Origin of the sequence: Methylobacterium thuringiense (genome assembly GCF_022179645.1) — a bacterium.
Lineage (GTDB): Bacteria > Pseudomonadota > Alphaproteobacteria > Rhizobiales > Beijerinckiaceae > Methylobacterium > Methylobacterium thuringiense.
In genome coordinates this window covers 110,101-222,772 of record NZ_BPRA01000010.1, presented here as the reverse complement: position 1 = coordinate 222,772, position 112,672 = coordinate 110,101, and the positions used below count along the sequence as shown (strand labels likewise).

Below are 112,672 nucleotides of genomic sequence, written 5' to 3'. Positions count from 1 at the left end.
TCGCTAGATGCGCATGGATCTCGACCGGCGGTGTCAAACCCGCCGCCGCAGGAATCGGCCATGAGCGAGCGCATCGAAGACCTGAAGTTCATCGTCACCATCGGCCTCGTGACGCTGATCGGCACCGGCCTCACCGCCCTCGTCGGCTGAACCGCAGGGCCGCCGGCATCGACGGGGATGCGTGACGCATCCGAGTGACAGCCAAGCCCGCGCAAATCACGTAGAGCCTCCCTCACGCTCTGAGAACAAGCCGGGAACGTCGGTGCGTCCTCGGTGCCCTCAACCGGATCGTTAAGAGGCTTGGGTGATGCGAGGCTCGAACCTGTCCGTCCTCATCGCCGCCGCCTGGCTCTCGGCGGGCGCGGCGCAGGCGCAGGAGACCGATCTCGACGGCCTGCGCCGGGACTGGCACCGCTGCGTCCGCCAGCACTTTTCCGGCCAGCCCGTCAGCGTCGAGAAACGCGCGGCCGAGCGCGCGGCGCTCAGTGCCTGCAAGGCGTCCGAGGACGCCTATGTCGCGGCCGAATTCGCCTTCCGCTCCGCCGATTCCGACACCGCCGTACGCAAGGAGGGTCTCACCACCCGCGCCCGCGCCTGGATCTCCTCGGTGGCGGCCTACGTGGTCGACCCGGTCGCGTCGTGGTTCGGGCGCTGACGTGATACCGGCGGGCGCAGGCATCGACGCCTCCGGCGCGACGGGGCGTCGGCTTCGAGGGCCGGGCTTATGAAGAAGCTTCTCCTCATCGGGATCGGCACGGGCAATCCCGAGCACGTGACGCTACAGGCGGTGCGCGCGCTCAACGCGGCCGACGTGGTCTTTCTGATCGACAAGGGCGACGCCAAGGCCGAGCTGGTGCGGGTCCGCCGAGACATCTGCGAGCGCACCATCACGGGCGCGCAGCCGCGCTTCGTCGAGGCCGTGGATCCCGAGCGCGACCGGATGCCGGCGGATTACGGCGTCGCGGTCGACGACTGGCACGCCGCCCGGGCCGAACTCTACGAAGGCCTCATCGCCGAACACCTCGGCGAGGACGGCTGCGGCGCCTTCCTGGTCTGGGGCGACCCCTCGCTCTACGACAGCACGATCCGGATCATCGACCGCATCCGCGCCCGTGGCCGGATCGCCTTCGACGTCGAGGTCATCCCCGGCATCACCAGCGTCCAGGCGCTCGCCGCCGGCCACCGCATCGCGCTCAACGGCATCGGCGAGCCGGTGACCATCACAACCGGCCGGCGCCTCGCCGAGGACCTTTCGGGCGAGGGCGCCACGGTGGTGATGCTCGACGGCCGGGTCGATTTCGCCGGCCTCGACCCGGATCTGATCATCCACTGGGGCGCCTATCTCGGCACCGCCGACGAACTCCTCGTCACCGGGCGACTCGGCGACGTGGCGGAGGTTATCCGCGAGACCCGGCGCGCGGCGCGGCTGCGCCACGGCTGGATCATGGACATCTACCGGCTGAGCCGACCTGCGACATAGTGACAGCGGTCTGGGCCGATCTTTCCCGGACCGCATGACGAACGGATCGTTCGTTTTAAGAAACGTCTCTTGCGCGACACAGGCGATCCCCGACGCGCATCCGGCCCAGAAAACGCCCCGGCCCAACCCTTGCTTAGCCCTGGCGGGAATTGAAGATTGGCCTTGGTCGCAACGACCATCGAGCCATCTGGGGGCAGGTCATGGCGGCAGCCTGGCGCGTCGTACGTGGGATCGGACTGGCCGGGCTGGCGCTCGCCTGCCTCGGTGCCGGCACGGTCGTCCAGGCTCATCTGCGCAGCGGCCTCGAACCCGCTGAGACCGTCCTGTTCGGCATCTACGCCCGCCTCTCCCTCGAACTCGAATCGCGCCTCGGCACCGACCTGCCGGGCCCCGAGACCCGGATCGTGCTCGGCCCCGGCGGGCGGGACGTGCGGCTCTCGGGCGAACTGACCGAGGGCGCCGGCGCGCGGCTCGAACGCCTGCTCGCCGAGAACCCCCGCGTCGAGCGCATCCACCTCACCAGCGAGGGCGGCCTCGTCGACGAGGGCGAGGCGATCGGCGCGGCGATCGCCCGGCACCGCCTCGCCACCTACGTCCCCGATTTCTGCGTCTCGGCCTGCACCCTCGCCTTCGTGCGCGGCCGCGAGCGCCACATCATGGCGGCGACCCGGCTCGGCTTCCACGCGCCCTACGAGGCCGGGCTGTTCGGTCAGGTGTTCCGCGCGGACGGCGCCCCCGAGCGGGCCGCCTACATCGCGGCCGGCGTCTCCGCCGAGTTCGCCGACGCCGCCCTGCGGGTGGCCTCGCAGGACATCTGGTTTCCGGATCCCGACCGGCTGCTGGCTGCCGGCGTCGCCACCGGCATCGTCGACGCGTCGCGCTTCCCCGATTCGACCCTCGACGACGGCGACGACGCGGCGCATGCCCGCGCCACCGTGCTGCGCAACCTCGACCTGCTGCACGGCTTCGAAGCGCGGGCGCCGCGGGTCGTGGACGGCATCGCCGCCTGGTACCTCGACAGCTACCGCAGCGGCCTGTCCGAGGCCGACGCCTTCGAGGGCCTGAAGCGGCTCGCCGCCCGCAGCCTGTCGCGGGCCATGCGCGGCGCCGACGACCGCAGCCTCGTCGCGATGGGGCGCCATCTCCTGAAGGCGATGGAGGCGTCGCGCGCGGACCCGGCGGCCTGCGCCGCCATCGGCGCCGACGGCAACCTCGTCCTCGCCCGGCAGGTGCTGAAAGGCGAGGGGAGCCGGCTGGACGAGACGGGGGATCTCGCGGCCCGCGCCCTGGTCGTGCGCGCCTTGTCCCATGCGGATCGCCCGGTGCCGGAACCCGACGCCCGCACCCTCGCCGACGACGCCCTGCGGCCGCTCTCCGCGCCGCCGCACGCCGCATGCGCGGGCCTGCGCACCGCCTATGCCGAGGCCCTGGCGCTGCCCCGGCGCGACGCGGCGGCGACCCTCCGTGGCCTGATCAATCCGTCCGCGGCTCCGCGCCCGTCGCTGGAGGCGTCGGCCCAGCCCTAGCTCTAATGCCGGACATCGCCCGCCGCCTGCGTGAGGCGGCGGGCGAGCTCGAAGCCGATCTCCACCGCCAGCCGGTCGACCAGACGCGCCAGCGACGGGTTTCCCAGGGGCGGCACGAGGCCCTTCATCGCGATGACGTGGTCGGCGAGCTGGTTGGCCTGCCACTGCGCCTGCCGGGCGGGGCTGCCGCGGCCGAGCCGGCCTTCGGTGAGATCGAAGGCGAGGCCGCGGGCGCGCACGGCACGATGTCCCCCCTCGATGTCGGTGCGCCCCATCAGCCGCAGCCAGCGCGCGCCGCGCCGTCCCTCCCAGGTGCGGAACTCCGCCTCGAACGGACCGCCCGCCTCCTGCGACGCACTGAGGAGGCCCGCGATCCGCGGCCGATCCTCGGCGTGGATGAGCGACAGCACCCGCGCCAACGGCACCCCGGTACGCTCCTCCGGCGCGAGGTCGAGGGCATGGGCGAGGGAGGCCGCGACGCTGAAACGGTCGGCCGAGACATCGTGCGTCCAGGCGCCGAGGCAGGCCGACTCATCGAGGGCGGCCGCGAGTTCGGTATCGGGCAGGGAGGGGGAAACCGGCATCCGCGCAGACGCTCCAGGGACAATGCGAAGCTGGCCACGGCGGCTCAGCCAAAATATACTTGAAGTTTATTTTTCGGCGACTGGCACCGAACGGAAAACCTAACGTATGCGTTGAAGCCGTGTAAAGCGCGCTCTTGAATGTCACGGTTTCCCGACCCCCGGCCCCAATTTATTTTAGCAACCTCAGGTTATGAAATTGACGGCGCTCCGCCAGAGCCGGCCCGTGTCGCCGAGGGCCGATCTCCACGGATCACAGGATGCCATGATCGCGTCATCCGCCGATCCGATGCTCTTAACCCCCGGTTAACCATGATCGGCGACACCGGGGCAGGGACATCCGGGATCACGGCATCCCGGGATCACAGGACGCCGTGACGGATCGCGGCGGCAGGCCGGCAGGCTCGAGGGGTTTCACGGCGATGAAGGCCATCACGTTCGTCACGCAGAAGGGAGGCAGCGGCAAGAGCACGCTCTGCATCTCGCTCGCCGTCGCCGCCCAGGAGGCCGGCCACACCGTCTGCATCCTCGAGATGGACCGTCAGGCCACCATCTCCGACTGGCTCGACCACCGCACGGCCGAAGGCCCGGAAGTCGCCCAGATCGACGCCACGCAGATCGAGGCCGTCATGGAGCGCCTGCGCGAATCGGCCTACGACTACGTCTTCATCGATACGCCCGGCGTCGATTCCAACGGCACGCTCTCGGCGATCCGTGCGGCCGACCTCTGCATCATCCCGTGCCGCCCGACCCCGGCGGATCTCCGCGCCTTCAAGCCGACGCTGGCAGCCGTTTATCGTCTCGAAAAAAAGTTCGCCTTCGTGCTGAACCAGACGCCGCCGCGCTCCTACCGGATCCGCGACGCCGCCGACGGCCTCGCCGTGCTCGGCATCCTGCCCGACGTGAACATCGTGGCGCGCACGGACCACCAGGACGCCATCGGCGTCGGCCAGGGCGTCACCGAGTTCAACCCGAAGGGCCAGGCCGCCGGCGAAGTCCGCCGCCTCTGGTCCTGGATCGAGCGCCGAATGCAGGCGGGCAGGGGCATTGGGACCGGCAAACATGTCAAGGCCGCCTAAACTCGACCTCGCGGCGATCGTCGCCGCGGCGACGCCGCCGGCTCGCAAGAGCGCCGACATCGTCCAGCTCGACGTGCCGTCGCCGCGGGCCAAGCCCGCCGCGACGCTCAAGGAGCGCGCCCGGCAGATGTCGGTCTATCTGGAGCCCCCGGTCTACGACCAGCTCCGGGATCTCGCTCATACCGAGCGCACCAAGATGCACGGCCTGATGCTGGAGGCCCTCGACCTGCTGTTCAAGCAGCGCGGCGCCCGCTCCATCGAGCAGATCAACGAGGCCGAGAGCCGCTGAAGCGCAAGCTGCAATTACACTTGCGTCGTCAGTAGCTTACGTCCGGCTCCTGATGCGCCACACGAGCGATAAGTCCCGAGCCGGGCGAACCCGCCACCGGGTCATGGGCCTTTGGTCAGGTCGTCGGCAGGCGGCCTACGCCATCGCTGCGTTCGCGGAATCGTCCGTCGGCGGCGTCGATGATACGATGCCGTCGACGCGCGATGGGAGCCGTGTCCGGTGGAACGGTCGATGGACATGGAAACGCCGGCACAGGCTCCGGCCGTGACGACGCTGGCGCAGAGGAAGGCGGCCGAGGCCGCGCGGCGACGACAGGCGGCCGACGCGGTGGTCGAGGCCCTGCGTGCCTATGCAGGCCGGGAAGGCGGAGCCTTCGTCGTGTTCGGATCCTACGTCGCGGGCACCATGCGCTTCGACAGCGATCTCGACGTGCTGATCGATTTTCCGGCGGAGCGCGCCGGCTCCGCCTGGAACTTCGTCGAGGACGTCTGCGCCGAGCACGGAATCCCGCCCGACATCCACGATGCCGGCACCTGCCGGCCCGCCTTCGTGGATCGCGTGCGGGCGCGGGGGCTGGCTCTGCCATGACGGACGCACGCTGGACGGAGGTCGACGACGACCTGGGCGCGGCCTGCCGGCACTTCGGCAGGGCTGCGGACCTATTCGACGAGGGCGGCTTCGATCTGGATGGTCTCGCAGGCTACAAGCAGGACATGGCGCTCCAGCACGCCATGCAGTCGGCCCACACCTCTCTTGAGAACGCCCTGGTGCGCATCCTCGAGATCCTCAACGAGGAGAGACCGACCGGCGAGAGATGGCACGCAGACCTCGTCAGGCGCGCCAGCCGTCCGCTGATGACGCCGGGTCGCTCGCGTCCGCCGATCCTGACGCCCGACGTAGCGGGCGATGTCGAGGAGACCCGGCGTTTCAGACATCGCGCCACACACAACTACGATGACTTCGACCCGACCCGGGCCGTTCCGTCCATCGACGCCGCACGCCGTCTCGCGACCAGCCTGAAGCCTTCCATCGCGGCCTTCCGGACAACGATCGACCCGCCTCCGGCCCCGCTGCCGGTCGCGTGAACGCGCAGTCGATGTCATAGATTTCACAGCGAATCTGTTTCTGAACAGTGGATTATCGGGCGATCTTCATCCCTGATCTCAACAGCACGCCGGTCGGTCGCGTCTCTCTGCGTCACCGTTCAGCCTTCGTTTACGCCGTCCGGACAATTGTAGGCGTCGTGAGGGGATCACACCCCGATCGTCACGACAGCGTATCGAGCGGCCGCGCTTCCCGCGTTCCTGGGAAGCGATGATCGGCCGCCATTGACCCGGGCGAGTTGCGTATGGCGCGGATCACGACGGCCGGATGTTTTCCGGCGATGGACGCACGGCCGCGTAGCTGGCCGGTCTGGCGCCTGATCGGGGTCTGCGCGGTGGCGCTCACCACCGCCAACTGCGCCGGCAACAACCCGCAGCGCATGGCCGGCGCTGCGTCCTCCGGCAGCGAGATCGACCCGAAATACGGCGTGAAGGCCAGCCGGCGCCTCTACAACGAGGGCGACGTGATCCCGAAGGGCGGCGGACGCCGCTTCTCCGGAAAGCCCTACGTCGTGGCCGGCAAGACCTACGTGCCGCGCGACGACGCCAAGGGCTATGTCCGCGAGGGGCTCGCCTCCTGGTACGGCTCGGCCTTTCACGGCCGCATGACCGCCAACGGCGAGGTCTTCGACCGGCACTCGATCGCCGCAGCGCATCCGACGCTGCCGCTGCCGAGCTATGCCCGCGTCACCAACCTCTCGAACGGCTATTCGATGGTTGTGCGCGTCAACGACCGCGGCCCCTATCACGCCAACCGCGTCATGGATCTCTCGGAGGAGGCAGCCCGCGCCCTCGATTTCCACAACAAGGGCACCGAGAAGGTCCGGGTCGAGTATGTCGGCAAGGCGTCCGTCGCCGGCAGCGACGACCGCCGCCTGCTCGCCAGCCTGCGCACCGACGGCCGCCCGGCCTCGACCGGCTCCGGCTCGCCGGTGATGGTCGCAGATCTCGGGCCGGACCGTGAGCAGCCCGCACCCGAGCGCTTCGCCCGGACGACGCGCCCGACGCTGGCCTACAAGCCGGCGGAGTCGGATGAGGACACCGCCGAGGCGGCCCCCGCGCCGCGTCCGCAGCGCGCGCCGATCATCCTGGCGAGCGCAGCCAGCGTCGCCGTGCCGGCCGCCGTCCAGCCGACGGCCGCCCGCGGCGCGGCCTTCCGCCCGATGCCGGTCGCCGGCCTCAACCCGTCGGGTCCCGCCTCCCGCACCGCCATGGCCTCGGCCGGGCGCAACGCCGCGCCGCTGAGCCTCGCCCCGCCGCAGATCCGCCTCGCCGGCGCGATGCGCGGGACCGCTCCGGCCGCGTCGGCCCGCACGGCGCAGGCGGCCTTCGGGGGAGGGGCTCAGCGCACGGCTCTGGTCTCGGCGGCCAAGGCCTCCCCAGTCATGGGCAAGGCCGCCCCGGCAGTGCGGACCGCCGCGACGATGCCCTCGAACGACAAGCTCGCCATGGCCCGACTGCTGTCCGCCTCGACGGCCAAGGCATCCCCGGCGGGCAAATCCGCCGCGGTGACGAAATCCGCCTCCGGTCCGGCCGGTCGCCGCTCGCACGTGGCCGGCGTCTACTAAACCTCTGCGGCATCCCCGCGCGTTTTCCCCGCGCGGCGTCCTAAGACATTTACTGGAAACAATCCGGCTGTTGTAGATCGTCCTCCGAAACGGGGTCGTGAAGGCAGGGCGGATGGGACTCGTCCAGTACGCGCTGAAATTCCGCATCACGACCTACGTGCTCGCCGTGCTGATGATGCTCGGCGGTGCCGGCGCGATCCTCGTCACCCCGAAGGACGTGCTGCCCACCGTCGACATCCCGGTGGTGGTGGTGGTCTGGACCTATACCGGCCTGTCGACGCCGGAGATGGAACGGCGGATCACGACCTATTCCGAATTCGGAATCTCGAACAACGTCAACAACATCGCCCGCATGGAGTCGACCACGCTCCAGGGCACGGCGGTGCTGAAGATCTATTTCGACCAGAGCGTCAGCATCGACCTGGCCATCGCCCAGGTCGTGTCCTCGACGAACTCGATCCGCGCCCTGATGCCGCCGGGCGTGCAGCCGCCGGTGATCGTGCGGTTCTCGGCCTCGTCGGTGCCGGTGATCCAGCTCGCGCTGACCTCCACCAAGGACAGCCTGAACAAGGTCTACGACTACGCCCAGTACCGCATCCGCCAGCGCCTGACCCAGGTGCCGGGCTCGACGCTGCCCTCGCCCTTCGGCGGCGCGCCGCGGCAGGTGATGGTCGACCTCGACCTCCACGCGCTCCAGGCGCTCGGCATCACGCCGCTGGAAGTCACCAACGCGGTGACCTCGGGCAACCTGACCCTGCCCTCGGGTCTCGCCAAGTTCGGCGAGCAGCAATACCCGGTCCAGCTCAACGCCACGCCCGAGACTATCGCGGCACTCAACGAGATCCCGATCAAGGTGGTGGCCGGCCAGCCGGTGCTGGTGCGCGACGTCGCCCATGTCCGCGACGGCGGGCCGCCGCAGGTCAACATCGTGCGGAGCGAAGGCGCGCCCTCGGTGCTGATGCGGGTCCTCAAGAACGGCACCGCCTCGACCCTCGACGTCGTCAACAACCTCAAGAAGGCGCTGCCCGACATCCGCGCCGCCGCCCCCGAGGGCATGAGCGTCAAGCCGTTGTTCGATCAGTCGGTCTTCGTCTCGGCGGCGATCCACGGGGTGCTGGAGGAGGCGCTGATCGCCTCGGCCCTGACCGGGCTGACGATCCTGCTCTTCCTCGGCTCGTGGCGCTCGACGCTGATCGTGCTGATCTCGATCCCGCTCTGCATCCTGACCTCGCTCGCGGTGCTCGCGGCGCTCGGCCAGACCATCAACGTGATGACGCTGGGTGGGCTCGCGCTCGCGGTCGGCATCCTCGTCGACGACGGCACGGTGGCGATCGAGAACACCTACCGGCTGTTCGAGGAGGGCAGGCCATTTCGCGAGAGCGTGGTCCATGGCGCGGCCGGCATCGCCAAGCCCGCGCTGATCTCCACGCTCTCGATCTGCGCCGCCTTCGTCTCGGTCTTCGCGCTGACCGACATCCCAAAATACCTATTCACGCCGCAGGCGATGGCGGTCGTGTTCGCCATGCTGACCTCCTATCTGCTCTCGCGCACCCTGGTGCCGCTGCTCATCGACGTGCTCGTCGCGCGCGAATACGCCCAGCACCACGGCGTGGAGCACGAGAAACCGAAGAGCGGGCGCCTGCGGCGCGCGCTGTCGCTACCGATGAAGCCGGTCTTCTGGATCGCCGGCAAATTCCGCCGCGGCTTCGAGCGGCGCTTCGATACATTCCACCGGGGCTATGTCGGCCTGCTGCACGTGGTGCTGCGGCGGCGCATCGCCACGCTCGCGGTCGTCGGCCTGATCCTGGCGGGCACGGCCGGGCTCTTCGGCTTCGTGGGCCAGGACTACTTCCCGCAGGTCGAATCGAGCCAGATGACCATGCACCTGCGCACCCGCACCGGCATGCGCATCGAGACCGCCGAGCAGGTTTTCGCCGATGTCGAGACGGTGGTGCGGGAGGTGATCCCGCCGGGTGAGGTCGAGCTGATCCTCGACAACATCGGTATCCCGTCGAACAACTACAATTTCGCCTTCTCCGACGGCTCGTTCGTGTCCTACAACGACGGACAGATGCTGATCAATCTGAAGGAAGGCCACGGTTCGGTGGCCGAATACACCAAGCGCCTGCGCGAGACGCTGCGCGAGCGCTTCCCCGATCTCGTGGTCTATTTCCAGCCCTCCGACATCATCACCCAGATCCTGAATTTCGGCGTGATCGCGCAGATCGACGTCCAGGTCTCGGGCCGCAACATCGAGAAGGATCTCGAGGTCGCCCAGCGGATCGTAGCGCGGCTGAAGGAGACCAAGGGACTGACCGACGTCCACCTCCACCAGATCGTCAACGAGCCGCAATTCTACGTCGACATCGACCGCCGTCAGGCCTCCGAGCTGGGCCTCAGCGAGCAGCAGGTGGCGCAGAGCATCAACGTCTCGCTGTCGGGCTCCTTCCAGGTGACGCCGAACTTCTGGACCGACCCGAAGACCGGCATCCCCTACCAGCTCTGGGTGCAGACGCCGGAATACCGCAACGCCTCGCTCACCGACCTGCAGAACACGCCGCTGCTCGTGCAGGGCGGCGGCCGCGACGGCCCGGGCGTGCTGACGCTGCTCTCCAGCGTCTCCTCGATCAAGCGCATGCCGACGCAGACCGTGATCAACCACGTCAACACCTCGCCGACCTTCAACGTCTACGCCGCCGTGCAGGACCGCGACCTCGGCTCGGTGGCGGGCGAGATCGACCGGATCGTGCAGGAGGAGCAGAAGAATCTCGCGGCGCCCGACAAGATCGTCGTGCGCGGCCAGATCGAGAACATGCGCTCGGCCTTCTTCCGGCTGGAGGTGGGCCTCGGCATCGCGCTGATCGCGGTCTACCTGCTGATGGCCGTAAACTATCAGAGCTGGGGCGATCCCTTCGTGGTGCTCGCCGCCCTGCCGCTCGCCTTCTGCGGGATCACCGCCGGCCTGTTCATCACCGGTACCGCCTTCTCGATCCCCTCGCTGTTCGGGGCGATCATGTCGGTGGGCATCGCCTCCGCCAACTCGATCCTGCTCGTCACCTTCGCCAAGGAACACCGCGAGGCCACCGGCTGCACGGCCTTCGAGGCGGCGATCGCGGCGGGCGAGACCCGCCTGCGGCCGGTGCTGATGACGGCCGGCGCGATGTTCCTGGGCCTGATCCCGATGGCGATCGGCTCGGGGGAGGGCGGCGAGCAGAACGCGGCGCTCGCCCGCGCGGTGATGGGCGGCATCGCGCTCGGCACGCCCGCGACGCTGCTGTTCGTGCCGTTTCTCTACAGTCTGCTGCGCCGCGGCGCGGTGAAGCCTATCGAGGATTACGTATGATCCGGTGCAGGCTCGCTGCAACGATGGCGTGCGCATCCCCTCTCCCCGCGTGCGGGGAGAGGGAGAGCGCGCACCGAGGGGTGTCTGGCCTTTGGCAAAGGAACTGATGTGAGCGGGACCGAAGACGATATCCCGCCGCCGCCGGGCAAGGGACCGTTCCTGTTAGTCGCCCTCATGGCGCTCGGCCTGTTGGCCTATGGCGGCTACGGCCATTGGCAGCGCGATGCGGCTGCCACCGAGAGCCGCCGCAAGGTCATCGAGCAGGTGCCCAAGCTCCGCGCCGTCACTGCCGAAAAGATCGATACGCCGGTCGCCCTGACGCTGCCGGGCCAGACCGAGGCCTTCGCCACCGCCCGGATCTTCGCCCGCGCCACCGGCTACATCGCCGAGCGCAACGTCGATATCGGCTCGCGAGTGAAGGCGGGCGACCGCCTGCTGCGCATCGCCGCCCCCGACCTCGACCAGCAGCTCGCCCAGCAGGAAGCCCAGCTTGGGCAGCTCCGCGCGCAATTGCTGCGGGCCAAGGCGATGGTCGATCAGGCCAAGGCCAATGTCAGCCTCGCCCAGGTCACCAACTCCCGCACCTCGACCCTCGCCGGCCAGGGTTGGGCCTCGAAGCAGAACGCCGACAACTCCCAGGCGAGCGTGCTGAGCCAGAACGCCAACCTCGCCTCGGCGGAGGCCGACGTGAAGGTGGCCGAGGCCAACATCAAGGCGCAGCAGGCCACAGTCGACCGGCTCAAGGCGCTCACCGGTTTCGAGATCGTCACCGCGCCCTTCGACGGCGTGGTCACCACACGCAGCGTCGATGTCGGCGACCTCGTCACGGCCGATGCCGGCAGCGGCACGCCGCTCATCGCCATGGTCCAGGACGACGTGCTGCGCATTTCGGTCAACGTGCCCCAGAACGCCTCCGTCGGCGTGAAGCCCGGTATCTCCGCGACCATCAAGGTGCCGCAGATGCCGGACCGCAGCTTTTCCGGCACGGTCGAGCGCAGTTCGGTGGCGCTGCTCTCGGCCTCGCGCACGCTGACGACGCAGGTCGACGTGCCGAACAAGGACTTCGCGCTCCAGGCCGGGCTCTATGTCTACGTGACGCTGCAGATCCCGCGCACGGCGCCCTCGGTGCGGGTTCCGGCGGAGGCGATGGTGTTCAACCAGCGCGGCACCCAGGTCGCGGTCGCCACCCCCGACGGTACCCTGTCGTGGCGCAACATCCACATCCGGCGCGATCTGGGCGCGACCATCGAGGTCGACGAAGGCCTCGACGGCCACGAGCGCGTCGTGATCAGCCCGCCGCCGGACATCCGGGACGGCCAGAAGATCGAGCTCCAGCCGGAGAAGGACGACGGCAAGCCGATGCAGGCGGCGCAGCGTTAGGCGGGGAGCGGTCAGGACGTCGCAGGCGTTACCATTCCCGAGGCTCGGATTCGATCAGCGCGGGAATTCGCTGTATACTCAAGCTTCAGAGGGGCCTGCCAGTTGCAGGCGACGCGCGAGAGACGACCATGCGTGCCGGACCGGCTTTCCAAGCGATCCTTTCCCGCACGGCAGCGGTGCTCGTCACCGTCTTCTCGCTATCGGCGGCCCCAGCGGGCGCACAGACCTTCCAGACGGCCGCGCCCCACGCGATCCTGATCGACGCCGAATCCGGCGCGGTGCTGTTCGAGAAGGCGCCGGACGAGCCGTTCTCTCCGGCCAGCATGGCCAAGCTGATGACCACGGAACTGGTCTTCGGCGCTCTCAAGGAGGGCCGGCTGACCATGGATTCCGAGTTCACGGTGACCGAGGACGCCTGGAAGCGGGGCGGGGCCGGCGGCGGCGGTTCGTCGATGTTCGCGCAGGTCAACAGCCGCATCAAGCTGTCGGACCTGCTGCGCGGGCTCATCGTGCAGTCCGGCAACGACGCCGCCATCACCATCGCCGAGAACATGGCCGGCACGGAGGAGGCCTTCGCCGGACTGATGAACCAGAAGGCCAAGGAGATCGGGCTGACGCGCTCGACCTTCCGCAACGCCACCGGCTACTCGGCCCCCGACCAGAAGGTGACGGCGCGCGACATGGCACGGATCGCCGCGCACATCATCGACACCTATCCGGACCTCTACAAGATCTTCGCCGAGCGCGAGTTCACCTGGAACAAGATCAAGCAGCAGAACCGCAACCCGCTGCTTACCCTCGACATCGGGGCCGACGGTCTCAAGACCGGCTACCTCGAGGAATCCGGCTACGCGCTGACCGGCTCGGCGGTGCAGAACGGCCAGCGCCTGATCATGGTGCTGTCGGGCCTCAAGACCGCCCGCGACCGCGCCTCGGAAGCGCGCAAGCTCATGGAATGGGGCTTTCGCGCTTTCGAGAACCGGCAGGTCTTCCAGCCGGGCGAGACCGTGGCCGAGGTGCCCGTCTTCGGCGGCGAGAAGGGCGCTGTGGCGGTCGTCGCCAAGAAGCCCGTGCGCCTGTTGCAGCCGCGCGGCTCCACCGAGCGCATGAGCGCCCGCGTCATCTACCAGGGGCCGCTCGTCGCGCCGGTGGAGCAGGGCAAGCGGATCGGCACGCTCCGCGTCATGCGCGGCGAGACCATCGCCCTCGACCAGCCGCTCTTCGCCGCGGAAACCGTGGCCCAGGGCACGCTCACTCAGCGCGCCTTCGACTCGGCACTGGAGGTCGGCGGCGATCTGGTGCGCAAGGCCTTCGACAAGGCCAAGGGTGGAGACAAGAGCGCCGGCGCCTCTTGAACCGTGGACGGGCAGCGGCATCGCAACACCCTGCCGGTCATGCTAGAGGCCTGAGGGCATGACGAACGACGCACCCGAAGCCGCCCTTGAGGGCGTCTTCATCACCTTCGAAGGCGGGGAGGGTGCGGGGAAATCCACGCAGATCCTTCGCCTCGCGACCCATCTGCGCGAGCGCACCGGCCGCGCGGTGGTGACCACCCGCGAGCCAGGAGGTACGCCGAAGGCCGAGGCGATCCGCGAGGCGGTGCTGGCCGGCGCGGCCAAGCCGCACGGGGCCTTCGCCGAGGCGCTGATGTTCTCCGCCGCCCGCATCGACCATCTCGACCGGCTGATCCGCCCGGCCCTGTCCCAGGGCGCGGTCGTGCTCTGCGACCGCTTTTCGGACTCGACCCGCGCCTATCAGGGCGCGGCCGGCGGCGTCGGAGAGAGCGTGCTGCGCGCGCTCGAGCGCGTGGTGGTCGGCGAGACGCATCCGCACCTCACGCTGATCCTCGACCTGCCGCCCGAAACCGGCCTCGCCCGCGCCCGCAAGCGCGCCGCCGCTTCGAACGGGGAGGGCGAGGCCGATCGCTTCGAGGCCGAGGCGCTCGGCTTCCACGAGCGCCTGCGCACCGCCTTTCGCGCCATCGCCGAGGCCGAGCCGGGGCGTTGCGCCGTGATCGATGCGACGGCGGAGCCCGATGCCGTGGAAGCGGCGATTCGCGAGGCGGTCGCCGCCCGCCTGCCCGCACTCTCCGAGGACCGGAAGGCTCGCGAAAATGCCGCCTGAACTCGCACGCGAGACCGCGGAAGCGGGCGATCTCCAAAACATTCCCCGCCCCCGCGAGCAGAACCGCCTCGTCGGTCACGAGGCGGCGGAGGCTGCCTTCGAAGAGGCCATGCGCTCCGGCCGGCTGCATCATGCCTGGCTGATCGGCGGCCCGCGCGGCATCGGCAAGGCGACCCTCGCCTACCGGGTCGCGCGCCGCCTCGTCGCCGACCCGCGCACGCTCGGTAACCCTGAGAGCCTCGACGTGCCGCCGGGGCACCCGGCCGCGCGTCAGGTCGCGGCCCTGTCGCACCCGAACCTCGTGGCGCTCAGGCGCGTCCAGGCCCCCAATGCCAAGACGTTGCCGACGAAGATCCCCGTCGAGGCGGCGCGAAAGGCCCTCGACCTCTTTGCCGAGACGGCGGGCGGGGAGGGGGGCTACCGTGTCTGCATCGTCGACAGCGCCGAGGACCTCAACGCCAACAGCGCCAACGCGCTTCTCAAGATGGTCGAGGAGCCGCCTCCCCGCGCGCTCTTCCTCATCGTCAGCCACGCGCCGGGCCGCCTCCTCCCGACGATCCGCTCGCGCTGCCGCAAGCTCAGCCTGCGGCCGTTGGAGCAGGATCAGGTCGAGGCGGTGATCGCGGGGTTTCCGGCGCCCTTCGCGCAGCCGGAGCTGGAGGCGATCGCGCGGGCCGCCGCGCTCGGCGAGGGCTCGGTCTCGCGCGCCGTGGCGCTGCTCGATTCCGCGACGGCCGGCGTGGTGCGCGAGGTTCGCATGCTGTTGTCGAGCCCGCACGATCCGGACTGGCGCCGCATCCTGAAGCTCGCCGACACGCTCTCCGGCCGCGATGCCGACGAGCTCTTCGCCACCGCCCTCGACACGCTGCAGCGCTTCCTCTCCGGCGAGATCGACCGCCGCAAGGGAGAGGGGGCGGCGCGCCTCCTCGGGCTCGTCGAGGCCGCCGACCGGATCGGCGCAAAGGCGCGCGAGGCGGCGGTGTACAATCTCGACCGGCGGCCGCTGGTGCTGTCGCTGTTCGGCGAGGTGGCCGGGGCGATGCGCCAGGCTTGATCTGAAACGCAATTTTCCGAAGCCGCTTGGCGGCTTCGAGGCGCGAAGAGCGCCGCGCGGAGTGGGCTTACCGAGACGGTCGTCTTGGTATGCGTCGAGCGGAGCGAAAGCCTGAGCCCGCGGATGCGGGCGCCGGCGACTGAGGCTGAGCGACAAACCGAGGCAGGCGCTGCCAAGCGCTTGCCTCGCTTGATCGTCGGTTGCGTCGGCAGGCCGGCCGCGCGACAAGGCGGCTTCCCGATCCCGCTCCATTCAGCGATCCCGAAAGCCTCCAGACGTGAGCGACACGGCGCAGCGCAGCTTCAGCATCACCACGGCGATCTCGTATCCCAACGGGATGCCGCATATCGGCCATGCCTACGAGGTGATCGCCACGGACGCGATCGCGCGCTTCAAGCGGCTCGACGGCTACGACGTCCAGTTCACCACGGGCACCGACGAGCACGGCCTCAAGATCCAGCAGGCCGCGACCAGGGCCGGCACCACGCCGCGCGCCTTCGTCGATGACATGGCCGCGCGCTTCAAGGGCATGGCCGACGCGCTGAACTGCTCCTACGACCGCTTCATCCGCACCACCGAGCCCGAGCATTACGCCGCGGTGCAGGAGGTCTGGCGGCGCATGGAGGCCAACGGCGACATCTACCTCGCCAAGTATTCCGGCTGGTACTCGGTACGCGACGAGGCCTATTTCGACGAGGCCGAGACGGTGCTGCAGCCGGACGGCACGCGCCGCACGCTCAAGACCGACACGCCCGTCGAGTGGATGGAGGAGGAGAACTTTCTCTTTCGCCTCTCGGCCTATGAGGATCGGCTGCTGAAGCTCTACGCCGAGCAGCCGGACTTTGTCGGGCCCGATACCCGCATGAACGAAGTCGCGAGCTTCGTGCGCGGCGGACTCAAGGACCTCTCGATCAGCCGCACCACCTTCGACTGGGGCGTGCCGGTGCCGGGCCATCCGGCGCACGTGATGTACGTCTGGATCGACGCGCTCACGAATTATCTGACCGTCACCGGCTTCCCTGACGAGACCGATCCCCGAAAGAAGTACTGGCCGGCGGATCTGCACGTCATAGGCAAGGACATCGTCCGCTTCCACGCGGTCTACTGGCCGGCCTTCCTGATGTCGGCGGGCCTGCCGCTGCCGCGGCGCGTCTTCGGCCACGGCTTCCTGCTCTCAAAGGGCGAGAAGATGTCGAAGTCGCTCGGCAACGTCGTCGACCCGATGGATCTCGTCTCGACCTACGGCGTCGATCCGGTGCGCTATTTCTGCCTGCGCGAGGTGCCGTTCGGCGGCGACGGCAGCTACAGCCACGAGGCGATCATCAACCGCATCAATGCGGACCTCGCCAACGACCTCGGCAACCTCGCCCAGCGCTCGCTCTCCATGATCGCCAAGAACTGCGAGGGCGCGGTCCCCGAAGCGGGTGCGTTCACGCAGGCCGACCAGACCCTTCTCGCCGCCGCCGCGGCGCTGCCCGAGACGGCGAGAGGGCTGATGAAGGACCTCGCCCTCCACCAGATCCTCGCCGAGATCTGGACGGTGGTGGCTGACGCCAACCGCTACTTCGCCTCGGAAGAGCCGTGGCGGCTGAAGAAGTCCGATCCGGCGCGCATGAACACCGTGCTCTACGTCACGGTCGAAACCCTGCGCCGCGTCGGCATCCTGGTACAGCCCTTCGTGCCGAATGCGGCCGGGGTGCTGCTCGACCTGCTGGCCGTGCCGGTGCAGGCGCGTCTCTTCGCGCAGGTCGGCGAGGCCCACCGCTTGCAGGCCGGCACCCCGTTGCCGGCACCGAGCCCGATCTTCCCGCGTTTCGAAAAACCCGAGGCGGCCTGAGGCCGTCCGCTCAGAGGATGTGAAACAGCCGATCCATGCTGGTCGACAGTCACTGCCATCTCGATTTTCCCGACTTCGCCGAGGACATCCCCGGCGTGATCGCCCGCGCGGAGGCCGCGGGCGTCACCCGGATGCTCACGATTTCGACGCGGGTCGCTAAGGCCGAGGCCTATCGCGCCATCGCCGAGGCGCATCCCCAGGTCTGGTACACGGTGGGAACCCATCCCCACGGCGCCGCCGAGGAGCCGGACGTTTCCGCCGAGACCCTCGCCGGCCTGACGCAGCACCCGCGTTGCGTCGGCATCGGCGAGGCCGGGCTCGACTATCACTACGAGGAGGCGGCCCCGCAGGCGGTGCAGGAACGAGTGTTTCGCGCCCACGTCACCGCGGCCCGCGCCACCGGCCTGCCGCTGGTGATCCATTCGCGCGATGCCGACGCGCATATGGAGGCGGTGCTCTCGGACGAGGTCAGGCGCGGCCCGTTCAAGGCGATCCTGCACTGCTTCTCCTCCGGTGCCCGGCTGGCGCGGGTCGGGGTCGAACTCGGCCTCTACCTCTCCTTCTCCGGCATCGTCACCTTCCGCCGCTCGCACGAACTGCGCGAGATCGCGCTCGCGGTGCCGCAGGACCGGATGCTGGTGGAGACCGACGCGCCGTTCCTCGCCCCCGAGCCGCATCGCGGCCGCCGTTGCGAGCCCGCCCACACCGCCGACACCGCCCGCTCGCTGGCCAAGACCCTCGATCTGCCCTTCGAGACCCTGGCCGCGCAGACCACTGAAAATTTCTATCGGCTGTTCGACAAGGCGGCCGCCCTGGAGGGCAGGACGGCATGAGGAGCGGACAACGCAGATGCCGTCCCTGACCCTGCGCATCCTCGGCTGCGGCTCGTCGGGCGGCGTCCCGCGGGTCGGCTACGGCTGGGGCGCCTGCGACCCGAACGACCCGAAGAACCGCCGCCGCCGCTGCTCGCTTCTCGTCGAGCGGCAGGAGGGGGAGGGTACGACCACCCTTCTCGTCGACACGTCGCCCGACCTGCGCGAACAGCTCCTCGATGCGGGCGTGGGCCGGCTCGACGCGGTGCTGTTCACCCATGCCCATGCCGACCACACCCACGGCATCGACGACCTGCGCCCGCTGGTGCTGACCATGCGCCGGCGCATTCCGGTTCATGCCGACGCCTTCACCCAGTCCCTGTTGAGGACCCGCTTCGGCTACGCCTTCGAGACGCCGCCAGGCAGCCTCTACCCGCCGATCCTCGACATGCACGCCTTCGACGCGGCAGCGACGGTGACGGTGGACGGGGAGGGCGGTGCGATCGAGGCCCTCCCCTTCGCGATGGAGCACGGCAACGAGGAGGCGCACGGCTTCCGCTTCGGGCCCGCCGCCTACGCCCCCGACGTCAGCCTGATGCCCGAGGCCGCCAAGGCGCGGCTCCAGGGCCTCGACCTGCTGATCGTCGACGCCCTGCGCGAGACCCCTCACCCGTCGCATTACTCGGTATCGGACGCGCTCGCGCTGATCGAGGAGGTCGCGCCGCGCCGCGCCATCCTGACCAACCTCCACACCGATCTCGACTACGAGACGCTGGCGAAGAAGCTGCCGCCGGGCGTGGTGCCGGCCCATGACGGGTTCGGTGTGGTCGTGGATCTGTGATCCCGACGGCCTCGGCCTTCGGCAAGCGCGACTGCGCGCCGCCGCCGGCGCGGCGGACCTCCTCGACGCGGGGCATCGAGGACACTCGAGAAATCAGGGGTTCGCCCGCAAAAGCTCCGGGCGAAAGAACAATCCGGCCTTGAGGCTGTCGCCGATCCGGTTCGCGCGCTCCGACAGGATCGCGGCGATCTCCGGTGCGAAGGCCTCTGCCGCGGTCTGCGAAAACAGCCCGAGCCAGCGCTCGAAATGCGCCAGGCCGAGGCCGCCGATCGCCTGATGCTTGCCGAACGGATTGCCCTTGTAGCGCCCGCTCTTGAGCAGCACCGACGACCAGAAATCGCGGATCTTGGCGAGATGGCGCGGCCAGTCGCCGTCCGCGATCCGTGCCGCGAACACCGGCCCGATCACGGCGTCGCACCGGACCTTGGCGTAGAAGGCGTCGAGGAACAGGCCGAGCGTCTCCTCGGTCAGCGCCTCGTACGGAGCGCGGGGAGGGGGCGTAGACACCCCTTCCCGATCAGTTTCGGGCGAGCGAGGGCTGGACCAGGCCGGCGCCGGCCAGGATCTGCACCGCGGCGGCTTTGGCGAGCTGGCGATAGCCGGCATCGGTCATGTGGAGGCCGTCCGGGCCGATCATCTGCTGCGGCGTCATCAGCCCGCGGGTGACCCAGGCGCGCATCATGTCGTGGCGCGGGATCACCGGCACGCCGAGTTCGGCCGAGAGCTCGTGCAGGGCCTCGCCGTACTCGGCGGCATTCGCGACGCCGCTGAGCCGCTGGCACCATTGCTGGTCCATGAGCACCACGTCCGAGCCGGCGGCCCGAATCGCCAGGATGCCCGCGCGGGTGAGTTCCTTGAAGCGCTCCACCGGCACGCCCTTGAGCGGATCGTTGCTGCCGGTCTGCCAGACCACGAGGTCCGGATGCTCGGCGATGACGTCGCGCTCCAGGCGCCCGGCCATGTCCCGGGCATCGTCGCCGCCCTTGCCGCGGTTGATCACCGTGACCGACCGGCGGCTCGACGCGCCGATCTGCAGGCGATCCTCGAGATCGGTCTCCAGCAGGGCCGGGTAGGTGGCCGCCGGCGAGGAGGCGCCCGCCCCCGCGGTCGAGGACGAACCGAAGGCGACGATGCGGATGTCGCCGTCCTTGCCCAGCAGTGAAGCCAGCCGCGCCAGCTTGATCGAGACCCGCTCGGACGCCACGCGCTGCCGTTCGACGGCCCGCGGCGTCGCCGTCGGCGCGAGATCCGGCTGCGCCAGGGCAGGGAGCCCGGCAGCGGTCGCGAGCAGGGCCAGACCGAAACACGAGAAGCGCAGGGACATCAGCATCGGATTCGAGGGCTGGGATCGCCGGGAAGCGTGTCGGGAGGCCATAAAGGGAGGCCATGACGGGAGATTGTGACATTAGCGCGAGCGCCGCCGAAGCGTGGCTGCGATTCAATGTGAACGATTGCTTTGCGTGCGACCTGTGCCGATGCGGCGACACCCCCAGCGGACCGCCTTCCAGGCCCCCTGCCCCTGAAAATAGAGGCTTAGGTTCCATAATATATCTTATGCGAATGGTATTCTTGGGTTTGGGGGGCGGAGTTGGGGGCACGTCGGCCAGGTCCAACCGGCTTCAAAGCGGTGCGGTCGCCTGCGTCTTCGGCCAATGCCGTCAGGGCAGGGCCGCCGTGATGGGATCAGCCGGCCCGCTTTCGGGTTGACGCTGCATCGATCCCGACCGACGTGGGATACACTCAGACCGGAGCACCAAGCCCCTGCCCTCCCCAACCCCCTCGCGCCGCCACGCCGATCTCGGCCCGGACTTCTTCGATGTCGTGGAGGCCGCGCGCTTCCCGAAGACCGTGCTGCGCTACCGCAATCGGCCCTGGGCGCAGCGCGTCGGACTCGATGGGCTCTCGGAGGCCGAGTGGATCGCGCATTTCGGACGGTTCGAACCCTTGCCCGGCAGTTTCGAGGCGCCGCTGGCGCTACGCTACCACGGCCATCAGTTTCGCTCGTACAATCCCGATCTCGGCGACGGCCGCGGCTTCCTGTTCGCGCAGCTGCACGATCTCGGCGACGGCCGGCTGCTCGATCTCGGCACCAAGGGCAGCGGCCGGACGCCGTGGTCGCGGGCCGGCGACGGTCGGCTGACGCTGAAGGGCGGCGTGCGCGAGGTGCTGGCGACCGCGATGCTGGAGGCGCTCGGCGTCTACACCTCGAAGTCGTTCAGCCTGATCGAGACCGGCGAGGAACTGGAGCGCGGCGACGAGCCCTCCCCGACCCGCTCCTCGGTGCTCGTCCGCCTCAGCCACACGCATATCCGCATCGGCACCTTCCAGCGATTCCTCGCCCTCGACGAGCCCAAAAACCTCGAACGGCTGCTCGATCACGCGGTGGCCGCCTACTATCCCGAGATCAGCGAGGAGGCCCTGGCCGACCGGACCATCGCCTTCTTCGACCAGGTGATCGCGCGGGTGGCGCGGATGGGCGCGCGATGGATGGCGGCGGGCTTCGTCCACGGCGTGCTCAACACCGACAACATCGCGATCACCGGCGAGAGCTTCGACTACGGCCCGTGGCGCTTCGCGCCGACGCACGATGCCGGCTTCACGGCGGCCTATTTCGACCAGAACGGCCTCTACAGCTTCGGCCGCCAGCCGGAGGCGCTGTTCTGGAATCTCAGCCGGCTGGCCGAATGCTTGATCCCGCTGACGGATCAGTCGCGGCTCGAGGCCAGCCTGAAGCGGTATGGACCGGCCCTGCAGGATTCCTTTGCGGAGGCGCTCCTCTCCCGCCTCGGGCTGGCATCGCCCGCGGAGGAGGAGCGGGGGCATCGCCTCGTCTCCGCCTTCTGGAGCTTTCTGGCCAAGAGCCAGATGCCGTTCGAGCAGGCCTTCTTCGACTGGCGCGGCGGTCTCGCGAGCGAGGCGAGGGCGGCGGCGAGCCCGGCGGCTTCCTTGTACGCCGGCGACGACTTCAAGCCGGTCCATGCCGCCCTGCAGGGGTTGGAGCCGGCTGCCGACGCCCGGCTCGACCACCCGTATTTCAGCGGACAAGCGCCCTGCACGATGCTGATCGACGAGGTCGAGGCGATCTGGGAGCCCATCGCCGAGCGCGACGACTGGGCGGCCTTCGAGACCAAGCTCGCGGCGATCGAGAGCATGGCCGAAGCCCACGGCGCGCGTCCCCTCCCCGCACAGGCTTGATATGGCGGCAAAATTCGAGCTGCACGGCCGCGTCGCGCTGGTCACGGGCGCCGCGGGCGGCATCGGCGCGGCTCTGAGCCTCGCGCTGGCCGACCGGGGCTGCGGCCTCGCCCTCGTCGACCGCGATCCCGCCGGCCTCGCCGCGACGGCGCGGGCGGCCGCGGCGAAGGGCGTGGCGGTCAGCGAGCACGTGGTCGATCTCGCCGACCCTCAGGCCATCCTCGCCCTGCCCGAGGCCGTGAACGGCCGCCACGGCGCGCTGCACGTGCTCGTCAACAATGCCGGCGTGGCCCTCGGCGGACGCTTCGCGGAGGTCGACCTCGCCGACGTCGCCTGGCTGATGGACATCAACCTGCACGCGGTGATGCGCATGACCCACGCCTTCCTGCCGATGCTGAATGCGGCGGGGCCGGCCCAGATCGTCAACCTGTCGAGCATCTACGGCATCGTCGCCCCGGCGGGCCAGGCGGCCTACAGCGCCAGCAAGTTCGCGGTGCGCGGCTTCACCGAAGCGCTTCGCCACGAATATGCGGGCACGCCGCTGGGCGTCACGCTGGTCCATCCCGGCGGCGTCGCAACGGGAATCGCCCGCAGCGCCCGCACGCCCCGGGCCGGCGACGCCACGCTGATCGCCGCCGGGGTCGCTGCGCTCGAACGCAAGCTGACGATGAAGCCGGAAGAGGCGGCCCGGATCATCCTCGCCGGCATCGAAGCCCGCGCCCCGCGCGTCATCGTCGGCGCGGATGCCCGCCGCGTGGCCCTGATTCAGCGCCTGATGCCGGTGCGGTACTGGTCGCTGCTCCGGCGCGCGATCGAGGGCTGATCGACGGACATGGCGAGCCTGCGCGCCCATCTCTTCGACCTCGTGGTGCGCTTCAGCGTGAAGCGCCGGCTCGGGCACGCCCCCGATATCGCCCGCATTCGCGAAGTCTTCGATCAGAACCGCCTCAAACCTTCCCCCAGCGCCGTCTTCGACCCCGGCCAGCTCGGCGGCATCCCGGGCGAATGGGTGCGACCGCGAAAACGCCCCGAGACCGCGCGCCCGCGCCTGCTCTACCTGCACGGCGGCGGCTTCGTCGGCGGCTCGCCGCTGACCCACCGCACGATCACGGCCGCCTTCGCCCGCGCGAATTTCTGCGTGTTCGCGCCGGAGTATCGGCTGGCCCCGGAGCATCCGTTCCCGGCCGCACTCGACGATGTTGCCGCCGCCTGGACGGCGTTTTCGCAAGGCGGCCCGGCCGTGGTGGCCGGCGACTCGGCGGGCGGCAACCTGGCGCTCGCCCTGGTCGTCGAGGCGCGCCGCCGCGGCCTGACGCCGCCGGCCGCCGTCGCCTTGTTCTCGCCGGCCTGCGACTTCCTCAGCCGGGGCGCCTCGTTCCGGACGAACATCCGGCGGGACGCGATGTTTCGGCCGGATTGCCTGGCGAACCTCGTGCCGGCCTATCTCGGCGATGCCGATCCGCTCGATCCGCGCATCTCGCCGGTGGAGGCCGACTTCGCCGGGTTCCCGCCCCTGCTCCTGCACGCCGCCGAGCGCGAGCTGATGCGCGACGATTGCGTGGCCCTGGCCGAGACGGCGCGGGCAGCCGGCGTGCGGGTCGAGCTCGCCCTCTGGCCGGTGGTGCCGCATGCCTGGCAGCTCGCGGACAACTACGTGCCGGAGGCGCGCCGCTCCATCGAGGCCGCCGCCGCCTTCCTGCACCGGGAACTCGCAGGCGCGACGGCGGAGGCGGCACGCGAGCCCGTCCCGTGAGTGACCTGCCTGAGGACCGTTTCGGCGATGCCGTCATATCGATATGCGTCGATCCCGACCGATGGTCGCGATCGACGCGTCCGGCGGACGCCCGCCGCCGCGCAGTCGCGCGGGCGAAAGGCGATCGAGCCGGGCTCATCGCCATTCGGTATAGGCGCCGACAGTGACGAAGACCGGGAAACGGGCCTGCGCGCTTTGACCGCCCTCCCCGCCCTGCGCCCGCCCTATCTCCTCCGGTCGAGACGCCGAACGCGGTAAGGAGACCATCATGCCCCTGTCCCGACGCTCGCTCATCGCAGGCGCCGCCGGCGCCGGCCTGCTGCCCCTGGTGCGGTCTCCCGCGCATGCCGCCCAGACGGAGACGGATCTGCTGATGCGAAAAATTCCCTCGTCCGGAGAGGGGCTTCCGGCGATCGGCATCGGCACCTCGCGCCGCTACGAGGTCGAGCCGACGCCGGACAAGATCGCGCCCCTGCGCGAGGCGGTTGAGCGTTTCGTGGCTCTCGGCGGGCGGGTGATCGACACCGCGCCGAGCTACGGCACCGCCGAGGACGTGCTGGGTCAGATCCTGCCCCAGGGGGGACTTCGCGAAAAAGTGTTCCTGGCGAGCAAGGTCTCGGAACGCGGCAGGGAAGCCGGCCTCGCCCAGATCGAACGCTCCTTCCAGCGTATGAAAACTAGCACGATCGACCTGATCGCGGTCCACAACCTCGTCGATACCGACACCAACCTCGCGACCCTGCGCGACCTCAAACAAAAGGGCCGCATCCGCTACGTCGGCGTCACGGTCTGGCTCGACAGCCAGTTCCCGGACCTGGAAGCCGTGATGAAGCGCGAGGCCCTGGACTTCGTGCAGGTCAACTACGCCATCGACAGCCGGCGCGCCGCCGAGCGTATCCTGCCGCTGGCAAAGGATCGCGGCATGGCCGTGATGGTCAACGTGCCCTTCGGCCGCGACCGGCTGTTCGGCGCGGTGAAGGGCAAGCCGATCCCCGACTGGGCCGCCGCCTTCGGCTGCGCGAACTGGGCGCAGTTCTTCCTGAAATACGTGCTGGCGAACGAAGCCGTGACCTGCCCGATCCCCGGCATGGCCAAGGCCGCCTACGTCGAAGAGAACGTCGGCGCCGCCAAGGGCGGTCTGCCCGACGCCGGCGAACGCAAGAAAATGGAGGCCTTCATCGATGCGGTTTGAGTTCTTTCGTGTTCGTTCGTGGTTTCTCGCCCTCGCTGTGCTGACGGGTTGCCTCGCGCAGCCTGCCCTCGCCCAATCTGAGACGCCCGCCAAGAAAATCGGGATCATCGGAGCCGGCAATATCGGCAGCACGTTCGGGACGTTCTGGGTCAAGGCCGGCTACGACGTGCTGTTCGCCTCGCGCCACCCCGAGGAACTGAAGCCCCTCGTCGAAAAGCTCGGTCCGAAGGCGCATCTCGGTACGCCGGCCGAGGCGTTGACGTACGCCGACGCCGTGTTCCTCGCGGTGCCCTACAAGGCCTATCCCGAATTCGGGAAGGAACACGCGGCCGCGCTCAAGGGCAAGATCGTGATCGATGCCGGCAACGCCACGGCCGCGCGCGACGGCGAATTGCGGGCCGAGGTCGACCAGAACGGCATCGGCGTCACATCCCAAAAATACCTGCCCGAAGCCCGCATCGCGCGCGCGTTCAACGCGGCGAACTTCAAGGTCTTCGAGAAGAACACGGGCCGTCCCGCGCCGCGCATGGCGATCCCGATCGCCGGCGACGACCCGAAGGCGGTCGAGACGGCGCGCACGCTCGTCTCGGACGCCGGCTTCGACCCGGTGGTCGTGGGTGCACTCGATGCCGCGAAAAAATTCCAGATGGGCCAGCCCGGCTTCGGACTGGAACTCACCGCGCCTGAGCTGAAGGAAAAGCTCGGGGTCGCGCCTTGAGCGACGGCGCGGCGACGCGCCCTCCCCTGCTGGCCCGCCTCGTCGACCTGAGGGCCGGCGAAGGCCCGGCCCTCGTCTGGTCCTGGGCCTACATCTTCGCGATCCTGGCGAGCTACTACATGCTGCGCCCGATCCGCGACCAGATGGGCATCGCCGGCGGCCTCGAGAACCTGCCCTGGCTGTTCCTGGCCACGCTCCTCGGCATGCTGGCGCTCAACCTGCCCTTCGCCTGGCTGGTGAAGCGCCTGCCGCGCGCCCGCTTCGTGCCCCTGACCTACCGCTTCTTTGCCGGCAATATTATTTTGTTCGCCGTGGCAATCTATTGCGCGGGACCCGACGGCGCGGTCTGGGTCGGACGCGTCTTCTTCGTCTGGCTGTCGATCTTCAACCTGTTCGTGGTCTCGATCTTCTGGGCCACCATCGTCGACGTGTTCTCCACCGAACAGGGCAAGCGGCTGTTCGGCTTCATCGCCGCCGGTGCGACGCTCGGCGCGATCAGCGGCTCGGCGGTGACGGCGACGCTGGCGAGCCACGTCCCGACCTGGGCGCTGCTGATCGCCGCCGCCCTGCTCTTGGAAGTCGCCGTCTTTGCCATGCGCGGGCTGGCGCGATTGTCCGAGCGCCTTCACGAGGTCCCGAGCGCGCGCGCCGTCGAAACCATCGGCGGCAGCACATTTGCCGGCATCCGGCGGACCTTCGCGTCGCCCTACCTCCTCAACATCGCGCTGTTCCTGCTGCTGTTCTCGATCACCTCGACCTTCCTGTATTTCGAGCAGGCCGGCATCGCCAAGCGCAGCTTTCCCGACCGCGCGGCGCAGACGGCGTTCTTCGCCAGCGTCGACCTCGCCGTGAACCTGCTGACGCTGGGCGTGCAGCTCTTCCTCACCGGCCGCATCACCAAGGCGATCGGCGTCGGGCCGACCCTGGCGCTGCTGCCGGCGGCGAGTGTTCTGGGTTTTGCCGCGCTCGCGGTCTCGCCGAGCCTTTTCGCGATCGTGGGCTTCCAGGTGCTGCGGCGGGCCGGCAACTTCGCCATCGCCCGGCCGGTGCGCGAGGTACTGTTCACGGTCGTGCCGCGGGAGGACCGCTACAAGGCCAAGGCCTTCATCGACACCGTGGTCTACCGTACCGGCGACCAGATCGGCGCCTGGTCCTTCGCCGGACTCGGCGCGCTCGGGCTGTCCGGCGCGGTGGCGATCGTGGCGGTGCCGCTCTCGCTCGCCTGGTTGCTCAACAGCCTCTGGCTCGGCCGGGCGCAGGTGCGGCGGCAGGCCGAGGCCGAGGGCGATCCCCTCAGCGCGCCGCCCGCCGGAACGGATACAGGAACTGCCGCCAGTAGCCGCGCGGCACCGGGTGGCCCTTGATGCCGTAGCCCTTGGGCCAGCGGCCCTCGGGCATGTGGTGGGTGCCGAACAGCCGGTCGATCATCGGAAAATGGATCGCGAAGTTGACGTCGATCGCCTCGCGCTCCTCGCCGTGATGCCAGTGGTGGAAGCGCGGCACCACCACGAGCTTTTCGAGCAGGCCGAAGCTGCCGGCGATGTTGGCGTGAATGAAGGACGAGTAGACGTAGACGATCAGGATGTAGGCCTGGATCGCCGATTCCGAAAAGCCCAGCACGAACATCGGCGTGGCGGTGAGCCCGCGCAGCACCACGATCTCGACGAAGTGCATCCGGGCCCCGGCGATCCAGTCGAGGGACTTCGCCGAGTGATGCACTGCATGGAAGCGCCAGAGCGCCGGGATGCGGTGGAACATCCGGTGGACCCAGTACTGCACGAAGTCCGTGAACAGCATGATCAGGGCGAGCTGCACCAGCCAGGGCAGGCCGCCGAAGAAGGCCTGGATCGTCCCGAGATCGGTATGGCCGCTGACCAAACGCGAGGGCGCCAGCGTCAGGAAGGTCAGCACCTGCACCAGCAGCGACGAGACGAAGTAGTAGAACAGATCCTCGCGCCATTCCTCGCGCAGCAGCACCTGGTCGCGGTTGCGCGGAAACAGCCGTTCGAGGGGCACGAACAGGAAGCCCATGAACAGCACGTTGAGCACGAAGAAATCGAGCCCGAGGAAGGCGCCTTCGAGCTTGAGCGAGGCATGGGTCGGCAGGCTGCCGACGAACGAGGTCAGGAGCGTCGCGGCCATCGCCGTGAAGCCCAGCGTCTTGTCGGGGCGTAAAGCCAGGCTGAGTGCCGAGAGGACGTAGGCGGTGATCAGGACGAGGTAGAGGACGGGGCGAAAGAACGCGCTCTCGCGCACCATCGCCAGTTCCGGTGTGGTGAGCAGGTCCGGATTGCGCAGGGCCACCACCATCAGGAAGGCGACGACGGCGCAGAGCAGGGCCGCCGAGCCCGAGAGCCAGCCCGAGCCGAAGGGACGCTCCAGGCGCGGGCGCTCGAGTTCGGCCGCGAGATTCGCCAGATAGGTCTTCAGCATCGCGCCCTCCCCCGGCCCGGATCGTCGGGCCTCCTCGGTCCGAAAACTTCGGTCGTGCTGTCTTCGCGTCAGAGTTGGGCGGTTCGGCGGCGCGGCGAGACCGGGGCGATCACCCTGCTATCCGACATGCAGCGCGAGCCGGGTCGTCGGTGCGCTCGACCCGGTGGCGCCGGCAGATCGGCGAGGAAATTGCCGGCGAAAAGGTTCAGCGGCGGCCGAACAGGCGTTCGATGTCGGAGAGCTTCAGCGTCACGAAGGTCGGGCGGCCGTGGTTGCACTGGCCGGAATTCTCGGTGCTCTCCATCTCGCGCAGCAGCGCGTTCATCTCCTCCGCGCGGAGCCGTCGCCCGGCCCGGATCGAGCCGTGGCAGCTCATCCGCGACAGGATGGCGTCGAGCCGCCGGCTGAGCGGGTCGCCCGCTCCGATGGGACCGCCCTCCTCCACGCCGCTCGATTCCAGCGCGTCGAGGACGTCGAGGACGAGGTTCCTGACCGAGCCGCCGCTGAGCGCGGCGGGAACCGCCCGCACCAGCACCGCGCCCGGTCCGAACGCCTCCAGCGACAGGCCGAGCCATTCCAGATCCTCGGCCGCCGCGATCAGCCGGTCGGCCTCGGCCGGCGCCATCTCGACGACGTCGGGGATGAGGAGCCCCTGACGGCCGATGCCGCCCTCGGCGCGTTCGCGCTTCAACCGCTCGTAGACGAGGCGCTCATGCGCCGCATGCTGGTCGACGATGACGATGCCGTCCGCGGTCTGCGCGACGATGTAGGTCTCGTGGAGCTGGGCGCGAGCGGCGCCGAGCGGGTGGTCGACCACCTGCTCCGGCAGCTCGGCGCTCTCGCGAAAATCGGCGCCGGGCGGGGCGAACTCGGCGGAAAACAGCGCCTGCGGGGCGTCCGAAAAACCGCCCGGGCCGCGATCCGGCGCGCGGTAGCCGGGTGGCGCGGCGAAGGAGGGCGTTGCGAGGCGGTGATGGCCGGCTCCGGCCGGCCGTGGGAAGGCGGAACCACCGGAATGCACCGAAAAGCCCCCTGCCCCGCCCGGCCGCAGGGCATCGAGCGTGCGCGCCGCGCCGGTGGTGGCGGAGCGGGCGCCGACCCGGCGCAGGCTCTCGTGGATCGCGCTGACGACGAGGGCGCGCACCAGCCCGGGATCGCGGAAGCGCACCTCCGTCTTGGCCGGGTGCACGTTGACGTCGACGAGGTCCGGCGCGCAGACCAGCGCCAGCGCCAGAACCGGGTGCCGGTCGGAGCTCAGGGTGTCGGCATAGGCTCCGCGCACCGCGCCGAGCAGCAGCCGGTCGCGCACCGGACGGCCGTTGACGCTGAAATGGATGTGGCTCGCCGCGCCCCGGTGGAAGGTCGGCAGGCCGATATGGCCGTCGAGGGCAAAGCCTTCGCGGGCCATGGACAGCGGCACGGCGTTCGGCGGGAAATCCGCCCCGAGCACCGCGCCGAGCCGGCGCAGGAAGGCGGCCGGCCCCGGCTCGCTCTCGGCGGGAAACACGACCGGGCTGCCGCTTTCGGTGCGCAGGGTGAAGCGGATCCCGGGCTGCGCCACGGCCAGCCGCCGCAGGATCTCGGAGATCGCCGCGGTCTCGGCCCGGTCGGATTTCAGGAATTTGAGCCGTGCAGGGGTCGCCGAGAACAGGTCGGTCACCTCGATGCGGGTGCCGCGCGGACCCGAGGCCGGGCGCAGGGGCGCCTTGATCCCGGCATCGACCACGAGGTGGGCGCCCGCGCCGTCCTCGGCCCGGCGCGAGGTGATGGCGAGCCGGGCCACCGCGCCGATCGAAGGCAGCGCCTCGCCGCGAAATCCGAGGGAGACGATCCGGCCGAGATCGCCGTCGGGCAGCTTCGAGGTGGCGTGGCGCTCGACAGCGAGGTCGAGATCCTCCGACCCCATGCCGTGGCCGTCGTCGATCACCCGGATCAGGCGGCGCCCGCCGGCCTCGATCGCGACCTCGATGCCGGATGCCCCCGCATCGATGGCGTTCTCGACGAGCTCCTTCACGACCGAGGCCGGCCGCTCGACCACCTCGCCCGCCGCGATGCGGTCGACGAGGATGGAGTCGAGGCGGCGCACCGAGGCGCGGGGAGGCAGGAGATCGAGGGGGGCTGACATGATCGGTACCGATCATAGCCCCTCCCCCGGCGGCCTCAAGGGAGATGGCCGGGACGCGTCCGCGTGCGGCCGTCATACTGACACATCGCCGCCGTCATGCGAGAGGACGGAGCAGCGAGACCCGTCAGGCCCTCACCGGGCGCGAAACGACACCCCGAGAGGCACGCCAGGAATGGCGAAATTCCACTTCGTCGAAGATTACGAGCGCTACGTCCGCCAGCTCATGAAGCGTCATCCCCTCGACGAGGCGATGAGCATCGCCGTCGGCGGACGCTACGACGAGATCGGCCGGACCGAGTGCGCCATCATGCGCCATGCCGGCTTGCGGGACGGGCACCGGCTCGTCGATTTCGGCTGCGGCAGCGGTCGCCTCGCGGTGAGCCTCGCCCGCGAGGTCCGGATCGATTATCTCGGTCTCGACGTGGTCAAGCCGCTCATCGACTACGCCCGCACGCGCTGCCCCGCCGATTACCGGTTCGCGCTCAACACGACGCTGGCGCTGCCGCCGGAGAACGCGTCGGTCGACTATTTCGCGGCGTTCAGCATCTTCACGCATCTCCTGCATACGGAGACCTACATCTACCTCGAGGAGATGCTGCGCTGCCTCAAGCCCGGCGGGATGGTGGTGTGCTCGTTCCTCGAATTCGCCATCGGACCGCACTGGGAGGTGTTCTCGCAGACCGTCGAGCAGCAGCGCATCAGCATGGTGCCGCATCTCAACCAGTTCACCGAGCGCAACCAGATCGCGCTCTGGGCGGAACGGCTCGGCTACGCCTCGGTCGACTTCATCGACGGGACGTCGGCGCCCTGGCCGTCGGGCGAGGTGCTCGGCCAATCCATCGCCCTGCTGCGCAAGGCCTGACGGCCGGCGCCCTCACGACGCGGCCATCGCCTCTTCGTCGTGGCGGCTCTCGCCGAGAAGGTCGGCGAGCTGGGTGCGGGCCCGGCTGACACGGCTCTTCACGGTGCCGACCCGGCAGTTCAGGATCGCGGCGGCCTCCTCGTAGGTGAAGCCCTCGGCGCCGACGAGCAGAAGCGCGTCGCGCTGCGTCGCGGGCAGCCGCTCGAGCTTGCCGTAGAGGCTTTTCAGCGCGATCGCGTCCTCCTGGACGGCGAGGGCCGTCAGGCCGGCGGCATGGATGCCGTCGGCATCCTCGACCTCGCGCTTGCGCTTGCGGATCTCGGAATAGAACAGGTTGCGCTGGATGGTGAACAACCAAGCGATCAGCCGCGTGCCCGGCTCGAAGCGATGGTGGTTCATCCAGGCCTTGAGCATGGTCTCCTGGACGAGGTCGTCGGCCCGGGTCGCGTCGCCCGTCAGCGAGAGCGCGAAGGTGCGTAGCGGCGGCAGCGCCCGCATCAGCCCGTCGCGGAACTCGTCCGTCACCGACTCGCCGCGCGAGGCCAGGGCGTTCTCGAAGGCCGAGAGCAGCCCGGCGAGCCGGGCCGGCATGCCGTCGTCCCGCGGCAGCGCGAAGTAATCCTGCAAGGGAACGCGCAGGTGCTCGCGGATCGTCACGGGGCCGGGAACCCTCACCTGGGGCTCGGCCTCGGGTGAGATCTGCTGGGCGCGGATGGCGGTTGCTGTCACGATCGCGAAAAGCCCTTGCTCTTATGCCACCCTGAAGTGAATGCCCGTAACATTCTGAGCGAAAGATGAACGCGAGCAGGGCGGTTTGGGGCGTTTCGGCATGATTGCCGGGATGTTTCGGCAAATCCGAGACCGGCAGCTCCGGCAGCGCGGCGGCCTATCTCGAAACGGAGCGCGGATGCGTGCGGCCGAGATCGGCCGGCACGGTTTTCGACGGTTCGGCCGCGGCGCGCACCACCGGAGCTCCGCAGGCGGCCATCAGCGCGTGCAGGCCCTCGATCCATTCCTCCGCCTCGGCCAGAGTCGCCACGTCGTCGCGCCGGTAGATCCTGTCCGGCGCCATCGTGGCGACGACGCTGAAGCGTCCGTCGGTCGCGTCGAGGATCTCGTAGGTGACGGTCAGCGGCATGAGCGGTAGGGTCTGGCTCCGGTGCGAGGGAGGGCATCCTGCTCAACAAGAGCAAGGATCGTGCTCCGGCCAACCTATCGCGCGCACGATCGAATTGGAAGCAAACGGCTTTCGCGCGCCTGCAGGGCCGGGCCGACGGCGCCCCGGATCCGACGTTGACCGGCCATTAACTACGTTCGGTTTAGCTCCGTTAACCACGGTTCTCCCGATGGGCCTGCGGCAGGGGCCGCCTGCCTCGAACCGCCCTGCCCTTCAGGCCGACGGAGCGACGTCCACCCGTGACAGGCGAGCGGCCCATCGCAGGAGCGAGGATTCGGCGCGTCGCGGCGCGCCGGCTCACGCTCCTCCTCGCCGGCACGGCCCTGACCGGCCTGCTCGGCGGAGCGGCCCGCGCGCAGGCGACCGACCAGGATTCGGCCGCGCCGGCCTTCGAGGCGGGCAGTCCGCTCGCGAAGAAGCGCGCGTCCGACCGGTTCGGCCTCGACAACGGCCAGAACGGGTTGCCGGCGCTTCGCAACGGCGGTCTGGGTAACGGTGGTCTGGGCAACGGCACCATGCTCGGCGGCAGCCCGGCCTCGGGCGAGGCCGCCGGAGGCGCCTCGGACGGCCAGAGCGTGGCGCGGCTGCCGCGCTTCCGCACCGCCGGGTCGCCGGTCTCCGGCATCTCGGGGGCGCGCGGCGCCGGTGCGCCGCAGAGCCTGCTGCGCCAACGTGCGGCACCGCCGCGCCGCTACGGCGTCCCGACCCGGATCCTGACCCGCACCCGCACGCAGGGCTTCGTCACCGACCTGCGCCTGAGCCCCGTCATCCAGCCCACCGTATCCGGCGTGCCCCTGCCGCTCTCGGTGCCGCTGCCGACGGCGATCCCCCTGCTCGGGCTGAGCAGCCCCGGCCGGCTGCTCCTCGGCGCGACGGCCTTCCGCCGGCCCGACGAGGCCGATCCGGCCTATGCGCCCCTCGGGATCAAGCTCGGTACCATGACCTTCCTGCCGGCCTTCACGCAGGGCATCGGCTACGACACCAACCCCGAACAGACGACCGCAAACGCCGCCAAGGGCTCGCTGGCCCTGCGCAGCGACGCCGAGCTCGGCTTCCGCAGCGACTGGTCGTCGAGCGAGCTCTCGGGCGAGTTGCGCGGCGGGTACAGCGCGTTTCCCGACAACGACGCGGCGAGCCGCCCGAATGCCTCCGGCATCACGCGGATGCGCGTCGACGTGAGCCGCGACACCCGCATCGACCTGGAAACCCGCTTCCTCGTCGACACCCAGCGCACCGGCAGCCCGGATGTCGGCGCAGCGGCGACCAGCCGCCCGCTCTTCGCCACCTACGGCGCCTCCGCCGGCATCACCGAATCCTTCAACCGCCTGCAGGTGACGCTGCGCGGCTCGATCGATCGCCAGGTCTTCGACGACGCCCAGCTCCAGAACGGCGGCACGCTGATCCAGAGCGACCGCAACGCCAACCAGTACGGCGTGCGCCTGCGCGCGGGCTACGAGATCTCGCCGGTGATCACGCCCTTCGTCGAAGTGCTGCTCGACACGCGCATCTACGACACGCCGGTCGACCAGTCCGGCTTCCGCCGGGATTCGGACGGGGCCGGCTTCAGCGCCGGCGCCGCGATCGCCCTCACGCGCTTCGTGTCGGCCGAGGTCTCCGCCGGCCTGCAGCGCCGCGACTATGTCGACCGCGCGCTGCGCTCGATCACGGCGCCGATCCTCAACGCGGCCCTGGTCTGGCAGGCCAGCCCGCTGACCACCGTGCGCTTCAGCCAGCAGACCGGCGTGATCGAGACTTCGGTCCCGGGCTCCAGCGGCGTGTTCACCGATGCCGCGACGCTGGAGGTCCAGCACGACCTTCTGCGCAACCTGTCGATCACCGTGGGCGGCGCGTATCTCAGCAGCAACTACCAGGGCGTCAGCATCAGGGAGCGCGGCTTCTCGGCGCTCGCCCGGGCCGATTACCGCTTCAACCGCTGGCTGACGCTGCGCGGCAGCTACGTCTACCAGCAGATCACCAGCAGCGCGGCCGGTTCGAGCTTCAACGACAACATCTTCCTGCTCGGGATGCGCATCAACCCGTGAGCGTGCCCTCGCTCACGGGCGAGGGCCGTCGTCGTCAGCGCGCCAGCGTGAGCGCCGCGCCGGACTTCGAGAGCGCGCCGTCCAGCGAGCCCGAGGCCTGCTTCAGCCGCGCGGTGACGGTGCCGCCGGACTGGTAGAGATAGACTTCGCCGTCGCGAAAATCCCAGGCCGAGACCTTGGCGAGATCCTTGTTGGCGCAGCCCGAGGTGGTGGCCCGGTAGAGGTCGAGGGCCGGCGTGCTCGACAGCGAGACCCGGCAGCTGCCGTTCGCGTCCGTGGCGTTCCAGCCGCCGACGACGGAGGAGCGGCCGGTGGCCACCACGGGCGGGGGCGTCGGCGGCAGCACGGGTTCCGAGACGACGGGCGGCGGGGCCGAGGCGACGACGCCGGCGCCGAGCGGCGCGGCCTCGGCCGTGGCGCCGGGCGGCGGGGCCAGCGGCGCGCTCGTCACGGCGCCGGAGGGCGCCGCCGCATAGGGCTCGGGCGAAGGCTGAAGCCGGGGCGCGCGGGCGGAGGGCCCGTCGAAGCGCCCCGAGCCGCAGGCCCCGAGTCCGAAGCTGAGCGCGAGCAGTGCGGCAGTCGACAGGAGCTGACGCGGCATCGATACACGATTCCCATACGGCCGAGATTGGACCGTTGCGTCGCCGCCAATTGCGCTTGCCGCAAGGCAGGCGGGCGGGAGCCCCCTGTGAATCACCGGGACCCGCCGCCTTTTCGGACCGGTGTGGCTCGCCTGCCGCAGCGCCACCCGAAACGACGGCCACCGGCCGTCGGCAAGCGCGACTGCGCGCCGCCGCCGATGCGGCGGACGGCCCTCAGCGCACCGGCGTCGAGGGCCACACACTCAAACCGCGCGCTCGACCATCATCTTCTTGATCTCGGCGATGGCTTTCGCCGGGTTGAGGTTCTTCGGGCAGGTGTTGGCGCAGTTCATGATCGTGTGGCAGCGGTAGAGCCGGAACGGGTCGTGCAGGCCGTCGAGGCGCTCGCCGGTATTCTCGTCGCGGCTGTCGATCAGCCAGCGATAGGCCTGGAGCAGGGCGGCCGGCCCCAGGAACTTGTCGCCGTTCCACCAGTAGCTCGGGCAGGACGTCGTGCAGCAGGCGCACAGGATGCACTCGTAGAGCCCGTCGAGCTTGGTCCGGTCCTCCGGCGTCTGCCGCCACTCCTTCTCGGGCGAGGGCGTCTCGGTCTGGAGCCAGGGCTCGATCGAGGCGTGCTGCGCGTAGAAGTTGGTGAGGTCGGGGACGAGGTCCTTGATCACCGGCATGTGCGGCAGCGGGTAGATCCGCACCGCGCCGTCCTTGTCCTTGCGGGTCAGGAGCGGCAGCGCGTTGTCGGGCTTGCGGCATTCGTCGATGCCGATGGTGCAGGCCAGCGCGTTCTGGCCCTCGATGTTCATGGCGCAGGAGCCGCAGATGCCCTCGCGGCAGGAACGGCGGAAGACCAGGGTCGCGTCGACCTTGTTCTTGATCCAGAGCAGCGCGTCGAGGACCATCGGCCCGCAATCGTCGCGGTCGACCCGGTAGGTGTCGATGCGTGGGTTCTGCCCGTCATCCGGGTTCCAGCGGTAGATCCGGAAGACCTGAAGGTTTTTCGCGCCCTGCGGGGCAGGCCAGGTCTTGCCCTCGGAGATCTGGGAGTTCTTGGGCAGGGTGAATTGGGCCATGAGCGGAACGGGCTCCAGAAACTCTCAGAAAATCCAGCGACGGCCGGTGGCGATCGTCTTCGGCGGCCCCTTGGCGCGCTTCTCGAAGACCACCATACTGTCGTGGAAGGCGATGCCGTGGGTTACGTCGGCGAAGCCCGGATCGCGGACGACCGGGTCGGGATCCAGCACGTAGCGGGCGTGCATGCGATCCAGGAAATCCTTCGCGTATTCCATGAACGCACCGGGCGTTCGCAGGCCGCCGCCGTATTCGGGCCAGTAGGACGCGTGGACGTCCTCGACGATGTAGATGCCGTCGGGCGACAGCAACGGATACAGGCACTCGAACGTCGCGATCTGATGGTCGCTCACGTGGCTCCCATCGTCGATCACGACATCGATGCCGCCCATGTCGTCGACGATCCGCCGCAACAGAGCCGTGTCGGTCTGGCTGCCGATATGGATGTGCAGGTCCGGGTCGTCGATCTGTGCGCAGCGCGGATCGACGTCGAGACCGTGCAGGTTCGCCGCCTCACCGAGGTAGCGCCGCCACATCTGCAGGGAGCCGCCCTGGAACACCCCGATTTCCAGGAAACGAACGGAGGTGTCGCGGTACCGCGACAGGTGCCGGTCGTAGATCTCCAGGTAATGACGCCATTTGTTTACGACACGGTCGTCCTGCGCGAAGAATGCCGCCTCGGCCGGATTGCGAGCGCGTTCATGCGCCGGGACCTGATCCGGCCCCATATGACAGCCCTGCGTCGCCTCGTCACGAGAGCGCGCCGCCACGCCCGGCCCAGCCGTCCGCAGAAAGTTCTGCCCGCCGACCGACCGCTCGGGGACGCTCGGCGAACGCTGCATCAACTTGGACAAGAATGACATGGCGGGAATCTATATGAGGGTGCTCAATACACGCGAGCCTTCGGCTCGATGTACTGAATCTCGTTCGACATGGTGTAGGCATGCACCGGGCGGTAGTCGATCGAGACCTTGCCGGAGGTCTCGTCGAGCCATGCCAGAGTGTGCTTCATCCATTCCTTGTCGTTGCGGTCCGCATAGTCTTCGCGGGCGTGGGCGCCGCGGGATTCGGTGCGGTTGGCCGCCGATTCCATCGTGACCACGGCCTGACCGATCAGGTTGTCGAATTCGAGCGTCTCGAGCAGGTCCGTGTTCCAGATCAGCGAGCGGTCGGTGATGCCGATGTCGGCGATGTTCTTGAAGACCTTGCCGATCAGGCCCCTTCCCTCTTCCAGCACCTCGCCGGTGCGGAACACGGCGCAGTTGTTCTGCATCGTGCGCTGCATCTCGTCGCGGAGCTTGGCCGTCGGCGTGCCGCCGTTTGCGTGACGGAAGCGGTCGAGCCGGGCCAGCGCCTTGTCGGCGGAGCCCTTCGGCAGCTCCGGCTGGCGCGCGCCTTTCTCGACGATCTCGGCGCAGCGCAGGCCGGCGGCGCGGCCGAACACGACGAGGTCGATCAAGGAGTTCGAGCCGAGCCGGTTGGCGCCATGCACCGAGACGCAGGCCGCCTCGCCGAGCGCCATCAGGCCCGGCACCACCGTGTCCGGGTCGCCGTTCTTCAGGGTGAGCACCTCACCGTGATAGTTCGTGGGGATGCCGCCCATGTTGTAATGCACCGTCGGCAGCACCGGGATCGGCTCCTTGGTGACGTCGACGCCGGCGAAGATGCGCGCGCTCTCGGAGATGCCGGGCAGGCGCTCGTGCAGGATCTTCGGGTCGAGATGGTCGAGGTGGAGGAAGATGTGGTCCTTCTCCTTGCCGACGCCCCTGCCCTCGCGGATCTCCAGCGTCATCGAGCGCGAGACCACGTCGCGCGAGGCGAGGTCCTTGGCCGACGGCGCATAGCGCTCCATGAAGCGCTCGCCCTCGGAATTCGTGAGGTAGCCGCCCTCGCCGCGCGACCCTTCCGTGATCAGGCAGCCGGCGCCGTAGATGCCGGTGGGGTGGAACTGCACGAACTCCATGTCCTGCAGCGGCAGGCCGGCGCGCAGCACCATGGCGTTGCCGTCGCCGGTACAGGTGTGGGCGGAGGTCGCGGAGAAGTAGGCACGGCCGTAGCCGCCGGTGGCGAGGATCACCATCGACGCGCGGAAGCGGTGGATCTCGCCGGTGGCCTGGTCCAGCGCGATGACGCCGCGGCAGCGGCCATCCTCGTCCATGATCAGGTCGAGGGCGAAATACTCGATGAAGAACTCGGTCTGGTTCTTCACGGCCTGCCCGTAGAGGGTGTGGAGCATGGCATGGCCGGTGCGGTCGGCGGCGGCGCAGGTGCGCTGCGCGGTGCCCTTGCCGTAATCGGTGGTCATGCCGCCGAACGGCCGCTGGTAGATCTTGCCTTCCTCCGTGCGGGAGAAGGGCACGCCCCAGTGCTCGAGTTCGTAGACGGCGGCGGGGGCGTTGCGGACGAGGTATTCGATCGCGTCCTGGTCGCCGAGCCAGTCCGACCCCTTCACGGTGTCGTACATGTGCCAGCGCCAGTCGTCGGGACCCATGTTGCCGAGCGAGGCCGAGATGCCGCCCTGCGCCGCCACCGTGTGCGAGCGCGTCGGAAACACCTTCGAGATGCAGGCGGTGCGCAGGCCGGCCTGGGAACAGCCCACCGTGGCGCGCAGGCCCGCGCCGCCGGCGCCGACGATCACCACATCGAAGCTGTGGTCGATGATGGTGTAGGCGGGAGCGGCGCTCCCGTTCGATCCGTTGGCAGCCATCGGAATCCCCGTAAAATCAAACGTCAGACGGCGAGGCCGCCGAGCCCCACGCGGACGATCGCGTAGAGGCAGGCGGCGGCCACCACGACCGCGTAGAAGGTGTTGGCGGTGAGCGCCGCGAACTTGAGCCCGGTGTCGTGGACGTAATCCTCGATCACGGTCTGCATGCCGAGCCGCATGTGGATCGCGACCGAGACCACCGCGAGCAGCAGGACGATCGCGACGATCGGGTTGGCGACCAGCGCGACGGCTTCCGGATAGGGCCGGCCCCACATCTTCGCGATGATCACCACGAAGGCGAGGAGCAGCACGGCGTTGGCCGCGCCGGTGAGACGCTGCATCCAGAAATGCTCGGCACCGTGCCCGGAGGCACCGAGACCTTTGACGCGGGCGCGGGGCGTGCGGATGGACGCTTGCTTGGTATCGGCCATGGCGTGCCTCAGTGCAGCAGGAGGGCGAGCGCCCAGACGACGACGGTGAGCGCCACCGAGCCGATCAGCGTCAGGCGGGCGAGCCCCAGGCGTTGGTTCTTGTCGTAGCCGTAGCCGGTGTCCCAGACGAAGTGGCGCAGGCCTCCGAGCATGTGGTGCAGCAGCACCCAGGTGTAGGCGAACAGGATCGCGAGCCCGATCCAGGATCCGAAGAACCACGCCACCGCATCGTAGGCGCGCGGGCCGGAGGCGAGCGCCACCAGCCAGATCGCGACCAGGGCCGTGCCGCCATAGAGGGCGGTGCCGGTGATACGGTGAAAGACCGACATCGCCATGGTCCAGGTCCAGCGGTAGATCTGGAGATGGGGCGAAAGCGGCGGGGCGACGATCGGGCGGGCGGGGGGCGCCATGTAGGGTCCTCGAGATGCGCGGATCTGGAGTGTGTCTAAAGAGAGGGCGTAGTGTGCGGCGCGGCAAGCGGCAAGACGACGCCCTCGCCTGCGGCTCTGTACCTTTGGCCGATCACGGCAATTTCCCGATCAGCCGCCACCACAGGAAGGCCAGCGGCGTCGCGATCAGGAGCGAGGCGAATCCGCTGGCGAGCGTCAGCCGGGTGGCGTCGCCGAGCCCGATCCGGCCGAGCTCCATCGACATCACGATCGGCGGAGCCTGATAGGGCAGGAAGATCGTCGAATAGCCGACCACCTGCGCCATCACCACGGTCATCAGGTCGAGCCCGCTCGCCTGCGAGAGTTCGCCCGCGAGCGCCGTATAGAGTGCCGGCGCACCGTTGGCGGTCGCCGCGAACAGGAAGCCGACGGCGATGCCCGTCAGCGTCGCGAGATTCTTGGCGAGATGGCCCGGCTCCAGCGGCGCCATCGCGAGGAGCGCGTGGCCGATGTCCCGGCCGAGCCCGGTCTCGTTGACGACCGCCGTCAGCCCGAACAGGGCCGCCACGTAGAAGCAGGTCTTCAGGGGCACCTGCCCGAAGGCCTCCGCCGGCAGCACGCCGACCCGCGGCATCATCACGATCACCGCCGCCGCGAGGCCGATCCAGGCCGGCGGGATGTGGTGCAGCCCATCCGACATCCAGAGCGCCAGCATGCCGACGAGAATTACGGCGAGCCGGCGCTCCTCCCCCGAGAGCGGCGGCAGCGGGTCGCCGGGAGTTTGTGCGCCCGAGATCCGGTCGGGAAAGATCAGCACGGTGCAGGCGGTGAGGATCGCGCCCTTGACCACCGCGAGCACCGGTGCGTGCAACCAGAGATACGGCAGATAGGCGAGGTGAAGTCCGAACAGCGTCTCGGCGGTGCCGGCCATGACGAGGTTCGGCACGTTCGCCGGCAGGATCGCCGCCGAGAGCATCGGCGTGGCGATGCCGAAGGCCAGCAGCGCTCCCGTCCGCCCCGGCCGGCCGACGCTCAGCCCGTAGGCGTCGCAGATCGCCATCAGCACTGGGATCATCAGCGCGATCCGCCCGAGATTCGACGGCATCACGAAGGCGAGCAGGAACGAAAACGCCACCAGCCCGGCGATGAAGCCCGGATAGGAATCGGGAAGCCGGTCGCTGAGCATCCGCGCCAGCCGGGCACCGAGCCCGCTGTGGTTCATCGCCAGCCCCACCACCATGCCGCTCGTCACCAGCCAGAAGGCCGACGAGCTGAACCCGGAAAACACCGTCGTGGCCGGTGCGAGCTTCAGGAGCATCGCCAGGGCGAAGAACAGCAACGCGGTGACGATCTCGGCGACGAGCCCCGTCGCCCACAGCGCCATGCACAGCACGAGAAGGCCGCCGGTCAGAACGACCGTGCCTTGCGTCGCCCATATCCCTGCCACCGCATTCATCACCGCGCGTCAGACCTCGAATTGGAACGGTTCGCAATTCGGATTTTGGGGAGGGTGCCTTCGCAAGAGGCGAAGGCTGGCAGCGGGTGCTCGCCTGAGATGCGGAATGCGATGTATGCTCGATTTCGTAATCAGCGAAGAGCGACCGGCTGGGGGCTGACGTCATGATGCGCTTCGACCTCGTCGATCTCGGGCTGTTTCGCCATGTCGTGGAGGCCGGCTCGATCACGCATGGGGCGGAGCGGGCGCATCTGGCGCTGGCGGCGGCCTCGGCCCGGATCAAGGCGATGGAGGTCTCGCTCGGGGCCGCGCTTCTGGTGCGCGGCCGCCAGGGCGTGGTGCCGACGCCGGCGGGGCGGACGCTGCTGGCGCATGCCCGCACGCTGCTCGCCGAGATCGACCGGCTTCAAGGGGACCTCTCCGTCTTTGCCGGCGGCGCCGTCGGGCAGATCCGGGTGCTGTCGAACACCAACGCGCTGACCGAATTCCTGCCGGAAGCCCTCTCGGCCTATCTCGCGCTCCACACCGGCGTGAGCGTCGACATCGAGGAGCGCACCTCGGACGAGATCGTCGGGCTGGTGGCCGAGGGCACGGCCGATCTCGGCATCGTCGCCGGCACCGTCGACACCGGCACGCTGCAGACCTTTCCGTTCCGGCACGACCGCTTCGTGGTGGTGGTGGCGGCCAACCATTCTTTGAGCGTGAGAGGGGACCTCGCCTTCGCCGAGGTGCTCGACCACGACCTCGTCGGCCTCGACCGCTCGAGCGCCCTCACCCGCTTCCTCTCGGGAAAGGCCGCGCCGATCGGCAAGCCGATGCGGCTGCGGGTCCAGCTCCGCAGCTTCGACGCCGTCTGCCGCCTCGTCGAATCGGGCATCGGCCTCGGCATCGTGCCGGAGACCACGGCCCGGCGCGCGGCGCGGGGCCTCGGCATCGCGGTGGTGGAATTGCAGGATGCGTGGGCGGCGCGCGACCTGACGCTGTGCGTGCGCGACCTCGCCGCGCTGGCGCCGTTCGCGCAGGACTTCGTGGCGCATCTGCGCGGGCCGGAATCTGCCTGAAGGCGGCTTTCACCACCCTCGCTCGTCATTCCGGGGCCGCGAAGCGGAAACCGGAACCCACGACTGGGCACGGCGTCTCGGGCAGGTTCCGGGTTCTCGCCTTCGGCAAGTCCCGGAATTGTCTGTTGGTTGGGTTGTGACGGGCGAGCCGTCACCCCCCAGCGACCGTATCCACCAACAGCTTCACGTTCAGCGCCACGATCACCGCCGCGATCCCCCAGGAGAGCAGCTTGAGCCAGCCGGGGATCACCAGCGCGCCCATCTTTTCGCGATTGGACACGAACTGCACCAGCGGGATCACAGCGAAGGGCAGCTGCATCGAGAGCACCACCTGGCTCAGCACCAGGAGCTTTGCCGTCCCCTGGTCGCCATAGAGCGCGGTCACGATCACCACCGGCACGATGGCGATGGCACGGGTAATCAGCCGGCGGGCCCAATCCGGAATGCGCAGGCGGAGAAACCCCTCCATCACGATCTGGCCGGCGAGCGTCGCGGTCACCGTCGAGTTGAGCCCCGAGGCGAGCAGCGCCACGGCGAACAACGTCGAGGCGACGCCGATTCCGAGCAACGGCGAGAGCAGCTCGTAGGCCTGCTCGATCTCCTGCACCTCGGTGCGCCCGGCGGCATGGAACACCGAGGCCGCCATGATCAGGATCGAGGCGTTGACGAACAGCGCGAGCATCAGCGCGATGGTGGAATCGGCCACGGCGAAGCGCACGGCCTCGCGCTTGCCCTCGACAGTGCGCGGGTAGGCCCGCGTCTGCACGATCGAGGAGTGCAGGTAGAGGTTGTGGGGCATCACCGTGGCCCCGATGATGCCGATGGCGATGTAGAGGGCCGCCGGGTTGGTGACGATCTCGGCCGAGGGAATGAAGCCGCCGAGCACCGCCTGGATCGGCGGTGCGGCGAGCGCGATCTGGATGCCGAAGCAGACGAAGATCACCGCGAGCAGCGCGATCACGAAGGCTTCGAGCGTGCGGAAGCCGCGCCGGAGCAGCAGCAGCACGAGCAGCACGTCGAGCGCCGTGATCACCGCACCCATGACCAGCGGGATGCCGAACAGCAGCTTGAGCGCGATCGCGGTCCCGATCACCTCGGCGAGGTCGCAGGCGATGATCGCCACTTCGCAGGCGAGCCAGAGGGCGTATCCGACGGGACGCGGATAGTGGTCGCGGCAGGCCTGGGCGAGGTCGCGGCCGGTGGCGATGCCGAGGCGGGCGGCGAGCGCCTGCAGCACGATCGCCATCAGGTTCGAGAGCAGGATGACGGACAGCAGCGTGTAGCCGAACTGCGAGCCGCCGGCGATGTCGGTCGCCCAGTTGCCCGGGTCCATGTAGCCGACCGAGACCATGTAGCCCGGCCCGATGAAACCCATCAGCCGGCGCAGCCAATGCCCGCCGGCCAGGACAGGCACGCTGCCGTTGAGATGGCCGAGGCTCGGCTGTTCCTGCGTCTCGCGCGTGAAGCGCCAGCCGCGGTTCGACTCGATCGGGTTCAAGGAGAGGTCCATCGCATGCGTATCGGTCGTGAGGGCAGCCGGCGTTTCGGAGACGCCGATCGAGTATAGCAACAGCTATAATTATGCGCCGAAGCTTTGCAACAGGGATGTGATGCCGCGGCGCGTACGAGGAATCCGCGCTTGGGGATTCACGCATCGGTCCCGCTTCGGCTACAACACCGGCACACCTGCCGGATGGATGCGAAAAGGACTCGGCCGACAGCATGCGGGAACCGCCGTCCTCCGCGCCCGACGGGCCGCTGATCGACCCCGAAGTCCATGTCGAGAGCTTTCGGCAGGCCCGCGAGGCGCGCCGGCTCGAACTCGTCGAGGATTACGTCGAGCTGATCGCCGACCTGATCGGCGACGGCGGCGAGGCCCGGCAGGTCGACATCGCCGCCCGGCTCGGGGTGGCCCAGCCCACCGTCGCCAAGATGCTCAAGCGCCTGGCCGAGGACGGCCTGGTGCAGCAGCGCCCCTATCGCGGGGTGTTTCTCACGGCCTCCGGCGAGGCCCTGGCCGTGCAGTCGCGCGAGCGTCACCGCATCGTCGAGCGCTTCCTGTGCGCGCTCGGCGTCAGCCCGGAGACGGCGCGGCGCGACGCCGAGGGTATCGAGCACCATGTCAGCGCCGAGACGCTGGAGGCGTTCCGCCGCTTCGCCGACGGCCGCTCGGACGCCTGAACGTCGGCAATTTCGGTCACGAGAGGTTTTGCATGGAGCCCGACAAGCAGATCGCGGCCTTGGCCGCCGTCAGCGGCCGCCACGACGAGGGCCTGAAGGCGCTCTCGGAGGGGCTGTCCGAGATGAGCGCCCGGCAGGTCGCCCACCAGATGGCGATCGGCTTCCTGGCGAGCGTGCTGCGCTCGATCGATTCGGACCATTACGACGAGCGCCTCGGCGGCTACCTCGCCATGCTGCGCGACGCCCTCACCCGCGACGATCCCGATGCGGAACTGGCCGGGACCGTCCTGGAGACGGTGCAGCGGGTGCTCCGGCCACAGAAAGAGGACGACGACGCCTGACGTCTCAGGCCGCCTCCACCAGGCAGGCGAGCCGCACGGTCGCGACCACCGCGCCGGCTTCGTCACGGACCCTGACGACGATGACGCCCTCGTCGATCAGACGATCGGGATCGGAGGCGTAGAACGCCGCGACCGTCACCGCCACGCGCTGTGCGGCGGCCGTGTCGGGCAGTTCGCGGCCGACATCGTCACGGGCATCGACGCCGTTCTGCGCGTCGAAGAAAAAGCGCGGCATATCTGTCCTCATCATCGGATCCCCCGTGACTTCGGGGAAGCGGTCAGCCGGCAGATGGTTCACGTGCACATGCACAAATCTGGCTATCATGGACGCATTCTGGCGCCTACTGGGCGGGCCCTCCGGTTTCGGAGAGTCGGTACATGACGTCGGCCGGGCGAACGACCGAACCGGAGGGTGCCCACGGCAAGGTGCAAAGGCTTCGGGCGGCCGGTGAGACGCCCATCCTCCTGATACGCAGGCGCCGAGCGCTGTGAACAACGAGGATTGCGGGGAGAGCCGGCCTGCATGGCCGGCTAAGGCTTGATCGGGCCTAAGCCCTTAACCCGTCTCCGCTTTCGCGACTGTATGCTGTTTAACATGTGATGAGGTGCCGGCGAGCGATCCATGCAGTTCGAGGTGAGCGAGGAGCGGCCCGGCCAATGGTCGTGGACGCTGCGCGGGACGCGGGGCGAAACCATCGCCCGCTCCCCCTTCGGCTATCCGAGCCAGGTCCAGGCTTCGGCCGCAGCCACCGCCTTCGCCCGCATGGTCGCCAAGGCCAGCGCGCACATGCACGGCCGCTAGAGCGCTTTCCGACCGAGTGGATGCCGGTCGGTCGTAAGAAAGCGCGTCATAACAATAGCCTAGAGCCGCCGGCCTGATGCAATCAGGTCGGATACGGCCCTAAGTCTCGTTGGTTTGCGAAGGTTCTGATTTTCGGACTCTTCGCGATCCACCCCACATGCGGCGGCGCGCAGTCGCGCTGGCGGCCCGCTCGCGCGGACCGAGGGTCTTCAAGCCTCGACCAACGCCCCCTCCGCCACCAGTTCGGCCGAGACCCGCTCGGCCACGAGCCGCTTGTAGTCGACCTTGCCGTTCGGCGTCGTCGGCAGGCTGTCGACCCGCTCGATCGCCCGAGGCACGAGATGCGGTGCCAGCGAGCGGCGCAGGTGGCCCATCACGTCTCCCGTCTCGGCACCGTTCCCGGACGAAACCGTCACCGCATGGATGCGCTGGCCGACGCCGCGATCCGGCAGGCCGATCACGGCGGCCGCGCGAAACGCGCCGGTCTCCATCAGCGCCGCCTCGACCTCGGTCGGGCTGACGCGGAACCCCTGCGTCTTGATCATCGCGTCCTCACGGCCGAGGAAGCGCAGGAAGCCGTGATCGTCCGCGACGACGAGGTCGCCGGAGCGGCAGACCAATCGACCGTCATCGACCGTTCGGCGCGGATCCGGCACCAGCACGCGCGCAGTATCGTCCGGCCGCCCCCAGTAGCCGAGCGAGACCGTCGGGCCACTGTGGTGCAAGATGCCGGGCTCCCCGGGCCGCGCGTGGCGGCCGTCCGGCGTCACCAGAAAGATCTCGGTCTCGGGGATCGCACGGCCGATGGAATCCGGATGGCGGTCGACCTCGCCGGGCGGCAGGTAGGTCGAGCGGAACGCCTCGGTGAGGCCGTACATCAACACGAGGTCGGTCTCGGGCAGGCGCTCGCGCAGCCGCCGGATCGTCGCCAGCGGCAGGCTTCCGCCGGAATTCGTGAGGTAGCGCAGACGTGTGAGGTCGGCCTTGGCGAAGCGCGGGCTGGCGCGGGTCAGGAGCGTCCACAGGGTCGGCACCCCGGCGAGCCCGGTGATCCCATGCGCCTCGATCGCCCGCACCACGTCGTCGCCGAGGCGGAAGCTCAGGAGCACCAGCCGCGCGCCCTGCTCGACGCTGGTGAGCAGCTGGTTCAGGCCGTAGTCGAACGAGAACGGCAGCACCGAAAGGATGCGCTCCTCCGGCGTGATGCCGAGATAGGTCCTGACGATGCGCGTGCCGGCCAAGAGGTTCTCGTGGCTCAGCATCACGCCCTTGGGCAGGCCGGTGGAGCCGGAGGTGTAGAGGATCGCGGCGAGCCCCTCCGGGGCAGGCTTCCTGGGCGTGCCAGGTGCGGTGAGCCCCTCCCCGTCCTCGGCCGTCAGCAGGCTGAAGCCGGCGAGAGCGTCCAGTTCGCCGCCGAGCGCCGCATGGTGGGCCGCGTCGGTGAGGAGGAGGCGGGCGCTGCAATCCTCTACGATGTGGCGGACCTGGCGCGGGCGCAGGGACGGATGAATCGGCACGAAGACCGCGCCGGCCGCGCTGGCGGCGAAGATCGCAACGCATTCGAAGAGGGATTTCGGCAGCAGGATCGCGACCCGGTCGCCCGGCCCGACGCCGAGCGCGGTCATGCGGGCCGCCAGCGCGGCCACCCGCGCGCGAAACGCGCCGTAGGTCAGCTCCTGCGCGCCATCGACGACCGCCACGCGGTCGGGCGCGCAGGCGTCGCCGTCGAGGAGATGATGCAGCAATGTCGGTGACATGAAAGGCTCGTTAAGAACCCGAACGCCTGTCGTCGACGTAGTGGGCCAGCGTGTCGACGCTCTCGAAATTGCCGAGGTCGAACGCGTCCTCGTCGATCTCGAACCCGTAGCGCTCGCCGAGATGCATCATCAGGTCGAGGATGCCGATGGAATCGAGCGCATCGCTCGTGACGAGCGAGGTCTGCCCGTCCACCGAGCCGGGGGGCAGGCCCGGATTGCGGGCCGCGATGAAGCCGAAGATCGCCTCCCGCACATCCGCGATGGACTGAACCAAGATCCGCTCTCCCTCGCCATGCCCGGCGAGACGACTCGCGGACCGTCAGGAACCGGCGCGGCTTAAGCCCTTCGCCGGCGATCGTCCACTGCGCCGGCCTCAAGCAGGCTGCGAAGAAGTGGCAACGGTCTTTCGCGCGAAGCCTGCTCTCAACTTTTGAATCGATCCCGTTTTCTGCGTTTTGATCGATTCGATCAAAACGCGGCGTGATCTAAGGCAGCTCTTCGTCTTCCGGGACGACGTCGACCTCGACCTTGAGCTTCTGCCCTCCCGGCGAGGAGACGATGCCGTCGATGGGGGCGACGTCGCCGTAGTCGCGCCCGCGGGCGAGCTCGATATGATCGTCGCGCACGCCGCAATCGTTGGTCGGGTCGAGGCCGAACCAGCCTCCTTCGCTGCCGTCGCCATGCCAGTCGCGCCCGCACCAGACCGAGACCCAGGCATGGCTCGCGTCGGCGCCCCGCAGGCGCGGCTGGCCCGCAGGCGGCCGGGTGCGCAGGTAGCCGCTGACATAGGCCGCCGGCAGCCCGAGGCCGCGCAGCCCCGCGATCATGACATGCGCGAAATCCTGGCAGACTCCGGCCTTGAGCGCGAAGGCCTTGGTCAGCGGCGTCGAGACGGTGGTGGCCTTGGCGTCGAAGCGGAAATCGGCCCGGATGCGGTTCATCAGGTCGAAGGCGGCGCCATAGGCGCTGCGTCCGGGCAAAAAGCTCTGCCGGGCATACTCCGTCACCTCCGCCGCCAGCGGCACGCGCCGGCTCGGGAACAGGAAATGCGCCGGGGAATCGGCGCCGAGGGTCGGCAGGGCGAGCGCCGCCTCGCGCACCGCTTCCCAGGACGGGCCGGATTCGGGATCGGGCAAGGCGGCACGCGCGACGCTGACGCGCGAGGTCGCCTCCACCGAAAACACCTTGTGCGGCTGGTCGATGGTGAGCGTCAGGGTCTGCGGCCCGAAGTATTCCTCGCGGGTGCCGCGGCCCTTGGGGACCGGCGTGACCGTGATGGAACTCGCGAGCACATGCTGGCCGTCGCCCTCGCGGGGCCGAAGGCGCAGGTTGCAGCGCGCGTAGCGGACGGTGCGCGCGTAGCGGTAGGTCGTCAGGTGGCGCAGACTGTAGATCACGCGAGGCCCGTCAGCTTCTCCGGCCGCAGGGCGTCGGCATTGCCGGGAAAATAGCGGCCGGCGATGGCGCTCGCGAGGTCCTCGAACTCGGTCTCGAAGCGGGCGAGCCCCGCTGCGTTGAGATCGGCGGCCTCGGCCGTCGCGAAGGTGCCGGCGAGCTTGAGCGCCGCGCGGCGGTGCGGCTCGGGCACCCCGTCGGCGCGAAGCTCCGGCAGGGTGTCGAGGTGGCGCACGATTTCCTGGACCTGGAAGGCGACGGAGCGCGGGTTGAACGGGTCGAGCAGCGCCATGTCGCGCACGGCGTCGAGGCTGACGCCGGTGAGGTAGCGCGCGCCGTAGGCGATCTGCGAATCGCAGAGCGCCAGCATCACGCCGAGGTCCTCAGCCCCGGCCTGGTCGCCGGCGAAGCGGAGCGCGAAGGCGCAGGTGTTGACGCCGCGCTCGATGCGCCGGCCCATGTCGAAGAAGCGCCAGCCGGCCGAGTGGTTCATGTTCTCGTGGGAGAGCCCGGACAGGGCCGAGAGATGGCCGAGCGCCCGCTCGGCGCGGCCGAAGAGCTGCGCCTCGCTCGGCTCCCAGGCCTCGCCGAAATCGAGCAGGTCCTGCAACTCGGTGAGCGCCCGCCAGGCCTCGACGGGCAGGCGCTCGCGCAGCGTCGAGGCGGAACGTCGGGCCGAGAGCACGTGGGCCAGCGCCGAGCCGGCCTGCTCGCGGTCGCTCAGCGCCTCCTGCGCCAGCGCGGCCGTCGGCAGGTCGGGCTCGGCGATCGATTCCCATTCGTCGAGCAGCGCGCGGATGCGCAGGCTCGTCGGCGTACCGACGTCGCTGCCGGTATCGGCGGCGAGCGTGCCGGCGAGGCGGCCGAGATGGGTCTGGACCAGGCGGATCACGCCCTCCGCCCGCTCGAGATAGCGGCCGAGCCAGAACAGGTTGTCGGCGGCGCGCGAGGGCAGATGCCCGGCGATGCGCCGGATCTTCGGCGTGATCGTCGAGAGCAGCGGCGGGGTCTCGACAGGCGAATCCGACACCACCCAGACATCGGCCGAGCGGATGCCGTTCCGCATCTCGGTGGGGTCGGCTCCTTCCCGCTCCGCGGTGCGGCAGAAGGCGGTCGGCATCACGCGCCAGCCGTCGCGGGTGGCGGTGGCGAAAACGCGCATGACGAAGGGCCGGGCGACGAGACGCCCCTCGGACCAGGCCGGCATGGTCGAGAGCGGGCTCGTCTCCTGCCCGACCCAGTCGAAGGGACGGTCGCGCAGCGCCGCGATCGCCTTTTCGCGAGCGGCGTCGAGGGCGTGCGGGCCGAGGATGGCGTCGCGCTCGGGACCGCGCACGGGGGTCGCGGCCGGGCGCAGGGTCATCCCGTCGAGGTTGGCGCGCACATGCGCGAGGCTCGCGGGATCGCCGCACCACCAGGTCGGCGGATCGGACAGGCGCAGGCTCTCGCCGAGCAGCCGTTCTGCGATGCGCGGCAGGTAGGGGCCGAGCGCCCCGGATTCGAGCACGCCCGAGCCCGGCATGTTGCCGACGACCACGCCGCCCCGGCGCAGCACGTCGAGGATGCCGGGCACGCCGAGGCGGCTGTCGGAACGCAGCTCCATCGGGTCGAGATAGTCGCCGTCGATCCGCCGCCAGAGGGCGTCGGCGCGCTTGAGGCCGGCGACGGTGCGCACATGCAGCAGGCCGTCCTGCACCACGAGGTCGTCGCCCTCGACGAGGAGGAAGCCGAGATAGCGCGCCAACGCCGCCTGCTCGACATAGGTGCTGCTGTAGGGGCCGGACGTCAGCAGGCAGATGCGCGGATCGCTGCGCTCGCAGGCCTGGGTCAGGCCCTCGCGGAGGCTCTGGAAGAAGCCGGGCAGGCGCTCGACGTGCAGGTCCGAGATCAGGTCCGGATAGGCGCGGGCGAGCACCATCCGGTTCTCCAGCGCGAAGCCGAGGCCGGAGGGGGCCTGCGTCCGGTCGGCCAGCACCCGCCAGCGCCCGTCCGGTCCCCGGCCGACGTCGGCGGCATAGATCTGGAGGTGACGTCCGCCCGGCGGCACGATGCCGTGGGCGGGATGCAGGAATTCGGGACTGCCGGCGACGGCGGCGGCCGGCAGCAGACCCTCGGCGATGAGGCGGCCCGGCCCGTAGATGTCGGAGACGATCCGCTCCATCAGGCCGGCGCGCTGGACGATGCCCGCCGACAGCTCCGCCCAGTCGCGCGAATCGATCACCAGCGGCAGGGGCCCGAGCGGCCAGGCATGCTCGCGCTGGTCGCCGTAGACCCGGTAGGAGATGCCGGCATCGCGGATGTGCCGCTCCCCCGACAGGAAGCGCGCCCGGACCTCCTGCTCGCCGAGCTGGCCGAAGCGTTCGAGGAAGCGCGGCCACGCGCCGCGCAGATAGCCGTCGGCGTCGAGCAACTCGTCCACGAGCCCCGGCCGCTGGTCGTAGCCGTCGATCCAGCTCTGGACCGGGTCGAACGCCGACCCCGCCGCCTGCATGTCCAGAGCGAGCGCCCCCCCCGAGGTCATCGCGGTGCCGGCGTTCGTAGGTCGAGGGTGAGGGGGAACTCGATCGAGCGCTCCTCGGGCGGCATCTCGATCTGACCGGGGGTGTGCGCCTGCGGTTCGAAGCGCGCGAGCCGGCGGCCCTCCGCCTCGTAGGCGTTGACCGGGAAGCTGTCGTAGTTGCGGCCGCCCGGATGGCTGACGTGATAGCGGCAGCCACCGAGCGAGCGCCCGCTCCAGGTGTCGAGCACGTCGAAGGTCAGCGGGCCGTGGGCCGGGATCGTCGGGTGGAGCGACGAGGCCGGCTGCCACGCCTTGAAGCGCAGGCCCGCCACCGCCTCGCCGGAGCGACCGGTCGCGGTCATCGGCAGGCGACGACCGTTGCAGGCGATCAGGTGCCGGGCGGGGTTGAAACCCTCGACCTTCACCTGCAGCCGCTCGACGGAGGCATCCACGTAGCGCACGGTGCCGCCGCCCGATCCTTCCTCGCCCAGGACGTGCCAGGGCTCCAGCGCCTGGCGCAATTCGAGGCTCACGCCGCCCTGCTCGACCCGCCCGAAGACGGGGAAGCGGAACTCGGCCTGCGCCTCGAAGGCCTTCGGATCGAAAGCGTAGCCGGCACGCTTCAGGTCTTCCAGCACGTCGAGGAAGTCCGCCCAGAGGAAATGCGGCAGCATGAAGCGATCGTGCAGCGCCGTGCCCCAGCGGACACAGGAGCCGCCCTGCGGCTCGCGCCAGGCCCAGGCGACGATCGCCCGGATCAGCAACTGCTGCGCGAGGCTCATACGCGCATCCGGCGGCATCTCGAAGGAGCGGAACTCCAGGAGGCCGAGGCGCCCGGTCGGGCTGTCCGGGTTGTAGAGCTTGTCGATGCAGATCTCGGCCCGGTGGGTGTTGCCTGTGACGTCCGCCAGGATGTTGCGGAAGAGCCGGTCGACCAGCCAGTGCGGGATGTTCGGCTCGTCGGGCGTCGGAACCTGCCCGAGGGCGATCTCGAGTTCGTAGAGCCCGTCGTGGCGGGCTTCGTCCATCCGCGGCGCCTGACTCGACGGCCCGACATAGAGGCCGGCGAACAGGTAGGAGAGCGCCGGGTGGCGCTGCCAGTACAGCGTCAGGCTCTTCAACAGATCGGGCCGGCGCAGGAACGGCGAATCCGCCGGAGTGACGCCGCCGAGGACGAGGTGGTTGCCGCCGCCGGTGCCGGTGTGGCGCCCGTCGGTCATGAATTTTTCCGCCCCGAGGCGGGTCTGCCGGGCATCCTCGTAGAGGCCCATGGTGATGTCGACCGCCTCGCGCCAGGAGGCGGCGGGGTGGACGTTGATCTCGATCACGCCGGGATCGGGCGTGACCTTGATCAGCCCGATGCGCGGATCGTAGGGCGGCTCGTAGCCCTCGATATGGAGCGGCTGGCCGATCTCGGCGGCGGCGGCTTCGAGATGACCGACGAGCTCGAGATACTCGTCGACGCGCTCCAGCGGCGGCATGAACACGCAGAGCCGCCCGTCGCGCGCCTCGACGGTGATGGCGGTGCGCACGGCCACGCCCTCGATTCCGGCACCGTTGGCGCGGTTCGGGCCGCCCCGGCCATCGGAGATGTCCGTCACGGCCAGGTCGCCGCGATCCTCAAGCGGATCCTGCGGGTGATAGTAGGGATAGGATTCGGGCGGCACGTAGGGGAGCGAGGCGAGCGGCAGCCGGAAGCCGGCCGCAGAATCGCCCGGCGTCAGAAACAGCGCGCCGCGCCGAAACACCCAGGATTCCGAGACCCAAACCCGGTCATCGCCCGCCGCGAGGCTGCCGGCCGGCAGCACGAAGCCGGTCGGGTTGGTCAGGCCGCGGGCCGAGACCCGGGCCATGCGGGCGTCGTTCTCGGGGCTGCCGCTCTTGGCGTCGGCAGGGGTGACGTTGTCCGGCAGCACGCTCTCGCGCGCCTTCCAGTAGGCGTCGTCCTCATAGGCCGGGATCACGAAGCCGGAGAGGCCGAGGCGCGCCGCGAGCGAATCGACCAGCGCGCGTGCCGTGTCCGTCGTCGCGTCGCGCGGGCCGTCCTCGAGGGCGATCAGCGACGGGTTCTTCCAGATCGGCACGCCGTCCTTGCGCCAGAACAGGGCGAAGGCCCAGCGCGGCAGGCTCTCGCCCGGGTACCACTTGCCCTGCCCGTAATGCAGCAGGCCGTGCTTGCCGAAGCGGTCGCGCAGGCGGCGCACGAGCTGGTCCGCGAGGCCGCGCTTGGTCGGGCCGACGGCGGAGGCGTTCCACTCGGGGGATTCGTAATCGTCGATCGAGACGAAGGTCGGCTCGCCGCCCATGGTCAGGCGCACGTCTTGGGCGGCGAGGTCCGCGTCGACCCGCTCGCCGAGGGCATCCATCGCCTCCCAGACCGTACCGGAGAACGGCTTGGTGATGCGCGGCGATTCCGCGACGCGGGTGATCCGCATCTCGTAGCCGAACTCGGTGCCGGCGGGCTCGGTGGTGCCCGAGATCGGCGCGGCCGAGCGGTAATGCGGGCTCGCCGCCAGCGGGATATGGCCCTCGCCGGTGAGCAGGCCCGAGGTGGCGTCGAAGCCGATCCAGCCGGCGCCGGGCAGGTAGACCTCGGCCCAGGCATGCAGGTCGGTGAAGTCGGTCTTCGTGCCCTCCGGCCCCTCGACCGCAGTGGTGTCGGGCACGAGCTGGATCAGGTAGCCCGAGACGAAACGGGCGGCGAAGCCGATCCGGCGCAGCACCTGCACCAGCAGCCAGGCCGAGTCGCGGCAGGAGCCGAGCTTGGCCCGCAACGTCTCCGCGGGGCTCAGTACGCCTTCCTCGTAGCGGGTGGAGTAGGCGATCTCGGAGCGGACCAGCTCGTTCAGCGCCACCAGGAACGAGACCGTGCCGGTCACCTTCGGCAGCCGCTCCAGGAAGGCGTCGATCTCCGGCCCGTGCCCGTCATCGACGGCGAGGTAGGGGGCGAGCTCCGTCTGCAGGCCGTCCGCATAGGCGAAGGGATAGGAGCCGGCATAGGGCTCGACGAAGAAGTCGAACGGGTTGATCACCGCGAGGTCCGCGGTGAGGTCGACCTCGATCCGCAGTTCCGTGCTCTTCTCCGGAAACACCACGCGGGCGAGCCAGTTGCCGCTCGGATCCTGCTGCCAGTTGATGAAGTGGTGCTCGGGCGAGACCTTCAGCGCGTAGGACGGAATCCGCGTGCGCGCATGCGGGGCCGGCCGCAGCCGGATCACATGGGGAGCGATCGTGATCGGCCGGTCGTAGCGGTAATGGGTGACGTGGTGCAGCGCGGCTTGAATCGACACGAAGGCTCCCGCTTCGGTGGCTCGGACCCCGTGATAGCGGAGCCCGTCGGGCTCGGGCCTTATACACGTGGCCGCGGATAGAGCCCGGAAAAAGCAAGATCCGTGCTCCCGGTTGCGGTATTCCGGCGGTGACCGCTCCTGTCCCCTGCCCTTCGCAACCGCAAGGCCCGCCGACGATGCCGCAACACCGACTTCATCTCGCGACGGCGCCGGGCATGCCTCTGCCGACCCTGAAGCGGCGGCTCGGCGTGACGAATGTCGGGCTCTACTGCAACGCCTGCGGCGAGTTCTACGCCTTCGGCGTCGAGGTGCCGGACGACCAGGAGATCGAGTTCACCGCCGACGGGCCGGTGCTCACCAGATGCCCGTTCTGCGAGACCGAGGAAGACCGCCGCGTCGGCGAGATCGAGCGCCTCGTGCTCACCGAGGGCAAGAAGAAACGGCACGTCGCCTGATCCGGCGGCGCGACGCCGGGAGACGGAACTTCCCGATCCCGGTTCCGCTTGGTCAGGACGTGTCGCTTCGGCTGCGAAGACAGCCCCAAGCGCCTCGGGCACGATCGAGACAGGCCCATGAAGATCTTCCAGTGCCAAGCCTGCGACCAGCCGATCTCGTTCGAGAGCACCTCGTGCGAGAGCTGCCAGCGGCGGCTCGGCTTCGTCACCGAAGTCCACGAGATGTCGGCGCTCGAACCCTCCGGCGACGACCTCTTCCACGCCTATGCGAATCCGGGCGCGAAACTCCGGTTCTGCGCCAACGCGGCGCATGACGCCTGCAACTGGATGGTGCCGGCCGATTCCGCCGAGCCGTACTGCATCGCCTGCCGTCACAACCGGCTGGTGCCCGACATCACCATCGAGAAGAACCTGACCCGCTGGCGCCAGATCGAGGCGGCCAAGCACCGGCTGTTCTATACGCTGATGCGGCTCGGCCTGCCGCTCGCCAACCGCGAAGAATATTCCGACGGCCTCGGCTTCGATTTCCTGGCCGATCCGGCCGAGAACCAGGCGCCCGGCCCACCCGTGCTCACCGGACACGACAACGGCCTGATCACCCTCAACATCGCGGAAGCGGATGACGCCGAGCGCGAGCGGCGGCGCGTGCTGTTCGGTGAGTTCTACCGGACGCTGCTCGGGCATTTCCGCCACGAGATCGGGCATTATTTCTGGGACGTGCTCGTCCGCTACGACACGAGCCTGCCGACCTGCCGCGTGATTTTCGGGGACGAGAGCGCCGATTACGGCAAGGCCCTGCAGAACCACTACCGCAACGGCCCGCCGCCGCATTGGGAGGAGACCCACGTCTCCTCCTACGCCACCGCCCACCCGTGGGAGGATTTCGCCGAGACCTTCGCCCACTACCTGCACATCGTCGACACGCTGGAGACAGCCTCTGCCTTCGAGATCCAGGTGCGGCCGAAGCTGCGCACAGCTCCGGAGGATATCGAGGACGGGCTGGTGGTGATCGACTTCGATCCCTACAGCGCCGGCGATTTCGGGCGTCTGATCGCCGCTTGGATGCCGCTGACCTACGCGGTGAACTCGCTCAACCGCTCCATGGGCCAGCCGGCGCTCTACCCGTTCAAGCTCACGCCTGCAGTGATCGCCAAACTCGCCTTCGTGCACGAGCGGATCTACTCGGCGCGCAACACCCTCGCCACGGCGGAGGTCGGCGCCGACATGCTCAAGGCGGTGATCACCGGCCTGCGCCAACGCGTGGCCGCACCGACGACCTGAAACGGCGACGGCCGCGATCCGATGAGTTCGGATCGCGGCCGTTGGTGAATGCTATGGAGAGGGCGTCAGGCGCTCACTCCTCCGAATCAGCCTGCGGGGCCGGGGCGGCGGTCCGCGACGGAGCGGCCTTCGCGGCGGGCGCCTTGGGGGCGCCGGCCTGCTTCGTGGTGCCGGTCGTCGCGGGCGAGCCGGCGGCGTTGGCCACGGCCGGGTTGCCCTTCGGCGCCCACTCGGCGTCGGCGCGCGGGCCGTTGGCGCCGTTGGTCGGGCCGGTGAGCTGGCCCTGCGCGAGGTCGCCCTTCTGCTCCCAGGTCTGCGAGCCGCAGAGGAAGCCGAGCATGCAGCCGCGCACCGAGAGTTCGCCCTGGGCCTCGGACCAGATCGTCACGTCGTAGAACTTGCCGTTCTCGGCGTTGTAGATCTTGCCCTCGTACTTGCCCTCGGAATTGGGCTTCAGGCCCATGATCATCTGGTGGCCGAGGGAGGCGCGGGCCTGCTTCTTCGGATCGGGATTGCGGAAGTCGACGCGGGGCTTGCCCTCGTCGTTCAGCGGCGTCTTCAGCCACACGGCGTAGCCGCAGATATTGGTGTTCTGGGCGCCGCACTTCTCGACGCGGATGCGGGCCTTGCCGTCTTCGGTGAGCCAGATGCCGCTCGGATCGCGCGGGGCGGCCTGCGCGAGGCTCGGGAGCGCGACGAGCGCCAAGCCCGCGAGCGCACCGGTGATCGGAGACCAGTTCATGCGATTCTTCCCCATTCCCGCATCTCGTGTCCGCGGGTCGTCGGCTGGTTCGGGGCCGTGGCGATGCTGCCGTGCGGCCGTGCGTCTGAGCCCCCGATGTCGTCCGGGAAGTTGACCGCATCATGACCGGGTTGCGGCGCCCGGGTGCCCTTTGTCGACGCTCGACCGGTTCGGGAACGAAAAAGGCCGGCGCTGCTGCGCCAGCCTTCGAACCGTTCGGTCCTGCTGGTCGATCACTCGCCCGGCTGCATGTCCGAGGTGAAGTGACCGCACCAATCCTTGCCGCCCACGACCGGCCAGAGGCCATGGCCCTTCGGCTCGGGCTGGCTCACGGGCGGGTTGAAGCGGCACAGGCCCTCGTCGCCGGCAGCGCTGCCGCCATTGGTCTTGTGGTCGTCGAAGAAGCGGCAGCTCTCGCAGGAGGCGTTGGTACCGGCCATGGGATGTTCCTTCCGAATTTCTCGGCGATCAGAGCCCTCGGCTCCGTCGCCAGCACAGATCGTAGTTAGAATAACTCCAGACTGGCGTCAAGCAGTTTAGAACGGTTCTGCTTTGGGAGATCGGCAAACGGATACGCGTCGGGCCGATGTCGCGACCACGCAGGTTTGCGGATTTCTTCCCCTACCCGCTTGCCGTGAGCCAAGCGGTAAAGAGGCCCGAATGCTACGATGTGCGCCCTGATCCCTGGGAGCCGTTTCCTTGGTGATCCGCCTGAAATCAGGCCGGCCCCCATCTCAGGCCATCACCGTAAGTACCAAACGCCAGATTTTGATCGTTCGGGGGCATGTGGAGCGCCGATTAGGTGAGGTGATCACGCTTCAGCAGATGGTGCCCTTGAAGACAGCGCGGATAAGCGCTGTTCGTCACCTCGTCCCAAAGCGTAGGCGTTGATGATCGCAGCCAGCAGGCCGGGGAAGCGTGCGTTCACCTCGGCGCAACGCGAGTGGTTCCGCATCTCCACGCCGTGACGCTCGCTGCGGATCAATCCGGCTTCGCGCAACACCTTGAAGTGGCTGGACAGCGACGATTTCGGGATGACACGGTCGCCGACAGCCGACAGGGCCGAGCAGGCATCGACGCAGCCTGCGCCCACGATCCTGGCAAAGATCGCCGCCCGTCTGGGATCGGACAGGGCATGCAGGATCGCCTCCGGCTCAACGTCCTCCAGGGCGGGGTGAAAAAGCGGCCTCATGTTTCGTCCATATGGGGCTTGAACTGCGCTTTAATAGTTCCGAACTTCCGAACTATGGGACGACGGCATCCATCCCGGGGCCGACCCACATCGAAAGCTAGCACAGATGTCAAAGCTTGAGGGTAAGGTCGCCGTCGTCACCGGTGCATCGAAAGGCATCGGCGCGGCCATCGCCAAATCGCTGGCGAAGGACGGTGCAGCCGTCGTGGTCAACTATGCGTCGAGCAAGGCTGGCGCGGACGCCGTCGTCGCGGCGATCACCTCGGCCGGCGGCAAGGCCATCGCCGTGCAGGGGGACGTCTCCAAGGCTGCCCAGGCTCAGGGGCTGATCGAGGCGGCGATAAACGCGTTTGGCCGGATCGACGTGCTGGTCAACAATTCCGGTGTCTACGAATTCGCAGCGATCGAAGAGGTGACCGAGGAGCACTACCGCCGCCTCTTCGACGTCAACGTGCTCGGCGTCTTGCTGGCGACCCAGGCGGCCGCGAAGCATCTCGGCGAGGGCGGCAGCGTGATCAATATCTCGTCGGCGATCACCCATGTGCTTACGCCAACCGCGGCGGCCTATGCCGGCACCAAGGGAGCCCTGAACGCGATCTCGGGGGTGCTCGCCAACGAGCTGGCTCCCCGCAAGATCCGCGTCAATGTGGTCAGCCCCGGCTTCGTGGTGACCGAGGGCACCCATACGGCCGGTGTCGTCGGCTCCGATATGGAGGCTGGTTTCATCGCACAAACGCCGCTCGGCCGTGCAGGCCAACCGGACGACATCGCCGGGGTCGTCGCGTTCCTCGCGTCGGACGACGCCCGCTGGCTGACTGGTGAGAACATCACCGCCAGCGGCGGCGTTCGATAACAGGAAAATCTGCTCCGGCGCGTGCTCCAGCAACGGATGCGCGCGCAGGCGGTGGCATAGGGCGAACGCAATCTGGCGACCTCGACCGAGCTCGTTGTCCTCCGCGAGCTAGGCGCGCTTCGACACCGGACCGTCGTACCCGGCCTCGTTGCCGCTTGAGCCAACGAGCGAGCGGATCTGATCTCGTACGCCCTGTGTGACAGGGTTGTAGACGATCATGCCGAGGTCGGGCCGGCCGTCGACCGCAAAGGTCGAGAATTCCAGTTCGATCGCGCCGAGGATTGGATGCCTGAGCCGTTTGACGCCGTCGGCATGCGCATTGACGTCGTTCTCCTGCCAGAAGGCAGCGAACTCCGGGCTGGTGCGACAGAGCTCATCCACCAGTTCGCTGACCTCGGACGCAGCGCCGGCGCGTACGGCATCCGCCCGGAACGCGCCGACGACGAAGCGGGCCATGCTCTCCCAATCCTGCTGCGCCGTGCGAACGCTCGGGTCGCAAAACATGCGGCGAAGGATGTTGCGCTCATTGGGAGGGACCGTGCTCCAGTCGGTCAGCACCACGGCGGCGGCACGGTTCCAGGCGACGATGTCCCAGGTTGCCGTCTTGATCAGCGCCGGGCTGACTTCCAGCGTATCGAGCAGCCGCTGCAGACGCGGCGTGATCCCCTCCTTGGGCCTGTAGCGGACCTCCGGCGGACGCCCGAGCGCGAGCATGAAGACGTGCTCCCGCTCGGCCTCGGTCAGCATCAACCCGGCGGCGATGCGGTTCAGCACGTCCGCCGAGGGCGCGCCGCCGCGCCCCTGCTCCAACCACGTGTACCAGGTGGCGCTGATGTTCGAACGCTGGGCGACCTCTTCCCGGCGCAGGCCGGGCGTGCGCCTGCGTCCAGCGAACCCAAAGGCCGCCGGATCGAGCTTGGTCCGACGGTCCCGCAGGTATGCTCCCAGTGGAGTGTCAGAGCTGGCAGGCATGGGGATCCTGTTAGTGCCTATACCGGGATAAGGTCACAACTTTAACGGGATCGGTGGCGGGCCGGTAGAGATCGTCCAGACCACAGCGGACAGCATCTCATGCGCATCTTCCTCACCGGTGCCACCGGCTTCATCGGCTCGGCGATCGTCCCGGAACTGCTCCGGTCCGGGCATCAAGTCCTTGGTCTCACACGGTCGGCCACGGGCGCTCAAAAACTGATCGACGCCGGCGTCGAACCCCATCGTGGCAACCTCGAAGACCTGGACAGCCTGCGAAGCGGCGCGGCCCAGGCGGATGGGGTGATCCATACCGCCTTCGACCATGACGACTTCTCGAACTTCGTCGCCAACTGCGAGAAGGACAGGCGCGCGATCGAAACCCTGGGCTCCGCGCTGAAGGGATCGGATCGGCCGCTGCTCATCACGTCCGGCACCGGAATCGGAAACCCCACGGGGGGTGGACTGGCGACCGAAGACGTCTTCAACGTGGAACACCCGAACCCTCGCATCGCGTCCGAGATGGCGGGTGCCGCGCTCCTGGAGGCGGGCGTCAACGTGTCGGTCGTGCGCCTCCCGCAGGTGCACGACACGGTGAAGCAGGGGCTCATCACCTATCTGGTCGATGTCGCCCGCCGCACGGGCGTCTCGGCCTATGTCGGCGAGGGAGCCAACCGCTGGCCCGCGGCTCCCGTCCGCGATGTCGCCCGGCTCTACGCGCTCGCGTTCGAGAGGCGGGAGGCCGGTGCCCGGTACCACGCGGTCGCCGAGGAAGGTGTCACCGCCCGCGAAATGGCGGAGGTGATCGGCCGTGGCTTGGACGTGCCGGCGGTCGGCTTGTCGCCGGAGAAAGCGGCGGAGCACTTCGGGTGGTTGGCTGCATTCGTCAGCCTCGACATGCCGGCGTCGAGTGCCCTGACGCGGGCACGGCTCGATTGGCATCCGACCGGTCGGGGTCTGATCGCCGACCTCGAGCGAATGGACTATTCCCGCGCGTCCCACTGACACGCCGCGGTCCGCTCACGGTCTGCAAGCAAGCCCCCGCGCTCGAAAGGCGTCAGCCAGCTCAGGCTGGCTGACGCCTTATTCTCCTCCTGATCCCGGCGTCCAGCCAAACTGCACGTCCTCTCCAGGGCGCACCGATGCGACCAAGACGATGCCATTACTCTCGTGATGCACGTAGATGGTGGTCAGGGCCTCCAGGCTTCCGCGTGCAACCTGCCGCTGTTGAGCTGCCACGATCAGAGTGTGGACGCGACGTTCGATCTCATCTCGATCAGCGCACTCTACGCCGTCATCGCCCCACTCGACTGGCCCATCATCGTGAACGTCGAAAATGTAGCGCGGCACGTCGGCTCCGTTGACGCTCGCATGACAGCCTGTCCTGCGCGAAGCCTTACATTAACGGTACCAGTTTGTTCCGAGAGCCAACGATGCTGAACCTGAGTCGCTTGCCTCGAGATGCTCGACGAACCGGACGCCATCCCACACCTCGATGGCCCTGCCATCCATTCGCGCGCGAACAAGGTCGAGAACGCACGCATCGTTGGGAGCTTGGACGGTCTCCGTTGCGATGACCCGACCGTCCGCATTGAGATGAAGGACCAGATACGCCGTCAGGAGGGCGGCCATCCCCGGCAGCGTCACCTCATCTACGATTTCCAGCATCGGCGCACTCCAACATTCCAGGGCGGGAGCGCGCGTCTCTCAGCCGCCGGCAGCCAAGCGTAGAGGCCGACGATGGGCTCCCCTACGCTGCCTGCTGCGCCCAACCTATGATGAAAATGCACATGCACCTATTCGCCCTGCAAGGATGCGACAGGCCGCCGCGCGATGCTTGTCGCGCAGTACCCCACCTATCCCTTGAGATCTGGAGAAGCACCGTGCGAGCTGCCTTGACGACCATCCTGCGCACTGCCGCCCTTGCGGCACTTCTCGGAGGTTCCAGCGCAGCCCTAGCTCACGATTACACGCTCGGAGGCCTCAAGATCGGTCATCCCTGGTCGCGCGCAACGCCGGGCGGGGCCAAGGTCGCGGCCGGATACCTGAGCGTGACGAACGCGGGGGCCGAAACCGACCGCCTGATCGGCGGCACGCTCGAGAATACTGGTCGGGTCGAAGTCCACTCGATGTCGGTCGAGGGCGGGGTGATGAAGATGGGGCCGGTCGAGGGCGGCCTCGAGGTCAAGCCGGGCGAGACTGTTACGCTCAAACCAAGCGGCTATCACCTGATGTTCACGGGTCTGAAGGCCCCACTCAAGCAGGGCGAGATGGTCAAGGGCTCGCTGACCTTCGAGAAGGCCGGCTCGGTGCCGGTGGAGTTCAAGGTCGAAGGCATCGCCGCGGCGACATCGGGCGATGAGCACGCTGGGCACGACCATGCCCACTGACCCGCAGGCGGCCAGATCCGGCATGCGGCGTGCGGATTACCTGCTGTTCGGTGTCCTGGCGCTCGGCCTTATCGCCATTGCCGGCACGACCTTCGCGATGTGGCCGGTCGGGCCGAAGCCCCCGCCCCTGTCCGTTGTCGGCGGCCCGTTCCGCCTACAGTCCTCGAAGGGGGGCGTGCTGGACTCTGCCTCCCTGCGAGGGAAGCCGTTCCTCGTGTTCTTCGGCTTCACGCAGTGTCCAAACGTCTGCCCGACAACCTTGGCCGACCTCAGCAACCTGATCGACGAGATGCAGAAGCAGGGTGGTGATATTCAGGCCCTCTACATCACGCTCGATCCAGAGCGCGACACGGCGGCGGTGCTCAGCGAGTACATGAAGTCCTTCAGTGACCGGATCACCGGCCTCACTGGTACACCAGCCGAGATCGACCGGGTCGCCGCATCGTACCGTGCCTACGCGAAACGGGTGCCGCTACCCGATGGGGATTACACGCTCGAGCATACCCTCATGGTCTACCTGATGGACCAGAATGGCGGCTTCATAGGGCCGCTGGACCTCGGCGCGGGGCACGGGCTTGCCCTCAAACAAATCCGCCAAGCCCTCAAGGGACATCAAAACTCTTGATCGATCATCTGTCGAGCAACAAGCTTTGACGATCGGCTGCGAGAACTTGGTGGGCGAACGGATGCGTGGCGTATGACCTCCCGCGCAACGGAAGAGGCGGGCACCTCTAGCGAAACGTTTGCGAGGAGCGGAAAGCTCTCATTCGATCCGCCTTGCGGCCCCGTCGAAGGCTGGGCCGACGGCCCCGTGATCCGTGCGACCGGCATCCCCTATGCGCGAGCGGCACGGTTCGCGCTGCCAGAGCCGGTAGAGGATTGGGTGATCCCCTTATCGGCTACGCAATGGGCTCCCGCCTGTCCGCAGCAGCCGGTGCCGTTCCTGGATGAGGCACTCGGTGGTGCGCTCGGTGCCCTGGTGCAAGACGAGGACTGTCAGCGCCTGTCAGTGACCGTGCCGGCCAACGTCGCCGTGGATGAGGCGTTGCCCGTCATGGTCTGGATCCACGGCGGTTCCTACGTCAGCGGCGCAGGTGATGCGCCGTGCTTCGATCCCGCGGCCCTGGTGGCGGAGCAGCGCGTCATCGTCGTGTCCGTGACCTATCGCTTAGGTCTGTTCGGCTATCTCGGCGACGGAGCCGGCAAGCCTGCCAACCTCGGCCTGCTCGACCAGATGACGGCGTTTCGCTGGGTCAAGCGAAACATCGCCGCCTTTGGCGGCAACCCCTCAAATGTAACCGCATTCGGCCAGTCGGCGGGCGGAGACGCGATCGCTCACATCATGGCGACAGAGGCGGCTGGAAGTCTTTTCCGGCGGGCCATCATCCAGAGCCCTCCCCTGGGGATCGCCCGCGGCCGCAGACGTATGAACGCGGCGATGTCGCGCGCGGCCGCGTCGGTGACGGCCAATATGACGACTGCTGAGGTTCTGGCCCTGGAACCCGTGGTCGCAAGAGCCGGGGCGCGGTTCGGCCTTCGTGGAGCCATGCCCTTCGGCACGCAATACGGATATGCACCGCTTCCTGCTGAGGCTGAGATCGAAGCGGCATGGGACGCAGTCGCCCCGCGCATCGAGGTGCTGATCGGGCACACAGCCGAAGAAGCTCGGCTGTTTCTGCCGACGATCTCCTCACTCAAGCCGTGGCTCGGGCTTCCGATCATCGGCCCGCTCCTGCGGCGGCTCATCGTCGGTATCGTCACCGAGGCCGTCTATGCGCGCGCGATCCGCAGGTTCGCGAGGCGTCACGTGAAGGCGGGAGGGCGCGCCCACCTCTACACCATCACGTGGGCCGCGCCCGGGAACCCGTTCGGCTCCGCTCACGCGATCGAGCTCCCGGTCATTTTTGCAAACCGGCGTGCTTGGCAGAACGCAAGCTTTCTCGAGGGTGCGGCCTGGTCCGATCTCGATCGACACGGACGAGCGCTCCGAAAGGTTTGGGCCGATTTTGCTCGAGGGACAAACCTCTCGGAGCATGCCGACATCGCTGGAGTTCTGAGCTCCCGGCGGGTTGGTTGAGATTGATCATGAGCGAAGCCGCTCAGCCTGGGCGACGAAGCGCTACAAGACGCTGCCGGCGGCGGGTCTGCTGATTATGGGGCCGCTTTGGTGCTATTTCGAAACCAGCGATCCAAAGCCAAAGTCGGGATCCGTGAAGCGGTAGGAGATCTGGGCAAAGGCACCATAGCGCTGGGTGGCGAACTTGGCCGGCTCTGTCAGGTTGGGGAACCGGGTCGTGCCGTCCTGCCGGTCGACGGACATCCGCCAGTAGCGTGCGCCGACGCCAACGCTGATGGTCGGGGTCAGATCGTAGGTGACTGCGCCCTGTAGAAAGTAGCCATCGCCCGTACCCTGCTCGGTAAGCGGATTGATGTCCGGCCGCTGCCAATGGCGATCGTATCCGTTCAGTTCGACGAACGGGAGATAGGCTCCTTCGAGCGACAGCTTGAAGCGGTCGTAGCGCGCCTCGCCGACGAGCCCCAGGCGCAGCGCGTTCCAGTGGTTGTCCTGCGTCAGCGAGGCGACCGTATTCGGTATCGTCCCGACGCCGATGACGGGGTTCGAAGCAATTTGAAACCCGTTGGTCGCGTTGGCGCGCTCGGCATAGCGCTGATAGCCGACGAAGGCCCCGAGGCGGAAGGTGTCGTCGCGATACAGGCTGTAGCCCGCATCGATGACGGCATAATCGATGTCGCCGTCCTGGATTTTGGAACGGGTGTTCGAGTAGGCGTTGCCCCGGACCGGCGGGAAATCCTCGTCGTTGAGCCGACCACCCGAGGTCACGAAGCCCGAGCCGAGGAAGCCCTTGGCGAAAAGGCCGGTCGGATTGTGGTCGAGGCGAGCGAACGTCTCGCCGGAATGGGCGTCGAAATCACGATAGGTCAGACGCGAGATGATCGTCTCGTTGACCGGTCGGTAGAACGATTTCGCGAACTTGCCCGAGCTGTAGAAATAGCGCGTGCCGACCTCGAAGTCCCAGACCTGCGGGACCGGCGGAACGTAAGGCACAGGGTTCACCAGCGCCCGTGCAACGTCGGTAACGGGGCCGATGAACGGCAGACCGCCATCGTCGAAGCGGTAGTTGATGCCGACGCGCCCGAGCACCCCACTCGTCTCGACCCGGCTGCCGACGGTCAGACGGGGGAACAGGCCGGTGCTGTCGCGACCAGCAACGGTCCTGCCGCCGAGGTCGTAGTACAGAGCCTCGCCCTTGACCGACAGATGAGGCCCGATCGCGTACTCGACACCGCCGCCGAGGACGTAGCCGACGCGCAGATCACCCTTGCGGGCGTCAAACTCGGGACGATTGAACCGTGGGCTGGCCGGGTTCGGATCTGACGTGGTGTTCGTGTCGATCCGAACGTCGCCGAAGGCCACGCCACCGGTGCCGTAGAGGAAGACGCGGTCGAACGCATAGCCGACCTTGCCGCGTGCAGTGGCGAGCCAATCCAGACGCTGGCCGACGTGATAGATGCCGTTGGGAAAGACGACGCCGGGCTGCTCCGCTCGCGCGAAACGTCCCGTCTCGATGTCGTAAGTGCGTATCGGCGTAAACTGGTAGTCGGCTGCCACACCGACGACGACGCCCGAGCCCGGTGCGAATTGGTGGTCGTAGCCGATCTCGCTTCCCGCGATGAAATCGCTGGCGTCATGGGACGAGGGCGCGCGGATCGGGCAGTTCAGGCCATTGGCCTGCCCATTCGCGCCGACGCAGGTTGGCCGCGTCCGATTGTCGAGCATCCCGCTGCCTGCGAACAGGCCGCTATAGGCTCCAGTCCACGTAAACAGCGGAGCCGATACCGCTGTCTGCAACGCGGTGGCCGGCAGATCGGCCGCGTGGCAGGTCGTGGCCAAGCCAGCCGACAGCAAAGCGGCAACCGAAAATCGCATGACACGTTCGCCAGATCAGTAGGGTCTTATACGATGCCGATTATGAGCAAAGGCCTATCCCTCGCCTGTCGCCGATATGCAACGCGCTCGACCTCAAACAGATTTTATCGACCTTTCAGGCTAAGCGCAGAAATATCGCCTCGTCTTACAAGGGCTTACGCTGCGTTCACGAATTCGATACCGAGCCTGCCGTTGCTACGGTTTTAGCTTCATCCAAGGAGAGCAAATTTCGTCGGCAATCAACTTAGCAAACTGCATTTTTCATGCACCGCATTCCGGCGTTGATGGATACCGGATCGCGCGGTGGGGTCCTTCTCAGCCGAAAACATTGCCTAGAACTCTCGTCAGCTCTGAGGCAGCAACTCGCGCGTCGAGAATGCCGAAGCCTTTCCCGTCCTTATAGCAGTTGTCCCATTCCTGCCCCTCGCCGGAGCGACCGCCTCGACCCAAGACACCCCGGCGCGAACACTCTGTCCGACGCACCTAGCTCCGGCGATTTCAGGACCTTGTTCGAATGAAGCAAATCTAACCGGTTCGAAGCCAATTCTGCGGAAGTTTGATGTTGCCTCATGCAGCAGAAGCCATTTCGATATGAACGGCTACTGTTCTTAGATATGACTTTTGTCGTGGTCACCCATTGCCCTTGACGACATGGCCGTTTTATCTGGCAGTCTGAGCAAGAAGAAAATACGTGGACGATACTGATCGCCCCCCCAAAGCTAAATAGCTTCCGGTTCGAAGCTCCGCGAAGCCGCTCCACCACGGGCGGCTTTTTTCATGCGCCCATGTCTTTCATGCGCCCATGTCGGCGACCCCCGCAAAAGCGCCCGGCGATCCTCACCAATTTTGCGCCCCGAAATCCAAACGGCTATGATCAAAGAACGCCAAGTCACGGCAGCGCAGTGGGTGATTCGCTGGCATCGACCACCGACAGGTTCGGAATCGTACGCGCACTTAGGTGCGTAAAACACGTCGACTTGGTGGGCAGTCGCTGATCCGCGATGCTATGAAATCAATGACTTAGACCACGTTTCGCGCCAAACTGACGTGGCCTCGACAGCCGACGCAGCCACCGGCCGGTCGTCAGAGCGTGAAACGATGGCGCCGTCTGCCCGACGGTCTCACGGCGTCTCGTCGGTGCTCGCGCGCAGGAGTTGGCCCGCGACGTCGTTGACCGTCGGCGGCGACTCGCGGGTGAAGGGCAGCGGGCGGCAGACGGCCATGGCCGCGAGACCGAATCGCGCCGTCATCAGCCCGTTCAGGACCCCTTCGCCGAGCTTCGCCGAGATCCGCGCCGCCACGCCGAGGCCGAGCACCTGCTGGAGCACGCCCTCCCCCACCGCCATGCCGCCGGTGACGGTGAGGTGGGCGAAGGCGGCCCGCGCCAGCCGGAGGAAGCCGAGGAAGCCCGGCCTTCCGCCGTAGATCGAAGCGATCCTTCGCAGCAGGCGCACGGCGGCGAAGACCACGAAGGCGACGTCGACGATGGCCCGCGGCGAGAGTGCGGTGACCGCCGAGACCTGCTTGGCGGATTGCGCGATGGCGTTCTTCGCCCGCGCGTCGAGGGGCGCGAGCAGCTCGCGCTCGGCGATGCCGATGCGGTCGTCGACGTCGAGGATGGCGTCTCCGAGCGCATCGAGGCGGGCCCGGCCCTCGGCGAGCGCCGGGCGGTCGGCGTAGAAGGCGCGCAGATCCCTCACGACCCCTTGCGCCGCCGTGTGATCCCGCGTCGCCAGCGCCTCCATCGCCTTGGCGCGCAGCACCTCGATCTTGCGCTCGCGCCAGACGCCGGCGATCTCGCGGACGACGATGGCGGTGAGCGCGATCAGCGCCAGCGCCAGCAGGGCCAGCGCGACCCAACCGAGCCAGGGTGCAGCGGAGAACAGGTCGACGATCAGCCGCTCGATCGACAGGCCGATCGCGATCGAGACGAGGCCGCCGAGCGCCGCGAAGAACAGGCTCAACCAGGGCGCGCGGCGCTTCGGGGCGACCGGCACCACGACGCCGTCGGCGGCCTCGACGATCTCGAAGGGCTCTTCGACCAGCCGGATTTTTTCGCCCATCGCCGTTGGGGCGTCGGCAGTCTCGACAACGTCGGCGCTGGGGATGCGGAAGGCGCGGGGGCGTTGGCTCATGACAGGCGATCCCCGATGAGAAACTGCATGGCCCGGTCGAGCCGGATCATCGGCAGGTCGCCGGGCCGGCCGAGCGGGTCGGGCTTGATCACCGGCGGGCGGAAGCGCGGAAATCGCAGCGATCCCGGCGGCACGGCACCCTCGAGCACGGCCTCGGCGCTCGCCGGCAGCTCGCCGGGAAACACCGCCGCCTCGGTCGAACCATCGAAGATGTCGTCGCCGACCTGCTCGCCGGCCTCCGGCGTGCCGGAGACGGCGCGCAGCACGAGATCACCATCGTGCACCGTCGTCTCGCGCGTGGCCCGCACCGAGGCCAATGCCACGGTGCCCACCCGGGCGCCCGCAGCTTCGGTCCGTCGCATGGCACGGGCAACGAGCAGGCGCAGCAGTGCGTCGAGCCGGTCGTGGCTGGTCTGGTGGAGGTGGTCGGCCTTGGTGGCGGCGAACAGGATCTTGTCGGCCCGCGGCGCGAAAAAGTAGGAAATCAGCGTGTTGCGGCCGATGCGGAAGGACAGGAGCACGGCGTCGATCGCCTCCTCCAGCTCAGCGAGTGCGGCCGGCCCGGCATCGACGGCGGAGAGCACGTCGACCAGCACGATCTGCCGATCCACCCTTTGAAAATGGTCGCGAAAAAACGGCACCACGACCTTGGCCTTGTAGGCCTCGAAGCGCCGCTCCATCAGCGCGGCGAGGCTGTCGGGCCTGATGCTCTCGCCCAACCGGTCGAGCGGCGCGAAGGTCAGCATCGGCGAGCCGGCGAGGTCGCCCGGCATCAGGAAGCGCCCCGGCGGGGTCGTCGCCACGGCCTCGGGGCCGGCGCGCAGCGCTGCGAGATAGGCCTTGAAGGCATCCGCCGCGCGCTCGGCGACGATCTCGTCGAGCGGCCCGTCGGGATCGAGGCCCTTCAGCGTCTCCAACCACGGTGCGGCCATGGCAGCGCGGCCGGCCCTGCGGGTGCCGAGGATCGTGGCGCGCGACCAGCCGACATAGCTCTGCTCGATCAGCGCCAGATCGAGCAGCCACTCGCCGGGATAGTCGACCACGTCGAGATTGAGCGTGCCGGGGCCGCTGCGCCAGCCGCCTTTGCGCTCGTACTCGATGGCCAGACGGAACTGGCTGATCCGATCGGTGGAGCGCGGCCAGCGCCGCTCCCCCGTCAGCGCCGAAAAATGCTCCTCGAAGGGGAAGCGCGGCACGTCGTCGTCCGGCTGCGGCACGAGCCGGGCGCGGCGCAGGCGCCCTTCCTGCGCGGGCGTGAAGGCCGGCAGCCGGTGGCCCTCGACGAGGTGATGGATCAGCGCGGTGGTGAACACCGTCTTGCCCGAGCGGGCCAGCCCGGTGACGCCGAGCCGCAGCGTCGGCTGGATCAGGAGATCGCTGGAGGCTTCGGCAAAGGCCTTGATCGCGGAGCCGGCTTGCGCGGCGAAGTCGGACAGGGGCGGCAAGGCAGACTCGGGCGCGCGGGATCGATGGGATGGCGACGGTTGAGGTGGCGCGGGGGCGCGGGTCGCGCAAGGCTATGGCTCGGAACCATGCCGGTTTCCCGCGGCACCCGCGAGGCTCGGGATCAGGATTGGGGCAGAACTTTCTCGCACGCTCCGGCGCGTGGGCCGCGCCGACGATTGACGCGGCGCCGTCCGACCGCACAAGTCCCGAGACACCGCGAGCACCCCAAGGCAATCGATTGAACATTCTGCTGACCGTCGTCGCGATCATCTCGCTCATCGGAGGTCTCGTGGCCTCCTTCGTGATCCAGAGCGACATTCGCGTCGAGATCGTCGCGACCTGCTGGATCGGAGGATTTCTCCTGATGGGGATTGCGCATATCCTGATGCGGCTGCAGCGGATCGAGAGGCTGCTGACGGGTCGGCCGGCGGAAGACCCTGAAGGGGCGGATTAATGCCTTTCGCGCTCTTTTTTCCGCGACCCGTCCCGGTTCGCTTAACTGTCGATCAACTTGTCGCCATAGATGATTGGCGCAGGATACGTCCTGACCTACCTTCTCGCTCCGAAGCGATCCGTCGTCTCGTTGAGCGATCTCTTAAGGAGGCTCCTGATGCCTGACCGCAAGAAGGTTGATCGGCACGACGAATCCGCGCGCATCGAAGCTCCCCTCACGCCGGAAGAAGTCGTTGATGCCGTTAAGCAAAACCTCGAGCGAGCCGCAGACATCAGACGCGACGCCGACGAGCGAAGAAAACGGCTGCGAGGGGCTCTCCGCGGGCCCACCAAGCGGTTCGGTGTATGACTTCTTGTACCAGGATGTTCGCCGCGTCGGCTCATTTCTAGCACAGTTTGACGAGTACGGGGTCCGTCAGTCCGTGAAGGCGACTGAGAGCACCGGGCGCACACAGACGGTGAAAGGCACAGCTAGCGGCACGGTAGGTCTCCCGGCCGCACTGGGGGGATCTGCAACGGTTGACGCAACGACTGCGGACGAAACTAAAGATCTTGCTGAGCACACATTTGATCCACTCTGGGCAAATTCTCGACGCCTACTCGACTACCTCCACGAGCATGATCTCATCGAATATGATGCCTGGGAAGCGCGCCTGGGTCGTTTTGTAATTATTGAGGGCCCTATTTCCGTCATTGATGCAAATCTACTAACGCCAATCTTTTTAGATCCAGACTTATTTGACTCTCTACTAGCTCAAGCTTGCCGTGAGGCGAACACTGACCCTGCGTCGCCCGAAGGTCAAGAATTTCGTCGAGGAATGAATGTCGTATCGACAATTCCGAAAGCCATACATTTATATGTGTTCAAACCGCAGTCTTATACATGGGCTACTTTGACCGCCGAATCGCTTGTAACATCTGCTCACGACATAGCATTTAAGCATGGGGCCCTAATGCGCGGACACTGGAAGGTGCTCGGTATTTTAGACGCATGGCCAGACCACCGAAATGAGCCTTCTGATGATGACCCGGATCCGAAGACGCTCGACGAACTGGGGGCAAACATCCTGCCCGAAGGGCTTCTTAAAATAGCAGCCAACCTCACCAATATTGCTCGAAATGTTACCGGACGTCCAAGAGATTACTTCGGAGTAACGCCACTTTTGATTTTTCGGGAAGTATCTGGGGAGTAGTCCCACCGCCTACTTATTCTCTCCTGACTGCCTCTGCGCCGCCAAACACTCCAAGTAAACCCAATCCCGGGCGCAGATCATTCGAGCGCGACAGGATCGACGATGTCGCAGCGAGGGGTGCCATTTCAGATCAAACCATCCCGGTTCTGTCACCTGCCAAGCCCCCGCTCAATTCGCCGCCGAAGCCGCCGCGCCCGTGAACCCGAGCCGCGCGATCGCCGCCGCGATCAGCGCCGGGCTTGCTCGCAGCGAGCCGAGCTCCACCGAGGACATCGCCAGCATCACCGGGGCGAGCCGGGCGGTGGGCGTGCCGTCGGCCGCGAACAGGCCGAGATCGTCCTCGGGCTTGAGCCCGACGCTGGTGGCGATCCGGTCGGCATAGGCCCGGATGCGGGTCTCGTCGGTGCTGCAGAACGGGGCCGGCACACGCAGATCGAGCAGGCTGCCGGCGGGCAGTCCCGCGGCGAGCGAGGGCAGGCTCGCGGATTCGGCCACCAGCCGGTCGGAGGCGAGGAGCGCCGACGGGTCGTCCGCGCCGCGCGTGGGCGGGCGCACCGGGCGCAGGACGGCGGGGGGCGCTGCATCGAGGGGAAACCGGGGCGGAGGTGCAAGTCCGCTCGACGTGGCGAGGCCGTGGATCGGCTGCGCCGTCCTCGCGGGCGGCGACGGGCCGATGCCGGCGGCGATGTCGGCGACGGGTCTCGGCGCGGCGATACGGGCCACCCGTCCCGGATGGCCGGCGAGCCGGGCACGGGCCGACCACGGCTGGACCCGCAACGCCCCCCCGCCGCCCGAGCGCGCGGACACGACACGACGCGGGGCGCCGCCGCGCGCATGCCCGGCGAGGAAGCGGGCGCGCAGGGTGCTGCCGATGCCGCGGGGCGCGAGCGCCGTCGAGACCCGCGGGCCCGAGGGAGTCCGTTTCGCGCTTCCCGGCGACGACACGGCCACTTGGCCGCCCCCGCATTCCGCCGGCGCCCAGCGCCGCACGATGGCCAGCGCCGTGCGGCGGCCGTACTGGCGATAGTAGCGGCGCAGCAGGGTCGCGGCGGCATCGGCCCCGTCGGCCGCGGTGGCGAAGCCGGTGTGACCCTCGCCGTCGCCGCCGAGTTCGCCGCGCCAGCGCGCCTGCTTGATGCACCAGTAATTGTTGAGCTTGACGCAACGGGCCACGAAGCCCGGTTCGCTGTCCGCGTATTTCACGACGAGGGCGAGGGAGGCCGGCATCAGCGCCGCCCCGGCCTCGTCGCGCCAGTTCGAGACCGCCCGCGCCGTCGCGCTGAAATACGGCAGCGCCGGAGCCGATGGATTCGTATCGAGGGTGGTGCGCAGCGACAGCTGCCCGGCAGGGGCGAGACGCGCCCGCGCGGCCTCGATGCCGGCATCGAGGCGCGGCAGGACCGTCGTCAGGGCGAGGAGCGCTTCGAGAAGCACGGACGGGATCTCAGCGGATTCGAGCTTGGCACTTCTAGCACAACGACCCCGCGCGCGCGGGGTTCGCCCGCACGCCTACGCTATCCACACAGTCAGGCCGCCGCCGATCAGCTGATCGGACGACGGTCGCTGCTTGTCGCCCTGCACGGACGGTTCGATGCCCGCGCCGATATTGTCCGGCCAGGAACCGGGGCCGCGAACGGAACTTGCCTCATCGAGCCGGTGCTTCGACCGGCACGTTCGACCGGCAAGAGGGAAACGCTATGGCAAGCGATACCGAAAAGCACCAAGAGCTGCTCAGCGCTCTCAAGACGGCTCAGGGGCAGGGTGACGGCTCCTTCGAGCGCGCCGTCACGGCCGCCTTCGCGCATGTCTTCGAGCACCTGGAGCACCTGAACACGCTCGGCGGCCCGGATGAAGAAGGCCGTCCCTTGAAACCCGGCGAGTCGTCGACCCTGCGATAGAGGCAGGCAGTACCGCCCGCGCGAACGGCATGGTCTCAAACAGCGCCGTCGCGAGGGCGACCCGGCGGGAGCTTGGCCCGACCGTCACGGGACGACGTACGCGCAGCGACGACCGTCGGAATGCGACCGCTACCGCGCCTCCGCCTCCGTCAGCCCTCTCGGCGTCACGAACCGCTCCAGCCGCCCCCCTCCCCGTCCGACATCGCCCCAGTGCTCGACCGCGAAGGCGATCACCGCGAGCCCGGCCGTCGGAAACTTCTCGTGCAGGTCTTCGCGCAATGTCGCCGGACCGCTGCCGACGAGGAACAAGGCGAGGTCCTGGAAGCCGGGGTTGTGTCCGATCACCAGCAGGGTCTCGGCGGAATCGGGCGCGGAGCGCACGGCGTCGAGGGTGCGGTGGGCCGAGGCCTCGTAGATCATGGGCACGATCTCGGGCGCGGTTTCGGGCACGATGGCGGGAAGCGCGCCGCGCAGACGCTCCCAGGTCTCCAGCGTGCGCCGGGCCGGCGAGACCATCACGTAGTCGGGCACCAGCCCTTCCGCCGCGAGATAGGCGCCGATGCGCGGTGCGGCGGCGCGGCCGCGGGCATTGAGCGGCCGCTCGATGTCGGCGACGCCCGCGGGCCAGGCGGATTTGGCGTGGCGCAGCAGGATGAGACGGCGCGAAAGGGTCACGACTGGGCGCTCACGAGAAACCGACGGGGGCGTGGGGGACGTAGGATCCTTCGAGCGTCGCGATCTCGTCGGGCGTCAGCGTGACGTCGAGCGCCGCCACCGCGTCGTCGAGATGGCCGGGCTTCGAGGCGCCGACGATCGGCGCGGTCACCACGGGCTTCGAGAGCAGCCAAGCCAGGGCCACCTGCGCCCGCGGGATGCCGCGCTTCCGGGCGACCGTCGCCACCGCCGCGATGACGCGGTTGTCCGCCTCGACGGTGGCATCGTAGAGCCCGACGCCCGTGACGTCGCTGTCCTGGCGGGACGAGGTCGTGCCGGCGTCGCGCGTCAGCCGTCCGCGGGCGAGCGGGCTCCAGGGCAACACGGCGATGCCCTGGTCGGCGCAGAGCGGCAGCATCTCGCGCTCCTCCTCGCGGCTGATGAGGTTGTAGTGATCCTGCATCGTGGCGAACCGCGTCCAGCCGTTGCGATCTGCGATGTAGAGCGCCTTCGCGAACTGCCAGGCGAACATCGAGGAGGCGCCGATATAGCGCGCCTTGCCGGCCTTCACGACGTCGTGCAGCGCCTCCAGCGTCACCTCGATCGGCGTGCCGTCATCCCAGCGGTGGATCTGGTAGAGGTCGACATGGTCGGTGCCGAGGCGCTTCAGGCTGGCGTCGATCGACGAAAAGATCGCCTTTCGCGAGAGGCCTCCGGAATTCGGCCGGTCGGTGAGCGGGAAATACACCTTGGTCGCGAGCACGATCTCGTCGCGCACCCCGAAATCCTTGAGCGCGCGCCCGACGATCTCTTCGGAGGTGCCGTCCGAATAGAAATTCGCCGTGTCGAAGAAGTTGAAGCCGAGATCCAGCGCCTTCTTCAGGAGCGGACGGCTGTCGGCCTCGGTCATCGTCCAGGGATGGGGGCCGCGCTCCGGCACGCCGTAGGTCATGCAGCCGAGACAGAGGGCCGAGACGTCGAGGCCGGTGCGGCCGAGTTTCTTGGTCTTCATGGTGCGCGTACTCCGCGTGTCCGGGGTGCGGTGTCGCGCTCGACATAGAGCGGCCGAAAAGACCTCCCATGTCCGGGCGACCATGCCCTCCGCGAATGGGGACGCCATGCCGCACGATCCCCGCTTCGGCCCCGATCCCGATGCGCTCCACCCGATGCCCGGCCACCGACGGGTGACGTTCGTCAAGAACCTCGACCTGCCCGAAAACGTCTCGGTCGGCGCCTACACCTATTACGACGATCCGGCCGGGCCGAACGCCTTCCTCGACAACATCCTCTACCACTTCCCCTTCATCGGCGACCGGCTGACGATCGGGCGCTTCTGCGCGATGGCCGCCGGCACCCGCTTCCTGATGAACGGCGGCAACCACCGCATGAGCGGGCCCTCGACCTATCCGTTCCCGATCTTCGGCGGCGGCTGGACCGGGCGCTTTCCCGGCGAGCTGGACTTTCCGAACCGCGGCGACACGGTCGTCGGCCACGACGTCTGGTTCGGCATGGGGGCGACGGTGATGCCGGGCGTGACCATCGGCGACGGCGCGGTGATCGGCACCCTCGCCGTGGTGGCGCAGGACGTGCCGCCCTACGCGATCGTCGCCGGCAACCCGGCCCGGATCGTACGGCGGCGCGTGAGCGAAACGGAGGCCGCGCGCCTGCAGGCCATCGCCTGGTGGGACTGGGAGCCGGAGCGCCTCACCCGCGCCCTGCCCGCGATCAGCGGCGGCGACGTGGACGCCCTCAAACGGGCGGCGGGCGGATCCGACGTCTGATTGAAACAGCGATGCGTGGCGTCCGCCGGGAGCCTTGCGGCCTGCCGGCGGCCCTGGTCCTCAGCCTTTCCGCCGCGTCATGAAGGCCAGCTTCTCGAACAGGCTCACATCCTGCTCGTTCTTCAGGAGCGCGCCATGCAGCGGCGGGATCAGCTTGCGTCCATCCTGCTCGCGGAGCGTCTCCGGCGTCACGTCTTCCGAGACCAAGAGCTTGAGCCAGTCGAGGAGCTCGGAGGTCGAGGGCTTCTTCTTCAGGCCCGGCACCTCGCGGGTCTCGAGGAAGACGCGCAGGGCCTCCTCGACGAGGCGCTGCTTGATGCCCGGATAATGCACCGCGACGATGGCCTTCAGGGTCTCGGCGTCGGGGAAGCGGATGTAGTGGAAGAAGCAGCGCCGCAGGAAGGCGTCGGGCAGCTCCTTCTCGTTGTTCGAAGTAATGATGACGATCGGCCTCTGAACAGCCTTGACCGTCTCGCCGGTCTCGTAAACGAAGAACTCCATGCGATCGAGTTCGGTCAGCAGGTCGTTCGGAAACTCGATGTCGGCCTTGTCGACCTCGTCGATCAGCAGCACCGGCCGCTCGGGCGCCGTGAAGGCCTGCCAGAGCTTGCCGCGGCGGATGTAGTTGGAAATGTCCGTGACGCGCGGATCGCCGAGCTGCGAGTCGCGCAGGCGCGAGACCGCGTCGTACTCGTAGAGACCCTGCTGCGCCTTGGTGGTCGACTTGATGTTCCAGGTCAGCAGCGGCGCGCCGAGGCCGCGGGCGATCTCTTCGGCCAGCACCGTCTTGCCGGTTCCGGGCTCGCCCTTCACCAGCAGCGGGCGCTCCAGCACGATCGCGGCGTTGACGGCGGTGGTGAGGTCCGAGGTCGCGACGTAGGAGGCGGTTCCGGTAAAGCGCATCAGGTGTCGTTTCCGCGAGATGTGACGGGCGGCTCGCTCCGAACACTTGTGCGCCCATGAGCCGCTGGATATATCTCCAGACATATGACGGAGGGCTTTTATGGACAACTCTCCTCAGAAGCGTGCCTTGCACACCTATCGCGCTAAGCTGGCCGAACGCGGCATGGCTCGTTTTGAGGTGCTCGGACGCGATACCGATCGCGCTCTGATACGGTCCGTGGCCCGCCACTTGGCCAAGGACGGACCTGAAGCGGTTCAACTGCGTCAAACCATCAGTGGAGTCGTGGATCCCGCATCCTCCGAGAAGGGCGGTATCTTCAGAGCATTGCGCCGTTCACCGCTCGTCGGCGTCGAACTCGACCTGACTAGGCCGCGTATCGCAGAGCGTGACGTCGATCTGTGACGCGCTTTCTGCTCGACACGAACATCATCAGCAATTCGCTCAAGCCTGCCCCGGCACCTCGACTTGCGGAATGGATGGCTGAGCAGCGGAGCGACAGCCTCTTCATCGCTTCGATGACCGTGGCGGAGTTGCAGCGGGGTATTCTCAGTCTTCAGCCTGGGAGAAAGCGCGCGACACTGCAGCATTGGTTGGAAGGTCCCGGAGGACTGCTGGCGCTCTTCGCAGGCCGGGTGCTGCCGTTCGATACGAAGGCTGCCCTCGCCTGGGCAGCTCTCATGGCGGACGGACGGAAAGCAGGGCGACCCCGCTCTCCTCTCGATATGATCCTGGCAGCGACCGCTGATGTCCACGGCTGTATCGTTGCAACGGACAATGAGCGTGACTTCGAAGGTCTTCGGTTCATGAATCCGCTTCGACCCGCGGATACGCGGCAGTAGCGGTGGAACGCGCTACAGCGACTTCCCGTCGTGCCACACGCAGTTCGTGCCCAGAATCGCGAGGTTCACGTCCGATTTCTGCGGCTGCGGCAGGATCTTGCCGTCCATGGCGACGTCGATCTTGATCTCGACCTGGCCCTTGGCCTCGTTCGTGCGGCGCGAGAAGTAGCAGTATTGCTGGTAGGGCTTCTCCTCGGACGGCTTGAAGTTCCAGCCGGTGACGATCTGGCCGTCGAGGTAGGGCACCTGCTTGAACACCGTGAAGGTGGTGTTCACCGGCGCCTTCGAGTTCGGGGCGGAATCCGCGCCGAGCTGGGCCTTGGTCGGGGTCGGCACGGACGACTCGCGCTGCGCCGGAAGGCCTTCGAGCTTCAGGGTGTTGTCGGTGAGCGTGACCTCGCCCTTGGTCTTGAGCGTGACGTCCGACAGAGCCGTCTGCATGGCGGCGGCGATTTTCTCGGCCGCCGAGTCGAACTGGTTCATGTAGGCCCAGCCGTAGGAGGCCGCGCCGATGCCCACGCCGGCCAGCGCAACGAAGATCCCCGCGCCGATCGCCCGCTGCATGAAGGCGCGGGCGAAGATCATGCGCGCTTCCGCCCGCAGGCGGCCGTTCACGTTCTGGGCGAGGACGAGGTTCTCGTGCGTGCCCGGCGTATGGATGCTCATGCGGTGGCTCCCGCGCTGGAGGCCGGCATGTTCGACTGGACGAGCGGAGGCTGGCGCCGCTCGGCCTGCCGGTCGATCGGGATGATGGAGCCCGACGCCGCAACCGTCGGCGGTACCATCGGCCGCGGATTGCTGAGCTGCTGCTCCTCCCGCAGGGCGTCGGTGATCGAGGCGAGCAGGTACGGCGTCGCCTCGGCCGAGACGTCTGCGCCGAGGTCGTCCTCGTCCATGAAGGTCCGGCGCACCGAGACCGCCGACAGCGCCAGGATGGTCGAGGCGAAGGCGGCGCACAAAGCCGGCACGAACACGAAGATGCGCAGGAAGGCGTGGACCTGCGCGTCGGTGACCTCGATCGGGTCGACGCCGTAGACCATGGCGGTGAAGCTGTGCAGCTGCGAGCGGTTGACGGCGTTGCGGTAGGCCTGCTCCGTATCGGCGACCTTGCGGTCGGCCGCGCCGCGATCGATCCCGGCGCGCGCCTGCCGGGCGGATTCGAGATCCTTCGTCACGGCGCCGCGGTCGGCACCCGCCTTGTTGACGGCCGCGTTCAGCGTGGCGACGCGGGGGTCGGCCACGCATTTCAGGTTCGAATAGGCCTTGCCCTTGCTGTTGGTACCGGAGATGCGCTCGCAGCGCTGGGCCGGCAGGCCGGCAAGCTGCGAGGCGTTCTCGCCCGAGCGCTTCTCGATCTGCTCCAGCTCGTTCGTGTACTGCGTCACGCGGGCGTCGGCCGCCGCGATCCGGGTATCGATGGAGGCGCGGTCGTTCTGCGCGTCCTTCATCGCGGTCTTCGCCTTGGCCGCGTCCATCAGGCGGGGATGGAACATCATCTCGCCGAGCTGCGAGACCGACTTGGTGGTCACGCCGGCCGCGAAGATGATGCCGAGGATGGCCAGCCCCTTGATGAACCAGGAGCGCTGCGTGCGCGCCAGGATGCCGAGCGGCACGCGGCAGAGCTCCACCGCGGCGTAGACCAGCGGCGCGAGCAGCATGAAGTGGAAGGCACGGTTGTCGCCGTCGCTGTAATAGTCGGCGAAGAGCCAAGCGCCGGCGAGCGATGCGCCGATGACCATGAACTCGACGAGATACGCGATCCCGACATAGCCCCACTTGATCTTGTAGCCGCGCTCGACGTCGCGCGCCTGTTTCCAGCGCTGGACGTCGAGGGCCCATTCGCGCCGCTCGCGGAGGACGTCCCGGCTCGGGGGCTGCTTGCGGAAGGTCAGCATGCGGTCAACTCGGGCTCGAAAGGACACGCCTGGCGCGATATTGAGGATTCGTTAACACGCTGGTTATGCGGGCATTGTGCCGAAGTTGTGCCGCATGCTGCGCGTGCGAACGAAGCGGTGGACGGTGGTTTTCGTGCATCACGGGGCACGGGGTACGGGCGCCCCGTGTGCGCTCCGGCACGCCGGCTGCCCGCGGGCTCGGCCATATCGGCCAAATCCCCGCTCGCGGCCGAATTCCGGTTGCCCCGCCATGGCTTGCCCCCTCATGATGCGACATCCGTCCTGCTTGCGGACGGTCGACCCTCGCTGCGAAGGCTGAGCAAGCACGCCGATGACCGATCCCACCGCTGCCGGGGCCCAGGTCGCCGCTGCCGGCGAGAATCTCGGGGCCTACCAGGAGGCCATCATCTTCCTGGTGACGGCGGGCGTGGTGGTGCCGCTGTTCCACCGCCTGCGGATCAGCCCGGTGCTCGGCTTCATCGGCGCGGGCGCGCTTCTCGGGCCCTTCGGCCTCGGGCGTCTCGCCGATTCCTATCCCTGGCTCGGTCCGATCACGATCGGGAACCGCGCCGAGATCTCGCATCTCGCCGAGTTCGGCGTGATCTTCCTGATGTTCATGATCGGCGTCGAGCTGTCCTGGGAGCGCCTGCGCGTCCTGCGCCGGCTCGTCTTCGGCCTCGGCTCGATCCAGGTGATCGCCTCGGCCACCGTGATCGGCGGCCTGCTCGCGGCCACCGGGCAGTCGGCGGCGGCCTCCATCGTCGTCGGGATCGGGCTCGCCCTCTCCTCGACCGCCGTGGTGCTGCCGGTGCTCGCCGAGCAGAAGCGGCTCAACACGCCGGCCGGCCGCACCAGCTTCGCCGTGCTGCTGTTCCAGGACCTCGCCGTCGCCCCCGTCCTGTTCGCCATCGCGGTGCTCGGCCGCAACGACGGCGCCAATGTCGGCAGCGCGCTGGCGCTGGCGCTCGGCCAGGCGGCGGTGGCGATCGTCGTCATCGTCATCGCCGGCCGGCTGGCGCTGCGCCCGCTCTTCCAGCTCGTGGCGCGCACCAAGAGCCCGGAGCTGTTCATGGCGGCCTGCCTGCTCGTCATCGCGGCGACCTCGCTGACGGCGGCCGCGAGCGGCCTCTCGATGACGCTCGGCGCCTTCGTCGCCGGCCTTCTGCTCGCCGAGACCGAGTATCGCCGCGCCATCGAGGCGACGATCGATCCGTTCAAGGGCCTGCTGCTCGGCGTGTTCTTCGTCTCGGTGGGCATGAGCCTCGATCCGGCCCAGCTCGTCGCGGCCCCCGTGCTGATCCTCGGCCTCGCGGTCGCGCTCCTCGTGGTGAAGGGCGCGGTGATCCTCGTCGGCGCCCGCATCATGCGGCTGTCGAAGCCGGTGGCGTTCGAGACGGCCCTGCTGCTCGGCCCCGGCGGCGAGTTCGCCTTCGTGCTGCTCGGCGGCGCCATTGCCGGCGGCCTCGTGCCGGAGGCGCTCGGCCAGACGGCGCTGATCGTCACCACCGTGACCATGATCGCGATCCCGCCCCTTTCGCTGCTCGCCCGCCGGATCGGCCGGCGCTCGACCAAGACGAATCTCGGCCGGGCGCGGGCCGAACCGCCGCCGGATGCGCAGGCGGATCGCGTCATCGTCGCGGGCTACGGCCGCGTCGGCCGCCTCGTCGGCGAGATGCTGAAGCGCCACAAGATCCCGTTCATCGCGCTGGATTCCGACCCCGTGCGCGTCGCCGAGCAGCGCCGCCTCGGCAACCCGGTCTATTTCGGAGATTCCTCCAGCACCGAGCTACTGCGCCGCTGCGACATCGCCACGGCGCGCGCCCTCGTGGTCACGCTCGATTCCTCGGCGGGTGTCGAGGCCGTGGTGCAGGCGGCCCGGGCCGAGCGGGCCGACCTCACCATCGTCGCCCGCGCCCGCGACGCGCGGCATGCGACGGAACTCTACGAGATGGGCGTCGACGACGCGGTGCCGGAGACCATCGAGGCCTCGCTCCAGCTCTCGGAAGCGGTGCTCGTCGATGTCGGGGTGCCGATGGGCCTCGTCATCGCCTCGATCCACGAGCGCCGGGACGAGTTCCGCACCATGCTGAAGCGGAAGGAAGCCGAGACCCGGCCGGTCTTCCGGGCGCGGCGCACCATCGGCAAGACCCTGGACGCGAAGGGATCGGACGGAAAGGCCGCCGACGCGAAGGACGACAAGGCCAAGGCGGGAATCGGCAAGACGGCCTGATTCAAGACGGCCTGACCCAAGAGGGATCGAACCCGCAGGCTTCGGTCAGTCGTCGCGATCGCCATAGAGATCGTCGCCGTCCTCCGTCGACGGAGGCGGCGCCTGGAACCCCTGCTCGCCCGCGAGGCTGCAGCGATAGACCACCTCGTCCGGCGCGCCCATGGCGGCATTGAGCGGCACGGCCACCGTGTCCCCGTGGAAGCGCCACTTGCGGGTGCCCTTGTCCCAGTAGAGCCACACGGTCTCCTCGTGGCCCTTCACGTCGAACACCGCCGCCTTCTTCGACATGGCCCGCACGGTGCGGGGCTCGTAGAGGCCCTTGCGCCGATAGGCCTCGCGGAACTGCGGCGGCTGCCGCTCGATGAGGGTGTTGTGCACGATCTGAATCGTGGCGCCCGGCTTCCGCAGAAACCGTTTGAAGTCACTCAAGGAACGCAAGACGACGGTCATCTCAACCATCCGGTCGACAAGTCCAGGTACGCAGGACTCTTGTTCAATGACTTGATTGTCAGCTTCGTGACGGAGTCGATGACTCTCCAAAGCCGCACCCTCGACATATCCACCGGATTCCGATTCTTTCCACAGATGAGTGCATTCTCCTGCTGCCAAGCTTGCCGGATCGTTAGCCAAGTCACGAGAATTGCTTGCGCTTCCCTCACGCCGACGTGACCGGGCGGGCCGGGCTTGACCCCGGCGGCAGCCTCGGGTGGTGTCGCCCGCGATGCTGCTGAACCTCTTCACCGCCCTGCGCGAGGCCAAGGTCCCGGTCACCCTGCGCGAGCACCTGACGCTGCTCGACGCGATGGACCGCGATCTTGCGGAGAAGAGCGTCGAGGAGTTCTACCTCCTTGCGCGCGCCGTCCTGGTGAAGGACGAGCGCAACCTCGACCGCTTCGACCGCGTCTTCGGGCAGGTCTTCAAGGGCGTCGAGACCGTGGGCGAGGCGATGGAGCCGGCCGCCATCCCCGAGGAATGGCTGCGCAAGCTCGCGGAGAAGTACCTCACCGACGACGAGAAGGCCGAGCTGAAGGCGCTCGGCTGGGACAAGCTGTTCGAGACCCTGAAGCAGCGCCTCGCCGAGCAGAAGGAGCGCCACCAGGGCGGCTCGAAATGGATCGGCACCGGGGGCACCTCCCCCTTCGGCGCCTACGGCTACAACCCGGAGGGCATCCGCATCGGCCAGGACGGCAACCGCAACTTCCGTGCGGTGAAGGTCTGGGACAAGCGCGAGTTCAGGGACCTCGACGACGGCGTCGAACTCGGTACGCGCACCATGCGGATCGCGCTCCGGCGGCTACGCCGCTTCGCCCGCACGGGCGCGGCGGAGGAACTCGACCTCGACGCGACGATCCGCGAGAGCGCCCGCCAGGGCTATATCGACGTGCGGCTGCGCCCCGAGCGGCGCAACGCCGTGAAGGTGCTGCTGTTTCTCGACGTCGGCGGCTCGATGGACTGGCATGTCGGGCTCGCCGAGGAGCTGTTCTCGGCCTGCCGGAGCGAATTCAAGCACTTCGCCCATTTCTACTTCCACAACTGCCCCTACGAATCCGTTTGGACCGAGAACCACCGCCGCCACGACGAGCGCACGCCGCTGCTCGACGTGATCCGAACCTACGGCCCGGATTACCGCGTGGTCTTCGTCGGCGACGCCGCGATGAGCCCCTACGAGATCGCCATGGCCGGCGGCTCGGTGGAGCATTGGAACGAGGAGCCCGGCCAGGTCTGGCTGACCCGCGTGCTGGACCACTTCCCCAAGGCCGCCTGGCTCAACCCGGTGCCCGAGGCGCACTGGGCCTACACCCAGTCGATCGGCATGATGCGCCGGATCTTTTCGGAGCGGATGTTCCCGCTGACGCTCGACGGGATCGATGCCGCGACGCGGGCGCTGCTGAAGTGAGCGATCTGCTGCGCTTTGCCCAGGCTCTCGGCACCCGGACGCTCAGCCCTGCCGGGCCGGCGTCGTCACGGTGAGCCCGTCCAACTCGGGCTTGATCCGGATCTGGCAGGACAGGCGCGAGGTCGCGCGCACGTCGGAGGCGAAGTCGAGCATGTCCTGCTCCATCGGCTCGGAGGGGCCGACGGCCTCCATCCAGGCGTCGTCGACATAGACGTGGCAGGTCGCGCAGGCGCAGGCGCCGCCGCACTCGGCGTCGATACCGGGGACGTTGTTGCGGATCGCGGTCTCCATCACGGTGGATCCGACCTGACCGTCGATCGTGCGGGCCGTGCCTGCGTGATCGACGTAGGTGATCTTGGGCATGCCTTGCTCCGCGGTGGTGCCGATGCGCCTGAGCGCGTTTCTAATGCCTTCGCGCCGCTTGTTGGCGGGGCGCGGGCCGGAATGCAAGCGCAGACGGAGGGCGCGGGCCGCCTTCGGGCGCCTACGCCGCAGCGGACGAGGGCCGCGTGATCCGGCAGAGCCTTAGAGCCGCCCGGCGAGAGCCGCGAGCGTCTCGTCGACGGCGATCGCCAGCGCCTGGATCGGATCGGCCGCCGCCGGGCTCCCGGCCCGCAGCGCGTCCTCCGCCTCGGACGCCCGGGCCGCGACCCGCGCCGCGCCGACGCCGAGCGCCGAGCCCTTCAACGTGTGGGCGAGATCGGCCCGGTCGCCGGCCTGCAGGGCGGCGTTTTCGAGGCCCGGCATCAGTCGCCGACACTGCTCTTCGAACAGGCCGAGAAGCTCGTCGGCGAGGGCCTCGTCGCCGAAGGTCTGGGCGTCGAGATGGGCCCGATCGAGGAGCGTTTCGTCGGCCAAGTCCGTCTCCCGACTCCGTTTTCCGGATCGCGTTATGATTTCGGACCGATCTGTCCACAGCCGAGGTTCGGCGGCGGCGCACCGTTTAAGCGTTGGCGCGTCACGACATAAGTAGCCCCTCCGGGCGCTTGCACCGGCGTGGTAACCATTCCGTTAAGGTTTTTGTTCGCTGCCGCGGCGCTCGGGTATCCGGCACCCGCAGCGGGGACTAAACTTCGAGGACAAACGGGTAAATCCGTCTCCGTTCGGGCTCGTCCCGGTGCGGAGACCATGCGTAACGAGGCGTTTCATGGCCACGGAAAAGAAGCTCAAGGATCCGGCGGAGGCCGCTCTCTCCGCGATCGAGCAGGCCCTGGCCCTGGATATGTCGAATCTCGACCTGTCGTCCGACGGCCGGGCCAAAGGCGCCTTCGCCGAGCCGCCGATGGGTCTGTCCTTCGACGACGACGTGGCGCGTCCGGCCAACGACCGCGTCGAGCCGCGCATGCCCGACGTCGGCGACAACGACCTGCTGAACGAGCCGAGCGGCCGCCTGGCGCCCCCTCCCCTCGATGTCGGCAGCGACCTGCCGCAGGCGCAGCGCGGCCGCTCACGCCGCGAGGGCGGCCTGCTGCCGCCCGACCGCTCCCTCGTCGCCAACGACGACCGCCAGAGCATCGGCGTCCTGCAGCAGACCCTGCGCGTCCGCCCCTCGCGCAAGCCTTACGTGTTCGCGGCGATCTTCTCGTTCCTGTGGCTGAACGGCCTGATCGCGCTGGCCTGGAACCAGTCCGGCGGCGACCTCAAGAGCTACATCACGGGGCTCACCGCCCTGCAGGCCGCCGTCGGCGCGACGGCGTTGGGCGGGCCGATCCTGTTGTTCCTGATCACCGCGATGCTCGCGGTCCGCGCCCACGAGATGCGCCTCGTCGCCCGCGCCGTCGGCGAGGTCGCGATCCGTCTGGCCGAGCCCGAGTCGTTCTCGACCGACGCCGTGCTGACCATGTCGCAGACCGTACGCCGCGAGGTCGCCGCCGTCGGCGACGGCGTCGAGCGGGCGCTGGCGCGGGCCGGCGAACTGGAGACCCTGGTGCGCGGCGAGATCGCCACCCTGGAACGGGCCTATTCCGACAACGAGATCCGCATCCGCACCCTGGTCGACGAGCTGGTCGCGCAGCGGGAATCCATCGTCGCCAACGCCGAGCGCGTGCGCGGCGCCATCACCGGCTCGCATCAGAACCTCAGCCAGGAGCTCGAAGGCGCCGCCGAGCGCATCGTCAGCGCCGTCACCGGCGCGGGCGACCGCGTCACCGGCGCCCTGGAGAGCCGCGGCGAGGCCATCACCGGCGCGCTGGGCGAGGCCGGCGACCGTGTGGTCGGGCTGGTCTCGACGCGCGGCGACGAGCTGATCCAGCGCCTGCTCGCCACGAGCGAGGGCGTGCGCGCCGGTATCGCCGAGTCCGGCGACAGCATGACCCGCACCTTCGAGACCCGCGCCGGCGAGGTCGCCCGCGCCTTCGAGGCTGCGAGCGGTAGCCTCACCGCGAGCCTGTCCGACCATGCCGGCACGGTCTCCCGTGCCCTCCAGGAGACCGGCTCGGGCGTCATCACCATGCTCGGCCGCCAGGGCGGCGAGGTCCGCGAGAGCTTCGAGCGCTCGGCGCAGGAGCTGGAGGCGGCCTTCCTCACCCGCGGCGGCGAGCTGTCGGAGCGCTTCGCCGCGACCGGCTCGGAGATCACCGCGCGCTTCGCCGACACGGGCGACGCCTTCCGCCGCGACTTCACCGCCGCCGGCCTGTCGCTCACCGACGACATCGCCGCCCGCAGCGCGGCGCTTCGCAACGAGATCGAGGCGGCCGGCGCCGGCGTCTCCGACACCATCGACGCCCGCGGCCGCGACGCCCAGGCCGCCCTCGCCCTCACCGCGAGCGGCGTGGTCGAGGCCTTCACCGCCCGCGCCGGCAGCGTGCGCGACGAACTCACCGCGTCGGCCGAGCGCATCGCCGGCACCGTCGGCGAGCGCGGCGCGGAACTCGCCGACCGCATCGAGGCGGCCGCACACCGCCTCCACGAGACCGTCACCGTCCGCGGCAACGAACTCGGCAACGGGCTCGACGCCTCGGCCGAACGCGTCTCCGGCCTGATGGCCCAGCGCGGCCGCGAGGCCGTCGCCGAAGTCGAGGCCGCCCTCGCCCGGATCGGCGGCACCTTCGAGAGCCACGCCGACGACGCCGTCGCCCGCTTCCGGGACAGTGCCGACAGCGCCGGCGGCGCCGTCGTGCAGCGCCTGGCCACCGCCTCGCTGCGCTTCGAGGAGGCCTCCAACGGCCTGCGCCAGGCGGCCGACGACTCGGCCGGCCATGTCGAGGCCCGCACCGTCCAGATCCTGGACCGCTTCCGGCAATCCGCGCAGGGCGTCGCCGGTGAGATCGGCACCCGCACGGACGCCTCGCTCCAGGCCGTCGAAGCCGCCATCGCCCGCCTCGGCGACGGCCTCCAGGCCCGCGCGGAAGAGGCGACCGGCGCTCTCGCCTTCGCCTCGGCCGGAATCGGCGAGGCGCTCGGCGCCCGCATCGGCGAGCTGGAATCGCGCTTCGGCCAACATGGCGACAGCCTCACCGGCCTGCTCTCGACCCATACCGACGACGCGCAGAACCGGCTCGCCTCGGCCGGACACGACATCGTGCTGGCGATGACGACCCAGGCCGCGCGCATCAACGACGTGCTGACCCGCAGCGGCACCGCCTTCGCCGAGACCGCCGACGGCCATGCCCGCGCCGTCGACGACGTGCTCAACAACCGCCTCGCCGCCCTCCAGGAGACCATCGCCCGCGGCGACATCCTCGCCGACAGGATCTCGCGCGATACCGGTGCGCTGGCAGGCACGGTGGGCGGCCATCTCGAGCAGATGGACCGGATCATCACGGTGCAGGGCCAGTCGATGGCCGACCGCATCGCCGAGCGCACCCGCGAGGCGCGCGAGGCCGTCGAAACCCATCTCGGCCAGCTGGAAGCGCGCTCCGCGCAGCGGTCCGACGAGATCCGCGCCACCATCACGAGCCTCGTCGGCAGCGTCGACACGCAACTCGGTGCCCGGGCCGGCGAGATCGGCGAACGGATCGAGCGCCACGCCGCGGAACTCGTCTCCCGTCTCGACGAGAGCGCAGGCCGCCTCGACACCGGCGTCCTCAGCCGTCTCTCGGCCGTCGGCATCACCCTGGACGAGCGCACCCGCGCCCTCGACGAGACCCTTGCCGGACGTGCCGGCGAGATCGGCGCGCGGATCGAGCGTCAGACCTCCGATCTCGTCGCCCGCCTCGACGAGAGTGCCGGCCGCATCGACAGCGGCGTGCTGAACCGCCTCGCGGCCGTCGGCGCCACGCTGGAGGAGCGCGCCCGCGCCCTCGACGAGACGCTGGGCGCCCGCGCCGGCGAACTCGGCGCGCGCTTCACCCAGCAGACCTCCGACCTCGTCGCCCGCCTCGACGAGAGCGCCAACCGCTTCGACACCGGCGTGCTCAGCCGCCTCGACGCCGTCGGCACCACGCTGGAAGAGCGTGCCCGCGCCCTCGACGAGACCCTCGACGCCCAGGCGGTCGATGCCGTCCGCCTGATCGAGGCGCGCCTGCGCGCCGCCACCGACGACCTGTCGAACCGCACCCGCGAGATCGTCGCCTTCGTCGAGACCCGCAGCGGCGGCACCAGCCAGGCGCTGGCCGGCCATGCCGACGCGATCCGCCGCGCCTTCGACGAGCGCACCGACGCCTTCAACCAGCTCTTCGACGCGCGCACCGCCGCGATGGCCTCGACCATCGACGAGCGCGGCAACCTCGTCGTCGGCTCCCTGAACGGCCGCGTCTCCGAGATCGCGCGCCTGTTCGATGGCGGCGGCGCCTCGCTGGCGCAGGCCCTCGACCAGCGCGGCCAGACCATCCTGTCGAGCCTGCGCGCCATCGTCGACGAGGCCGACCGGCTGCTCGGCGACGGCGTCGGCCGCCTTGGCGAGGCGGTCGCCACCCGCACGCACGAGATCCGCGACCTGCTCGACAGCCGCACGCAGGACCTGGCCCGCGTCGTCCAGGAGGGCACCGGCACCATCCGCGGCCAGCTGGACACCGGTACGGACGCCTTCCGTGCCAGCGTCGACGAGCGCGTCCGCGGTATCCAGTCCGTCCTCGACAGCCATGCCGGCGAGGTCCGCGGACTGCTCGACAGCCATGCGAGCGCGCTCGGCGAGGGCTTCGACAGCCGGATCCGGCCGCTGCACGAAGGGCTTGCCGGCAAGGCCCGCGAGTTCCTGTCCGTGGTCGAAGCCGGCCTCGGCCACACCACCGGCGCGATGGAAACCCGCACCAACGCATTGGCCGCGATGTTCGACGACCGCCTCGGCCGGCTCGACGGCGTGTTCGAGAACCGCGTCGCGGCGCTGACCCAGCAGGTCGACCAGCGTTCGCAAGGCCTTGCGGCCGTGTTCGACGAACGCCTGCAGGCGCTGGGCAGCCTCGTCGAGACGCAGGGCGCCGGCATCACCCGGGCCTTCGACGACCGCAGCCAGGACTTCACCAGCCGGATCGACAGCCGGATGAAGACCTTCGCCACCCTCGTCGCCTCGCGCGCCGACGCCCTGGCCGACGCCTTCGACGAGCGTCACGAGGCCTTCGCCGGCCTCGTCGACGAGCGCACCGCCCGCACCATCGCGGCGATGGACGAGCGCGTAAACAAGCAGGCGGCGCTCGCCGAGGCGCATGCCACGGCGCTGGCCCGCGTGCTCGACCAGCGCAACGAGGCGGTGGCCGCGCTGCTCGACAGCCGCAACGCCGCGGTCGCCGAGAACATGCGCCAGCGGACCGAAGCCGCCGCCGGCCTGATCGAGGCCCAGGTCGAGGATCTCGCCCGCCGCCTCGACGGCAGCGCCGAATCCGTCGCCCGCACCATCGCGGGCGGCACCGCCTCCCTCGTCGAGGCCATCGACGGCCGCGGCCGCGCCGTCATCGCGGGGATCGCCGGCCAGACCGACCGCCTGCGCCAGACCGTCGACGGTCCGGCCGCCGCGGTCGCCGCCGCCCTGTCCGAGCGCGGGGACCAGATCGAGCGGGCGCTCGCCGAGCACGGCACGCCGCTGGTCGAGGCACTGAACCAGCGCGCCGACGAGTTCGTCGCCCGCACCGGCGAATCCGCCGCGGCGCTCCGCGCTGCGATCGAGGAGGGCGCGACGCGCTCCACCGCCTCGCTGGCCGAGGCCAACGAGATGCTCGGGCGCAACCTCGGCGGCGTGCTCACCCGCATCGAGGGCGCCAACACCGCCATGCGCGAGCTGGTCTCGGGCGCGACGGGCAATCTCGGCGCGATCGAGCAGGGTCTCGCCGGCCGGGTCGAGCAGATCCAGGCGGCGCTCGGCCAGATCGCCGGCGAGGCGAGCCGCGCCACCGAGGGCGTCTCGACCCAGGTGGTGGCTCTTCGCGAAGTCTCGCAGGGCGTCCTCACCGAGGCGGCGGCCCTCGCCGCCTCCCTCGATGCCCGCAGCCGCAGCCTCGGCGAGCAGACGCAGGCCCATGTCGCGAGCCTGACCGGCGCCGCCGGCTCGATCGAGACGATCGAGGGCCGCCTCGCCGAGACCCTGAAGGGCCGCCAGGGCGAGGTCGAGGGCGTGCTCGCCCGGATCGAGGAGCGCTCGGGAGCGCTGGAGGCGCAGTCGGCCCGGTTCTCGGCCACCGTCGAGGAGACGCTACGCGCCGCCGAAGCCCGCGCCCGGGAGATCGGCGAGAGCCTGTCCCAGGCCGCGATCACCGCCGGCAGCAGCGTCACCGGCGATTTCGAGCGGCTGCGCTCGGGCGCCGACGAGCAGAGCGAGCGCACCGTCGCCGCCGTGAAGGCGACGATCGCCTCGGCCTCGAGCCAGATGACCGAGGCGCTCGGCGCCGCCTCCGCCGGCTTCGGGGAATCGGTCACCGCGATGAACGCGATGGCCGCCGAGATCCGGCGCGAGCTCGACGCCACCCGCGCCGAGATCCAGCGCGGCGTGCTGGAGATCCCGCGCGAGACGCAGGACCAGACCAGCGAGATGCGCCGGGTCGTCTCGGAGCAGATCGAGGCGCTGAACGCCCTCGCCAGCCTGGTCTCGCGCTCGAACCGCGGCGCCGACGTGGTGCAGCCGCAGGTCATGGAGCAGCGCCGGGTGGCCGGAGCCGGCTCGGAGCCGGTGAGGGCCGCCGCCCAGGCCGCGCCCTCCCCGGCTCCGGGCGCCTTCAAGACCGCGCCGACGGCTTCGGCTCCGGCGGCGGCGCGTCCGGCGGCGGCTCCGAGCACGGCTCAGCTCGGCCAGCCGGCCCGTCCGGCCCAAACGACGGCCCGCCCCGGCGGCAACCGCGGCTGGCTCTCCGACCTGCTGACCCGCGCCTCCCTCGACGACGACGAGGGCGATGCTCCGGCCGCCGCCGCCGCGCCGACGGAGGCCGCGTCGGCCGCCAGCCGGACGACGCTCGACAGCATCTCCACGGACATCGCCAAGATGGTCGACCATCAGGCCGCCGTGGACCTGTGGAACCGCTACCGCCGGGGTGATCCGAACCTGTTCGACGGCCGGCTCTACACCGCCCACGGCCGCCAGACCTTCCAGGACCTGAAGCAGCGCTACGGCGGCGACGGCGAGTTCCGCCGGACCGTCGACCGCTACGTCGCCGAGTTCGAGCGCCTGCTCGGCGAGGTCACCAAGAACGACCGCGACAGCAAGCGGGCCGACGCCTACCTCACCTCCGAGACGGGCAAGGTCTACACGATGCTGGCCCATGCCAGCGGACGCTTCGACGGGATCTGAGGGGGAGGCGGGGCGAAAGCCCTGCCGGCCTCACGCAACAGCGATCGAAGGGGGCCGCGATCCACTCGGAGCGCGGCCCCCTTCGATTCCGGGATGCCCCGCCTCAGATCAGGCCCAGCGCCGACAATTCCCGCCGCAGCGCCTCCGGCATCTCGGCGAGGTCGCCGGCGGCGGCGTGGTCGAGGTCGCGGGGGGCGTCGCGCTGGCGCAGGTAGCGCCAGCCCTGGAAGGGCCGGCAGGGCCGCGGCGAGACCGGCTTCACCTCCGGGTCGAGCACGAGTTCGCAGCGGCCGATGCCGTCGGCGCCGGTGAAGGGCTCGATGGCCGTGATGGCCTGCCGGCAGAGCAGCGTGCCCTTGATCACCCAGTAGATCGAGCCCTTGCCCGCGATCTCGCGCTTGCGCTTGGGCACCATGCGGGTGGTGTGGACGGTGCGCGGGATCTGGCCGAGGCGCAGCATTTCGGCACGGTTGTGGGCGATGCGGTCCTCGAGTTCGCCGATCGTGGCGGGTCCGACGCAGAGCTTCAGCAGGTTCAGGGCCATGCCCCGTCTATAGCAGGCGATGCGCCGGGCGGGCGGCCGGCGCGCTCACGAAAACAGCGCGATCTTCTCTTCGATGCTGAGGCGGTCGAGGTCGGCGAAGGCCAGCGCCAGGTCGTCCGCGTCGTCGGCCAGGGCGAGCGCCGGGCGGGGCTGCGGGCCGGCGGCCGGCGGGTCCGCTTCGGCCGGGTCCGGCAGGAAGTCGATGTCGTCCTCCGGGGGCAGGGCCTCGGGCAGCGGCGGGAGCGCTGCGGGCGGGGCTTCGCGCGGCGGCTCCGCCACAAGCGGGGCCTCCTGCCCGAGCGCTGCGGCGATCCGGGCTTCGAGGTCGTGCAGGGTCGCGACGAGGCGGCCGGTGCGCTGGGCCGAGAGGTCCTGGAGCGAGCAGGCCGTGTAGATGACGATGGCACGGCGATCGAGCACGTCGCAGAGCGCCGTGTCGGCCCCCGTCTCGCGCAGGCTCCAGGCCGCCTCCTGCATCGCCTCGGCGGCACTCAGGATCTCGGAGGTCGCCCGCTCGGCGCCCTGCACGAGGGTGTCGAGGGTTTCGGCCCCGCTCCGGCCGTCCTCTCCGTCGGGCAGGGTCATCGCCGCGATCTCGGTGCGGGTGCGGGCGATGCCCTCGGCCATCGCCGCGAGTTCGCCGCGCAGGGCGTCCGGGTCGTCGGCGGTCGCAGCGTCCCGGGTGACGACCTGCTCCAGCCGCGCGATCGCCTGGAGCAGCGTGTCGGTGTCGGCGCCGCGATGCCGGCGGGCGACCTCCGCCAGGAAGAGCCGCCCGCGCTCGGTCTCCGCCAGGGCGGAGGCGATGACGTCGTACTCGGACGCGTCGAGCCGCGTCTGCGAACCGGAACCCACCATAGAACCCACGTCCTCGTCGACCGACAATCCGCGCACGGACCGTGACTTCGGCGCGATCGAGTATGACGGAACGTCTTTAACGGCGGCTTACGGCGGGGCCGGAGCAGCGGCCATGCGCTTCGACGCCTCCGGCCGTCGGCCGCCGGCACGGCCGGGAGATCGTATTTCGCGGTTGGCCGGGGTGAGCCGATCCGCGCGGATCAGGCCCCGTCAGCCGGAGACGGCATGGACGATCGACTGGGAGAGTCGCCGGGCATGACGGGGCTGGGGGGCGGACGGAATGCGACGCCGTCGCGACGGCGGCGGGCTGACGAAGTGGGTGGTGTCAAGGTGGGTTTCAAGACGGAGTACGTTCAGCACCCAGCTGATAACGCTCAACGCCTCAAAAGAAACGAGTATTAAGTCAAGCGGTCAAATGAATGGTCCAGCAGGACCGGGCACTGGAATGAAGGCAACCCGGTCGCCTGGCGACGCTGTATCTCCCGCGAACCACTCATATTGAACTGCCGCCGCAACATCAGCCGGCGGTTCCTTATTCTCCACAATGATAATCTGAATTCCTGCGGAGACCCGCTTGAGGGATTCCCAGAAAGCGGCCTCAACACCCAAGTCGATAGGGCCATCTGCTCCTTTAATCTGAACGCCCTTCTTCTTATAGCTAGTCAGAGGAGAGTCTATTATAGCAAATCCTATATGAGGTAGATTGTTATTAGAGCAATAACGAAGCAATCCAATTATAAATGCTGAATATAGAACAGCACGAACGCCCTTTCCGTGCGATTGGCGTGCCTGTCCATCTACGATAATATCATATTTTTTCGAATCAAATTCGACGCGACCCGTGCCGCTCCATTTCCATTCTCTCAAAACAAACTCTACTTCGTTACAGAACGCTCGCAGTGCTTTCCCGGGCAATGCTTCCCACTCGCGTTTTGCAGGGCGCCGAGATTCAGCAGCACGCTCGATTTCGTCTTTCTTTGCGCGTAGGCCTTCAAGCTGCTCTCGATCACTTCGGGTTGCTTCCAAGTAAATCCGTCGATCTAGAAGTGATTGCAAGCGTTCTACGTTCGTTTGAATTGCAGGCTGAATAATACTGTTCAAACGCGTATTAGCTCGAAGTATATTTTTTTGCGTTGATAGCTTTTCCTCGTTCTGAGCAACTCGGCGGCTTATCAGGCTTGCTACTGCATTTTCGAGGTCAAGGCGTTGTGCGAGAATTTTTGAAGCCTCAGCTCGTGCGGATGCGTAGATGGTTTCACTACTTCCTGCCGCTACATGAGCATGCTCAGGCGTCATCAATTGATCGCACAGTGCGCACTTAATTTCCTGAAGTCCATCAAAGTAATGAGCGCCCTCTGATATAAAATCTAATCGCCCGAGATCGGAACTGTATCTTTCATCCAGAAGCCGATAACGACTAAGAAGCTCCTCGATTGCAATCAATTGAGACTCGGCACGCTGCATATTTTCCGTTGCTGCCTGCCGCTCGTTCATAAGCCCTTCTCGCTCGTCCTCAAACTGTGATAAAGATTCAGCTACGGAGGCAATACTTGCATCAACGCGCTCAATCGTCTCGTCTGGGCTTTCTGCAACAACTTGATCCAGTCGCTGCTCAAGTGGGGTCAGAAGATCAATGATCACATCTAACTGCGCATTCAGCCGCGCCGTAGCTATGTCGCGCCGCTCGGCTGCAACCACGCCCCTATCGTCTTTGCCGGAAAGCATGAACGCGAACATTCGCTCTCGCGCCGTGTTGTCGTAGCTAGGACGTCCCAAAACTGGCGACTGTTCTTCGATTACAGAAACTTCATCGACGACGATGGTCGGCATAAAATTTCTGATGGAAAGACGCTGTGTCTTTCCATCTTTGTTGGCGCGAAGAGTTGCCTCAGGGATTCCAGCAAAAGAAAAAATTACCGAAGTTACATCGATAGCAGTACTCGTTCCATGGCGACGAAACACAATTTTATCGCCCTCGCCAATAATGTCCTTAATCCTGCAGTTATGGGCAGCGAGATCTCCACCAGAGAGATGTCGCATTAAAGTGAGAAAAGCGCCTGCGGTATTTTCAAATTCAACAAAAAGCTGAGAATATGGCTCAGCCTGAGGGATACGCTTGCGCAATTCGTCGGCGCCAAATATATAGTCGATTCAGTGTAAAAGATAACTTTTGCCTGTATCGGACTCTCCAGCGACAATATTCCCAGATGGGAGGAATTGCACTATTGCATCCTCAACATTCAGGCCTCGTAATAAAATGCAACGAAGCTGCAACATGCCTAAAGCTCCAAACCACTTATGGCCGTTATGCGCTCGAACTCTGCGCCCCACCGCCCGATGTTTTCAGCCATATAACGCTCCAACAACAGATCGTCTAAATTTTGAAATTTTGATATAAGCCAACCTGCGCGTTCTCGCAGTAATTCTGCGTAAGCGGTATTTAAAAGTCCCAGAAAAGCAACAGTTAAATTTGTAGAGTTATAAGTTATTCCAAACTTATCAAAGTTTTTAGATAAAAGTTCTCGAGAAAACATTTGATTGAGGCCAGTCTGAATTAAATCGCGCTTAACTAGCAGCTCACTGCTGCGATACGGAACAGCTGGATGTAAACTTTTGGGTCCTCCCAGAACATCACCAGAATGTACTATCAAATAATCATAAGAAATTAGACGTTGCAGATCGCATCTATGGCCATCCGCCGCTGCCAACACAAAAAGAAGCCGTAGCCCGCACTCTAGAGGTGAATTGAACGGTCGATCATAGCGGGGGCGGCCCTTAGCTGCTACTCGCACCATTGGACAAGGCCTTCATTAGCCATCTGATGGCACATGCCCTCGCGATCATTTGCGAGTACATGCGGCGCCAAAGCGTGGCTGCCTAACTGAATCGACTGCGAGCCTTTCACAGTATTAAGAAGACGTTGATAACCCGACGCAGCTATGTCACTATACCAGTGATATAAGCTATTCCCAAACTCATCGAGCAAAGTCTCGAAAAATCTTACATCTGCCATTTGGTCGCGAGCAAGTTCTTTTAGTCCTTCTGTAGAGTAGAAAGTTATTCTAGATCGATCAAATAGTTTCCGATATTTATCAATATGGCTAAACTCTTTGTGTGACAAAACGGGCGCGCCCATCTGTTCGCCGATTACCGCAAACAACTGCGTTACGTATCCAGTCTCGCCGGGCGTGACCTCCGAAGGTGGCGATGGGGGGACCGCGCGGTCAATGAGCGGTGCCCCAAATACAGTTAGGTGATAGCGTGTTTGAGCGTGCTCCTTTAGCAATTCGAGAGGCTGTTTCGCTCTAAAAATACTAAAGTCAAAATTATTAATATACTCTTTTAATTCGACACTAAGATCTACTGGTTGCTTCCGAATTTCATCGCGACAATGCTTGTCCCAATTAGTAATTATAAAACTACGGAGCTTTTCTGGCGCATCAATCAAATCTTGAAACGGCGACGTAACCCCCTTATGGGTCACAAAAACATACTGCTCCGGTACGGTATAGTCGCCTCGATGCGTATAGAAAATCACTTTCCCGATTTCGGCTGCTGCGATTCCAGCGCCTAGGGCTGCACCATAGTGTTTGCACTGGTATAGCCTCCACCGCCGCCTCAGAACTTTTGTCTGATCGAGCCACGCGAGGACATCGCGCCCTTTGTCGCCAGCGCCGCCACGTTGCTGGACCTCGACGATCTCTGGAACCTTTATCGCAAGATAATCGGAGACCCACTCCAGCGTAAATCGCTCGAATTCTGCTGCGCTGAATTGAGCTAGGCGATCAAGCTCACTAACGGGCAACCCAATTCCCAACCCAAGCAAGCGAGCGTTGGCGCCGGGCCAAGGAGTTGGAGATGGAAAGGCTTCAGGAGCACTAGGCTTGTCGTCTACGGCAGATTTCGGCACGGGGTCCCCCAACCCTTCGGCGATATTTTTAGATCAATGGTGACCGCCTCACTGGACTTGTGCCCAATACGCTACCGAATGACAAGGAGCAACGTAGGCAGTCCTATTTAGCGCGGGCTGGGCTGCTAGTGCAATGGACTAGGACCGATCAAAAAGCGTTTCCAGCTTGATTTTGAATCGGCCCGCTCCTCGCGTTGGTGCGTGGGCGCGCTCATATTCATCAACATTGCTGCTTTTACAAGTGTTTCGCCAGTCAATATACTACGGATAGCCTGCGGCCAACGGAGCATCCTCGATATGGCCCCAACATAGCCATAGCCAAACCCACCCCCCACGTGCACACGTCCGGCGCCCTCCCGCCGCCCCGGCCCCGCCGTGCCCCCTGCCCCGCCCCCACCCAGCCCGAGCGACGCGCCGAACGCCCTCCGGCTCGCGCTGCTCTACACCGTGGTCTTCGTCGAGATCGGCATCGCGATGCCGTTCATGCCGGTCTGGCTGAACGCGCTGCATCTCGATGCCGGGCTGATCGGCGGGCTCTTGGCGCTGCCGATCGCGATCCGCATCGTCGCCACCGCGCCGCTGATGGGGCTGATCGACCGGGGGTTTTCCGCGCGCACGCTCCTGCTCGTGGGCAGTCTGGTTCTCGCCGCGACCTACGCGCTGATGCCGGCCGCCGCCGCCGTCGGCTGGGGCCTGCTCGCGGGGCTCATCGCGATCAACGCGGTCGCCGCGGCGCCGCTGGTGCCGAGCATCGACTACCTGACGCTCGCGGCGGTGCGGCGCTCCGCCCAGGCCGAGGCCGGATCGGCGCGGGGGCGGTCCGGCGACGGCCTCTCCGCCCCTCTCTCCCCCCCAAAACCTCACCCCGAGATGCCGGAGCGCGGCGGAGGCCTCGAAGGGTCCTCCCGTTCGCTCCGTGACGTCTGGAAAACCCTTCGAGGCCCGCCGGCGCGGGCACCTCGGGGTGAGGTGGCGGGTGGGGGACGGCGAGCGGCTTCGGAGCCGCTTCGCTCAAGCGTGAGGCGCGCCGAAAAACCCCCGAGATTGGACTATCCGCGGATCCGCATGGCCGGCTCGATCGGGTTCCTGGGGGCGAACCTCGCCGGGGGCGCGCTGCTCGGGTGGCTCGGCGAAGCCTTCGCGGTGCCCCTCCTGCTCACCGGGCTGGCGCTGATCGCCTCGGCCGTCGCCTTTTTCAGCTGGAACGAGGTGGAACACGTGGAAAAGGCGTTCCACCCCACGGCGCGCCCGCGCCTGCCCCGGGTGCTGTGGCTGGCCATCGCCGCGGCGGCGCTGATCCAGGCGAGCCACGCGGCGCTCTACGCCTTCGGCGCCATCGCCTGGAGCACGGCGGGGGTGCCGGGGGCCTGGATCGGCGCGCTCTGGGCCATCGGCGTCGCCGCGGAGATTGTGCTGTTCGCGGTGATCGGAAAGCTGCCGGCGGCCTGGCGCTCGCCGTTCCGGCTGCTGGCGCTCGGCGGGGTCGCGGCGGTGCTGCGCGCCCTCGGCATGGCCCTCGCCGGCGATGGCCTGCCCGCCCTCGCGGCCCTGCAGATGCTCCACGCCTTCAGCTTCGGCGCCACGCATTTCGGGGCGATGAACGCGGTGTCGGCCCTCGCCCCGGACGGCGCCCGCGGCCGGGCACAGGGCACGCTCAGCTCGGCGACGGCGCTCTGCTCGGCCATCGCCACCCTGGGCTGCGGCATCGTCTATCGCAGCGCCGGGCCGGCGACGACCTTCGCCCTGATGGCGCCGATCGCCCTGGCCGGCCTCGGCCTCGTCGGGCTCGGCCTGCAGGCGCGGCGTTCGTCGGCACGGGCCTTGGCCCCGTAGCATTGGCCGGGAGCGCATCCCGGCATGCGCCGGGTCTATCCGCGGCATATGCCAGGGCCGGCATCGGGCAAGACACGCTTTGGTCACCATGATGCCCTCAGATGGGCGCTCATCCGCGTCCCGCGGGACCGAATCGGAGTGTTTTTCGTGCTGATCGAAGCCGGCACAGCCAACCCCGACGCGGCCGGCGCCGACATCGCCGGCGAGCGCGTGGCCCTGCGCGGCCGCTGGACCGCCGACCAGGGCCCCGGCGTCGAGCGCAGCGCCGCCGCGATCCTCGCGCACGGCGCAGCGCAGGCGGTCCTGATCGACCTCGCCGGCATCACCCGGCTCGACACGCTCGGCGCCTGGGTGCTGGAGCGCACCCGCGCCGAGATCGAGGCCGCAGGCGGCCGCCTCGCCTATGCCAACCCACGGGCGGAACACAGGATTCTGCTCGGCGAGGTGGCGCTCCGCCCGGCCGATCCGCCGGCGAAGGAGCGCGTCGGCCGCGTCTTCGGCGCCCTCGATGCGGTGGGCCGCAACGTCGTTTCCACAGGCCGCGAGATCCTCGCCGGCCTGTCCTTCCTCGGCGAGGTCATCGCCGCGATCGGCCGGGTGGCGGCGCGGCCCTCGAGCTTCCGCTTCACCGCGCTGGTCAACCAGCTCGAGGCCATCGCCTTCCGCGGTGTGCCGATCATCGCGCTGATCTCGTTCCTCGTCGGCGGCATCGTCGCGCAGCAGGGCATCATCCAGTTGCAGCGCTTCGGGGCGCAGAGCTTCGTCGTGAACCTCATCGGCATCCTGGTGCTGCGCGAGCTCGGCGTGCTGCTCACCTCGATCATGGTGGCCGGCCGCTCCGGCTCGGCCTTCACCGCCGAGATCGGCTCGATGCGCATGCGCGAGGAGGTCGACGCGCTGCGGGTCATGGGCCTCGACCCGATCGAAATCCTGATCGTTCCCCGTATCTTAGCCCTGATGATCGGCCTGCCGATCCTCGCCTTCCTCGCCAACCTCGCGGCACTGGCCGGCGGCGGCGTCACCGCGCTGATCTATGGCGGCCTGACCGTCGACGGCTTTCTCTCGCGGCTGCAGGCGGCGGTGTCCGAGCACCATCTCTGGGTCGGCCTCCTCAAGGCGCCGTTCATGGCGCTCACCATCGGCATCATCGCGACGATCGAGGGCTTCGCCGTGGAGGGCTCGGCCGAGTCGCTCGGACGCCACGTCACCGCCTCAGTCGTCAAGTCTATCTTCATGGTCATCGTGCTTGATGGATTGTTCGCGGTGTTCTTCGCCGCGGTCGAATTCTGAGCGAAATCAGCGCCTTGAACGCCGAACCCAACGGCATCGCAGCTTCACCCGAGGCCGCCCTGCGGGGCGCCTCGCCGGAATCGGGACACATCGTGACGTCTTCTCCTCGCCAACCGGGCCGGGACGCCATCATCCGCGTGCGCGATCTCGTGGTGGGATTCGGCGCGCGCGACGTGATGAAGGGGCTCGACCTCGACATTTATCGCGGTGAGATTCTGGGGTTCGTCGGTCCCTCGGGGCAGGGCAAGTCGGTGCTCACCCGCACCATCCTCGGCCTCGTCACCAAGCGCTCCGGCACCATCGAGATCTTCGGCGAGAACGTCGACGGGCTGACGCTGGCGCGCCGCCGCGAGCTCGAGAAGCGCTGGGGCGTGCTGTTCCAGCAGGGCGCGCTGTTCTCCGGCCTCACCGTCAAGCAGAACATCCAGATGCCGATGCGCGAGCATCTCGACCTGTCCGAGCGCCTGCTCGACGAGTTCGCCCGGCTCAAGATCGAGATGGTCGGCCTCAAGCCCGACGCCGCCGACAAGCTGCCCTCCGAACTCTCCGGCGGCATGATCAAGCGCGCGGCTTTGGCCCGCTCCCTGGCGCTAGATCCCGAGATCCTGTTCCTCGACGAGCCGACCTCCGGCCTCGATCCGATCGGCGCCGGCGAGTTCGACGAGCTCGTCGCCACGCTCAAGCAGACGCTCGGGCTCACGGTCTTCATGGTCACGCACGATCTCGACAGCCTCTACACCGCCTGCGACCGGATCGCGGCCTTGGGCGACGGCAAGATCATCGCCGAGGGCCCGATCGAGGCGATGCTCGCGAGTGACCACCCCTGGCTGCGCTCTTACTTCCACGGCAAGCGTGCCCGGGCGATCGTGCCGAACCCCGCCAAGCAGAACCGGAATGCGGTCCATGCGTGAGCGCACCCTGCGTGCCGACGCGCACGCCACATTCGCCGCCCATCGTGAAAAGGCCTGACCGATGGAGACCCGTGCCAACTACGCCCTGATCGGCGCCTTCACGATTGCCGTCGTGCTCGCCGGCTTCGGCTTCGCATTCTGGCTGCATGGCGGCTCCCGCAGCGATACGGCCCAAGCGATCCGCATCGTTTTTTCCGGCAGCGTCGGCGGACTCGCCAAGGGCTCGACCGTGTCGTTCAACGGCATCAAGGTGGGCGAGGCCACGGACGTGCACCTGCTGCCGCAGGACCCGCGCCGGGTCGTCGCCACCGTTGAAGTGCTGCCGACGACGCCGCTGCGCGCCGACACCCGCGCCCGGCTCGACTCGGCGATGCTCACCGGCGTCTCGCAGATCTCGCTGTCCGGCGGCAGCGCCGACGCGCCGCCGCTCAAGGCCGGCGCCAACGACACGATGCCGACCATCTTCGCAGATTCCTCCGACATCCAGGACATGATGGCTGCCGCCCGCCAGATCGCACAGCGGGCCGACGACATGCTGCAACGTCTCGACAAGGTGATCGCCGGCAACGAGGGCGCCATCAACCGCACGCTCGCCAACGTGGAGACCTTCTCGAAGACGCTTGCCGATGCCGGCCCGGCCATCGGCGCGCTCGTCCAGGCGATCGACGGCCAGAAACTCAACCGGGTGATCGACAACGTCGACCGCTTCTCCACGGCGATGGCGAATTCGAGCCCGAACATCGAGGCCGGCCTCGGCGACGCCCGCACGATGATGGCCAAGCTCAACGCCTCGGCCGACAAGATCGACGCCGTGCTCGCCGGGGCCCAGGGCTTCCTCGGCTCGGCCTCGGGCCAGCAGGGCTCGTCCACCTTCGCAGAGATCCGCGAGGCCGCGATCTCGGTCCGCGACGCCGGCAAGGCCTTCCGCCTGCTCTCGGAAAACCTCGACAAGCGCACCGCCACCATCTCGACGAGCGTGAGCCGTCTCAGCGGGTCGAGCCGCCGCGAGGTCGAGGCGCTGGCGAGCGACGGCCAGCGCACGCTGAACACCCTCAGCCGTGCCGCCAAGAGTCTGGAGCGCGACCCGTCGCAGGTGATCTTCGGCGGAAAGCCGTCGTTGCCGGAATACAACGGTGGACGCTGAACACAACCGTAGCGGACGAATGTGCCGCGCCGCACGGGCACCGGAAGAGCTTTGCCGTAGTTTGACCCCGGTGGGCCGCCTCCCGGCCCGGAGACACGACGTGTTCGCGCTGATGACGACGGCCTCGACTTCCGGCACAGCCGCGACCCGGCGCGTCTCCGCGCGGTTCCGGCCTGCCGGCCTCGCCCTGGCGGCGGTGCTGAGCTCGGGCCTCGCCGGCTGCGGCGGCGGCGCCACGCCGCTGACCTTCGACCTCGCGGCCTTGCCGGGCAACGCGCGTCCGGGCGGCGCCACCCGCGCCATCGTCGTCGCCGAACCCATCGGCCTGCAGCCGCTGGAGGCCGACCGCATCCTGGTGCGCGAGCCGAACGGCTCCCTCTCCTTCGTCGGCGGCGGGCAATGGTCCGACCGGCTGCCGCGCCTGATCCAGACGCGCATCATCCAGAGTCTTGAGAATTCCGGCCGCCTGCGGTCGGTCACGCGCCCGGGCGACAAGGTGGTCTCGGACTACCAGCTCGTCAGCGAGATCCGTGAATTCGACATCGCCGCCGGCTCCCGCGAGGCGGTGGTCGACATCTCCGCCAAGATCGTCGCGGAAGGCACCGGCAAGGTGGTCAACGCCCGGGTGTTCTCGGCCCGTGTCCCCGTCCCCGCTGTCGACGCGGCGAGCGCTGCAGCCGGCCTCGACGCGGCGCTGGGTCAGGTACTCGGTGACGTGGTGCGCTGGGTGAATTCGGGGCGGTAGTTTTCCGTCGGGGCTCTCAATCGACGCCTATCACGTAGCCGGCTCGTGCCGGCAGATCATGCAGAGCGCGTCCCAGAGTTCGAAGGCGAGAGCGCCCGCGATGATCCTGGCGCGGGTCAGCGCCTCGTCGTCGTCCGAGGCGTCGATCTCGACCATGGTGGCGCCCTGCCCTTCGCGGTCGAACACGATGGCCCGGTAGCCGGGAATCCAGCGGCGAGGGTCGTCGGACTCGGAGCGGGGAACGTCGCGCGGCATGGATCCCGTCAGGCTCGGGGCAGGAGCGCTACAGCGCGCTCCGCCGAAGTAGCAACGGCATCGGGCACGGCTCCAAAGGAGGCTCCAAGGGGGCTCGCTGCCGCCGCCGGCCCGTTTCAGGGCAGGCGGTTCCGTACGGTACCAAAACGTATCATATCATACAACGAAGGCCGGTCGTCCCGGGTGCGGGCCGGCGGTGCGGATGGCGCCACCCTGCCCTTCAGGATCGCACGGCGCAGCGGGTCCGAATAGTACAGGTGGACGACGGCCGAGAGCGCCAGCGTGGCGAGCGTCGCCGTCGTGGCCGTGAGCCAGGGCCAGTCCGCGGCGCCGGCCCCGCCGAGGATCACCCTGTCGAGCCCGTTGATGGCCGCGTAGACCGGCGTATGCAGCAGGTAGACCTCGAACGAGATCCGGCCGAGCACCACGAAGGGACGCGAGACCAGCGGGCCGCGCCGGATCGCGGCGCCAAGCAGGACGAGGGGTGCCCAGAACAGGACGGTGAGTCCGTTATGGGCAATCGGCTCGGGCAGGAGCGGCAGCAGCAGGCTCAGCAGCGCCATCGCGACGGCCATGGCCGCGACGAGCCAGAATATGGGGATCGTGACCCTCTGCCAGAGCACGTAGAGCAGGAGCCCGGCGATGAATTCCGGCAGGCGCAGCAGGGGAAAGAACTTGACGAACTGCGCGGCGAGGACCGGGCCGGTGCCGGCCGGGTCGATCAGCGAGCCGCCCTCGCCGTAGGCGAGCCAGACCGCCATCGCCGCCGCCGCCGTCCCGCACCAGAGCGCGAGGGTGGCGAGGGTCGCGGCCAGGGGCCGGCGCAGCACGACCGGCAACAGCAGCGGGAACAGGACGTAGAAGAACAGCTCCGTCGAGATCGACCAGGTCGGACAGTTCAGCGAGCAGGCCGCCCCCGGCACCCAGGCATGGAGGCCGAGCGGCGCGAGCACGATCCCCGACAGCAGCAGCTCCCGCAGCGGTTCGGCCGATTTCGCCGCCCAGCTCAGCAAGAAGGGCAGGCTGATCGCGAGGGAGACGAGGTAGACCGGAACGATCCGGGCGATCCGGGCGCGCCAGAACCGGGACAACACCCGGCGGTCGCCGAGATCGACCTGCGCGTAGCTGTGGGCCAGGACGAAGCCGGAGAGCAGGAAGAAGAACGTCACCCCGGAATAGCCCATCAGGATGGCGTCGATCTTCCGGTAGTCGTGAAAGTAGAAGGCGTCGAAGTGGAAGAGCAGCACGTAGGCGGCCGCGACGAAGCGCAAAGCGGTGAGCGCGTGCAGTGGTTCGGCCCGCACGTCCGCGGCCCGCACCGGAGCCTGCGGGCTCCGCCGGCTGCAGCCGAGGGGAAGGGCGTGGTCCATGACCTGTCCTGCTTCGGCACAGATGCCGGGAGAGGACGGGGCCGTCGCAGGAACCGTGCGGAACGACCGCAAGATTCGGCTTCGTTCCGGCCGGACTCGGATTAGGGTTTACGCTGGCCGTATCCCAATGTGCATCGATCTGGGCCGACGATCGGGATCGATGCGTTCGGCGGACGGCCGCCGTCGCGCAGGCAGACGACGATGAGCGACCTTCATCGCCGTCTGGTATTACTCCATCACCGCCGCCTTCATGATCACTACCATGGTGGCGCGGCCGGGCGCGGCCCCGACGCAGCGCACGGCATGCGGGCGGTCGCAGCGGTAGCGCAGGGTCTCGCCGGCCCGCGCCCGCAGTGTCTCACCCGAGACGTCGACCTCGAAGGCGCCCTCGATCACCGAGAGCGATTCCACCGAACCGCGCTGGTGCGGATCGGAATCGAGCACGCCGCCGGAATCGGCGGTGACGTCGTACCATTGCAGCCACTCGACGGTCTTGATCCAGCCGATGATGGCGAGCCGGACCTTGCCGTCCTCGGAGACCAGGATCGGCGTGTCCGCCCGCGAGGTCTTCTCGATGAAGGGCTCCTCGTCGGAGGTGGCCAGCACCCGCTCGATCGAAACGTCGAGGGCCTGGGACAGGCGCCAGATCGTGGCCAGTGTCGGGTTGGTCTCGTTGCGCTCGATCTGGCTGATGATCGACTTCGCCACTCCCGATTGCTCGGCGAGTTCCGAGAGCGAGAGATTATAGGCCTTGCGCAGCCGCTGGATGGTCTTGCCGAGCTGCCCCGACAGCACCTGCGCGCCGAGATCCCTCGCGCGCCCCTTGTCGAGGCTCGTCGCCGTGTCCTGCATGGTCTCCGTCCGCCGCAACTCACCGGTCATCCGCACGAGCATGTCCATCAAAAGCAAACGCTGGGCGGGCGCAACCTGGCGGGAGCGAATCCTGCCCTATCGCCAGAGGGCGTGGAAGTGGTGGACCGGGCCGTGCCCCTGCCCGACCGAGACGCTGTCGGCTCCGCGGATTGCGGCGGTGACGTAGGTCTTGGCGCGGGCCACCGCGTCGGCGAGTTCGAGTTTTCCGGCGAGGCCCGCGGCGACCGCGGCCGAGAGGGTGCAGCCGGTGCCGTGGCTGTTGGTGGAGACGATCCGCGGGGCGGCGAAGCGGCGCAGCGTGCCGTCGGAGACGACGAGGTGGTCGACGCTCTCGTTGCCCTCGGCATGGCCGCCCTTGATCAGCACGGCGCGCGCCCCGACGGCCAGGATCTTCCGCGCCTGGGCGACGGCCTCGTTCTCGGTCGTCGCCGCGCTTTCGCCCAGCAGCGCGGCGGCTTCCGGCAGGTTCGGGGTGATGAGCGTCGCGAGCGGCATCAGCTCGTCGCGCAAGGCCGCCACCGCCTCCTCCGAGATCAGCCGGTCGCCGCTGGTGGCGACCATCACCGGATCGAGCACCACCGGCAGGTCGCCGGCATAGCGGCGCAGGCCCTCGGCCACGGCGCGGATCGTGGCCGGCTGCGAGAGCATGCCGATCTTGATCGCCCTGACGTCGAGATCCGAAAACACCGAGTCGAGCTGCGCGGTGACGAAGTCCGGCGGCACGTCGTGGATGCCCTGCACCCCGCGGGTGTTCTGCGCGGTCAGCGCCGTGATCACGCTGGCGCCGTAGACGCGAAGCGCCGCGAAGGTCTTGAGATCGCCCTGGATGCCGGCGCCCCCGCTCGAATCCGAGCCGGCGATGGTGAGCGCGATCGGGGTGGCCATCGGCATTTCCTCTATAACCAGCGGTCCTGACGGCCGACGCCGTCAGGACCGTCCGCCGCATGAGCGGCGACGCGCATTCGCGCTTGCCAACGTCCGACAGTATCGAAACTTTCGGCCGTTGGTATCAGCTCTTGGTCCCGCGCGCATTGAGCGCCGCATCGATGCGCGCGCGCAAGTCGCGGGCGGATGTCTCGGTGGAGCTCCCCTTGAACAACGCCGAGATCAGCGCCACGCCGTCGGCCCCGGCGGCGATCACCTTGGCCACGTTGCCGGCATCGATCCCGGCGATGGCGCCGAGCGGCAGGCCGGCGCCGCGCGCGAGGCGGGCGCGAAACACGAGGCGCTGCAGCCCGTCGAGCCCGACCGGCGCATCCGGGTTGTCCTTGCTCGTCGTGGCAAAGACGCCGCCGATGCAGGCATAGTCCACCGGCAGCCGGTAGAGCTCGTCGGCCTGCGTCCCGGTCTTCACCGTGAGCCCGACGATGGCCCGCGGCCCGAGCAGCCGCCGCGCCTCCTCCGGATGCAGGTCGCCCTGGCCGAGATGCACGCCCTCGGCGCCGGCCGCGAGCGCCAGGTCGACCCGGTCGTTGACGAGCAGCGGCACCCGGCCCGCGACCGCCGCGTGGATCGCGCGGATGCGCGCCAGCGCGGCGCGCGCATCGTCCAGACGCTTGTCGCGGTATTGCAGCAGCGTGCAGCCGCCGGCCACCGCCTGCGCGGCGAGGTCCGCGAGCCGCGCGCCGTCGCCCCCGAGCACGCCGACGTCGAGGAGGCCGTAGAGGCGCAGGTCGACCGGGCGCGACACGCCCGGACGCGTCCCGATCGGGCCGCCGATCACGCGCGACCCCGCCGAACCCCGGCGGGCCTGACGATTTTCATGAGGTGTTCCGTTCGCTCTTTCAGTCCGCATCCGCCGGGAGCGGCCGCGTGGGACGTGCGTCCCGCCCGTCCCACGCCGTCCCAGGCGGGTTCTGATTACGCGCAGCGGATCGGTTCGTCGATGATCCGATCATATGGCAATCCGCGCGGTCGGCGGCGAGATGCGTGGGCTCGCGTGGCGGCGACATGATGCGAACGCGGACGCAATCGCGTCGAGTGATCGAAATGTGCCCCCTAGCCGACGTTGAGAACTTCTGCTTCTGGGCAGTCTGCTGAGGTCAGCGGTCAAGCAGACGAGGTTGGCCTCTAGCGGTCGTTCGGAATGCTGGGTTCATGACCTGCGCTTGGACCTGAATCCAGCAACCCTGCGCCGCACCAACATCTACAAACCTGCTCGCAGGGCGTCGAAGGAAGTGAGCTGGGTTAGCGCTGGCGCGCTTGGCGCTCACCACTACAAGCCCTGAATGGTCAGCTCGAACGGAAGAACTGTCAGCATGAATGCTGTCAGCCTCGCTGAAGGTGGATTTTGGCCGAACCACAACAAAGCCGAGCATCGCAGATATGCGGGCTCGACTCTGACTGCTACGGTCAAACGATCGGGGGATCGAATGACGTATAAGAAATTGGCGCTCGACGCGCTCACTGTGAACAGTGCCAACGATCGCCACGGCGAACTTGAGAATGAAACAGCAGCCATCGGTTGGTTGTTCACCAATCACGAAAAGGCCATGCGCGCATTGGCGAAGGACCTCGCGGAGACCGGCGAGGTTTACGAGCCGCCATTGGTTTGGCTGAATAGCGACGCATACATCGTCTTCGATGGTAACCGGCGCGTCACCTGCCTCAAGCTCATCGCCCGGCCGAAGCGCGCGCCGAGTGTGGAACTTCAGGCCTTTTTCAAAGGCTTAAAGGAGAGTTGGAGCGGCACCTTCCCTACGAGGCTGGAATGTCAGATCGAGCCCGATCGCGAGCGCATTGACGACATTCTGCTGCGCCGACACACGGGCACGCGCGGCGGCGTCGGGCGAAATCCCTGGACAGACCGGATGACGGCGACATTTGTCGAGCGGTCGGGCAAGGGCGGCGGGGTCAACGTCGCGGACGACATCGAAAAGCGGCTTCAAGCTGCGGGCGCGCTGCCGGCAAGAAAAATACCGTGGTCGACGGCCAATCGGCTCTTGGCCTCCGAAGGCCTGCGCAATCGCGTTGGAATAAGCGTTACGCGCGGTAAGCTACAACTCACCCACAACGAAAGCCTGGTCCTTCCGATCTTCCGGCGTGTGGCGGAGGACCTAGCCACCCGTAAGGTGGTCCTCGGTGATCTCTGGGATAACGAAGGCAAGGTCGCCTATCTCGACCGTCTAGAGGCCGAGGGCGTATTGCCCTTGCCGCCGCTCCCCTCTCCGGGCGCCGGCTCCAGCATCCCACCAAATCCCAATCCCGGTTCAGATCCAAATGTTGTACCACGCCCCGGTCCGGGCGGCCCCACCGCAGCTCCGTTCGCCCCGCAACCGCCGGCTCCGAAGCCGAGCAAGCGCACAACCCTAATTCCTCAAGTCAACCATGCAGTGGTCTGGCAGGCCCACGTCCAGCGTCATCGCCAGATCTGGGAGGAATTGCAGTTCAAGTTGCAGCTGCACGACCACCCCAACGCGATCGCGGTGCTTTTCAGAGTCCTGTTCGAGTTGTCGATCGACAACTATATCACCCGCACCAACCTCACCGCCGTCCATTCGAACGACCTGCTGAAGAATAAGGTCAAAAAGGTCGGCGCCGATCTTGAAGCCAAGAAGAAGATCGACGGGAAGTACGCTAGCCTGATCCGCAAGCTCGACAACGCCGACGGCCTATTCTCGATCGACACGATGAACCGCCATGTACATTCGCCCGAATTTGCGCCTTCGCCCAGTCATTTAACGGCCCTCTGGGACCAAGCATCGCGGCTCATCGTCGTCTGCCTCAACGCCTAGGCGAGCTCATGAACGAAGAGCTCCGGAGCATCCCAGAACGTATCCTCGGTCTAGCGAGAGCGGCCCTCACGCAGGCCAACCAACACGCTGTCTTCATGGACCCCGGAAGCGAGCACTGGCCATTGATGTCGGTGCTCAATACGGCCCACGCCGGAGAGCTGTTCCTCAAAGCCATCATCGCCACAGAGCATCCGCTGCTAATATTCAAGGATATTGTGACCCTAGATGACAAAAACGCAGACGAGCTTGACATCCAGCGGTTGTTGGCACGTGGCCGGACGCACGACTTTGAGAAGCTGCCACAGGTTCTGTGGGCGACCACAGGCCTGAGAATTCCCAATCCTGAGTGCTACGAGCGCCTACGCCAAGCACGCAACGCGATCCAACACTTCTGCCCGCCGGATGTGTGCGACCTCAGCGCACTATCGCTGGAATTTATCTACACAATCCTCGATCCTCTAATCGCCTGCCGATTTGGTATCTACGCCATCGAACATCACGAAGATCACAACTTAAGCTATGACTATGTTGTGTCCTGTTTGCTCCGCCGGGAACTGCGCTTTTCGATCCCCAACGATTTCGCGGTGACCGAGATTGATCTCAATGAGGAGATTGGCGAAGCATCCACTGATTACCGCTCTTGGTTCCGCGGGGCGCTCACGTCCATAGGCAAGGTCGATCTGCTCGAAACATAACATCCGCTTCCGTCAGCCAACCACCGCGCCTTGTTTATCTAGTTGTTTAGGAGCTGCCTGCAACTTTTACGAAACCGCAGACGGCCAGACACCCTGATATAAGCTGACGAACCCGCATCAGCAATTGCGAACAACCGTCAGACCATATAGAACAACTTGTCTGTCCCCAGGCTATTACCGATTATTTATCTTTGGCGAAGCTCTCGATGAACGTTATGATTCTATTTTTTGGCTTCGGGATTCCTGTTTCCTGAAGCGAGAGAGGCTCAATCTCATTTCGTTCTGGGCCATGACAATTTCTGCCATCCCGTCACCATTGAACCAGTATATGAAATTGACTGAATTACAGTCCGGATTATCGTCACTGAACGCGGCAAAGCCAGAAAGCAGAATTTCACGCGCCGCGTCGTCCTCTTGGAAGTCGAACCATTCGAGCGCATACCAATACTGAGCGAACCCGGTGTGAAGCATGCGCTCGTGGTGCGCCAAGCCCCAAAATGGTTTGAGCCCGATCAGTTTCATGTCTGGAAGCCAGGTTTTGGCTGCTTTAAGCCTAGCTGCAGACTTGCACGTTTTCCCAATCTTGTAGAGACCGTGGTTCTCAATCACGTAGACGAAACCCGGATCAACACGGTGAAGCCGCCAGACTGGCATGATGGAGCCGACTGCCTCGAACATCAATCTTTCCTACGACGTGAAATGCGACGGTCGCTAAACATGCATTTTAGAACAAATAATGAACATCTGTCGAGCAAGCTTTCCCTTAGTCAACAGGCGGACATATCGTGGGACCCCGCAAAGTGGTCGTCTGTCAGAAGCCAAACGAACGTCTGGTTTTTTGATTCTGCTTCCCAGAAGCAGACGGGCGAAAATCAACCCAACTCGGACGGTCGGAGCGGGTACCAAGAGTCAGATTCTTACCACCAGACCGTTGTCATGACGCGCTGTCTCTTTCGACCGGCCGGCACCCACTCGCTCGGAAAGCGCTCCAGACGGCGCGAGCGTGGCGGGTGAACCCCATGAAACGCCGCCCGCCGTTGACGATGGAGGCCGTGCTGCCGCACTAGCAGCGGAACGTTTTGGAGGCCGTCCAAAGCGATTCCAGGACGAGGGCGATTCCGTGCGCTCGCCACCGCGACAGGAGCCCTTCGGCCGCATGACGGGCGCGATCACGAGCGCGGATCCGCGCACGGTTTCCAGCGCGTCCTCGGTCGGGCTCGTCGCGGTCATCATAGCTGCGACCGGCGGGGAGCCGCGGGCGCTCACCGTTCAGGTCGCGGGCCAGGCCGAGGGCCGGGGGACGGGGCTGCCGGCGGGCCCTCTCGTGCCGGAGCACGCCACCCTGGAGCGCGGCCTGCGCGCCTGGGTCGAGCGCCAGACCCAGCAGCGCCTCGGCTATGTCGAGCAGCTCTACACCTTCGGCGATCGCGACCGGAAGGCGGCCGGTCCCGAGGCCGTGCATCTGCTCTCGGTCGCCTATCTCGCCCTGGTGCGGGAAGCCCGGGCGGCGGGCGGCGCGGCGCCCGATGCCGAGCCGAATGCCGCCCCCACCTGGCGCAACTGGTACCGCTTCCTGCCCTGGGAGGATTTTCGCGAGGGGCGGCCGGCCGCGCTCGGCGCGATCGAGCCGCGCCTCGCCGCCTGGATCGCGCAAGCGGCGGACGCCAAGCTGCGGCGGCAGCGCGAGGACCGCGTCGGCCTGAATTTCGGCGGCACCTGGAACGAGGAGCGGGTGCTGGAGCGCTACGAGCTACTGTTCGAGGCCGGCCTGATCCCGGAGGCGCAGGGCCAGGCCGGCACGGCGGCCGCCTCCGGCATCGCCACGACCGGCCAGCCCATGGCGCTGGACCACCGCCGCGTACTCGCCACCGCGATCGGGCGGCTGCGCGGCAAGATCAAGTATCGCCCCGTGGTGTTCGAGCTGATGCCGCCGGCCTTCACGCTGCTGCAGCTGCAGAAGACCGTCGAGGCGCTCTCGGGCACCCGCCTGCACAAGCAGAATTTTCGCCGGCTCGTGGCGCAGCAGGGGCTGGTGGAGGAGACCGACGGCGTCACCAGCGGCGCGGCCGGCCGCCCGGCCCGGCTCGTGCGCTTCCGCCGCGAGGTGCTGCTGGAGCGCCCGGCCCCGGGCGTGCGGCTGACGCCGTCGCGGCGTCCGGCCTGAGACCCGGGACCGGCGGCCCCGGGCGTCCTCACTTCTTCCGCGGCGCGCGGGTCTTCTTGGCCGGGGCCTCCTCGACGGGAGCGGATTCCACCACCGGATCGGGGACCGCCTTGCGGCGCTGCTGGCCGAGGCCGAGGGCGCGGGCCAGTTCCGAGCGCTGCTCGGAATAGCTCGCCGAGGTCATCGGATAATCGGGGTTGAGGCCCCATTTCGCGCGGTACTGCTCCGGGGAGAGCCCGCGCAGGGTCAGGTGCCGGCGCAGGGTCTTGTAGGGTTTCCCGTCCTCGAAGCTGATCAGGTATTCGTGCGAGACCGAGCGCTTCACCTCCTGGCTGGTCGCCTTGGCCGGCGCGGCGTCGGCGGCAGGTACGGCGGCGGAGACGCCGCAGATCGCCACGTGGACGTCGCCCAGGAGCTTGGCGAGGTCGGCGCTCTGTACATGGTTGTTGCTCACATACGCAGAGACGATGTCGGCGGTGAGGGTGACGAGTCTGGCCGTTTCGGCGCTTGGTTCACTCATGTCTGACCTGCCATCGGTGTCGCTTGAAAAGATCGACCGAACGGTATGCCCGGCTTCGGCGAGGGGCAAGATCTCCAAACTGTAAAATCAAGCACTCGAATGAGAAACCTGGCGGCGAATGCTCGCAAAATTCGATTTTGCACAACTGGTACCGGCGGCCGCGCCTAAAAACCAAGTGTCGGCAAGCGATTGGATCGGCGGCGGGGTTATGTTGAACGAACCGTTGATTACAAGCGCGGCAATGCCGCAATCCGTCGAAAAGCTACGGTCTTGCAAGATCTTGAGCAGAATTGGGCTGCCCGGTCGCGTGCATTTGCGCGCGCCGTCCCGCCGGCCGGGCGAGGGGTGAGGCGCACGGCGCGGCAGGCCGGGGCGGCCGGCCGGCGACGGCGGAGGATATCCTGTGGATTCTACGCAGTTCTTGCTGAGACGGCGGATCTCGACGGCCGTCATCTTCGGCCGATCGGTGATGATCCCGACCGATCTCGGGGGCTACACGGCGGCCAGCCGAAACGGCCGGTCCGCCCC

At 68.0% G+C, this 112,672-nt stretch carries 104 protein-coding genes; 52 read left to right on the top strand and 52 right to left on the bottom strand.

What is annotated here, in order from left to right; all coding sequences use genetic code 11:
• Positions 1-307: 307 nt before the first annotated feature.
• The 3 genes from MFF07_RS12695 to MFF07_RS12685 all read left to right on the top strand — a co-directional run bounded on the left by MFF07_RS12695 (position 308) and on the right by MFF07_RS12685 (position 3,006).
• Positions 308-655, top strand: coding sequence for a hypothetical protein (locus MFF07_RS12695; protein ID WP_147819085.1), 348 nt, complete (start codon positions 308-310; stop codon positions 653-655).
• Between the two features lie 69 nt (positions 656-724).
• Positions 725-1,480 (top strand): precorrin-6A synthase (deacetylating), encoded by a 756-nt coding sequence (gene cobF, locus MFF07_RS12690; protein WP_147819087.1) that lies wholly within the window; start codon positions 725-727, stop codon positions 1,478-1,480.
• A 200-nt stretch (positions 1,481-1,680) separates the two neighbouring features.
• The gene (locus tag MFF07_RS12685) at positions 1,681-3,006 is read left to right on the top strand and encodes a COG3904 family protein (RefSeq protein ID WP_238232097.1); all 1,326 of its coding nucleotides are present in this window, start codon (positions 1,681-1,683) and stop codon (positions 3,004-3,006) included.
• A 2-nt stretch (positions 3,007-3,008) separates the two neighbouring features.
• On the opposite strand, the gene MFF07_RS12680 is transcribed toward MFF07_RS12685, so the two are convergent.
• Positions 3,009-3,590 carry a PAS domain-containing protein gene (locus MFF07_RS12680; RefSeq protein WP_238232095.1) on the bottom strand — a complete coding sequence of 194 codons (582 nt, stop codon included), beginning with the start codon at positions 3,588-3,590 and terminating at the stop codon, positions 3,009-3,011.
• 419 nt (positions 3,591-4,009) lie between these two features.
• Here MFF07_RS12680 and MFF07_RS12675 point away from each other — a divergent pair, with 419 nt between their 5' ends.
• The 13 genes from MFF07_RS12675 to MFF07_RS12615 all read left to right on the top strand — a co-directional run bounded on the left by MFF07_RS12675 (position 4,010) and on the right by MFF07_RS12615 (position 19,017).
• Entirely contained in the window at positions 4,010-4,666 is a 657-nt protein-coding gene (locus MFF07_RS12675) for a division plane positioning ATPase MipZ (RefSeq protein ID WP_147821719.1), read from the top strand.
• Complete coding sequence (locus MFF07_RS12670) at positions 4,650-4,955, top strand: ribbon-helix-helix domain-containing protein (protein WP_147821721.1); 306 nt, start codon at positions 4,650-4,652, stop codon at positions 4,953-4,955. Before MFF07_RS12675 ends, MFF07_RS12670 begins: the two co-directional genes overlap by 17 nt.
• 231 nt (positions 4,956-5,186) lie before the next feature.
• Positions 5,187-5,543, top strand: coding sequence for a nucleotidyltransferase family protein (locus MFF07_RS12665; RefSeq protein ID WP_147821723.1), 357 nt, complete (start codon positions 5,187-5,189; stop codon positions 5,541-5,543).
• Positions 5,540-6,040, top strand: coding sequence for a ribonuclease toxin HepT-like protein (locus MFF07_RS12660; protein WP_147821725.1), 501 nt, complete (start codon positions 5,540-5,542; stop codon positions 6,038-6,040). The genes MFF07_RS12665 and MFF07_RS12660 overlap by 4 nt, the downstream gene beginning before the upstream one ends.
• Positions 6,041-6,339: 299 nt before the next feature.
• Positions 6,340-7,626, top strand: a complete 1,287-nt coding sequence (locus tag MFF07_RS12655; protein WP_238232093.1) for a septal ring lytic transglycosylase RlpA family protein — start codon at positions 6,340-6,342, stop codon at positions 7,624-7,626.
• Positions 7,627-7,738: 112 nt separating this feature from the next.
• On the top strand, positions 7,739-10,969 hold the full coding sequence (locus tag MFF07_RS12650; protein WP_147819244.1) for an efflux RND transporter permease subunit: 3,231 nt from the start codon (positions 7,739-7,741) through the stop codon (positions 10,967-10,969).
• A gap of 108 nt (positions 10,970-11,077) precedes the next feature.
• Positions 11,078-12,349 (top strand): efflux RND transporter periplasmic adaptor subunit, encoded by a 1,272-nt coding sequence (locus MFF07_RS12645; RefSeq protein ID WP_238232091.1) that lies wholly within the window; start codon positions 11,078-11,080, stop codon positions 12,347-12,349.
• Between the two features lie 128 nt (positions 12,350-12,477).
• Entirely contained in the window at positions 12,478-13,704 is a 1,227-nt protein-coding gene (locus MFF07_RS12640; RefSeq protein WP_147819242.1) for a D-alanyl-D-alanine carboxypeptidase family protein, read from the top strand.
• A gap of 58 nt (positions 13,705-13,762) precedes the next feature.
• Entirely contained in the window at positions 13,763-14,473 is a 711-nt protein-coding gene (gene tmk / locus MFF07_RS12635) for a dTMP kinase (protein ID WP_147819240.1), read from the top strand.
• Complete coding sequence (locus MFF07_RS12630) at positions 14,463-15,527, top strand: DNA polymerase III subunit delta' (protein ID WP_147819238.1); 1,065 nt, start codon at positions 14,463-14,465, stop codon at positions 15,525-15,527. Before tmk ends, MFF07_RS12630 begins: the two co-directional genes overlap by 11 nt.
• A 277-nt stretch (positions 15,528-15,804) precedes the next feature.
• Positions 15,805-17,364, top strand: a complete 1,560-nt coding sequence (metG, locus tag MFF07_RS12625) for a methionine--tRNA ligase (protein ID WP_147819236.1) — start codon at positions 15,805-15,807, stop codon at positions 17,362-17,364.
• A 35-nt stretch (positions 17,365-17,399) separates the two neighbouring features.
• Positions 17,400-18,197: a TatD family hydrolase gene (locus MFF07_RS12620; RefSeq protein WP_147819234.1), complete on the top strand. Its 798-nt coding sequence runs from the start codon at positions 17,400-17,402 to the stop codon at positions 18,195-18,197.
• A gap of 16 nt (positions 18,198-18,213) precedes the next feature.
• Positions 18,214-19,017, top strand: coding sequence for an MBL fold metallo-hydrolase (locus MFF07_RS12615; protein WP_147819232.1), 804 nt, complete (start codon positions 18,214-18,216; stop codon positions 19,015-19,017).
• A gap of 93 nt (positions 19,018-19,110) precedes the next feature.
• On the opposite strand, the gene MFF07_RS12610 is transcribed toward MFF07_RS12615, so the two are convergent.
• Entirely contained in the window at positions 19,111-19,524 is a 414-nt protein-coding gene (locus MFF07_RS12610) for a group III truncated hemoglobin (protein WP_238232089.1), read from the bottom strand.
• Positions 19,525-19,534: 10 nt separating this feature from the next.
• Positions 19,535-20,341, bottom strand: coding sequence for an SGNH/GDSL hydrolase family protein (locus MFF07_RS12605; protein WP_147819230.1), 807 nt, complete (start codon positions 20,339-20,341; stop codon positions 19,535-19,537).
• A 437-nt stretch (positions 20,342-20,778) separates the two neighbouring features.
• Between MFF07_RS12605 and MFF07_RS12600 the strand changes: the two genes are divergently transcribed.
• The 6 genes from MFF07_RS12600 to MFF07_RS12575 all read left to right on the top strand — a co-directional run bounded on the left by MFF07_RS12600 (position 20,779) and on the right by MFF07_RS12575 (position 27,239).
• Positions 20,779-22,212, top strand: coding sequence for a protein adenylyltransferase SelO (locus MFF07_RS12600; protein WP_238232127.1), 1,434 nt, complete (start codon positions 20,779-20,781; stop codon positions 22,210-22,212).
• A gap of 1 nt (position 22,213) precedes the next feature.
• Entirely contained in the window at positions 22,214-23,035 is an 822-nt protein-coding gene (locus tag MFF07_RS12595; RefSeq protein ID WP_238232088.1) for an SDR family NAD(P)-dependent oxidoreductase, read from the top strand.
• 9 nt (positions 23,036-23,044) lie between these two features.
• Entirely contained in the window at positions 23,045-23,965 is a 921-nt protein-coding gene (locus tag MFF07_RS12590) for an alpha/beta hydrolase (RefSeq protein ID WP_147820247.1), read from the top strand.
• A 268-nt stretch (positions 23,966-24,233) separates the two neighbouring features.
• Positions 24,234-25,157, top strand: coding sequence for an aldo/keto reductase (locus MFF07_RS12585; RefSeq protein ID WP_238232086.1), 924 nt, complete (start codon positions 24,234-24,236; stop codon positions 25,155-25,157).
• A complete protein-coding gene (locus MFF07_RS12580; RefSeq protein WP_147820243.1) occupies positions 25,147-25,875 on the top strand; it encodes an NADPH-dependent F420 reductase in 729 nt (242 codons plus the stop codon). The genes MFF07_RS12585 and MFF07_RS12580 overlap by 11 nt, the downstream gene beginning before the upstream one ends.
• Entirely contained in the window at positions 25,872-27,239 is a 1,368-nt protein-coding gene (locus MFF07_RS12575) for an NTP/NDP exchange transporter (protein ID WP_238232084.1), read from the top strand. Before MFF07_RS12580 ends, MFF07_RS12575 begins: the two co-directional genes overlap by 4 nt.
• Here the strand turns inward: MFF07_RS12575 and MFF07_RS12570 are convergent.
• Positions 27,169-28,308: a sterol desaturase family protein gene (locus tag MFF07_RS12570; RefSeq protein ID WP_238232082.1), complete on the bottom strand. Its 1,140-nt coding sequence runs from the start codon at positions 28,306-28,308 to the stop codon at positions 27,169-27,171. The genes MFF07_RS12575 and MFF07_RS12570 overlap by 71 nt on opposite strands.
• A 205-nt stretch (positions 28,309-28,513) precedes the next feature.
• Positions 28,514-30,433 carry a DNA mismatch repair endonuclease MutL gene (mutL, locus tag MFF07_RS12565; protein ID WP_238232081.1) on the bottom strand — a complete coding sequence of 640 codons (1,920 nt, stop codon included), beginning with the start codon at positions 30,431-30,433 and terminating at the stop codon, positions 28,514-28,516.
• 172 nt (positions 30,434-30,605) lie between these two features.
• On the opposite strand from mutL, the gene MFF07_RS12560 reads away from it, so the two are divergent.
• Entirely contained in the window at positions 30,606-31,295 is a 690-nt protein-coding gene (locus tag MFF07_RS12560) for a class I SAM-dependent methyltransferase (RefSeq protein ID WP_147820238.1), read from the top strand.
• Between the two features lie 12 nt (positions 31,296-31,307).
• Here MFF07_RS12560 and MFF07_RS12555 read toward each other — a convergent pair whose 3' ends face one another.
• Together MFF07_RS12555 and MFF07_RS12550 are read right to left on the bottom strand one after the other, a co-directional pair.
• The gene (locus MFF07_RS12555; protein WP_306424638.1) at positions 31,308-32,024 is read right to left on the bottom strand and encodes a sigma-70 family RNA polymerase sigma factor; all 717 of its coding nucleotides are present in this window, start codon (positions 32,022-32,024) and stop codon (positions 31,308-31,310) included.
• A 157-nt stretch (positions 32,025-32,181) separates the two neighbouring features.
• Entirely contained in the window at positions 32,182-32,433 is a 252-nt protein-coding gene (locus tag MFF07_RS12550; RefSeq protein ID WP_147820236.1) for a hypothetical protein, read from the bottom strand.
• Between the two features lie 278 nt (positions 32,434-32,711).
• On the opposite strand from MFF07_RS12550, the gene MFF07_RS12545 reads away from it, so the two are divergent.
• Positions 32,712-34,514, top strand: a complete 1,803-nt coding sequence (locus MFF07_RS12545; protein ID WP_238232079.1) for an outer membrane beta-barrel protein — start codon at positions 32,712-32,714, stop codon at positions 34,512-34,514.
• Positions 34,515-34,548: 34 nt separating this feature from the next.
• Here MFF07_RS12545 and MFF07_RS12540 read toward each other — a convergent pair whose 3' ends face one another.
• From MFF07_RS12540 to MFF07_RS12510, 7 genes are all read right to left on the bottom strand, one after another.
• On the bottom strand, positions 34,549-35,115 hold the full coding sequence (locus MFF07_RS12540; RefSeq protein WP_238232078.1) for an AprI/Inh family metalloprotease inhibitor: 567 nt from the start codon (positions 35,113-35,115) through the stop codon (positions 34,549-34,551).
• A gap of 243 nt (positions 35,116-35,358) precedes the next feature.
• Positions 35,359-36,183: a succinate dehydrogenase iron-sulfur subunit gene (locus MFF07_RS12535; protein ID WP_147818501.1), complete on the bottom strand. Its 825-nt coding sequence runs from the start codon at positions 36,181-36,183 to the stop codon at positions 35,359-35,361.
• A gap of 24 nt (positions 36,184-36,207) precedes the next feature.
• A complete protein-coding gene (locus MFF07_RS12530; RefSeq protein ID WP_238232076.1) occupies positions 36,208-37,044 on the bottom strand; it encodes a class I SAM-dependent methyltransferase in 837 nt (278 codons plus the stop codon).
• 23 nt (positions 37,045-37,067) lie between these two features.
• The gene (gene sdhA, locus MFF07_RS12525; RefSeq protein ID WP_147818502.1) at positions 37,068-38,888 is read right to left on the bottom strand and encodes a succinate dehydrogenase flavoprotein subunit; all 1,821 of its coding nucleotides are present in this window, start codon (positions 38,886-38,888) and stop codon (positions 37,068-37,070) included.
• Positions 38,889-38,911: 23 nt separating this feature from the next.
• Complete coding sequence (gene sdhD / locus MFF07_RS12520) at positions 38,912-39,319, bottom strand: succinate dehydrogenase, hydrophobic membrane anchor protein (protein WP_147818503.1); 408 nt, start codon at positions 39,317-39,319, stop codon at positions 38,912-38,914.
• Positions 39,320-39,327: 8 nt separating this feature from the next.
• On the bottom strand, positions 39,328-39,729 hold the full coding sequence (sdhC, locus tag MFF07_RS12515) for a succinate dehydrogenase, cytochrome b556 subunit (protein ID WP_147818504.1): 402 nt from the start codon (positions 39,727-39,729) through the stop codon (positions 39,328-39,330).
• Between the two features lie 112 nt (positions 39,730-39,841).
• Complete coding sequence (locus MFF07_RS12510) at positions 39,842-41,164, bottom strand: SLC13 family permease (RefSeq protein WP_238232073.1); 1,323 nt, start codon at positions 41,162-41,164, stop codon at positions 39,842-39,844.
• Positions 41,165-41,331: 167 nt separating this feature from the next.
• Here MFF07_RS12510 and MFF07_RS12505 point away from each other — a divergent pair, with 167 nt between their 5' ends.
• On the top strand, positions 41,332-42,225 hold the full coding sequence (locus tag MFF07_RS12505; RefSeq protein ID WP_147818518.1) for a LysR substrate-binding domain-containing protein: 894 nt from the start codon (positions 41,332-41,334) through the stop codon (positions 42,223-42,225).
• A gap of 151 nt (positions 42,226-42,376) precedes the next feature.
• Here MFF07_RS12505 and MFF07_RS12500 read toward each other — a convergent pair whose 3' ends face one another.
• A complete protein-coding gene (locus MFF07_RS12500; RefSeq protein WP_147818506.1) occupies positions 42,377-43,735 on the bottom strand; it encodes an Nramp family divalent metal transporter in 1,359 nt (452 codons plus the stop codon).
• Positions 43,736-43,947: 212 nt separating this feature from the next.
• On the opposite strand from MFF07_RS12500, the gene mntR reads away from it, so the two are divergent.
• Together mntR and MFF07_RS12490 are read left to right on the top strand one after the other, a co-directional pair.
• A complete protein-coding gene (mntR, locus tag MFF07_RS12495; protein WP_147818507.1) occupies positions 43,948-44,406 on the top strand; it encodes a manganese-binding transcriptional regulator MntR in 459 nt (152 codons plus the stop codon).
• Between the two features lie 32 nt (positions 44,407-44,438).
• Positions 44,439-44,747, top strand: a complete 309-nt coding sequence (locus tag MFF07_RS12490) for a hypothetical protein (RefSeq protein ID WP_147818508.1) — start codon at positions 44,439-44,441, stop codon at positions 44,745-44,747.
• 4 nt (positions 44,748-44,751) lie between these two features.
• Here the strand turns inward: MFF07_RS12490 and MFF07_RS12485 are convergent, their stop codons facing one another.
• On the bottom strand, positions 44,752-44,982 hold the full coding sequence (locus MFF07_RS12485) for a DUF6894 family protein (protein WP_238232072.1): 231 nt from the start codon (positions 44,980-44,982) through the stop codon (positions 44,752-44,754).
• A 387-nt stretch (positions 44,983-45,369) separates the two neighbouring features.
• Between MFF07_RS12485 and MFF07_RS12480 the strand changes: the two genes are divergently transcribed.
• Positions 45,370-45,549: a YegP family protein gene (locus MFF07_RS12480; protein ID WP_147818510.1), complete on the top strand. Its 180-nt coding sequence runs from the start codon at positions 45,370-45,372 to the stop codon at positions 45,547-45,549.
• A 209-nt stretch (positions 45,550-45,758) separates the two neighbouring features.
• On the opposite strand, the gene MFF07_RS12475 is transcribed toward MFF07_RS12480, so the two are convergent.
• From MFF07_RS12475 to MFF07_RS12455, 5 genes are all read right to left on the bottom strand, one after another.
• Entirely contained in the window at positions 45,759-47,306 is a 1,548-nt protein-coding gene (locus MFF07_RS12475; RefSeq protein ID WP_147818511.1) for an AMP-binding protein, read from the bottom strand.
• A 10-nt stretch (positions 47,307-47,316) separates the two neighbouring features.
• The gene (locus MFF07_RS12470) at positions 47,317-47,580 is read right to left on the bottom strand and encodes an acyl carrier protein (RefSeq protein ID WP_238180200.1); all 264 of its coding nucleotides are present in this window, start codon (positions 47,578-47,580) and stop codon (positions 47,317-47,319) included.
• 211 nt (positions 47,581-47,791) lie between these two features.
• A complete protein-coding gene (locus tag MFF07_RS12465; RefSeq protein WP_147818512.1) occupies positions 47,792-48,703 on the bottom strand; it encodes a transglutaminase family protein in 912 nt (303 codons plus the stop codon).
• Entirely contained in the window at positions 48,700-51,222 is a 2,523-nt protein-coding gene (locus MFF07_RS12460) for a circularly permuted type 2 ATP-grasp protein (RefSeq protein WP_147818513.1), read from the bottom strand. The genes MFF07_RS12465 and MFF07_RS12460 overlap by 4 nt, the downstream gene beginning before the upstream one ends.
• Entirely contained in the window at positions 51,219-54,491 is a 3,273-nt protein-coding gene (locus tag MFF07_RS12455) for a transglutaminase family protein (RefSeq protein ID WP_147818514.1), read from the bottom strand. The genes MFF07_RS12460 and MFF07_RS12455 overlap by 4 nt, the downstream gene beginning before the upstream one ends.
• 215 nt (positions 54,492-54,706) lie before the next feature.
• On the opposite strand from MFF07_RS12455, the gene MFF07_RS12450 reads away from it, so the two are divergent.
• Positions 54,707-54,946 (top strand): hypothetical protein, encoded by a 240-nt coding sequence (locus tag MFF07_RS12450; protein ID WP_147818515.1) that lies wholly within the window; start codon positions 54,707-54,709, stop codon positions 54,944-54,946.
• Between the two features lie 117 nt (positions 54,947-55,063).
• Positions 55,064-56,227 (top strand): zinc-binding metallopeptidase family protein, encoded by a 1,164-nt coding sequence (locus MFF07_RS12445; protein WP_147818516.1) that lies wholly within the window; start codon positions 55,064-55,066, stop codon positions 56,225-56,227.
• Positions 56,228-56,300: 73 nt separating this feature from the next.
• On the opposite strand, the gene MFF07_RS12440 is transcribed toward MFF07_RS12445, so the two are convergent.
• From MFF07_RS12440 to MFF07_RS12430, 3 genes are all read right to left on the bottom strand, one after another.
• On the bottom strand, positions 56,301-56,969 hold the full coding sequence (locus MFF07_RS12440) for a DUF2147 domain-containing protein (RefSeq protein WP_238232070.1): 669 nt from the start codon (positions 56,967-56,969) through the stop codon (positions 56,301-56,303).
• A 233-nt stretch (positions 56,970-57,202) separates the two neighbouring features.
• Positions 57,203-57,409: a hypothetical protein gene (locus tag MFF07_RS12435; RefSeq protein WP_147818981.1), complete on the bottom strand. Its 207-nt coding sequence runs from the start codon at positions 57,407-57,409 to the stop codon at positions 57,203-57,205.
• Between the two features lie 371 nt (positions 57,410-57,780).
• Complete coding sequence (locus tag MFF07_RS12430; protein WP_147818979.1) at positions 57,781-58,161, bottom strand: ArsR/SmtB family transcription factor; 381 nt, start codon at positions 58,159-58,161, stop codon at positions 57,781-57,783.
• 106 nt (positions 58,162-58,267) lie between these two features.
• Between MFF07_RS12430 and MFF07_RS12425 the strand changes: the two genes are divergently transcribed.
• Positions 58,268-59,014 (top strand): glucose 1-dehydrogenase, encoded by a 747-nt coding sequence (locus MFF07_RS12425; RefSeq protein WP_147818978.1) that lies wholly within the window; start codon positions 58,268-58,270, stop codon positions 59,012-59,014.
• Positions 59,015-59,122: 108 nt separating this feature from the next.
• Here MFF07_RS12425 and MFF07_RS12420 read toward each other — a convergent pair whose 3' ends face one another.
• The gene (locus MFF07_RS12420) at positions 59,123-59,986 is read right to left on the bottom strand and encodes a helix-turn-helix transcriptional regulator (protein WP_147818976.1); all 864 of its coding nucleotides are present in this window, start codon (positions 59,984-59,986) and stop codon (positions 59,123-59,125) included.
• Between the two features lie 99 nt (positions 59,987-60,085).
• Here MFF07_RS12420 and MFF07_RS12415 point away from each other — a divergent pair, with 99 nt between their 5' ends.
• Positions 60,086-60,988 carry an SDR family oxidoreductase gene (locus MFF07_RS12415; RefSeq protein ID WP_147818974.1) on the top strand — a complete coding sequence of 301 codons (903 nt, stop codon included), beginning with the start codon at positions 60,086-60,088 and terminating at the stop codon, positions 60,986-60,988.
• A 78-nt stretch (positions 60,989-61,066) separates the two neighbouring features.
• On the opposite strand, the gene MFF07_RS12410 is transcribed toward MFF07_RS12415, so the two are convergent.
• Both MFF07_RS12410 and MFF07_RS12405 read right to left on the bottom strand, forming a co-directional pair.
• Positions 61,067-61,333, bottom strand: coding sequence for a hypothetical protein (locus tag MFF07_RS12410; RefSeq protein WP_147818972.1), 267 nt, complete (start codon positions 61,331-61,333; stop codon positions 61,067-61,069).
• Between the two features lie 51 nt (positions 61,334-61,384).
• Positions 61,385-61,651: a hypothetical protein gene (locus MFF07_RS12405; protein ID WP_147818969.1), complete on the bottom strand. Its 267-nt coding sequence runs from the start codon at positions 61,649-61,651 to the stop codon at positions 61,385-61,387.
• A 215-nt stretch (positions 61,652-61,866) separates the two neighbouring features.
• Here MFF07_RS12405 and MFF07_RS12400 point away from each other — a divergent pair, with 215 nt between their 5' ends.
• The 3 genes from MFF07_RS12400 (at position 61,867) to MFF07_RS12390 (ending at position 64,450) form a co-directional block, all read left to right on the top strand.
• Positions 61,867-62,373, top strand: a complete 507-nt coding sequence (locus MFF07_RS12400; RefSeq protein ID WP_238232068.1) for a copper chaperone PCu(A)C — start codon at positions 61,867-61,869, stop codon at positions 62,371-62,373.
• On the top strand, positions 62,342-62,998 hold the full coding sequence (locus MFF07_RS12395; protein ID WP_238232066.1) for an SCO family protein: 657 nt from the start codon (positions 62,342-62,344) through the stop codon (positions 62,996-62,998). Before MFF07_RS12400 ends, MFF07_RS12395 begins: the two co-directional genes overlap by 32 nt.
• 72 nt (positions 62,999-63,070) lie before the next feature.
• Entirely contained in the window at positions 63,071-64,450 is a 1,380-nt protein-coding gene (locus tag MFF07_RS12390; protein WP_147818965.1) for a carboxylesterase family protein, read from the top strand.
• 93 nt (positions 64,451-64,543) lie between these two features.
• Here the strand turns inward: MFF07_RS12390 and MFF07_RS12385 are convergent, their stop codons facing one another.
• From MFF07_RS12385 to MFF07_RS12375, 3 genes are all read right to left on the bottom strand, one after another.
• Positions 64,544-66,322, bottom strand: a complete 1,779-nt coding sequence (locus tag MFF07_RS12385) for an outer membrane beta-barrel protein (RefSeq protein WP_147818963.1) — start codon at positions 66,320-66,322, stop codon at positions 64,544-64,546.
• Positions 66,323-67,443: 1,121 nt separating this feature from the next.
• Positions 67,444-68,457 carry a YcjF family protein gene (locus MFF07_RS12380; RefSeq protein ID WP_147818961.1) on the bottom strand — a complete coding sequence of 338 codons (1,014 nt, stop codon included), beginning with the start codon at positions 68,455-68,457 and terminating at the stop codon, positions 67,444-67,446.
• A complete protein-coding gene (locus MFF07_RS12375; RefSeq protein WP_238232065.1) occupies positions 68,454-69,902 on the bottom strand; it encodes a YcjX family GTP-binding protein in 1,449 nt (482 codons plus the stop codon). The genes MFF07_RS12380 and MFF07_RS12375 overlap by 4 nt, the downstream gene beginning before the upstream one ends.
• 128 nt (positions 69,903-70,030) lie before the next feature.
• On the opposite strand from MFF07_RS12375, the gene MFF07_RS12370 reads away from it, so the two are divergent.
• Both MFF07_RS12370 and MFF07_RS12365 read left to right on the top strand, forming a co-directional pair.
• Positions 70,031-70,357 carry a hypothetical protein gene (locus MFF07_RS12370; RefSeq protein WP_147818957.1) on the top strand — a complete coding sequence of 109 codons (327 nt, stop codon included), beginning with the start codon at positions 70,031-70,033 and terminating at the stop codon, positions 70,355-70,357.
• Positions 70,358-70,532: 175 nt separating this feature from the next.
• A complete protein-coding gene (locus tag MFF07_RS12365) occupies positions 70,533-71,549 on the top strand; it encodes a DUF6414 family protein (protein WP_238232063.1) in 1,017 nt (338 codons plus the stop codon).
• Between the two features lie 168 nt (positions 71,550-71,717).
• On the opposite strand, the gene MFF07_RS12360 is transcribed toward MFF07_RS12365, so the two are convergent.
• On the bottom strand, positions 71,718-72,983 hold the full coding sequence (locus MFF07_RS12360; RefSeq protein ID WP_238232062.1) for a hypothetical protein: 1,266 nt from the start codon (positions 72,981-72,983) through the stop codon (positions 71,718-71,720).
• Between the two features lie 263 nt (positions 72,984-73,246).
• Between MFF07_RS12360 and MFF07_RS12355 the strand changes: the two genes are divergently transcribed.
• On the top strand, positions 73,247-73,447 hold the full coding sequence (locus tag MFF07_RS12355) for a hypothetical protein (protein WP_147818771.1): 201 nt from the start codon (positions 73,247-73,249) through the stop codon (positions 73,445-73,447).
• Positions 73,448-73,576: 129 nt separating this feature from the next.
• On the opposite strand, the gene MFF07_RS12350 is transcribed toward MFF07_RS12355, so the two are convergent.
• Positions 73,577-74,122, bottom strand: coding sequence for a SixA phosphatase family protein (locus tag MFF07_RS12350; RefSeq protein WP_147818769.1), 546 nt, complete (start codon positions 74,120-74,122; stop codon positions 73,577-73,579).
• A gap of 10 nt (positions 74,123-74,132) precedes the next feature.
• Positions 74,133-75,113, bottom strand: coding sequence for an aldo/keto reductase (locus MFF07_RS12345; protein ID WP_147818767.1), 981 nt, complete (start codon positions 75,111-75,113; stop codon positions 74,133-74,135).
• Between the two features lie 106 nt (positions 75,114-75,219).
• Between MFF07_RS12345 and MFF07_RS12340 the strand changes: the two genes are divergently transcribed.
• Positions 75,220-75,882 (top strand): CatB-related O-acetyltransferase, encoded by a 663-nt coding sequence (locus MFF07_RS12340; protein WP_147818765.1) that lies wholly within the window; start codon positions 75,220-75,222, stop codon positions 75,880-75,882.
• A 60-nt stretch (positions 75,883-75,942) separates the two neighbouring features.
• Here MFF07_RS12340 and MFF07_RS12335 read toward each other — a convergent pair whose 3' ends face one another.
• Positions 75,943-76,785 (bottom strand): AAA family ATPase, encoded by an 843-nt coding sequence (locus MFF07_RS12335; RefSeq protein WP_147818763.1) that lies wholly within the window; start codon positions 76,783-76,785, stop codon positions 75,943-75,945.
• A 100-nt stretch (positions 76,786-76,885) separates the two neighbouring features.
• Here MFF07_RS12335 and MFF07_RS12330 point away from each other — a divergent pair, with 100 nt between their 5' ends.
• Positions 76,886-77,188, top strand: a complete 303-nt coding sequence (locus MFF07_RS12330; protein WP_147818761.1) for a hypothetical protein — start codon at positions 76,886-76,888, stop codon at positions 77,186-77,188.
• Positions 77,185-77,625, top strand: coding sequence for a PIN domain-containing protein (locus tag MFF07_RS12325; protein WP_147818759.1), 441 nt, complete (start codon positions 77,185-77,187; stop codon positions 77,623-77,625). Before MFF07_RS12330 ends, MFF07_RS12325 begins: the two co-directional genes overlap by 4 nt.
• Positions 77,626-77,637: 12 nt before the next feature.
• Here MFF07_RS12325 and MFF07_RS12320 read toward each other — a convergent pair whose 3' ends face one another.
• Both MFF07_RS12320 and MFF07_RS12315 read right to left on the bottom strand, forming a co-directional pair.
• Entirely contained in the window at positions 77,638-78,291 is a 654-nt protein-coding gene (locus MFF07_RS12320; protein ID WP_147818757.1) for a hypothetical protein, read from the bottom strand.
• Positions 78,288-79,520, bottom strand: a complete 1,233-nt coding sequence (locus MFF07_RS12315; protein WP_147818755.1) for an ATPase — start codon at positions 79,518-79,520, stop codon at positions 78,288-78,290. The genes MFF07_RS12320 and MFF07_RS12315 overlap by 4 nt, the downstream gene beginning before the upstream one ends.
• A 331-nt stretch (positions 79,521-79,851) precedes the next feature.
• Between MFF07_RS12315 and MFF07_RS12310 the strand changes: the two genes are divergently transcribed.
• On the top strand, positions 79,852-81,750 hold the full coding sequence (locus MFF07_RS12310) for a cation:proton antiporter domain-containing protein (protein WP_147818753.1): 1,899 nt from the start codon (positions 79,852-79,854) through the stop codon (positions 81,748-81,750).
• A 45-nt stretch (positions 81,751-81,795) separates the two neighbouring features.
• Here MFF07_RS12310 and MFF07_RS12305 read toward each other — a convergent pair whose 3' ends face one another.
• On the bottom strand, positions 81,796-82,200 hold the full coding sequence (locus MFF07_RS12305; RefSeq protein WP_238232060.1) for a hypothetical protein: 405 nt from the start codon (positions 82,198-82,200) through the stop codon (positions 81,796-81,798).
• A 271-nt stretch (positions 82,201-82,471) separates the two neighbouring features.
• On the opposite strand from MFF07_RS12305, the gene MFF07_RS12300 reads away from it, so the two are divergent.
• Positions 82,472-83,647, top strand: coding sequence for a vWA domain-containing protein (locus MFF07_RS12300; RefSeq protein WP_147818751.1), 1,176 nt, complete (start codon positions 82,472-82,474; stop codon positions 83,645-83,647).
• 42 nt (positions 83,648-83,689) lie between these two features.
• Here the strand turns inward: MFF07_RS12300 and MFF07_RS12295 are convergent, their stop codons facing one another.
• Both MFF07_RS12295 and MFF07_RS12290 read right to left on the bottom strand, forming a co-directional pair.
• Positions 83,690-84,010: a 2Fe-2S iron-sulfur cluster-binding protein gene (locus tag MFF07_RS12295; RefSeq protein ID WP_147818749.1), complete on the bottom strand. Its 321-nt coding sequence runs from the start codon at positions 84,008-84,010 to the stop codon at positions 83,690-83,692.
• A 162-nt stretch (positions 84,011-84,172) separates the two neighbouring features.
• On the bottom strand, positions 84,173-84,505 hold the full coding sequence (locus tag MFF07_RS12290; RefSeq protein ID WP_238232059.1) for an Hpt domain-containing protein: 333 nt from the start codon (positions 84,503-84,505) through the stop codon (positions 84,173-84,175).
• Positions 84,506-84,794: 289 nt separating this feature from the next.
• On the opposite strand from MFF07_RS12290, the gene MFF07_RS12285 reads away from it, so the two are divergent.
• A complete protein-coding gene (locus MFF07_RS12285) occupies positions 84,795-91,298 on the top strand; it encodes an apolipoprotein A-IV repeat region-like domain-containing protein (protein ID WP_238232058.1) in 6,504 nt (2,167 codons plus the stop codon).
• Positions 91,299-91,401: 103 nt separating this feature from the next.
• Here MFF07_RS12285 and MFF07_RS12280 read toward each other — a convergent pair whose 3' ends face one another.
• From MFF07_RS12280 to MFF07_RS12260, 5 genes are all read right to left on the bottom strand, one after another.
• Complete coding sequence (locus tag MFF07_RS12280) at positions 91,402-91,842, bottom strand: DUF1489 family protein (RefSeq protein ID WP_147821833.1); 441 nt, start codon at positions 91,840-91,842, stop codon at positions 91,402-91,404.
• Between the two features lie 45 nt (positions 91,843-91,887).
• Positions 91,888-92,700 (bottom strand): hypothetical protein, encoded by an 813-nt coding sequence (locus MFF07_RS12275; protein WP_238232056.1) that lies wholly within the window; start codon positions 92,698-92,700, stop codon positions 91,888-91,890.
• A 411-nt stretch (positions 92,701-93,111) separates the two neighbouring features.
• A complete protein-coding gene (locus MFF07_RS12270; protein ID WP_238232054.1) occupies positions 93,112-94,824 on the bottom strand; it encodes a hypothetical protein in 1,713 nt (570 codons plus the stop codon).
• A 155-nt stretch (positions 94,825-94,979) separates the two neighbouring features.
• Positions 94,980-95,495 carry an ABC-three component system middle component 2 gene (locus tag MFF07_RS12265; RefSeq protein ID WP_306424637.1) on the bottom strand — a complete coding sequence of 172 codons (516 nt, stop codon included), beginning with the start codon at positions 95,493-95,495 and terminating at the stop codon, positions 94,980-94,982.
• Positions 95,483-96,610: an ABC-three component system protein gene (locus MFF07_RS12260; protein WP_238232050.1), complete on the bottom strand. Its 1,128-nt coding sequence runs from the start codon at positions 96,608-96,610 to the stop codon at positions 95,483-95,485. The genes MFF07_RS12265 and MFF07_RS12260 overlap by 13 nt, the downstream gene beginning before the upstream one ends.
• Before the next feature lie 375 nt (positions 96,611-96,985).
• On the opposite strand from MFF07_RS12260, the gene MFF07_RS12255 reads away from it, so the two are divergent.
• From MFF07_RS12255 to MFF07_RS12235, 5 genes are all read left to right on the top strand, one after another.
• On the top strand, positions 96,986-98,443 hold the full coding sequence (locus MFF07_RS12255) for an MFS transporter (protein ID WP_373322329.1): 1,458 nt from the start codon (positions 96,986-96,988) through the stop codon (positions 98,441-98,443).
• Positions 98,444-98,590: 147 nt separating this feature from the next.
• Positions 98,591-99,733 (top strand): ABC transporter permease, encoded by a 1,143-nt coding sequence (locus MFF07_RS12250; protein ID WP_238232049.1) that lies wholly within the window; start codon positions 98,591-98,593, stop codon positions 99,731-99,733.
• A 176-nt stretch (positions 99,734-99,909) separates the two neighbouring features.
• Entirely contained in the window at positions 99,910-100,644 is a 735-nt protein-coding gene (locus MFF07_RS12245; protein ID WP_238232121.1) for an ABC transporter ATP-binding protein, read from the top strand.
• A gap of 61 nt (positions 100,645-100,705) precedes the next feature.
• Positions 100,706-101,788 (top strand): MlaD family protein, encoded by a 1,083-nt coding sequence (locus tag MFF07_RS12240; RefSeq protein WP_147821684.1) that lies wholly within the window; start codon positions 100,706-100,708, stop codon positions 101,786-101,788.
• Between the two features lie 112 nt (positions 101,789-101,900).
• Positions 101,901-102,533: an ABC-type transport auxiliary lipoprotein family protein gene (locus MFF07_RS12235; RefSeq protein WP_238232119.1), complete on the top strand. Its 633-nt coding sequence runs from the start codon at positions 101,901-101,903 to the stop codon at positions 102,531-102,533.
• Positions 102,534-102,563: 30 nt separating this feature from the next.
• Here MFF07_RS12235 and MFF07_RS12230 read toward each other — a convergent pair whose 3' ends face one another.
• The 5 genes from MFF07_RS12230 to thiE all read right to left on the bottom strand — a co-directional run bounded on the left by MFF07_RS12230 (position 102,564) and on the right by thiE (position 106,721).
• Positions 102,564-102,788 carry a hypothetical protein gene (locus MFF07_RS12230; RefSeq protein ID WP_147818433.1) on the bottom strand — a complete coding sequence of 75 codons (225 nt, stop codon included), beginning with the start codon at positions 102,786-102,788 and terminating at the stop codon, positions 102,564-102,566.
• A gap of 116 nt (positions 102,789-102,904) precedes the next feature.
• Positions 102,905-104,158: an acyltransferase family protein gene (locus MFF07_RS12225; RefSeq protein ID WP_147818432.1), complete on the bottom strand. Its 1,254-nt coding sequence runs from the start codon at positions 104,156-104,158 to the stop codon at positions 102,905-102,907.
• Between the two features lie 228 nt (positions 104,159-104,386).
• Positions 104,387-105,010, bottom strand: coding sequence for a helix-turn-helix domain-containing protein (locus tag MFF07_RS12220; RefSeq protein WP_147818439.1), 624 nt, complete (start codon positions 105,008-105,010; stop codon positions 104,387-104,389).
• A gap of 96 nt (positions 105,011-105,106) precedes the next feature.
• The gene (gene thiD / locus MFF07_RS12215) at positions 105,107-105,916 is read right to left on the bottom strand and encodes a bifunctional hydroxymethylpyrimidine kinase/phosphomethylpyrimidine kinase (protein WP_147818431.1); all 810 of its coding nucleotides are present in this window, start codon (positions 105,914-105,916) and stop codon (positions 105,107-105,109) included.
• A gap of 124 nt (positions 105,917-106,040) precedes the next feature.
• Positions 106,041-106,721, bottom strand: a complete 681-nt coding sequence (gene thiE, locus MFF07_RS12210) for a thiamine phosphate synthase (RefSeq protein WP_238232047.1) — start codon at positions 106,719-106,721, stop codon at positions 106,041-106,043.
• Between the two features lie 568 nt (positions 106,722-107,289).
• On the opposite strand from thiE, the gene MFF07_RS12205 reads away from it, so the two are divergent.
• Together MFF07_RS12205 and MFF07_RS12200 are read left to right on the top strand one after the other, a co-directional pair.
• A complete protein-coding gene (locus MFF07_RS12205; protein ID WP_238232045.1) occupies positions 107,290-108,765 on the top strand; it encodes a hypothetical protein in 1,476 nt (491 codons plus the stop codon).
• Positions 108,766-108,773: 8 nt separating this feature from the next.
• On the top strand, positions 108,774-109,460 hold the full coding sequence (locus tag MFF07_RS12200) for a hypothetical protein (RefSeq protein ID WP_147818429.1): 687 nt from the start codon (positions 108,774-108,776) through the stop codon (positions 109,458-109,460).
• A 213-nt stretch (positions 109,461-109,673) separates the two neighbouring features.
• On the opposite strand, the gene MFF07_RS12195 is transcribed toward MFF07_RS12200, so the two are convergent.
• Positions 109,674-110,138: a GIY-YIG nuclease family protein gene (locus tag MFF07_RS12195; protein WP_147818428.1), complete on the bottom strand. Its 465-nt coding sequence runs from the start codon at positions 110,136-110,138 to the stop codon at positions 109,674-109,676.
• A 478-nt stretch (positions 110,139-110,616) separates the two neighbouring features.
• On the opposite strand from MFF07_RS12195, the gene MFF07_RS12190 reads away from it, so the two are divergent.
• Positions 110,617-111,624, top strand: coding sequence for an NUDIX hydrolase (locus MFF07_RS12190; RefSeq protein ID WP_147818427.1), 1,008 nt, complete (start codon positions 110,617-110,619; stop codon positions 111,622-111,624).
• 28 nt (positions 111,625-111,652) lie between these two features.
• On the opposite strand, the gene MFF07_RS12185 is transcribed toward MFF07_RS12190, so the two are convergent.
• Positions 111,653-112,144 carry a Ros/MucR family transcriptional regulator gene (locus MFF07_RS12185; RefSeq protein WP_147818426.1) on the bottom strand — a complete coding sequence of 164 codons (492 nt, stop codon included), beginning with the start codon at positions 112,142-112,144 and terminating at the stop codon, positions 111,653-111,655.
• Positions 112,145-112,231: 87 nt separating this feature from the next.
• A complete protein-coding gene (locus tag MFF07_RS12180; protein WP_147818425.1) occupies positions 112,232-112,597 on the bottom strand; it encodes a hypothetical protein in 366 nt (121 codons plus the stop codon).
• Positions 112,598-112,672: the final 75 nt, after the last annotated feature.

Coding starts and splice junctions, on each gene's coding strand:
- MFF07_RS12695 (WP_147819085.1), top strand. CDS start 308: ATGCGAGGCTCGAACCTGTCCGTCCTCATCGCCGCCGCCTGGCTCTCG.
- cobF (WP_147819087.1), top strand. CDS start 725: ATGAAGAAGCTTCTCCTCATCGGGATCGGCACGGGCAATCCCGAGCAC.
- MFF07_RS12685 (WP_238232097.1), top strand. CDS start 1,681: ATGGCGGCAGCCTGGCGCGTCGTACGTGGGATCGGACTGGCCGGGCTG.
- MFF07_RS12680 (WP_238232095.1), bottom strand. CDS start 3,590: ATGCCGGTTTCCCCCTCCCTGCCCGATACCGAACTCGCGGCCGCCCTC.
- MFF07_RS12675 (WP_147821719.1), top strand. CDS start 4,010: ATGAAGGCCATCACGTTCGTCACGCAGAAGGGAGGCAGCGGCAAGAGC.
- MFF07_RS12670 (WP_147821721.1), top strand. CDS start 4,650: ATGTCAAGGCCGCCTAAACTCGACCTCGCGGCGATCGTCGCCGCGGCG.
- MFF07_RS12665 (WP_147821723.1), top strand. CDS start 5,187: ATGGACATGGAAACGCCGGCACAGGCTCCGGCCGTGACGACGCTGGCG.
- MFF07_RS12660 (WP_147821725.1), top strand. CDS start 5,540: ATGACGGACGCACGCTGGACGGAGGTCGACGACGACCTGGGCGCGGCC.
- MFF07_RS12655 (WP_238232093.1), top strand. CDS start 6,340: ATGGACGCACGGCCGCGTAGCTGGCCGGTCTGGCGCCTGATCGGGGTC.
- MFF07_RS12650 (WP_147819244.1), top strand. CDS start 7,739: ATGGGACTCGTCCAGTACGCGCTGAAATTCCGCATCACGACCTACGTG.
- MFF07_RS12640 (WP_147819242.1), top strand. CDS start 12,478: ATGCGTGCCGGACCGGCTTTCCAAGCGATCCTTTCCCGCACGGCAGCG.
- tmk (WP_147819240.1), top strand. CDS start 13,763: ATGACGAACGACGCACCCGAAGCCGCCCTTGAGGGCGTCTTCATCACC.
- MFF07_RS12630 (WP_147819238.1), top strand. CDS start 14,463: ATGCCGCCTGAACTCGCACGCGAGACCGCGGAAGCGGGCGATCTCCAA.
- MFF07_RS12620 (WP_147819234.1), top strand. CDS start 17,400: ATGCTGGTCGACAGTCACTGCCATCTCGATTTTCCCGACTTCGCCGAG.
- MFF07_RS12615 (WP_147819232.1), top strand. CDS start 18,214: ATGCCGTCCCTGACCCTGCGCATCCTCGGCTGCGGCTCGTCGGGCGGC.
- MFF07_RS12605 (WP_147819230.1), bottom strand. CDS start 20,341: ATGTCCCTGCGCTTCTCGTGTTTCGGTCTGGCCCTGCTCGCGACCGCT.
- MFF07_RS12595 (WP_238232088.1), top strand. CDS start 22,214: ATGGCGGCAAAATTCGAGCTGCACGGCCGCGTCGCGCTGGTCACGGGC.
- MFF07_RS12590 (WP_147820247.1), top strand. CDS start 23,045: ATGGCGAGCCTGCGCGCCCATCTCTTCGACCTCGTGGTGCGCTTCAGC.
- MFF07_RS12585 (WP_238232086.1), top strand. CDS start 24,234: ATGCCCCTGTCCCGACGCTCGCTCATCGCAGGCGCCGCCGGCGCCGGC.
- MFF07_RS12580 (WP_147820243.1), top strand. CDS start 25,147: ATGCGGTTTGAGTTCTTTCGTGTTCGTTCGTGGTTTCTCGCCCTCGCT.
- MFF07_RS12570 (WP_238232082.1), bottom strand. CDS start 28,308: ATGCTGAAGACCTATCTGGCGAATCTCGCGGCCGAACTCGAGCGCCCG.
- mutL (WP_238232081.1), bottom strand. CDS start 30,433: ATGTCAGCCCCCCTCGATCTCCTGCCTCCCCGCGCCTCGGTGCGCCGC.
- MFF07_RS12560 (WP_147820238.1), top strand. CDS start 30,606: ATGGCGAAATTCCACTTCGTCGAAGATTACGAGCGCTACGTCCGCCAG.
- MFF07_RS12550 (WP_147820236.1), bottom strand. CDS start 32,433: ATGCCGCTGACCGTCACCTACGAGATCCTCGACGCGACCGACGGACGC.
- MFF07_RS12540 (WP_238232078.1), bottom strand. CDS start 35,115: ATGCCGCGTCAGCTCCTGTCGACTGCCGCACTGCTCGCGCTCAGCTTC.
- MFF07_RS12535 (WP_147818501.1), bottom strand. CDS start 36,183: ATGGCCCAATTCACCCTGCCCAAGAACTCCCAGATCTCCGAGGGCAAG.
- MFF07_RS12530 (WP_238232076.1), bottom strand. CDS start 37,044: ATGTCATTCTTGTCCAAGTTGATGCAGCGTTCGCCGAGCGTCCCCGAG.
- sdhA (WP_147818502.1), bottom strand. CDS start 38,888: ATGGCTGCCAACGGATCGAACGGGAGCGCCGCTCCCGCCTACACCATC.
- sdhD (WP_147818503.1), bottom strand. CDS start 39,319: ATGGCCGATACCAAGCAAGCGTCCATCCGCACGCCCCGCGCCCGCGTC.
- sdhC (WP_147818504.1), bottom strand. CDS start 39,729: ATGGCGCCCCCCGCCCGCCCGATCGTCGCCCCGCCGCTTTCGCCCCAT.
- MFF07_RS12510 (WP_238232073.1), bottom strand. CDS start 41,164: ATGAATGCGGTGGCAGGGATATGGGCGACGCAAGGCACGGTCGTTCTG.
- MFF07_RS12505 (WP_147818518.1), top strand. CDS start 41,332: ATGCGCTTCGACCTCGTCGATCTCGGGCTGTTTCGCCATGTCGTGGAG.
- MFF07_RS12500 (WP_147818506.1), bottom strand. CDS start 43,735: ATGGACCTCTCCTTGAACCCGATCGAGTCGAACCGCGGCTGGCGCTTC.
- mntR (WP_147818507.1), top strand. CDS start 43,948: ATGCGGGAACCGCCGTCCTCCGCGCCCGACGGGCCGCTGATCGACCCC.
- MFF07_RS12490 (WP_147818508.1), top strand. CDS start 44,439: ATGGAGCCCGACAAGCAGATCGCGGCCTTGGCCGCCGTCAGCGGCCGC.
- MFF07_RS12485 (WP_238232072.1), bottom strand. CDS start 44,982: ATGCCGCGCTTTTTCTTCGACGCGCAGAACGGCGTCGATGCCCGTGAC.
- MFF07_RS12480 (WP_147818510.1), top strand. CDS start 45,370: ATGCAGTTCGAGGTGAGCGAGGAGCGGCCCGGCCAATGGTCGTGGACG.
- MFF07_RS12475 (WP_147818511.1), bottom strand. CDS start 47,306: ATGTCACCGACATTGCTGCATCATCTCCTCGACGGCGACGCCTGCGCG.
- MFF07_RS12460 (WP_147818513.1), bottom strand. CDS start 51,222: ATGACCTCGGGGGGGGCGCTCGCTCTGGACATGCAGGCGGCGGGGTCG.
- MFF07_RS12450 (WP_147818515.1), top strand. CDS start 54,707: ATGCCTCTGCCGACCCTGAAGCGGCGGCTCGGCGTGACGAATGTCGGG.
- MFF07_RS12445 (WP_147818516.1), top strand. CDS start 55,064: ATGAAGATCTTCCAGTGCCAAGCCTGCGACCAGCCGATCTCGTTCGAG.
- MFF07_RS12440 (WP_238232070.1), bottom strand. CDS start 56,969: ATGAACTGGTCTCCGATCACCGGTGCGCTCGCGGGCTTGGCGCTCGTC.
- MFF07_RS12435 (WP_147818981.1), bottom strand. CDS start 57,409: ATGGCCGGTACCAACGCCTCCTGCGAGAGCTGCCGCTTCTTCGACGAC.
- MFF07_RS12430 (WP_147818979.1), bottom strand. CDS start 58,161: ATGAGGCCGCTTTTTCACCCCGCCCTGGAGGACGTTGAGCCGGAGGCG.
- MFF07_RS12425 (WP_147818978.1), top strand. CDS start 58,268: ATGTCAAAGCTTGAGGGTAAGGTCGCCGTCGTCACCGGTGCATCGAAA.
- MFF07_RS12420 (WP_147818976.1), bottom strand. CDS start 59,986: ATGCCTGCCAGCTCTGACACTCCACTGGGAGCATACCTGCGGGACCGT.
- MFF07_RS12415 (WP_147818974.1), top strand. CDS start 60,086: ATGCGCATCTTCCTCACCGGTGCCACCGGCTTCATCGGCTCGGCGATC.
- MFF07_RS12405 (WP_147818969.1), bottom strand. CDS start 61,651: ATGCTGGAAATCGTAGATGAGGTGACGCTGCCGGGGATGGCCGCCCTC.
- MFF07_RS12395 (WP_238232066.1), top strand. CDS start 62,342: ATGAGCACGCTGGGCACGACCATGCCCACTGACCCGCAGGCGGCCAGA.
- MFF07_RS12390 (WP_147818965.1), top strand. CDS start 63,071: ATGACCTCCCGCGCAACGGAAGAGGCGGGCACCTCTAGCGAAACGTTT.
- MFF07_RS12385 (WP_147818963.1), bottom strand. CDS start 66,322: ATGCGATTTTCGGTTGCCGCTTTGCTGTCGGCTGGCTTGGCCACGACC.
- MFF07_RS12380 (WP_147818961.1), bottom strand. CDS start 68,457: ATGAGCCAACGCCCCCGCGCCTTCCGCATCCCCAGCGCCGACGTTGTC.
- MFF07_RS12355 (WP_147818771.1), top strand. CDS start 73,247: ATGGCAAGCGATACCGAAAAGCACCAAGAGCTGCTCAGCGCTCTCAAG.
- MFF07_RS12345 (WP_147818767.1), bottom strand. CDS start 75,113: ATGAAGACCAAGAAACTCGGCCGCACCGGCCTCGACGTCTCGGCCCTC.
- MFF07_RS12340 (WP_147818765.1), top strand. CDS start 75,220: ATGCCGCACGATCCCCGCTTCGGCCCCGATCCCGATGCGCTCCACCCG.
- MFF07_RS12335 (WP_147818763.1), bottom strand. CDS start 76,785: ATGCGCTTTACCGGAACCGCCTCCTACGTCGCGACCTCGGACCTCACC.
- MFF07_RS12330 (WP_147818761.1), top strand. CDS start 76,886: ATGGACAACTCTCCTCAGAAGCGTGCCTTGCACACCTATCGCGCTAAG.
- MFF07_RS12320 (WP_147818757.1), bottom strand. CDS start 78,291: ATGAGCATCCATACGCCGGGCACGCACGAGAACCTCGTCCTCGCCCAG.
- MFF07_RS12315 (WP_147818755.1), bottom strand. CDS start 79,520: ATGCTGACCTTCCGCAAGCAGCCCCCGAGCCGGGACGTCCTCCGCGAG.
- MFF07_RS12310 (WP_147818753.1), top strand. CDS start 79,852: ATGACCGATCCCACCGCTGCCGGGGCCCAGGTCGCCGCTGCCGGCGAG.
- MFF07_RS12305 (WP_238232060.1), bottom strand. CDS start 82,200: ATGACCGTCGTCTTGCGTTCCTTGAGTGACTTCAAACGGTTTCTGCGG.
- MFF07_RS12300 (WP_147818751.1), top strand. CDS start 82,472: ATGCTGCTGAACCTCTTCACCGCCCTGCGCGAGGCCAAGGTCCCGGTC.
- MFF07_RS12295 (WP_147818749.1), bottom strand. CDS start 84,010: ATGCCCAAGATCACCTACGTCGATCACGCAGGCACGGCCCGCACGATC.
- MFF07_RS12285 (WP_238232058.1), top strand. CDS start 84,795: ATGGCCACGGAAAAGAAGCTCAAGGATCCGGCGGAGGCCGCTCTCTCC.
- MFF07_RS12280 (WP_147821833.1), bottom strand. CDS start 91,842: ATGGCCCTGAACCTGCTGAAGCTCTGCGTCGGACCCGCCACGATCGGC.
- MFF07_RS12275 (WP_238232056.1), bottom strand. CDS start 92,700: ATGGTGGGTTCCGGTTCGCAGACGCGGCTCGACGCGTCCGAGTACGAC.
- MFF07_RS12265 (WP_306424637.1), bottom strand. CDS start 95,495: ATGGTGCGAGTAGCAGCTAAGGGCCGCCCCCGCTATGATCGACCGTTC.
- MFF07_RS12245 (WP_238232121.1), top strand. CDS start 99,910: ATGAAGGGGCTCGACCTCGACATTTATCGCGGTGAGATTCTGGGGTTC.
- MFF07_RS12240 (WP_147821684.1), top strand. CDS start 100,706: ATGGAGACCCGTGCCAACTACGCCCTGATCGGCGCCTTCACGATTGCC.
- MFF07_RS12235 (WP_238232119.1), top strand. CDS start 101,901: ATGACGACGGCCTCGACTTCCGGCACAGCCGCGACCCGGCGCGTCTCC.
- MFF07_RS12230 (WP_147818433.1), bottom strand. CDS start 102,788: ATGCCGCGCGACGTTCCCCGCTCCGAGTCCGACGACCCTCGCCGCTGG.
- MFF07_RS12225 (WP_147818432.1), bottom strand. CDS start 104,158: ATGGACCACGCCCTTCCCCTCGGCTGCAGCCGGCGGAGCCCGCAGGCT.
- MFF07_RS12220 (WP_147818439.1), bottom strand. CDS start 105,010: ATGCAGGACACGGCGACGAGCCTCGACAAGGGGCGCGCGAGGGATCTC.
- thiD (WP_147818431.1), bottom strand. CDS start 105,916: ATGGCCACCCCGATCGCGCTCACCATCGCCGGCTCGGATTCGAGCGGG.
- MFF07_RS12205 (WP_238232045.1), top strand. CDS start 107,290: ATGAATGCTGTCAGCCTCGCTGAAGGTGGATTTTGGCCGAACCACAAC.
- MFF07_RS12200 (WP_147818429.1), top strand. CDS start 108,774: ATGAACGAAGAGCTCCGGAGCATCCCAGAACGTATCCTCGGTCTAGCG.
- MFF07_RS12195 (WP_147818428.1), bottom strand. CDS start 110,138: ATGTTCGAGGCAGTCGGCTCCATCATGCCAGTCTGGCGGCTTCACCGT.
- MFF07_RS12190 (WP_147818427.1), top strand. CDS start 110,617: ATGACGGGCGCGATCACGAGCGCGGATCCGCGCACGGTTTCCAGCGCG.
- MFF07_RS12185 (WP_147818426.1), bottom strand. CDS start 112,144: ATGAGTGAACCAAGCGCCGAAACGGCCAGACTCGTCACCCTCACCGCC.
- MFF07_RS12180 (WP_147818425.1), bottom strand. CDS start 112,597: ATGACGGCCGTCGAGATCCGCCGTCTCAGCAAGAACTGCGTAGAATCC.